General features: G+C 33.7%; 98 protein-coding genes and 18 pseudogenes (1 of these 116 cut by a window edge). 51 read left to right on the plus strand and 65 right to left on the minus strand.

Annotated features, from left to right (window positions below):
* Positions 1–411 precede the first annotated feature (411 nt).
* Entirely contained in the window at positions 412–732 is a 321-nt protein-coding gene (locus MHH42_RS28570) for a hypothetical protein (protein ID WP_052943839.1), read from the minus strand.
* 668 nt (positions 733–1,400) lie between these two features.
* Here MHH42_RS28570 and MHH42_RS28575 point away from each other — a divergent pair.
* Positions 1,401–1,706 carry a hypothetical protein gene (locus MHH42_RS28575; protein WP_000398640.1) on the plus strand — a complete coding sequence of 102 codons (306 nt, stop codon included), beginning with the start codon at positions 1,401–1,403 and terminating at the stop codon, positions 1,704–1,706.
* Between the two features lie 48 nt (positions 1,707–1,754).
* Here the strand turns inward: MHH42_RS28575 and MHH42_RS28580 are convergent, their stop codons facing one another.
* The 4 genes from MHH42_RS28580 to MHH42_RS28595 form a co-directional block, all read right to left on the minus strand.
* Positions 1,755–2,195: a hypothetical protein gene (locus tag MHH42_RS28580; protein WP_001092363.1), complete on the minus strand. Its 441-nt coding sequence runs from the start codon at positions 2,193–2,195 to the stop codon at positions 1,755–1,757.
* 570 nt (positions 2,196–2,765) lie between these two features.
* Positions 2,766–3,272, minus strand: coding sequence for a hypothetical protein (locus MHH42_RS28585; RefSeq protein ID WP_002040464.1), 507 nt, complete (start codon positions 3,270–3,272; stop codon positions 2,766–2,768).
* A gap of 277 nt (positions 3,273–3,549) precedes the next feature.
* Entirely contained in the window at positions 3,550–4,353 is an 804-nt protein-coding gene (locus tag MHH42_RS28590; RefSeq protein ID WP_061531734.1) for a hypothetical protein, read from the minus strand.
* A 347-nt stretch (positions 4,354–4,700) separates the two neighbouring features.
* Positions 4,701–5,684: a hypothetical protein gene (locus MHH42_RS28595; RefSeq protein ID WP_070173261.1), complete on the minus strand. Its 984-nt coding sequence runs from the start codon at positions 5,682–5,684 to the stop codon at positions 4,701–4,703.
* 735 nt (positions 5,685–6,419) lie between these two features.
* On the opposite strand from MHH42_RS28595, the gene MHH42_RS28600 reads away from it, so the two are divergent.
* Positions 6,420–6,818, plus strand: a complete 399-nt coding sequence (locus MHH42_RS28600; protein ID WP_230305558.1) for a DDE-type integrase/transposase/recombinase — start codon at positions 6,420–6,422, stop codon at positions 6,816–6,818.
* Positions 6,819–6,972: 154 nt separating this feature from the next.
* Here MHH42_RS28600 and MHH42_RS28605 read toward each other — a convergent pair whose 3' ends face one another.
* The 3 genes from MHH42_RS28605 to MHH42_RS28615 all read right to left on the minus strand — a co-directional run bounded on the left by MHH42_RS28605 (position 6,973) and on the right by MHH42_RS28615 (position 9,247).
* Positions 6,973–7,095, minus strand: a complete 123-nt coding sequence (locus tag MHH42_RS28605) for a hypothetical protein (protein WP_255253932.1) — start codon at positions 7,093–7,095, stop codon at positions 6,973–6,975.
* Between the two features lie 311 nt (positions 7,096–7,406).
* The gene (locus MHH42_RS28610; protein ID WP_016514123.1) at positions 7,407–8,378 is read right to left on the minus strand and encodes a hypothetical protein; all 972 of its coding nucleotides are present in this window, start codon (positions 8,376–8,378) and stop codon (positions 7,407–7,409) included.
* Complete coding sequence (locus MHH42_RS28615; protein WP_195755264.1) at positions 8,378–9,247, minus strand: RNA-binding protein; 870 nt, start codon at positions 9,245–9,247, stop codon at positions 8,378–8,380. The genes MHH42_RS28610 and MHH42_RS28615 overlap by 1 nt, the downstream gene beginning before the upstream one ends.
* Before the next feature lie 575 nt (positions 9,248–9,822).
* Between MHH42_RS28615 and MHH42_RS28620 the strand changes: the two genes are divergently transcribed.
* Positions 9,823–9,990 carry a Fe3+ hydroxamate ABC transporter substrate-binding protein gene (locus tag MHH42_RS28620; protein WP_098015925.1) on the plus strand — a complete coding sequence of 56 codons (168 nt, stop codon included), beginning with the start codon at positions 9,823–9,825 and terminating at the stop codon, positions 9,988–9,990.
* 188 nt (positions 9,991–10,178) lie between these two features.
* Here MHH42_RS28620 and MHH42_RS28625 read toward each other — a convergent pair whose 3' ends face one another.
* The 6 genes from MHH42_RS28625 to MHH42_RS28650 form a co-directional block, all read right to left on the minus strand.
* Positions 10,179–11,111 (minus strand): NAD(P)-dependent oxidoreductase, encoded by a 933-nt coding sequence (locus MHH42_RS28625; protein ID WP_016514120.1) that lies wholly within the window; start codon positions 11,109–11,111, stop codon positions 10,179–10,181.
* Positions 11,112–11,229: 118 nt separating this feature from the next.
* Positions 11,230–11,595 carry a MerR family transcriptional regulator gene (locus MHH42_RS28630; RefSeq protein ID WP_016514119.1) on the minus strand — a complete coding sequence of 122 codons (366 nt, stop codon included), beginning with the start codon at positions 11,593–11,595 and terminating at the stop codon, positions 11,230–11,232.
* Between the two features lie 509 nt (positions 11,596–12,104).
* The gene (locus MHH42_RS28635; protein WP_016514118.1) at positions 12,105–12,872 is read right to left on the minus strand and encodes a MerR family transcriptional regulator; all 768 of its coding nucleotides are present in this window, start codon (positions 12,870–12,872) and stop codon (positions 12,105–12,107) included.
* A complete protein-coding gene (locus MHH42_RS28640; protein WP_016514117.1) occupies positions 12,847–13,773 on the minus strand; it encodes a DUF2268 domain-containing protein in 927 nt (308 codons plus the stop codon). The genes MHH42_RS28635 and MHH42_RS28640 overlap by 26 nt, the downstream gene beginning before the upstream one ends.
* A gap of 501 nt (positions 13,774–14,274) precedes the next feature.
* Positions 14,275–14,424 carry a hypothetical protein gene (locus MHH42_RS28645; protein WP_002172469.1) on the minus strand — a complete coding sequence of 50 codons (150 nt, stop codon included), beginning with the start codon at positions 14,422–14,424 and terminating at the stop codon, positions 14,275–14,277.
* Positions 14,425–14,819: 395 nt separating this feature from the next.
* Entirely contained in the window at positions 14,820–16,250 is a 1,431-nt protein-coding gene (locus MHH42_RS28650) for an IS4 family transposase (protein ID WP_098169264.1), read from the minus strand.
* A gap of 103 nt (positions 16,251–16,353) precedes the next feature.
* On the opposite strand from MHH42_RS28650, the pseudogene MHH42_RS28655 reads away from it, so the two are divergent.
* Positions 16,354–16,602, plus strand: a pseudogene (locus tag MHH42_RS28655) (IS4 family transposase); the annotation flags it as partial.
* 268 nt (positions 16,603–16,870) lie between these two features.
* Here MHH42_RS28655 and MHH42_RS28660 read toward each other — a convergent pair.
* From MHH42_RS28660 to gntR, 19 genes and pseudogenes are all read right to left on the minus strand, one after another.
* Positions 16,871–17,812 carry a carbohydrate kinase family protein gene (locus tag MHH42_RS28660; RefSeq protein WP_016514112.1) on the minus strand — a complete coding sequence of 314 codons (942 nt, stop codon included), beginning with the start codon at positions 17,810–17,812 and terminating at the stop codon, positions 16,871–16,873.
* On the minus strand, positions 17,809–19,284 hold the full coding sequence (locus MHH42_RS28665; RefSeq protein ID WP_016514111.1) for a glycoside hydrolase family 32 protein: 1,476 nt from the start codon (positions 19,282–19,284) through the stop codon (positions 17,809–17,811). The genes MHH42_RS28660 and MHH42_RS28665 overlap by 4 nt, the downstream gene beginning before the upstream one ends.
* A 20-nt stretch (positions 19,285–19,304) precedes the next feature.
* Positions 19,305–20,681, minus strand: a complete 1,377-nt coding sequence (locus tag MHH42_RS28670; protein ID WP_061531728.1) for a sucrose-specific PTS transporter subunit IIBC — start codon at positions 20,679–20,681, stop codon at positions 19,305–19,307.
* A gap of 139 nt (positions 20,682–20,820) precedes the next feature.
* Positions 20,821–21,807, minus strand: coding sequence for a LacI family DNA-binding transcriptional regulator (locus MHH42_RS28675; RefSeq protein ID WP_043314712.1), 987 nt, complete (start codon positions 21,805–21,807; stop codon positions 20,821–20,823).
* A 316-nt stretch (positions 21,808–22,123) separates the two neighbouring features.
* Positions 22,124–23,508: pseudogene (locus tag MHH42_RS28680) on the minus strand (IS4 family transposase).
* A 224-nt stretch (positions 23,509–23,732) separates the two neighbouring features.
* Positions 23,733–24,578: a hypothetical protein gene (locus tag MHH42_RS28685; RefSeq protein ID WP_016514223.1), complete on the minus strand. Its 846-nt coding sequence runs from the start codon at positions 24,576–24,578 to the stop codon at positions 23,733–23,735.
* A gap of 389 nt (positions 24,579–24,967) precedes the next feature.
* Positions 24,968–25,564, minus strand: coding sequence for a hypothetical protein (locus MHH42_RS28690; RefSeq protein ID WP_340895003.1), 597 nt, complete (start codon positions 25,562–25,564; stop codon positions 24,968–24,970).
* 51 nt (positions 25,565–25,615) lie between these two features.
* Positions 25,616–26,854 (minus strand): bifunctional lytic transglycosylase/C40 family peptidase, encoded by a 1,239-nt coding sequence (locus MHH42_RS28695; protein WP_340895005.1) that lies wholly within the window; start codon positions 26,852–26,854, stop codon positions 25,616–25,618.
* A 27-nt stretch (positions 26,855–26,881) separates the two neighbouring features.
* The gene (locus MHH42_RS28700) at positions 26,882–29,362 is read right to left on the minus strand and encodes a CD3337/EF1877 family mobilome membrane protein (RefSeq protein ID WP_340895007.1); all 2,481 of its coding nucleotides are present in this window, start codon (positions 29,360–29,362) and stop codon (positions 26,882–26,884) included.
* Positions 29,363–29,392: 30 nt separating this feature from the next.
* Positions 29,393–29,875 (minus strand): hypothetical protein, encoded by a 483-nt coding sequence (locus MHH42_RS28705; RefSeq protein WP_098652238.1) that lies wholly within the window; start codon positions 29,873–29,875, stop codon positions 29,393–29,395.
* Between the two features lies 1 nt (position 29,876).
* Positions 29,877–32,417 carry an ATP-binding protein gene (locus tag MHH42_RS28710; protein ID WP_340895009.1) on the minus strand — a complete coding sequence of 847 codons (2,541 nt, stop codon included), beginning with the start codon at positions 32,415–32,417 and terminating at the stop codon, positions 29,877–29,879.
* Positions 32,418–32,476: 59 nt separating this feature from the next.
* A complete protein-coding gene (locus MHH42_RS28715; protein WP_000192365.1) occupies positions 32,477–32,881 on the minus strand; it encodes a TcpE family conjugal transfer membrane protein in 405 nt (134 codons plus the stop codon).
* Positions 32,882–32,922: 41 nt separating this feature from the next.
* Positions 32,923–33,213 (minus strand): hypothetical protein, encoded by a 291-nt coding sequence (locus tag MHH42_RS28720; RefSeq protein WP_000421393.1) that lies wholly within the window; start codon positions 33,211–33,213, stop codon positions 32,923–32,925.
* Positions 33,214–33,215: 2 nt separating this feature from the next.
* Positions 33,216–34,322, minus strand: coding sequence for a conjugal transfer protein (locus MHH42_RS28725; RefSeq protein WP_340895015.1), 1,107 nt, complete (start codon positions 34,320–34,322; stop codon positions 33,216–33,218).
* Positions 34,323–35,321: 999 nt separating this feature from the next.
* Entirely contained in the window at positions 35,322–37,031 is a 1,710-nt protein-coding gene (locus MHH42_RS28730) for a hypothetical protein (protein ID WP_097927076.1), read from the minus strand.
* Between the two features lie 1,882 nt (positions 37,032–38,913).
* On the minus strand, positions 38,914–40,323 hold the full coding sequence (gene gndA, locus MHH42_RS28735; protein WP_340895017.1) for an NADP-dependent phosphogluconate dehydrogenase: 1,410 nt from the start codon (positions 40,321–40,323) through the stop codon (positions 38,914–38,916).
* A 243-nt stretch (positions 40,324–40,566) separates the two neighbouring features.
* A complete protein-coding gene (gntP, locus tag MHH42_RS28740; RefSeq protein WP_001131726.1) occupies positions 40,567–41,913 on the minus strand; it encodes a gluconate permease GntP in 1,347 nt (448 codons plus the stop codon).
* A 116-nt stretch (positions 41,914–42,029) separates the two neighbouring features.
* On the minus strand, positions 42,030–43,565 hold the full coding sequence (gene gntK / locus MHH42_RS28745; protein WP_070174099.1) for a gluconokinase: 1,536 nt from the start codon (positions 43,563–43,565) through the stop codon (positions 42,030–42,032).
* Positions 43,558–44,289 carry a gluconate operon transcriptional repressor GntR gene (gene gntR, locus MHH42_RS28750; RefSeq protein WP_001130028.1) on the minus strand — a complete coding sequence of 244 codons (732 nt, stop codon included), beginning with the start codon at positions 44,287–44,289 and terminating at the stop codon, positions 43,558–43,560. The genes gntK and gntR overlap by 8 nt, the downstream gene beginning before the upstream one ends.
* A gap of 550 nt (positions 44,290–44,839) precedes the next feature.
* Between gntR and MHH42_RS28755 the strand changes: the two genes are divergently transcribed.
* Positions 44,840–46,537, plus strand: a complete 1,698-nt coding sequence (locus MHH42_RS28755) for a helix-turn-helix domain-containing protein (RefSeq protein ID WP_000416745.1) — start codon at positions 44,840–44,842, stop codon at positions 46,535–46,537.
* Positions 46,538–46,637: 100 nt separating this feature from the next.
* On the opposite strand, the gene MHH42_RS28760 is transcribed toward MHH42_RS28755, so the two are convergent.
* A complete protein-coding gene (locus MHH42_RS28760; RefSeq protein WP_001284900.1) occupies positions 46,638–47,546 on the minus strand; it encodes an alpha/beta fold hydrolase in 909 nt (302 codons plus the stop codon).
* Positions 47,547–47,590: 44 nt separating this feature from the next.
* Positions 47,591–47,731 (minus strand): annotated as a pseudogene (locus MHH42_RS28765) (hypothetical protein); the annotation flags it as partial.
* Positions 47,732–47,971: 240 nt separating this feature from the next.
* Here MHH42_RS28765 and MHH42_RS28770 point away from each other — a divergent pair.
* Positions 47,972–48,130: a hypothetical protein gene (locus MHH42_RS28770; RefSeq protein ID WP_001164456.1), complete on the plus strand. Its 159-nt coding sequence runs from the start codon at positions 47,972–47,974 to the stop codon at positions 48,128–48,130.
* Between the two features lie 472 nt (positions 48,131–48,602).
* Here the strand turns inward: MHH42_RS28770 and MHH42_RS28775 are convergent, their stop codons facing one another.
* From MHH42_RS28775 to MHH42_RS28790, 4 genes are all read right to left on the minus strand, one after another.
* A complete protein-coding gene (locus MHH42_RS28775; RefSeq protein ID WP_340895022.1) occupies positions 48,603–49,019 on the minus strand; it encodes a VOC family protein in 417 nt (138 codons plus the stop codon).
* Between the two features lie 249 nt (positions 49,020–49,268).
* The gene (locus MHH42_RS28780; RefSeq protein ID WP_340895023.1) at positions 49,269–49,859 is read right to left on the minus strand and encodes a hypothetical protein; all 591 of its coding nucleotides are present in this window, start codon (positions 49,857–49,859) and stop codon (positions 49,269–49,271) included.
* Between the two features lie 171 nt (positions 49,860–50,030).
* Positions 50,031–53,105: a type IV secretory system conjugative DNA transfer family protein gene (locus MHH42_RS28785; protein ID WP_340895024.1), complete on the minus strand. Its 3,075-nt coding sequence runs from the start codon at positions 53,103–53,105 to the stop codon at positions 50,031–50,033.
* Entirely contained in the window at positions 53,077–54,627 is a 1,551-nt protein-coding gene (locus MHH42_RS28790) for a replication-relaxation family protein (RefSeq protein ID WP_000748108.1), read from the minus strand. Before MHH42_RS28790 ends, MHH42_RS28785 begins: the two co-directional genes overlap by 29 nt.
* Before the next feature lie 535 nt (positions 54,628–55,162).
* On the opposite strand from MHH42_RS28790, the gene MHH42_RS28795 reads away from it, so the two are divergent.
* The 3 genes from MHH42_RS28795 (at position 55,163) to MHH42_RS28805 (ending at position 58,309) form a co-directional block, all read left to right on the plus strand.
* Positions 55,163–55,849, plus strand: coding sequence for a hypothetical protein (locus MHH42_RS28795; protein WP_002040099.1), 687 nt, complete (start codon positions 55,163–55,165; stop codon positions 55,847–55,849).
* Positions 55,850–56,426: 577 nt separating this feature from the next.
* Positions 56,427–56,861: a hypothetical protein gene (locus tag MHH42_RS28800; protein ID WP_001006720.1), complete on the plus strand. Its 435-nt coding sequence runs from the start codon at positions 56,427–56,429 to the stop codon at positions 56,859–56,861.
* Positions 56,861–58,309, plus strand: coding sequence for a cell division protein FtsZ (locus MHH42_RS28805; protein WP_001097026.1), 1,449 nt, complete (start codon positions 56,861–56,863; stop codon positions 58,307–58,309). The genes MHH42_RS28800 and MHH42_RS28805 overlap by 1 nt, the downstream gene beginning before the upstream one ends.
* A gap of 25 nt (positions 58,310–58,334) precedes the next feature.
* Here the strand turns inward: MHH42_RS28805 and MHH42_RS28810 are convergent, their stop codons facing one another.
* Entirely contained in the window at positions 58,335–59,084 is a 750-nt protein-coding gene (locus tag MHH42_RS28810; RefSeq protein WP_000572413.1) for a terminase gpP N-terminus-related DNA-binding protein, read from the minus strand.
* Between the two features lie 2,885 nt (positions 59,085–61,969).
* Here MHH42_RS28810 and MHH42_RS28815 point away from each other — a divergent pair.
* From MHH42_RS28815 to MHH42_RS28845, 7 genes and pseudogenes are all read left to right on the plus strand, one after another.
* Positions 61,970–63,284, plus strand: a pseudogene (locus tag MHH42_RS28815) (DNA primase).
* 531 nt (positions 63,285–63,815) lie between these two features.
* Entirely contained in the window at positions 63,816–64,046 is a 231-nt protein-coding gene (locus tag MHH42_RS28820) for a hypothetical protein (RefSeq protein ID WP_000533697.1), read from the plus strand.
* A 106-nt stretch (positions 64,047–64,152) separates the two neighbouring features.
* Positions 64,153–64,794, plus strand: coding sequence for an IS607 family transposase (locus tag MHH42_RS28825; RefSeq protein WP_085451172.1), 642 nt, complete (start codon positions 64,153–64,155; stop codon positions 64,792–64,794).
* The gene (locus MHH42_RS28830; protein ID WP_340895030.1) at positions 64,757–65,875 is read left to right on the plus strand and encodes an RNA-guided endonuclease InsQ/TnpB family protein; all 1,119 of its coding nucleotides are present in this window, start codon (positions 64,757–64,759) and stop codon (positions 65,873–65,875) included. Before MHH42_RS28825 ends, MHH42_RS28830 begins: the two co-directional genes overlap by 38 nt.
* Before the next feature lie 160 nt (positions 65,876–66,035).
* Entirely contained in the window at positions 66,036–67,007 is a 972-nt protein-coding gene (locus tag MHH42_RS28835) for a sigma-70 family RNA polymerase sigma factor (protein ID WP_070174105.1), read from the plus strand.
* A gap of 315 nt (positions 67,008–67,322) precedes the next feature.
* On the plus strand, positions 67,323–68,765 hold the full coding sequence (locus MHH42_RS28840; protein WP_340895031.1) for a hypothetical protein: 1,443 nt from the start codon (positions 67,323–67,325) through the stop codon (positions 68,763–68,765).
* 20 nt (positions 68,766–68,785) lie between these two features.
* A complete protein-coding gene (locus tag MHH42_RS28845; protein ID WP_340895033.1) occupies positions 68,786–70,822 on the plus strand; it encodes an adhesin in 2,037 nt (678 codons plus the stop codon).
* 73 nt (positions 70,823–70,895) lie between these two features.
* Here MHH42_RS28845 and MHH42_RS28850 read toward each other — a convergent pair.
* Positions 70,896–71,065, minus strand: a pseudogene (locus MHH42_RS28850) (signal peptidase I); the annotation flags it as partial.
* Between the two features lie 270 nt (positions 71,066–71,335).
* Between MHH42_RS28850 and MHH42_RS28855 the strand changes: the two are divergent.
* The 4 genes and pseudogenes from MHH42_RS28855 (at position 71,336) to MHH42_RS28870 (ending at position 73,284) form a co-directional block, all read left to right on the plus strand.
* Positions 71,336–71,855, plus strand: a pseudogene (locus MHH42_RS28855) (peptide ABC transporter ATP-binding protein).
* Positions 71,856–71,878: 23 nt separating this feature from the next.
* Positions 71,879–72,067, plus strand: a complete 189-nt coding sequence (locus MHH42_RS28860) for a hypothetical protein (RefSeq protein WP_000939326.1) — start codon at positions 71,879–71,881, stop codon at positions 72,065–72,067.
* Between the two features lie 587 nt (positions 72,068–72,654).
* Positions 72,655–72,996, plus strand: a complete 342-nt coding sequence (locus MHH42_RS28865; protein ID WP_000961801.1) for a DUF4257 domain-containing protein — start codon at positions 72,655–72,657, stop codon at positions 72,994–72,996.
* Positions 72,997–73,089: 93 nt separating this feature from the next.
* Positions 73,090–73,284 carry a hypothetical protein gene (locus tag MHH42_RS28870; RefSeq protein WP_000087406.1) on the plus strand — a complete coding sequence of 65 codons (195 nt, stop codon included), beginning with the start codon at positions 73,090–73,092 and terminating at the stop codon, positions 73,282–73,284.
* A gap of 188 nt (positions 73,285–73,472) precedes the next feature.
* On the opposite strand, the gene MHH42_RS28875 is transcribed toward MHH42_RS28870, so the two are convergent.
* On the minus strand, positions 73,473–73,952 hold the full coding sequence (locus MHH42_RS28875; protein WP_098015975.1) for a CPBP family glutamic-type intramembrane protease: 480 nt from the start codon (positions 73,950–73,952) through the stop codon (positions 73,473–73,475).
* Between the two features lie 663 nt (positions 73,953–74,615).
* Here MHH42_RS28875 and MHH42_RS28880 point away from each other — a divergent pair.
* Positions 74,616–75,628, plus strand: a pseudogene (locus MHH42_RS28880) (hypothetical protein).
* Positions 75,629–75,996: 368 nt separating this feature from the next.
* On the opposite strand, the gene MHH42_RS28885 reads toward MHH42_RS28880, so the two are convergent.
* Complete coding sequence (locus MHH42_RS28885; RefSeq protein ID WP_340895036.1) at positions 75,997–76,575, minus strand: TetR/AcrR family transcriptional regulator; 579 nt, start codon at positions 76,573–76,575, stop codon at positions 75,997–75,999.
* A gap of 361 nt (positions 76,576–76,936) precedes the next feature.
* On the opposite strand from MHH42_RS28885, the gene MHH42_RS28890 reads away from it, so the two are divergent.
* A complete protein-coding gene (locus tag MHH42_RS28890) occupies positions 76,937–78,127 on the plus strand; it encodes an MFS transporter (RefSeq protein WP_000064496.1) in 1,191 nt (396 codons plus the stop codon).
* 663 nt (positions 78,128–78,790) lie between these two features.
* Here the strand turns inward: MHH42_RS28890 and MHH42_RS28895 are convergent.
* Positions 78,791–78,980 (minus strand): annotated as a pseudogene (locus MHH42_RS28895) (hypothetical protein).
* A 319-nt stretch (positions 78,981–79,299) separates the two neighbouring features.
* Between MHH42_RS28895 and MHH42_RS32490 the strand changes: the two are divergent.
* A pseudogene (locus tag MHH42_RS32490) lies at positions 79,300–79,515 on the plus strand (hypothetical protein).
* 380 nt (positions 79,516–79,895) lie between these two features.
* Here MHH42_RS32490 and MHH42_RS28900 read toward each other — a convergent pair.
* On the minus strand, positions 79,896–80,060 hold the full coding sequence (locus tag MHH42_RS28900) for a hypothetical protein (protein WP_340895042.1): 165 nt from the start codon (positions 80,058–80,060) through the stop codon (positions 79,896–79,898).
* Positions 80,061–80,161: 101 nt separating this feature from the next.
* Here MHH42_RS28900 and MHH42_RS28905 point away from each other — a divergent pair, with 101 nt between their 5' ends.
* Together MHH42_RS28905 and MHH42_RS28910 are read left to right on the plus strand one after the other, a co-directional pair.
* Positions 80,162–80,629, plus strand: a complete 468-nt coding sequence (locus MHH42_RS28905) for a Holliday junction resolvase RecU (RefSeq protein WP_340895118.1) — start codon at positions 80,162–80,164, stop codon at positions 80,627–80,629.
* A complete protein-coding gene (locus MHH42_RS28910) occupies positions 80,619–82,088 on the plus strand; it encodes a sialidase family protein (protein ID WP_340895043.1) in 1,470 nt (489 codons plus the stop codon). The genes MHH42_RS28905 and MHH42_RS28910 overlap by 11 nt, the downstream gene beginning before the upstream one ends.
* A 274-nt stretch (positions 82,089–82,362) precedes the next feature.
* On the opposite strand, the gene MHH42_RS28915 is transcribed toward MHH42_RS28910, so the two are convergent.
* The gene (locus MHH42_RS28915) at positions 82,363–82,473 is read right to left on the minus strand and encodes a YjcZ family sporulation protein (protein WP_000505679.1); all 111 of its coding nucleotides are present in this window, start codon (positions 82,471–82,473) and stop codon (positions 82,363–82,365) included.
* Positions 82,474–82,872: 399 nt separating this feature from the next.
* On the opposite strand from MHH42_RS28915, the gene MHH42_RS28920 reads away from it, so the two are divergent.
* Positions 82,873–83,142, plus strand: a complete 270-nt coding sequence (locus tag MHH42_RS28920; RefSeq protein ID WP_097957007.1) for a lysine 2,3-aminomutase — start codon at positions 82,873–82,875, stop codon at positions 83,140–83,142.
* Between the two features lie 190 nt (positions 83,143–83,332).
* Here MHH42_RS28920 and MHH42_RS28925 read toward each other — a convergent pair whose 3' ends face one another.
* The 4 genes from MHH42_RS28925 to MHH42_RS28940 all read right to left on the minus strand — a co-directional run bounded on the left by MHH42_RS28925 (position 83,333) and on the right by MHH42_RS28940 (position 85,614).
* Positions 83,333–83,761 (minus strand): stress protein, encoded by a 429-nt coding sequence (locus MHH42_RS28925; RefSeq protein WP_097926718.1) that lies wholly within the window; start codon positions 83,759–83,761, stop codon positions 83,333–83,335.
* Between the two features lie 200 nt (positions 83,762–83,961).
* Entirely contained in the window at positions 83,962–84,522 is a 561-nt protein-coding gene (locus tag MHH42_RS28930; RefSeq protein WP_340895047.1) for a DUF4236 domain-containing protein, read from the minus strand.
* A gap of 292 nt (positions 84,523–84,814) precedes the next feature.
* Positions 84,815–85,333 (minus strand): DUF4352 domain-containing protein, encoded by a 519-nt coding sequence (locus MHH42_RS28935; RefSeq protein WP_097954587.1) that lies wholly within the window; start codon positions 85,331–85,333, stop codon positions 84,815–84,817.
* A gap of 209 nt (positions 85,334–85,542) precedes the next feature.
* Positions 85,543–85,614: a YjcZ family sporulation protein gene (locus tag MHH42_RS28940; protein WP_340895119.1), complete on the minus strand. Its 72-nt coding sequence runs from the start codon at positions 85,612–85,614 to the stop codon at positions 85,543–85,545.
* Here MHH42_RS28940 and MHH42_RS28945 point away from each other — a divergent pair.
* The 4 genes from MHH42_RS28945 to dut all read left to right on the plus strand — a co-directional run bounded on the left by MHH42_RS28945 (position 85,584) and on the right by dut (position 86,770).
* Positions 85,584–85,847, plus strand: a complete 264-nt coding sequence (locus MHH42_RS28945; protein WP_043324812.1) for a hypothetical protein — start codon at positions 85,584–85,586, stop codon at positions 85,845–85,847. The two genes, MHH42_RS28940 and MHH42_RS28945, sit on opposite strands and share 31 nt — an antisense overlap.
* Before the next feature lie 96 nt (positions 85,848–85,943).
* Complete coding sequence (locus tag MHH42_RS28950) at positions 85,944–86,075, plus strand: Fur-regulated basic protein FbpA (protein WP_080451858.1); 132 nt, start codon at positions 85,944–85,946, stop codon at positions 86,073–86,075.
* Between the two features lie 67 nt (positions 86,076–86,142).
* Positions 86,143–86,283 carry a hypothetical protein gene (locus MHH42_RS28955; RefSeq protein ID WP_176545286.1) on the plus strand — a complete coding sequence of 47 codons (141 nt, stop codon included), beginning with the start codon at positions 86,143–86,145 and terminating at the stop codon, positions 86,281–86,283.
* Between the two features lie 40 nt (positions 86,284–86,323).
* Positions 86,324–86,770 (plus strand): dUTP diphosphatase, encoded by a 447-nt coding sequence (gene dut / locus MHH42_RS28960; protein ID WP_000776806.1) that lies wholly within the window; start codon positions 86,324–86,326, stop codon positions 86,768–86,770.
* 382 nt (positions 86,771–87,152) lie between these two features.
* On the opposite strand, the gene MHH42_RS28965 is transcribed toward dut, so the two are convergent.
* Positions 87,153–87,401: a hypothetical protein gene (locus MHH42_RS28965; protein ID WP_001008433.1), complete on the minus strand. Its 249-nt coding sequence runs from the start codon at positions 87,399–87,401 to the stop codon at positions 87,153–87,155.
* 1,148 nt (positions 87,402–88,549) lie between these two features.
* Complete coding sequence (locus tag MHH42_RS28970) at positions 88,550–88,714, minus strand: hypothetical protein (protein WP_001000165.1); 165 nt, start codon at positions 88,712–88,714, stop codon at positions 88,550–88,552.
* Positions 88,715–88,814: 100 nt separating this feature from the next.
* Here MHH42_RS28970 and MHH42_RS28975 point away from each other — a divergent pair.
* The 4 genes and pseudogenes from MHH42_RS28975 to MHH42_RS28990 all read left to right on the plus strand — a co-directional run bounded on the left by MHH42_RS28975 (position 88,815) and on the right by MHH42_RS28990 (position 90,750).
* Positions 88,815–89,406, plus strand: a pseudogene (locus MHH42_RS28975) (Holliday junction resolvase RecU).
* Positions 89,407–89,543: 137 nt separating this feature from the next.
* Positions 89,544–89,690: pseudogene (locus MHH42_RS28980) on the plus strand (ArpU family transcriptional regulator); the annotation flags it as partial.
* A 249-nt stretch (positions 89,691–89,939) separates the two neighbouring features.
* On the plus strand, positions 89,940–90,137 hold the full coding sequence (locus MHH42_RS28985) for a hypothetical protein (RefSeq protein WP_000462902.1): 198 nt from the start codon (positions 89,940–89,942) through the stop codon (positions 90,135–90,137).
* Between the two features lie 337 nt (positions 90,138–90,474).
* Positions 90,475–90,750 carry a hypothetical protein gene (locus tag MHH42_RS28990; protein ID WP_000513192.1) on the plus strand — a complete coding sequence of 92 codons (276 nt, stop codon included), beginning with the start codon at positions 90,475–90,477 and terminating at the stop codon, positions 90,748–90,750.
* A gap of 130 nt (positions 90,751–90,880) precedes the next feature.
* Here MHH42_RS28990 and MHH42_RS28995 read toward each other — a convergent pair whose 3' ends face one another.
* Positions 90,881–91,018 carry a DUF3956 domain-containing protein gene (locus MHH42_RS28995; RefSeq protein WP_000376551.1) on the minus strand — a complete coding sequence of 46 codons (138 nt, stop codon included), beginning with the start codon at positions 91,016–91,018 and terminating at the stop codon, positions 90,881–90,883.
* A gap of 647 nt (positions 91,019–91,665) precedes the next feature.
* Here MHH42_RS28995 and MHH42_RS29000 point away from each other — a divergent pair.
* Together MHH42_RS29000 and MHH42_RS29005 are read left to right on the plus strand one after the other, a co-directional pair.
* Complete coding sequence (locus MHH42_RS29000) at positions 91,666–91,938, plus strand: HU family DNA-binding protein (protein WP_001043917.1); 273 nt, start codon at positions 91,666–91,668, stop codon at positions 91,936–91,938.
* Between the two features lie 299 nt (positions 91,939–92,237).
* On the plus strand, positions 92,238–92,996 hold the full coding sequence (locus MHH42_RS29005; protein ID WP_097896628.1) for a hypothetical protein: 759 nt from the start codon (positions 92,238–92,240) through the stop codon (positions 92,994–92,996).
* 142 nt (positions 92,997–93,138) lie between these two features.
* Here the strand turns inward: MHH42_RS29005 and MHH42_RS29010 are convergent.
* Positions 93,139–93,354, minus strand: a pseudogene (locus tag MHH42_RS29010) (type I glutamate--ammonia ligase); the annotation flags it as partial.
* Between the two features lie 717 nt (positions 93,355–94,071).
* Here MHH42_RS29010 and tnpB (MHH42_RS29015) point away from each other — a divergent pair.
* The 3 genes and pseudogenes from tnpB (MHH42_RS29015) to MHH42_RS29025 all read left to right on the plus strand — a co-directional run bounded on the left by tnpB (MHH42_RS29015) (position 94,072) and on the right by MHH42_RS29025 (position 97,250).
* On the plus strand, positions 94,072–95,193 hold the full coding sequence (tnpB, locus tag MHH42_RS29015; RefSeq protein ID WP_098203313.1) for an IS200/IS605 family element RNA-guided endonuclease TnpB: 1,122 nt from the start codon (positions 94,072–94,074) through the stop codon (positions 95,191–95,193).
* Between the two features lie 70 nt (positions 95,194–95,263).
* Positions 95,264–96,136, plus strand: a pseudogene (locus MHH42_RS29020) (hypothetical protein); the annotation flags it as partial.
* 139 nt (positions 96,137–96,275) lie between these two features.
* A complete protein-coding gene (locus MHH42_RS29025; protein ID WP_097873113.1) occupies positions 96,276–97,250 on the plus strand; it encodes a hypothetical protein in 975 nt (324 codons plus the stop codon).
* 322 nt (positions 97,251–97,572) lie between these two features.
* Here the strand turns inward: MHH42_RS29025 and MHH42_RS29030 are convergent, their stop codons facing one another.
* On the minus strand, positions 97,573–97,905 hold the full coding sequence (locus tag MHH42_RS29030; RefSeq protein ID WP_001120973.1) for a DUF1904 family protein: 333 nt from the start codon (positions 97,903–97,905) through the stop codon (positions 97,573–97,575).
* Between the two features lie 743 nt (positions 97,906–98,648).
* Here MHH42_RS29030 and MHH42_RS29035 point away from each other — a divergent pair.
* Both MHH42_RS29035 and MHH42_RS29040 read left to right on the plus strand, forming a co-directional pair.
* The gene (locus MHH42_RS29035) at positions 98,649–99,500 is read left to right on the plus strand and encodes a hypothetical protein (RefSeq protein WP_340895052.1); all 852 of its coding nucleotides are present in this window, start codon (positions 98,649–98,651) and stop codon (positions 99,498–99,500) included.
* A 363-nt stretch (positions 99,501–99,863) separates the two neighbouring features.
* Complete coding sequence (locus MHH42_RS29040; RefSeq protein ID WP_033661923.1) at positions 99,864–100,349, plus strand: hypothetical protein; 486 nt, start codon at positions 99,864–99,866, stop codon at positions 100,347–100,349.
* A gap of 168 nt (positions 100,350–100,517) precedes the next feature.
* Here MHH42_RS29040 and MHH42_RS29045 read toward each other — a convergent pair whose 3' ends face one another.
* A complete protein-coding gene (locus tag MHH42_RS29045; protein ID WP_070173276.1) occupies positions 100,518–100,838 on the minus strand; it encodes a DUF960 family protein in 321 nt (106 codons plus the stop codon).
* A pseudogene (locus MHH42_RS29050) lies at positions 100,835–101,245 on the minus strand (hypothetical protein). Before MHH42_RS29050 ends, MHH42_RS29045 begins: the two are co-directional and overlap by 4 nt.
* A gap of 302 nt (positions 101,246–101,547) precedes the next feature.
* Here MHH42_RS29050 and tnpB (MHH42_RS29055) point away from each other — a divergent pair.
* The 4 genes and pseudogenes from tnpB (MHH42_RS29055) (at position 101,548) to MHH42_RS29070 (ending at position 104,374) form a co-directional block, all read left to right on the plus strand.
* Positions 101,548–102,668, plus strand: a pseudogene (gene tnpB, locus MHH42_RS29055) (IS200/IS605 family element RNA-guided endonuclease TnpB).
* A gap of 213 nt (positions 102,669–102,881) precedes the next feature.
* Entirely contained in the window at positions 102,882–103,481 is a 600-nt protein-coding gene (locus MHH42_RS29060; protein ID WP_070173275.1) for a hypothetical protein, read from the plus strand.
* Positions 103,482–103,544: 63 nt separating this feature from the next.
* A complete protein-coding gene (locus MHH42_RS29065; protein WP_070173274.1) occupies positions 103,545–104,000 on the plus strand; it encodes a hypothetical protein in 456 nt (151 codons plus the stop codon).
* A 176-nt stretch (positions 104,001–104,176) separates the two neighbouring features.
* Complete coding sequence (locus MHH42_RS29070) at positions 104,177–104,374, plus strand: aspartyl-phosphate phosphatase Spo0E family protein (RefSeq protein WP_002040189.1); 198 nt, start codon at positions 104,177–104,179, stop codon at positions 104,372–104,374.
* A 624-nt stretch (positions 104,375–104,998) separates the two neighbouring features.
* Here MHH42_RS29070 and MHH42_RS29075 read toward each other — a convergent pair.
* The 3 genes from MHH42_RS29075 to MHH42_RS29085 all read right to left on the minus strand — a co-directional run bounded on the left by MHH42_RS29075 (position 104,999) and on the right by MHH42_RS29085 (position 106,765).
* Positions 104,999–105,619, minus strand: coding sequence for a DUF2278 family protein (locus MHH42_RS29075; RefSeq protein WP_070173273.1), 621 nt, complete (start codon positions 105,617–105,619; stop codon positions 104,999–105,001).
* Positions 105,620–105,902: 283 nt separating this feature from the next.
* Complete coding sequence (locus MHH42_RS29080; protein WP_070173272.1) at positions 105,903–106,268, minus strand: hypothetical protein; 366 nt, start codon at positions 106,266–106,268, stop codon at positions 105,903–105,905.
* A gap of 323 nt (positions 106,269–106,591) precedes the next feature.
* Positions 106,592–106,765, minus strand: coding sequence for a hypothetical protein (locus MHH42_RS29085; protein ID WP_340895054.1), 174 nt, complete (start codon positions 106,763–106,765; stop codon positions 106,592–106,594).
* Between the two features lie 163 nt (positions 106,766–106,928).
* On the opposite strand from MHH42_RS29085, the gene MHH42_RS29090 reads away from it, so the two are divergent.
* Together MHH42_RS29090 and MHH42_RS29095 are read left to right on the plus strand one after the other, a co-directional pair.
* Complete coding sequence (locus MHH42_RS29090) at positions 106,929–107,285, plus strand: hypothetical protein (RefSeq protein ID WP_070173271.1); 357 nt, start codon at positions 106,929–106,931, stop codon at positions 107,283–107,285.
* Positions 107,286–107,312: 27 nt separating this feature from the next.
* On the plus strand, positions 107,313–107,501 hold the full coding sequence (locus MHH42_RS29095) for a hypothetical protein (protein ID WP_070173270.1): 189 nt from the start codon (positions 107,313–107,315) through the stop codon (positions 107,499–107,501).
* A 242-nt stretch (positions 107,502–107,743) separates the two neighbouring features.
* On the opposite strand, the gene MHH42_RS29100 is transcribed toward MHH42_RS29095, so the two are convergent.
* Entirely contained in the window at positions 107,744–108,085 is a 342-nt protein-coding gene (locus tag MHH42_RS29100) for a hypothetical protein (RefSeq protein ID WP_255258025.1), read from the minus strand.
* A 656-nt stretch (positions 108,086–108,741) separates the two neighbouring features.
* Here MHH42_RS29100 and MHH42_RS29105 point away from each other — a divergent pair.
* From MHH42_RS29105 to MHH42_RS29120, 4 genes are all read left to right on the plus strand, one after another.
* On the plus strand, positions 108,742–109,971 hold the full coding sequence (locus tag MHH42_RS29105; RefSeq protein ID WP_070173269.1) for a DUF3994 domain-containing protein: 1,230 nt from the start codon (positions 108,742–108,744) through the stop codon (positions 109,969–109,971).
* 200 nt (positions 109,972–110,171) lie between these two features.
* Positions 110,172–110,504: a hypothetical protein gene (locus MHH42_RS29110; protein ID WP_000433514.1), complete on the plus strand. Its 333-nt coding sequence runs from the start codon at positions 110,172–110,174 to the stop codon at positions 110,502–110,504.
* Between the two features lie 116 nt (positions 110,505–110,620).
* On the plus strand, positions 110,621–111,133 hold the full coding sequence (locus MHH42_RS29115) for a protein kinase (protein WP_070173268.1): 513 nt from the start codon (positions 110,621–110,623) through the stop codon (positions 111,131–111,133).
* A gap of 19 nt (positions 111,134–111,152) precedes the next feature.
* On the plus strand, positions 111,153–111,557 hold the full coding sequence (locus MHH42_RS29120; RefSeq protein ID WP_001080620.1) for an alpha/beta fold hydrolase: 405 nt from the start codon (positions 111,153–111,155) through the stop codon (positions 111,555–111,557).
* A 257-nt stretch (positions 111,558–111,814) separates the two neighbouring features.
* Here MHH42_RS29120 and MHH42_RS29125 read toward each other — a convergent pair.
* The 4 genes and pseudogenes from MHH42_RS29125 to MHH42_RS29135 all read right to left on the minus strand — a co-directional run.
* Positions 111,815–112,599: pseudogene (locus tag MHH42_RS29125) on the minus strand (glycosyltransferase family 2 protein).
* Between the two features lie 409 nt (positions 112,600–113,008).
* Positions 113,009–113,116 (minus strand): annotated as a pseudogene (locus MHH42_RS29130) (preprotein translocase); the annotation flags it as partial.
* Between the two features lie 3 nt (positions 113,117–113,119).
* A complete protein-coding gene (locus MHH42_RS32495) occupies positions 113,120–113,188 on the minus strand; it encodes a hypothetical protein (RefSeq protein WP_240522470.1) in 69 nt (22 codons plus the stop codon).
* Between the two features lie 26 nt (positions 113,189–113,214).
* Positions 113,215–115,343 (minus strand): annotated as a pseudogene (locus MHH42_RS29135) (NTTRR-F1 domain) (it continues 85 nt past the right edge of the window).

The raw sequence follows: 115,343 nt of genomic DNA on the forward strand, positions 1-115,343 counted from the left end.
AGAAAATGTTCTAAGGGCAAATCTATTAGAGGGTTATAGGATAGTTTCACCTCATGTGACACCTTCTCTAATATAATTTCTACATATTCAAGCATGTAATCAGTTAAACTATTAACCTCCTCTACCACGCTTCCACAATCCGCCTTCGGAAACAAGATTTTCTACTCTTTTACCATTTCACTAATACAATAATTCATTTCATATTCATTGAAATTGAACTTTAACGCCTAGAAATATTTAAATAACTTCTTGTCATAGTAACAAGGTACAGTCTCCATCTCCTTTTTCTCTAATAATCTTTGATGAAAAAGTATATGATCCTTCTCTTACCCAATCTTGTACCCTAATGATTGCTTTACGGCCATTAATTGTAATTGGAAATGTTGTATATTTTCCCTTTTCAGCATAAAACTAAAATTTTGATTCAAATTGATAACTGAATGAGTTTTTTTCTCCAGTACCAAACTTCAAACCAGAAATCCCATTATTAATCGTCGATTTTATACTTTGAACTGTACTATCAATGCCACTAATTATTGTGCAAAATAGTAAAGGAACACGCTGCCCTATATCAGCAACAACATGTGTAAAGCAAAAAGCAGATTGATATGTTTTACCTTCTACTAGAATTTCTATCATCTGCGGATGAGTATCAGATCTCTCAACTTCCTCTAAAATCTTAGCTAATCGCTCAAATCCGTCTAGTTCATTCGTTTTAGTAGTAACATGCATTATTTTTCCTCCTACTACTTAGTATGAATTTTGTTTAATAAGTTAGTGGAAGTATTACAAGTCCTTTAAAGTAACTGCATAATAAAATTCCTTTTCAAACATATACAACTACCTTCATCCTTTCTTTATAGAAATATTTATATAAACGGCATATGCCTAATTGTTTTTAAACACAAAAAACCCTTTCGGGTATATGAATTTTTGTAAGTAAGGCTACTTTACAAAGTCATTTCCCCGAAAGGGTTATAGTATTTATGGATTATAAAAAGAAAAAAGAAAGTCTTACATACATTATATAAATTACCAGCATCATATTCAATTTATTTTTTACGGAAAATTCAGACCTTTGCGTGTATTTACGTTATACTTTTTATAATGTGGATATATTTTACAAATGTTAAGCTATAGCTCCTTATTACTATTGATATGATTTCATAGTATATTACCATCTATTTTAAAATATTGATTATATTGTGCTATAGTTCCTTATCACTTCTTGATATTATATGATATTTCACCACTAATGGTCTCTAAAATAACATTATTTAGGGATCCCCATTTATGTATAAAAGCACTAACTTTATATACTTAAAATATAACATGTGTAACTTTTGAGTAAGTTTGATAATTCGCCTTTAACTATTAGTTCTATAATAGGAGTGGATCTTATGGAAGGAAAAACATTGATAAAATATATTTTTTACTTTTTTTCTTATTTACTTGTTTATATACCCTCATTTCCAGTTATAGTTGTTCTTGGTATGGCTGGCGCTTCTCCTGATGTAGAACATACTATACTAGAATGGATAATTACGATTTTTGAGATATCTGTTACAATTTTAGGTGCTTGGTTTTTTAACTTTATTTTCAAAAACATAATAGGAATTAAGCAGAATACAAAATTCACCTGGACTATCTTTATTCTTCATTTAATTCTTATTCCTTTGACATGGAGACTTCTTCTTTATTATTAGATTATCAATCTTTTTTATTAATAAAACTATATTTCAAATCCTGATTATTTAATCATGTACTTGCATACTAAAAAAATAAATCCCTTTGTTTGTCTTAAACAAATATTCTTCATAACAGCATGCATAATAGCCTCCTGGATCTAATTTAATCCAATAAACCTCATCTGGTTCTTGTTTGAATACATTTAATAACCGCTCTATTATATATTCCTTCGAAGTCAATCCATTTAAATCATATCCGTACGGTATTTTCCCAAACCAAGAAGACTCCCCATTAGGATATTGGCAAATTAGAAATTCTTTTTTCCATTCTTTCAAGTGTATGAGTTCTAATGTGTCATTACTAGTAGCGTATGTCGCCTTTTTGGCAAGTTCAAAAATATTATCCTTTTTATTTTCTGACATAATACTAAGCTCATAATAATTTCTTACATATTCGTCTGCATTTATTTCAGCAAAATCGCTTAAGATTTTATTAATTGTATTCATTTTTCACTCCTTTTAAATGTTGTTTTAAAATAAAGTTTGATTAAAAACCTCTTACCAACTCACATTATATGACTCACAAAAAAATCGATTTAAAAAAAGATTGATTAAAACCAACTCTTTCCTTAGGATTGCGTGAACAGTTTTTATAAAAAAGTTTGTTCACTTTCTGTTTATGTTCCTATACAATTACGCCCGTTTATGCAGTTGGGATTTATTTGATATTCGTACTTTTTAAACTTTATATGTAGGCCCAGTACCAGCATTACTTTACCCTTAGTTAAAGAAACTGTAAAATGACAATACAGCTATTTAATTTTAAAAACCCAAACAAGCATAACCCTGTTCTAAATTTAGGACTGTTTAAAAATATAGTTGTTTAATTTTTGATGTAAGATATTTTACTACACTAAAAAATATAACAATAAAGTCATTTGAAAATTCAAGTTTTATTCCACAATAGCACCCGATTGCTTAATAATGGAAAAACACCGCAAAAATAAACACTCTAGTTATTTTTCTAAAGCTATCCCGTTACTTCAAGAAAAAGGGGTATAGTCCCCTCTTATCAACTTAATATGTACACCAAAATACCCTTTCAGCTATTGGTTCATTGGCCGATACCTTTATGAAATTTAACAAAATATCCGTTTCGCTTGCTCCTACATATTCATCTTCATCTACATTATAATATTGAACCACCTCAACTTCATAGAAGCCATTTTCTATTTCAATCTTATATTTGGAACAATTTTGATCAGGTACTTTGTGATTTTGAAACTGAGCAGCCATTGTAAGACAGTCATAATCCACTAAATATAGTTGATTTTCTGTTACTTCTATATGCCCTACCGCTTTCCTAAAGCATTTATGAGTTATTTCTTCTGTCCCTTTTCTAACCTCTACTCTCCAAGAATGTTCAATTCCTTCTTCAGTCATTTGAAAAACTAAAATATGCCCTTGCTTCATCTCATCTCCAAAATGTTGCAAGAGATTATCTAACTCCCAATCTTCATCTACAAATGATTCGTATTTATTAGTGTTCGCTACTCCTATAAAATTCGTATCACCAAAGTCCATACAAAACCTCATTTTTCTCTTCCCCTTTGCTCGGTGTTTTTTTGAAATTGTATCATTTTACTTGGGATAAAACACCAGTTAATTTAAGTTAAAGCTTTCTCAATAGCTTCTTCTAGAATAAATTCCTTCAAATATGTTATTCAAGAATATGGCCCGACTGTTGAATAGAATGACTCGTATTTTTTAAACAACCTTAATATTTTTTAAACGATTTTATTGTAAATCAAACAACTTTTTTGTCACTTTACAGCAACCCTGGTACTGGGCCATGTGTGAATCATCTTCCATGTTCACTTTTTTTAATCACCTTAAATTCACCTGATTTATCTACGCTAAACAAAACATAACTCTCCTTGCCAAAATCCATACCTGAAGAGCTACTTGGTTGCAATACTATATTGTAAATGCCTTCTGTTAAAACATTACCTCTGTGAAAATCATTCATAATGCTAAGGATATCTGGTATATTTCCCTTGTTTTTTTCTACATTATAATAATAATTAAAGTTCACTACTCCCATATGATAAGAATTGATTTTAGATTCATTCATTTTTAAAGTTTTAATTAATTTTTTCGTATCTAATTGTTGGGTTTGTTTAAACTTTGCAAGCAATTCTTTTTCCTGTTGTTCATCGATAGTAAAGTTTAAATAGTAATAGAAATTTTGTTTCTCCTTATCAAATGCGTCATTTGATTCACTTAATAAGTTATATTTTTTAATAATTTCATTTGATTGTTTTATAACTTCACTATGTTGTTGGACATAAGCGCCTTTAAATATATCTAAGAAGACACTCTTATCATCATCTTCATCTATCTTATAAGAATTTCGGTCAACAGTTACATACGTAGTGGTATAATATGGTTTTTTTATTTCTATATAAGTTTGAATACCTGTTCCTCCAAGTCGGTTATCATGTGCAGAGAGTATTTTAAAATCCCCATCTTTTATCCCATACTGTTCTTTTAAGTCATCTCCTACTGGTTTATGGATTTGTATTTTTGTAAAAATATCAGTAAATAAATATAGTAATATTCCGCTAAATCCTAATATAAATAGAGTTGCTATTACTTTCTTCACTCTCAGTACACCTGCCTCCTATAACAAATAATACTTTCAACATTGCATATACTATCTAATCACAATTTATATAGATTCATCCTATTTTTTTGTTTTAGAATAGATATTGTTCTAATTTTTGGTTTGGAATACATTTTGATTAGAGCTTACGGAGTTTTATCCAATGATGCAAAACGGTACAACTTTTATAAACAGTACAACTTAATTCACAACTCTATACTCTTTCAAACGATACGACTTTCATTTGAAAATATAATAATTAGAACTAACATAACCATCTATCATTTAAGAGTTATATGGTTATGTTAGTTATTAAAAAACTATTACATGTTATTTTTGATATACAATTATTTTATAAGTTCGATGATGTTATTACTATTTTGAATTTCCTCTGACGTTAGCCAGCGTGAATAACTTGTTCTATCTTTGTTGGATATAAATATATCAAATTTCTCGTTATGTAGTTCTTCTTTAAAAATCGTGACCACCTTTGTCAGATCCTCCATTACATCGGGATCATTTTTATACTCCATAGAACTGTCATTAAAAACTATCGTAGCTTCATATTTTGGACATTTCCCTTCCTTCGGATGTGCACAAGTAATATCTTTAATTACAAAGCGGTCATTTGGAATTTCTTTTAATCTTTCAAAGACTTTTGTTTGTGTTTCAATCATATATGTCCAATAACTGCTTACTGTGTCTTTCATTGTTAGTAGAAGTTCTTCTTTCGTTATATCCTTTTGCACATTTTCGAAAGGAAGACCAATCGATTTACCATTATGATCCTCAATTTCAAGCTCTGTTATCTTTCTATTACTCTTTTGAATGAGTTGGAATAGTGTATGTAAACGATCTAATTCTATTGTTTCAAATTGACTATAATCGATTTCCTTACTCGTTTTTAAGGTTAATAACAACTCATCTGTTGGTTTTCCTGCTGCATTGTTATAATCTACTATATATTGCACAACATTTTTATTTTCAGATTCCTCGTAACCTAACTTTTTCATTTCTTCAAGAACAGGTTTGAATTTCTTATATTCCTCGTATGTGTTTTTCCCATATTCATATTCATCACCTTGTATTGTGGAATAGAAGATGCCATTTACCTCTACTCGAAATTGAATATTTTTATTATCTTTTGCTTGAACAGTATGATACGTATGTCCCATATTTCCTTCATCTATCCCGCCCCAATCTGTTACAACAACATCGAGCCCATATTTCTCTTTTATATATTTTTTCACCTGATCTTCATTTTCATAATTGCATCCACTCAAACATAAGAAACATAACACTAACAACCATATATTTTTCATTCTTTTCATATAATTCCTCATACCCCTTCCTTACATAAGAAACGTTCCTTGCTAGAATACAGTATAAATATTAAAGTAAAGCAATCTTTTGAATAGCGTACTTCTTTCGTTCAATTAGAAAGAACTCACTCATTAAAACGAGTATTCAAAACAACCCTTTTCACTATAAAATGCCCCTATAGATATAAAAATCCAAAGGGGCAAGGCATGATGTCTTTGTTTTAACACCGATACTTTATTTCAAAGTTTCATTTAATTTGTATACCCAATAAGTTATTATAAATACTACCGTATTTTCCCCTATTTATGTCTATTTCCCTTAAGAGTATTCACTACATTAAGTGAAAATATTAATCCGAATGTACAAAATAAAAATGGATGTATTCATGTTCTAAAATTAACAAGACTAATAATAAGCATGATAATACAAATCATAGCTCCTATAGTATCTATGCTGAAATACAGTTTGTTTTTTATAGTTTTCATAAAAATCCCCTTCTAAAGTTCACGAACATTTGTAATTTTCTATATAATAATACCATACAATTATGTTCCAAACCATAATTTAACATTTCATAACCCCTATTCGAACAGATTGAAGATCCCATTTTTTACAACGTCATATCTTTCTTTAAACATAGTGGGTTCCGTTGCAAAGTTTTCGAAACTCGAGTACACTTTGGAAAAAAATGAACGGGAGCATAACAAATGGAATAATTTAAAGGAAAACAGTTCAAGAAAGATATTTTTTTGGTAGCTGTCGGCTACTACTGTCGTTTTCCCTTAAGCTATCGTGATGTCTCTGAAATTTCGAAAGAACGTGGTGTTTCGGTTCACCCAACAACGATCATGCGATGGATTCACAAATATAGAAATTTGATCTACCAAATTTGGAAAAATAAATCTGTACATTTTTCTTGGCATTTAGATGAGACTTATATCAAGGTCAAAGAAGAGTGGTGTTATCTTTATCATGCAATTGAACAGGCTCATCGGCATGTAAAACGTCGGTTTACTAGATCCTCTGGATTTCAAAGCCTTCATCATGCTTCACGTACCATCAAAGGAATCGAAACCATTCATGCCCTATATAAACAAAAAACGAAGTTCAACGAATTACAACACTTACTAACGATTGCATAAAATCCATCTGTAATCATCCCAACTTTTTATCTGGTAAAAAACTTTGCAACAGAACCTTTTGATTTGTTTATTTTAACTACATAACAACAAGTTTTTTTGAGTTTATTATTAAACACCTTTATTTTCACCGGACACTATTAGTAAATCTTTTTGTTTATACTTCTTCAATTATTGTATTTTTTGACCTTTGTTCTTCCCCCCATTCTAAGGCTTGAGGTTTCATAAGAGTTTCTAGTGCTAATTCTTGTGCTTCATCTCGTTCTTTCTCTAGCTGCAATACCTTTTCTTCTAGTCTTTTAATTCGCTTAGTCTTTTGAAGAACATAGTATCAGCCCTTTTCACTTCGGTTCTTATTTTCAAAAATACAACGTAAAGTTAGGAAGTACTAATCCATAATAATAAAATATTTTTATTATTATGGATTACTGTATCGAACCAATAGATACATATTAATTATCAGTTTTTTCTACATTTCTTATTAATCATTTAAAGCACCGCCATTTTCCTTAGTATCCCATAAAGACTGTTACCTACTTTGCTTTTAACGGCAAAAAGCTGCTTCAGCATATTTACCTGAAGCAGCTCTTGTTATCTCAAAAATGGTAATGGTGCTTGCTGAATTCCGTTTTGTGTCGAGATATAAAAAGATTTTGCGAATCCCTCATTGTGAATGCATTCGTCTATTACGAGCATTATAGGAATCTTTCGTAAGTCTAACATGAGCTCCTTTCTAACATGTTCTGCTAAAGCGAGATTAGATATAGATAATATAAAAATTCCTGGTAAACTCTTCGTGTTTTCGAAATTCAATAAATTATTTGGTCCATTTTGAATCTGACCTTCCCAAATTTTCAATCGCGATTTTAAATGTTGTGCATATCGCTGACCTTGTTGTACCCTTTCAAATATGAAGTTTTGATTTCCAATTGGAGTTTTAATTTCTCCAACAGCAATTGGATTATATCCATTACCAGTACCTTTTAACTTTGGATACCAGCACCAGTTTTTTAATAACTGTTGACCTACTGCAAACTCATATTTTATTTGATTCATAGTGACAAATCTTTGTACCCCTGCTACTCCAAGTCTTAACCACTGTTCTGGCTTTAAAGAATAGTTTGTATTACGGTTATGATAAGCCCACATCATCAAATGACCAGCAGTATTTAAAGTGATTGGAGCAGAGGTTTTGGGCTGATCTGGAAATAGCCCCGATTTTATCTCCCATCGACTAACAAATCCATACAGTACCAGTTTTTTCAGCGATTCTGAAACCTGTGATCTACTAATTTTAGATTCCACAAAATTTTTAATTTGAGCTTCAGTAATCGCTAATGAATCCCAAATAAGCTTTAATATTAAATTGTCTTTTTCATTTATAAAACCTGAATTAATTCTGTCATAAATACTACGTAAATCTGTGAGTGGTTTGAATTTATCTGGAAGAATTGGTCCCCCCTGCAAAGAGGGGTCATCCCAAAGTGATAACGATTCGTCCCTATTAAGCCAATATTGAACCGCCTTTCCATTCTCTTGTACGGAAACCTGCGGCGCACTCATTAGTTATATAAAAACGCCGTTGGATCGTTAATTTTTTTGCGTCCAAATGGAAACTTAAAGATAACCCCCGACCCTCTCTCTTTTTCCACATCCACACTTACAATTCTCATACTTACTACGTCATCCAATACTGGCTGTTCGATTGTTTTAGGGACAATTCCTTTAATTGTGCAGCCTTGGTCCAATTCAACAAAAACACCAAAACGCGGGTCAACATTTACAACCCTTCCTACAATTGTATCCCCTTCAGCTAATTCAGATAATAACTGATAAGGATTTTCCACGGCAGCTTTTCTAGAAACGTGGATTAGTCGCTGTTCTGGATTAAATTGTAGAACCTTAACTGGGATACGTTCACCAATTGGTGCATAGCGATCCACAGCGTTTTTATACACTCTTCCATAGTTTAGTTCATGTAATTTCATGAAGCATTCCGCACCATTGATGCGTAAGAATATGGTTGGAACCTGAGCATTCATATTGTATCCGGTTACTTCTGCTTCGTAGGTTGGCTCTTGCAGTCTTTCATCTTGCTCCAATTCTATTAACTCACGAATTAACGCATCTGCCGATCTCCTGCTAGCTTCTTTTACTGAAACCTGTACTTTATTTATATCCAGTTCATCAGACATTTGTGTAATTACTACATTAAAAATATTACCTGTGAATTGAGTAATACTTCTAAAAGAGTAATCAGAGAAGTCTTCTTTTTTACAAATACCTATAATCTTACCATTTTCAAGGGCAAACTCAGCATATTCAGTATCTGGATCTTCTTTATCGTGTCTTTTAACCGTTCTCAATACTGCTTGAATTGGCTCTTTATATCTACGTAGTCCCTGTAGCTTTTCATAAGTTTTTGAATCCATAAAAATATCTCCTCTCCCTTGTTCAATATTTATAAAGTTCAAAAATAATACTTCTACTTGAATTATTGTTACTTTTAACTAGGAAACTAAGTTTTTTAGAAGTATTTTCTAAAATTTTCATTTGTTTTTTCACTAAACCTGCAACTTACCTTATTTATTACATAGAAGTTGCCGAAAAAAGTAAGGGAGGGGCATAAATGAAGTATATTAATAGATTCATTTATATTGATGATGTTTATTAATTTACTTAATACTACAATACTTGATAATAAATATTCAGGGATAACAATGTATATTTCTTCCGTTATATTCATAATTGGGAGCGCATTTTTCGGAAGTGCAAAACGGCTTAAAGTTAGTGAGAAAAAATAAAACAAAAAAGTGATACCCATTTATCTTCTTGTAACTAAGTCCTCCAGTTAAACAAACTAGAGGACTTTTAATAGTCTTCTAAATATATTGAATCCCTATAATAAGACGTTATGTTAACCTTTCATGAATATCATATATAGCCAAAAACCTTAGCAAATCGTTTTTTCCAAATGATACAATTAAAAAAAGGAGGAAAATATATCATGTTAAGAGTAAAACCTAAATGTGTAAGTTGCAAAAAAAACATTCAAGGCGGAGAACGTGTTTATGTAGAGCTACACTATCCTCATTATGCTGGTATGACTGAAATAAAGAAATGGCTTGATAGCGAAGGAAAAATCTACTGTTTGGAGTGTCACTCCAAACAGTAAAAAGATATACTTGGGATACCTCTTTAAATGAGGATGAATTTGAAACAACTTCCGCTAACGATAATTATGTAAATGATCTATCCATATAGGCAACTCATTGTATTTTTTGCTTAGCGTGTTTTTCTCAAAAATGATGGCGATGTTTCAGCGCCCCTTTAAAGGCCATCCCGAAAGGAATGGCCTATTTTTTATGAACGAATATCGGAATTTTTGAAGATTTCAATGAGGCTGGTGAAGCTATCATTGGCATGACCAGCCTTCATGCCGCGCCTGAAGACTTCCAGAACAGTTGCTGGCAAGGCGATTTCTATGCTGGCTTCTTGGGAAGTATGAACAACGTGCTCAACGCTCGCCAAGCCCATTGCGAGTCTGTCCACGTCACCAGGGTGCTCACCCTCATCGAGAAGCGGGGTATAGAACTCTATAAATTTTGGCAGTGACGACATTGTCGCTGAAGCGTATGGTAGGAATTGCTCCGCCGTAATGCCGTTCGCGTTAGCGATTGCAAGAGCGTGAAGGTAACTAAGCATTGCCGTCCAGAATATATCCATCTGTATCTGGTAGTATAGCATGGCTAATCCGGGGTCCGCGCCCCGATAATCGGTACTTGTTAACACTCCCAAGGTCTCCCTGTGAGCCTCGAAGACCACTCGCTCACCACTATAGTATGTGTAAGATTCCGATTTACCTATGCCTGACGGTGGAACTTGCACCCCTCCAGTAATATGCCATGCTCCACGGTCTTCCAACCATTTAGCCGCCTCGCGAACTTTTTCCGGGGTATCCGAACTCAAGTTAACGAGCACCTTACCGAATAAATTCTCAGAAGCCGGTTCCAGAATAGAGTACATCACATTGTAATCTGTAAGGCTAAGGATTACCAGCTCGTTAGCAGCTAATGCCTCGTTGACCGTGGACACCCTAATGGCTCCTCTTGCTACAAGCTGATCTGCTTTACTTGAAGTCCGGTTCCACACGGTCACGGAGTACCCTTGCTCCAGAAAAACGCCTGCCATCGCCTGACCCATCGGACCTAGTCCTATGACTGTTACCGATTTTCGGTTCCCAACCGCGTTTATAGTTTCAGAACCATTTTTCTCATTTTGGCTATTACTTTTCAATGGAAAAACCCCTTTCAGATGAAATTAAGTAAATCATAAAGGGTTACACTAGTGTCAATGTCAACACAAACAAAAATGGCCCTGGAGCGATTCATCATGCTCAGGGGCCATGTCTACATTAAACAGTTCTCTTTTTCTTAATCGTTAAAGCGATTTGCCTCTCCAGTAATCTCTTTAATCCATGAAGTGCTTCGATTTGATAATTCACATTGCTTAGCTTCTTTTCATACGTTTCCAGCATCTCCTCGCAATATTCATACTCGTCAGGATTTGCCGCTTCGCTCTTGAACAACGCTTTAATTTCATCTGCTGTTAATCCAAGCTTCAAGTATAACTGAATCGCTTTGACTCGTTCTATGGCCGATTCGTCGAAATCCCGGTAATCGTTCTCCAACCTATCGGCGTTTAGAAGTCCTTTATTGTCATAATGCCGGATAGATCGTATGCTGACATTAGTCAATCGTGCTAGTTCGCTTATTTTCACTCCTAACAAGCCTCCTTGCATGCTCATAATAAATTGATTATACAACGGCGGTTTTCCATTATTATTTCACCTAAATGAACTTGTAGTATTTGTAAAATACAGTTTTTCATAAAAGGAACTTAAAGAAACTCTAACATAACAAACATTTCACAATGGATTCTGTTAATTTTTTTCAAAAATATCCTTTATTTACGATACGAATCCCAGTTCTAGATTTTGAACTACCCTCCATGATTTATATACACAGTTTATGGACATATTTCTAGCTAAAACGGACGAAAAACTCACCCATATGTGAATATTTTGGGTGTTGTTTACGAGTATACTGGATTAAGAGGACAAAAGAAAACTGTATAATTTTTAGACCTAGCTAGGGCTTATTTAGCATGCACATTTATAAGAAAATACTCCTTTTTTAAATGCTTTTATTTTGGTAAACGAAAGCTTATTTTAATTCTGTTCTTAAGTTAATGGCAATGTAAGGTGCCCCCTATTATAAAAGTACGACTTTAATGCTTCTTTTGATTGATATAATGTATAATGGCGTTATATAAAAATTCAGCTAAGTCTTCATTACTAAATTGATTTATATAATTTTTAAATCGATTATCAAATTTATAAGTATTTGCAATACATGTCAACATTTCAGAGTCACATACAATAGATTGTTCGAGATAACTTTTCCACTCTACAATTAATTGCTGTACTTCATCGGAAGAAGGTGATTGATTAATATAGGAAGCAATTTTTCTAAACACCCTTTCCATTTTTTGTTCGAATTCGTGAAATAAGTTCGCTTTTTCACTAGGAGAGAGTTCTTTCAGTTTCTCCTCAAATTCTTTGTATTTTTCTGTTTCTCCATAGATGAATTTCGCTTCATGAGCATATTGTTCTTGTAACGGCAAAATAGATGAATTATTAAAAATATTTAAATTGTAGATATCCTTTCCTGATACATACTCATCCACCGCAGTAATAACTGTTTCTAAATGTTGTTTTTTTAACAATAAAGTTTGGTTATGCTTCTTTAATAATTGCAGCTGTTCTTCTCTCGTAAGTTTCAAAACTTCCGCAATTTCCTTTAGAGAAAAGTCCATTTCTTTAAAAAATAGAATCATTTGAAGTCTTGCTAAACTGTTCTTATCATAGAGTCGATAACCATTTTCCGTTAAGTAAATTGGCTTTAATAAATTTATTTTATCATAGTATTGTAAGGTTCTTTTTGTTATGCCTGTAATTTGCACAATATCTTTAACCGTTAAAAATTGTTTCTTCATCCCAAAATTCCTTTATTTCATCTAGTATTTGATTGGCAGGAGTTATTGTGGCTTCAAAGATATTTTTACCTGTTTTTTCTAAATAGTATTTAATTAAATAGTATCCACAGGCATAACCAGCAGCATAAGGCATATTGACTGGTATATAGTTTTGAAGTTTTGCTAATTCGTCACCATAAAGATACGGTGCAATTTTATCAAATCCTGTTAATTGTAATTGATCCTTGAGCACAGGTTTAATCCGTCTATTAAGCATTTCCATAGTTGTTTTCGATACCCAAGGTCCGAGTAGATCTTCCCCAAAAATAGAAGTAGCAAAATTTTCTGCTAAACCTTCACTAACAATTAATTCACCTAAAGTAACCGTATGGTCCCACTGAATAAATTGATATCGAACATTATGATTACATTCATGTGCTAAAGCAGCTTTCATTCGAGGGATTGTGTATTCATTTGGCACAAATGTACACAAAATATAGCCAGGAATACCTCCATCACCACTATATCCTTCATTTAACATTAATGAAGGACTATTGGGATTCCCTAATAGAATCGTGAATAAGTAATCAGATACACGAAGGTTCACATCATGCTCTCTAAATAAATGAAGGCTTTTCCTAACAACTTCTTTACACTCAGACCAAAAAGAATCAGACGAAATCAATTCTAGTTCTGGTGTAATCTCATTTGTAATCTGATTAGGAGAAATGCTCATTATATTATTCAATGTAATAACATCAAAACCATTTGGCTCCTCAGCTTTAAAAGGAACATATTGAATTTCCCATTTCCCCATAAACGGAGCCAACATTTCTTTCCTGTATAACTCAACCTTTTCCTCTTTTGGAGCTTGTAAAATTTTTCGATATATTTTATCTGACCGTAATGATTTTATATTCATTTCTTTCACTCCTTATTTAATATAGTTAAAATTATGCACTATGACGTTGCGTTATAGTCAAGTGGGTTAACTAAAAATATAGCAAGAGAATGGGATTAGGTGTTTTTTATATACATTATCTTGATTGATGTAGCAATTAATCTTATTGCATTATTTCTTTAATAATCGGTACCTGCTATATAAAAGTTAAACTTTTATAATACTTTCAGAATGAAAACGTGATGTCTTTTATGGCAACCAAGTTTATTTTTATCGTTATGTGGGGACATTAAGCCCTTAAGTTAATGGGTATGGGGTAGTGTCAGGAAAATGCGGATTTACAACGTTAAGGAAATGTCACTTATTAAAAAAGCCGATTTCCATCTCAAGGAATCGACTTTTTTAGTTCATTAAGTATGAGGTTTGAAAAAATAGCCTGTATATATTTGAACGATGAATAACTTACCTATTTTCTTGTGTTTGTTTGCTCTATATACAGAAAATTAGGAAAAACACAACATATTATTTATCTGTTTGCTTTTGCTTCTTTTTCAAATACTCCGCACGCAATTTTTCAAGTTGCTGCTTTTTATCAAATTTGGCAGGCGTCTGTTTCTCATGAAACTTTGCCACAGCTACTTGACCTTTGTAATCCAATTGATATTTTCCCACTTTGTTCACCTACTTTTCTTGTCTTTAAAGAGAATCTATCCAACAAATATAATATACCTTATTTTACTGAAGTAAACCTTATTACTTTATTGGTTGCAAATCCTTTTTACTACTTGTTTAAAAAAATCTACATCCCCAATATTTTTCTCCAAAAAATCACCTATTGGTACATAAGCAAATCACCTTTAAATTAGACTTTATAATGTCTCATAAGACTTGTATCAAAATGCTTATTGTTGTAAATACGCATTTTCCTGACTCTACCCCCTCGCTATCAAGCTAAGATTATGCAAAGTCAATTTTAGACGAGATTGTTTCTTTTCCCTAAAGGGCAAGTGTAGGTGATTGAAAGATTTGCATACGAAATAAACCCTAACGGGTTTCACTTTTTTGAATTAAGCGGCTTGATTATCAGACAGGGTACAATTGTAAACGACACCTAATATATCAAAGACCGTTTTTTTCTCATATCGATGAGATTTCCGCCCGTTTTGCTGTAGGAGATTGAACAGGCGAAGTAACACCTTTGATAGCTCTTGGATGTTTTTTTGTATAGTTTGGAATAAAAGAAGAAAATAATCTTTAATCATATATATGGCTTTATACTCACTAAGCTCTCGTTTTTTCTTCATGAGGAGCAATTGGCGCATTTGAAACATGATAGAAGAACAGAGTAGAATGGCAATCAATTGACCATATAAATGGCACTCCACTCGTTCTGGTTTTATCTTTTTACAATGATGAATTTGAAAGAATGACTTCCACGTTTTAAATAAAATTTCGATTTGCCAACGCAAAGAATACCAGTCATGTACCTGTCCCATCGGGACAATATCTGTAGGGGTGTTTGTCATGTATACATTGATACCACTGAGTCGTTTACTACGAGGAGAATACTTCATTCCTTTCTTTTTTTCCCTTACAGCTTGATCTTGTAATCGTTTTTGTTGCTGTTTTTTTGTTAATCGATGAAAAATTACACGAGCTGGCACTTTATCAATCATACCTACATAAGCATCAGCAATTTCACATGTTTGTCCTGGTTGAAGAGAGTTCATTACCGTCTCCATATCTATCTGTATATACTCTGTACCTTTCTTAATTCTTCCATCTTGAAAATAATCAGGGTTAGGATTTTTTTGATACATACGTGTATTCGACTTGATACGAGAGATATAGTAGGCCTCTTTATCTTGTATATATTGAAGGTCTTTTAAATGAAAATAACCTAAATCTCGGATACATAAATCATTCGCCGTCACAGTTGGGGCACACAGAGAGCCGGAAGTGCAATCATGTTGTTTACTTGGACCTGTATGAATATGTAGGAACTGTCCACTTAACAAATCATACTCAAGTTGAATTTTTATCCCAGCTGTATGGCTGCATCCTCCTGCACCTGGATAAACCGATGAAAATACATCCGGGAGTTGAAATGCAGTTGAATCTAAAATACGAATACGCTTGAAAACAGAAGTGTGTGGAGAAGAAAGCGGCATAGATGCGGCCAATTTTTTGCTTAATAGTTCGGCTAGTAGGTGTTGTAAAAGTTGGACGGCCGCCTTATTAAATCGTTGATTCAGTCCCTCAGGACTGATAAGTACTGCTGTTGATGCTTCTAAACAGCTAGATAACTGAGTTAAAGAAGTCCTAGCTACATTTTGGCTCACCCATACACATAAAGCTACTAAATCTTTTGCTTGGTACTTACTGGTTCGTTGTACAAAACCAACATCTCTAGCAAGATTCCGTAAGGTATTTGGAGATAAAAAACTTTGAATCTCTTGAGCAAATAGTTGTAATTCGTCAGACACAGAAACAGACATAAAAAACGCCATCCTTTCTTATGATTCTACAGAAAGAATAACGTATTTTTTTCATTTTGAGGATATTTCTTTTTATTAGCTTGATAGCGATGGGGTGGTACCCCTTTTACAAAAAAAGAAAAGAGAATTAAGTGAATATAAGGAAATTGGAATAATTCAAGATCATTTATATCTGTTGTATCAAACTATACAACAAAACACCCAAGAAATAACAAAGATTCTAATTCGTCTGTTCCACCTCCTACAGAAAAATGGACGGAAATCTCATCGATATGAGAAGAAAACAGTCTTTGATATTATGGGTGTTGTTTATGAGTATAGTGAATTTAAAAAACAAAAGAAAGTTGCATAATTTTAAAAAATGATACCTATTTAGGTTTATTTGGTATGCTCATTTTTAAGGACACAAAATATTTTAAGAGTTTTTTAGCTTATATGAACGAAAGTTCATTTTGTTTTCGTTCTTAAGTTGATGGGCAGGTAAAGTGACCCCTATGAGGAAATTACTGATAATTTCTGAGAATAGAATTCATATTAACAGAAGGTGCAGTATTCAATCAAGATACTACACCTTTAAAATGTGAGAAATAAAAAACAGATTACCCTTTATTAGAAAATATTCATCCAAACTTAATGATATCTTCTAATGTTGGTAAGGATTGAATAGCTCCGTAATTTGTACACGTAATTGCTCCAACTTTGTTAGCAAATGCAACGAATGTACAAAGTTTTTCAAAGTTAAAGTCAAATAGATTTTCTTCTTTAGAAAGTTGATAAAGCATTGCACCTACGAACGCATCTCCTGCACCAGTTGAATCTACCTGTTTCACATTAATAGAAGGAATAATAGCAGCCCCTTCACTAGTTGCAAGAAGTGTACCTTGTTTTCCAAGTGTAATCGCAACTACCATTGCGCCTTTTGCAAGTAAAAACTGTGCAGCTTTATTCATATTTGTTTCTTTAGAAAGCATGATTGCTTCCTCTTCACTTACTTTTACGAAATGGGCTTGTGCAATGAAAGTTAAGCAATTCTCACAAAATTGCTGTTTATCTGTAATTAATGCATCACGATAGTTTGGATCAAAAGAAATAAAGTGGTTTTGTTCTTTTGCATATTGTAGCAGCTGAAAATAAGTTTCTTTTAAATGCCCAGGTAACAAAGCTGTCGCTGACCCAAAATGAATGATATCATGCTTGTGCATTTTAGAAAAATCAATTTTATGAAACTGATATTCTCCATCAGCGCCACGCATAAAAGTAAAGTCACGTTCACCATGTTGATCAATAGAGACAAAAGCTAATGTCGTTTGGTTTTCTTTTATAAGCATAGAAGTATCAACACAGTTTTCTTGCAATGTTTTTTCTAGAAATTCTCCAAAAGGGTCGTTTCCGACTTGTCCAATGAATGAAGCCTTTCCGCCTAATTTTGTAATTGCTGCAGCAACATTCGCGGGGGCTCCGCCAGCTTTTTTTTCAAAGTGTACTCCATCTGCTAATGGTACATGTGTATTACAACAAATAAAATCAATTAATAATTCACCGATGCAAAATACTTGTTTCATTCCAATCCTCTCCCAAGTTTGTATTGTGTGATATGAAATTCCATCTTTTCATCTGAGAAAAGAGAGATGTTGTACCCTATATCTTTACGAGGGAATACTCGTGATGTAAACACAGTTTCTCCATCACATAGGAAGATTTCAACAATGCTTTGATCTACGAAAATACGCATTTCCATTGTATCTTGGATCGGAATGTGTTTACAGCGTTTGTAACCATATTCTCCTCCAAAGCGGTGATGAAAGCTTCCGCGCTCAATAGAAACGATCCCTTGATCGCGCTGAAAAGTAATCGGAAATGACTCTTCATGATAATGGAATAAGGAAATACCAAAAACATTTGCCTTTTCAGATTGTAATCGTACTTCTAATTCGTAGGAGTGTTCTTTGAAAAGGTCAGTTAATACATATGTTTCATTCTGTAAACAACCTGACACTGTTTTAGAAGATGTACGTAATTTCTTTAATTCACAAATAGGACGTTGTTTTAACACGTTATTTTCAAGAGTTAACTCGCGTGGAATCGTCAAACAATGTGCCCACATAAAATCATCTGAAGGATACGTAATTTCACTTGATCCCGCCCACGCAAACATAATGCGGCGTCCAGCGGGATCTTGCAATGTTTGCGGTGCGTAAAAATCAAACCCTTTATCTAACTCATAATAAGAATCAACGTGGAAGTATAAATTTTCTAAATCTAATGTCCCAATGGCGTAAATAACATTATAAACATTTTGATAGCTATCCTTTGTTGCTTGAATACCTTGCGGAGAAAAAATAAGAATATCTTTTCCATCTAAATGAAAATAGTCCGGACACTCCCACATAAAGCCGAAATCTTTTAAATTTGTTTGTAGTTCTCCTTGTAACTTCCAATCATACAAGTCTTCTGATTTATAGATAAGAAGTGTACCTGTTTCGTTTTCCCGTTGTGCGCCGAGCAACATATAATAAAAATCATCAAACTTCCAAATTTTAGGATCACGAACATGTCCCGTATATCCAGCAGGAACACTCCGAATAATTGGATTATATTCTGCTTTTTCAACCTCATATTGTTTATTCATAAAAGCAACACATTGATTAGCGTCACGCGAGCCATCGGTATGTTTTACATTTCCTGTATAAAACAAGTGAAGTATGTCATCTTTTACGAAAGCTCCTCCAGAATACGCACCGTGGGATTCATAACTTTCAGTAGGAGTAATTGCCACAGGCATACGTTCCCAGTGAATCAAGTCTTTAGATTTTACATGCGCCCAATGTTTCATTCCATGAATAGGAGCAAATGGGTACCACTGATAAAACACGTGATACTCATTATTATAATAAGATACACCATTTGGATCATTCATTAATCCATATGGCGAATGAATGTGATAAGTGGGCTTCCAAGAGTCTTGATTTGCAATTTTCTCTAGCGAAGTCAATTCACACCCTTTTGCCTCTCGTATTGTTCTATATTTATCCATAGGGAGTTCACCTCAAAACATTAGTTCTTTTCTTTATATAGAAGCATTGTTGCAATAAACGCTGTAATAACAGCAATAGCAAACCCAATTACATAATGAACTACATTCATCATCCCTAATGGGGCCACAATCGTAAGCATCGGAATCCCTGTTAAGCCATAGGCATTTGCCACAACATTCGTAAACACAACGTATGCCCCGCCTAAAGCTCCGCCAATCCCTGCGGCAATAAAAGGTTTTCCTAGCTTTAAATTCACACCAAAGATTGCAGGTTCTGTAATTCCTAAGAAAGCTGAAACAGCAGAAGGAATTGCAATACTTTTTGTTTTTGCATTTTTTGTTTTAAAATAAACTGCTAAAGCTGCCCCGCCTTGTGCAACATTTGCCATAGACCATATCGGTAGTAAAAAGTTTACACCAATATCTTTATTTGCAAGTAACCCGGCTTCAATAGCGTGGAAACTATGGTGCAGACCTGTTAAAACGATAGTCGAATATAGCCCGCCAAAAATAAATCCAGCAATTGGCCCAGCAACTTCATATACATTATTTAAAATGTACGTAATACCATCACCAAATTTATAACCGATCGGACCGATAATAATTAATGATAGAAAACCTGTAATCATAACAGTTAAAAAAGGTGTAATTAATAAATCTAAAGAATTTGGTACATGTTTTCGTAACTTTTTTTCTATTAAACTCATTACATATACACAGAATAAAACAGGAAGAACTGTTCCTTGGTAGCCAATCATATCAATGTCCATACCAAGAAAATGTAATACTGTCGGTTTGGCATTCGCAAGTGTCCAAGGATTCGTTAATGCAGGGTGAGTTAAAATACCCCCGATGACTGCTCCTAAGAAAATATTACCGCCAAACTCTTTTGCAGCACTAACACCAAGTAAAATCGGTAAAATAATAAACGCTGTACTTGAAAATATATCAAGCAATTGAATGAGAGCATGATCAGTCGGTACTAATTTAAACGCCTTCAACATTCCGAGTAAGCCCATTAATAAACCGCTGGCAACAATGGCCGGAATGATTGGCACGAAAATATTTGATAATACTTTTGCTAACCGAGCAATCGGATTCATTTTTTTCTTTACAGCTTCTGTATGTGTTTGAGGATCGATTTCAGATAAGCCGATAAGATTTGCAAATTGTTCATATACTTTGTTAACAATTCCCGTTCCAAAAATAATTTGATACTGCTCACCTGTAGAAAAAGCACCTTTCACGCCTTCTATGTTTTCAATTTCTGTTTGTGTTACTTTTGATTCATCTTTTAAAACAAGACGAAGACGTGTTGCACAATGAGTTGCACTTATAACATTTTCTTTTCCACCGATATGCTGTAATACACTAGCGGCAGTCTCTTTCATATCCATTCAAATTCCCCCTAATTCATTTTACGGAACCGGTTCCGTAGATGGTTAAAATAAAAGACAAGTATTTCATATACAAAAGAAATCCTGTCTTCATTTTTCAAAATACGGAACCGGTTCTACAAAGAATTATAAAACGCTTTCACATTTTGTCAATACTTTCTCGAATTTTTAATGCATATCTTGAACTTACTATTTTTGGAATATCTTGATTTTCAACTAACTGTATGATAGATGTAGCAGCAACCGTTCCAGCGTAATGGTAATCAAATGAAACAGTTGTTAAACTAGGATGAATCATTTCAGAAATATCATAACCTCCAAATCCTGTAACAGAAATATCTGCTGGTACAGAAAGGTTGCTTTCATGAATGACCTTTATTGCACCAATAGCAATGTTATCTGTTGCACAAACAATAATAGTAGGACGGTTATTTTCCAAAATACATGCTACTTGCTCCATTGCATCTTTGACATGAAAAGTTGTTTCATAATACGTAACATTGCACGATGGAGCGAAAGTTTGAACTGCCTTTTGAAAACCTTGTTTTCTCTTTACCCCAACTGAGACATCTTCTTCCGTTACGCCTAAATAAGCAATATGACGGTGACCTTGTGATAAAATGTATGATCCTAATTCAAACGCTGCCTCAAAATCATTGTGAATGAGACAATAATGACCTTCGTATTGTTGACCAACGAATAAAACAGGAATTTTTAATGTATTCAAAATTTTATTATGTTGCTCTGTTAATTTTGTTGTTAATAAAATAATCCCAGCTACTTTTTGTTTTGCAAAGTTTTGAATTGCTTCAATCTCTATTTTTTGCCTTTGATTTGCGTTTGCAACAAGCATTTGATAACCCTGATCACGAAGTGAATTGTCTATTCCAATAAGAGTTTTTGTCGTAGCAAAAGAGTCTAAACGCGGAACGATAACTCCAATTAAATTTGTTGTTTTTGCTTTTAAACTTCTCGCGAATGTATTAGGAGAAAAATTTGTTTCTTGAATAATCGCTTCAATTTTTTCTCTTGTTTTATCACTAACATACCCACCATTCAAATAACGAGAAACGGTACTTTTTGCGACACCTGCTAATTTAGCAATGTCTGATATATTTTTTGCCATTATTTTCTCCTCTTTAATTAAATTAATGAATGTATGAAACTGTTGCATACTATTCATATTAACTCATACGAGACAAATTTTCATTTGTTATTACTTATTTTGGGTATTTTCAAAACTGAAAATGTGTTGTTGTTTTACAATTCCCACTACATATTTTTAGTAAAAGTATATATAAGGGGTCACCATACATCGCTATCAAGCTAAGTCCGTGTAACGTCAATGATAAGCAAGATTGTTTCTTTTTTTCGAAAGTCTATACGTAGATGCTTTAAAGATTTGCATACGAAATAAACCCTAATGGGTTTCCTTTTTTGAATTAAGCTGCTTGGTTATCAGACATGGTACAATTATAAACGACACCTAATATATCAAAGACGGTTTTCTTCTCATACCTATGGGATTTTCGCCCGTTTTGCTGTAGGGGATTGAACAGGCGAAGTAACACCTTTGATAGCTCTTGGATGTTTTTTTGTATAGTTTGGAATAGAAGAAGAAAATAGTCTTTAATCATATATATGGCTTTATACTCACTAAGCTCTCGCTTTTTCTTCATGAGGAGCAATTGGCGCATTTGAAACATGATAGAAGAACAGAGTAGAATGGCAATCAATTGACCATATAAATGGCACTCCAATCGTTCTGGTTTTATCTTTTTACAATGATGGATTTGAAAGAATGACTTCCACGTTTTAAATAAAATTTCGATTTGCCAACGCAAAGAATACCAGTCATGTACCTGTCCCATCGGGACAATATCTGTAGGGGTGTTGGTCATATATACATTGATACCACTGAGTCGTTTACTACGAGGAGAATACTTCATTCCTTTCTTTTTTTCTCTTACAACTTAATCTTGTAATCGTTTTTGTTGCTGTTCTTTTGTTAGACGATGAACAATCACACGAGTTGGGACTTTATCAGTCATTCCTACATAAGCATCAGCTATTTCACATGTTTGTCCTGGTTGAAGGGAGCTCATTAACGTCTCCATATCTATCTGTATATACTCTGTACCTTTCTTAATTCTTCCGTCTTGAAAATAATCAGGGTTAGGATTTTTTTGATACATACGTGTATTCGACTTGATACGAGAGATATAGTAGGCCTCTTTATCTTGTATATATTGAAGGTCTTTTAAATGAAAATAACCTAAATCTCGGATACATAAATCATTCGCTGTCACAGTTGGGGCACACAGAGAGCCGTAAGTGCGATCATGTTGTTTACCTGGACCTGTATGAATATGTAGAAACTGTCCACTTAACAAATCATACTCAAGTTGAATTTTTATCCAAGCTGTATGGCTGCATCCTCCTGCACCTGGATAAACCGATGAAAATATATCTGGGAGTTGAAATGCAGTTGAATCTAAAATACGAATACGCTTGAAAACAGAAGTGTATGGAGAAGAAATCGGTATAGATGCGGCCAATTTTTTGCTTAGTAGTTCGCTAGTAGGTGTTGTAAAAGTTGGACGGCCGCCTTATTAAACCGTTGATTCAGTCCCTCAGGACTGATGAGTACTTCTGTTGATGCTTCTAAACAGCTAGATAACTGAGTTAAAGAAGTCATAGCTATATTTTGGCTCAACCATACACATAAAGCTACTAAATCTTTTGCTTGGTACTTACTGGCTCGTTGTACAAAGCCAACATCTTTAGCAAGATCCCGTAAGGTATTTGGAGATAAAAAACTTTGAATCTCTTGAGCAAATAGTTGTCATTCGTCATACACAAAAACAGACATAAAAAACGCCATCCTTTCCTATGATTCTACAGAAAGAATAGCGTATTTTTTCATTCTAGGGGGCATTTCTTTTTATTAGCTTGATAGCGATGTGACTCTACCCCTTTTTAATCATTTTCTACCTGTGTTTGCTCAACAATCGCGCCCTTTAATGGAATAACTAGAATATGGACTCAGACCTAAATGTTAATAAACCCTCCTAATCGCCATTGGTTCCACTGATTATTTTTTTCTGCTCTACCTGGTACAACGCAATAATCCGATATTTCTGTATTCATGCCTTCAAAAAGTATAGGTAATTGTTTATGTTGAGTATGTACATAATTAGCAACCCAGCTTCTAGCCTCCTGTATCCCCTTTAAGTTGCTATGTAGGATTTCTTTCTTTCCGTTCATCATGATTTCAACCGTATAAACTTTCAATCTCTTACTACCGGTTATGATGAAATGGCATTCGTCTTCTTTATTGATATTACTTATAATCTGAGTAGGCATACCTGATGACCGTCGTTTCGATTTAAAGTTATCTGTAACGTAGAGGAATTCATTTAGTAAGTAGTAGCTTATAGAGTCTTTGGGTGTGTGAATTTTTTTTAGTGCAGATATAACATCAGTCCATGTTAATCTAATTATTTTGACATTCTCTCCTAATAGTTTTTGGTGCGCTGCTATTTGGGCTTCATCAAGTACACCTCTAATCTTAAATTCAAATAAGAGATTAAAATTATTACCACATATCCATGCATCTGGGATAGAACCTGAGTTATCTTCATATTTATTTCGGTTATCGATAGCTTTTTTGTACGGAGCAATACCTATGATATACTCGTATTCTTTTTCCTCTTGAGGACAGTATTTCACACGAGTATTTATCTTTAATTGTTTAAAGGTAAATTTTTGTGCAGGTTCTGGTATAAGACTTTTTAAGAAATCATCGACTAAACTACAATCATTCCTTGCTAAGATATTCATTAAGATATTTGTATAATGATCCTCTTCTTGTCCTTGATATTGAAAAATCCTCATCACTCATCTCCTTAATCGTTAACACAATAAATAAAGACATCATTAAAATATCATACATATAAATCCCCCGATACGAACACATCATAACATAAATACTCATTTTTTTATTCCGGAAAATGGCCCTTTAGTGGAGTAACTTTATTGCCACTCATCAGTTCCTTGTTCCGCCTTTCAGTTCAGATCTTCTTTTCACTATAAAAACATCTCTTTAGATAAACAGATCCAAAGGGACAAAACATCGCAATTTTTTTATAAATACCGTGACTTTATTTAAAAGCGACAACAGTACGACATTATTCCAAAGTTACAGTAAACACCTAAAAACCCCTCTTATTAACAATGCTAAGAGGGATTTTTCTATTACTCTACATGTAATATGTGTACACCACTTAAGGCATACGATCTTTTAAATCTGCTAAAGGTATAAGTTTGTCGACAAGCCATAACTTCTTATTTCCATCATAGATAAGATTTATTTGCATTAATGACATATTATCTGATGAAACACCATTAACTGTAATTTTACTTTTCACCTTCGCTAATATATTAGCTTTAGTAGTGTCTAAGAACGCATAATACAACTCGCCACCTGTGTATTCAGATTGAAATGAAACTTTCTTCTTTTCTTTCTCATCTCCAGTTCCAGGAGCAGATTGCGTTGGTCCACCTGGTGGTGTTAATTCTTTCTTTGCATTTGGTGTTATATATGCATCGATATTAGCAAGGTATGATTCACCTTTACCCGTATCGTAAGTACGGAAAGCTTTGAGAAATCGTTCTGCAGCTTCTTTTACTTGTTGTTGATTATTACTCTTTAGAGCTGACAATTCCTTTTTCGTATCGTTGTATTGTGCCTCAACCTTTTCCACTTTTTTCGTTAATTTTATATTATCAGTTTTAAGTTTTTCATTATCAGATTGAAATTTTATTAAAAAACCTACACTAGCTATTAATAAAATTGCTAGTATAATGGTGATTTTCTTCATGATTTACCTCCTTTTCGCAGTTTCATAAGTTGCTAGATATTACATGCATTATTATCTAACTACACGACCATATCCCGCAAAATGCTGTTGAAAATATGGTTTACCTAAATCAGCATAACCAATTGGATCACCAGCATGATACATTGTATTATTTCCTACATAAATGCCAACATGGGTAATGTAGTTACTTGTAGCATAAGTGCTATGGAAAAATACTAAATCTCCTGGCTTTGGATCTGTAACACGTTGGGTTTTATCCCATTGGGTTTGTGCAGTACCAAATAAATTAATACCAACCCTTGAATAGGTATACTCAACAATTCCACTACAGTCAAATGATGTATTTGGTGTTCGCCCTCCAAAAACATATGGCCATCCTTGATACTTTAGTGCTTCTGCCATAATTGCTTGGAATACATCATCACCTAAAACACTACCACCAGCGATTCCACCAGAACCACCAGGGGTTTGACCAGGTTGATAGTATCTCATGATATGTGGAACATAGTCTGGATCACCATAACACCAATTATTAGCTACTGCCTCTGCACTTCGCCACGAACCACATTTATACCCATTTTTAGCTGATTGCTCTGCAGAAAATGCCCTTGCGTTCTCGTGAGTATATCCACCTTTCGAAACTGCATAATTAGCGTAGCCAGTTCCGTAGTTATAACATTGTAATGTAGTATTTTGATCACCATTTGATTTTTTATGACAATCAGCAAAATGCATTAAACCATATTTTATACTTTCCTCTGGATCAGTAAAATACCCTGGAGGATGCCCTTGTGATTCCGAGCTCTGCATTACATCTAATTGTGTTCCAGAACTTTCTTGTTGGATAAGAGCAAGAATTAAAGGTGTCATTGCTTCAATACCATGTTGTGCCGCATATTTCCTTACCAATGGCTCCCATCTCATTACTTCAGGACTAACACTTGCAGTACCCGGGGCAAAAGGACCACCAATTCCTCCAGGAGTGACTTCATCTTCACTCATACTAGCAGTTAATAAAAATATCACTATACCTAAACCTGCAACAGCAGCCAGAATCACACCGGCTATTATTAATAATGGTTTTGCAACAGCTACTGTTGCTGCCTTCTGTGCTACTTTAACCGCTACTTTCTTCCCTACTTGTGCAACTGCTTTACCCGCTATTTTGGATCCTTTTCCAGCTGCCTTTCCTAAAGAATGGCCTGCCTTTTTCAAGGCAGGCTTGGCATTCCCTAGTTCAGCTTCAGGATGATGTTCATTTTCAAAGTCGCGATTTGGCTCCGCACTCAATGTATAAACCCTCCCTCATGAGCTGAATTATTTTGGTTTTATGGTTTCTTTTGCTTTTACATTTTTTAAAGCTTCTTGTTGTGATTGTGCTTTTGCGTTAACTTTCTTAATATCTGCTCCTTCTTTTACATGTTGTTGATTATTCACTTTAGGAACATTTTTAGTTTGTTGTGGATTAACCGGTTTTACTTCTACTTGTTTTTGTGGCGTACTTACATGTGAAGTATTGACTGGTTTACTCTCATTCGGATTCGACTGTAATGGTGTTGTTCCTGACTGTGGTGTTGTGATTGGCTTACTTTCCATTGGATTCGCTGGTGTTGGTGTTGTTCCTGACTGTGGTGTTGTAATTGGCTTACTTTCCATCGGATTCGCTGATGTTGGTGTAGTTCCTGACTGTGGTGTTGTAATTGGTTTACTCTCATTCGGATTCGATGGTGTTGGTGTTGTTCCTAACTGTGGTGTTGTAATTGGTTTACTCTCATTCGGATTCGATGGCAATGGTGTTGTTCCTAACTGTGGTGTTGTAATTGGTTTACTCTCATTCGGATTCGATGGCAATGGTGTTGTAATTGGTTTATCATCCGTTGACTTAGTTTGACCCGTTGGTGTTTTAATTGCTGCTACTGGTTTTACTTCCGCTTTTACATCTTCTTGCTTAATCTCGAGACCACCATTATTTTGAGTTGCAGCTGGTCTGATTTGAGTTTTTACATCTTCTTTATTACCTAGTTCCTCATTTAATGGTGCTACTGGTTTAACATCCACCTTTACATCTTCTTCTTTATCTTTTAATTCTGCCTGTTGTACTTCAGGATTATTATCTTGATGTTTCTCTCGTACTGCTAATTCTGGATTTTCTTTAGTTGCGGCTACTTCTTCCTGAACCCTTTCTTGCTCCTGATTTCCTTTTCTATCGCGAACACCTAAGTTTTCTTCTTTTTTCATTTGATTAATATTTTTTTCTTTTTCTGCTTGCATTTGCTCTTTTTCCTTACGTTTACCATCTGCTACCTTTTCTTTTCTATCTGCATAGTTTTCTTTCAACTGCTTAAACTTACTATAACCTGATTTGCCCATTTTCCCGGCCATTGCCGCACTTGCAACACCCGCGGCGCCAGCTACTACTACACCTCTTCCAACTGTCTTAGATCCACGTTTAACATCACGATATTTCTGCCTAATATTACTCATAGCATCTGATGCCCGTGCAGCTCCTGCACTTGCTGGTACTGTAGTAATTGCATCGAAAATTGTTTTACGGTATAACCAAACACCCAAGAATGAAAGTATTTGTAGTATAGCTACAACTAAGTATCCATACTTATCAGTAGCACTGAACAAAATTGACGATACCCAAAACATTAAAGTTACCAGGAAACCAATTGCAACTTTCATAAGCAATGTTCTAAACAGTTCAGCTAAGAACTTTTTAGCAGTTCCAGTCCACGCAGGTACTAATGCCATTAATAACATTACAGGTGACATTAGCGCTACGATGATAAACATTAATTGATAAAATAACATCGCCATACTGCATAATCCCAATACAATCCATAAAGGAGCATTAATAACACCTAGTAGTAATACGAGTGCCCCTCTCTCAAAAGTAGCATCTAACGACAATGTTTGGTTTTTCTGAACCTCAACTTCATCCTTTAAAAGAGCTTTTCTTTCATCAGGATCTGTCGTTGTTAACATTTTCTTTATTCTTTCATCACCGATTTTCTTCATATCTGTTGTGCCAAACTGTAATAATGTATAAGGTTGCTTTATTAATAGAGTGTGTGTTAAATCTGTAATGGAATCGACACCACTTGAATGCCCTTCACTTGCTCCACTAATACTTTGAGATGAATCAAGAACAGTTTTATTTACTTGCTCTGAAAAATTATTTAATCCTTTGATGATATAACTTGAGTTCGCGAAAAAACCTAGAGTGAAAACTAAAATACCTAATGCTTTTAACAATCCTCCTAGCATCTCCGACTGACGTCGCTGTATAAAACCTACCCAGATAACCCAGCATGCTAGTAAAGCTAACATGAGCCCAATTAGTTCACTATATATTCCATTACCCCAGGAACCATTGAACCCTGATGTTTTAGATATTACCTCACCCAACTTATCTCCAACATCAGCAACTATATTTAAACTCATTGATTGGCCTACTAAACTTGTTACCAAACTACTAATTGCAAGGTTTACTGTCCATGCAATACTAATTAATATAAAAATAGTTGCTACAATTTGTTCTTTAATATTATCTTTCCATTTCCAAAATTTAAGAGATTCTCCAAATCCACCTTCTGGAGTATAAACATCAATGCCATAACTACTTGGTGGATATTCCTCAAATTTTAATTTCTCTTTGCTTTTCGGAATAATGTTGTCTATTAGTGAAGGTCTTGGCTCCTCTTCCGCATAGACTGGTGCAGCTTTAAAAAGTAAATTAAATGCTAAAAGCAAAGTACAAATTAATAACAATAGGGTAATAAACTTTTTCATTACATGTTACTCCCCCTTTATGGGAACCTATTAATCTTTTGAACTAAACTCACTTGTCGGTTTAGTATTTGCTACTTCATCAATTTCATTTCGTTCAGGGCCAGTATAACTTCGAACTTTGAATCCATCTTCTGTACGAACTACTCTTACCCATTTCACTGCTTTATCGATATTTTTAGGGGGCTTCTTTGAAATAAAGTTATACATAATTGTATCCTTATCTACCACATATTCTTTTACTGTGTAATCTTTATAAGATAAATTATTTTGAGGTCCTTTATTAGGATCCAATATTTTATTTTTCTCCCCATCGACAACTAATTTACGTATTGTTTTATAATCATGTCTTAAATCTGCGTTTACAAAGTCAAGCATCATTTCTCTTGGAGTGTGTCCCTGTTTATCTGTTTCTTCTCCTACACTTGTTTCACTATTACCACATGCCGTACTTAAGAATAGAGTACCTACACATAGACTTGTTAGAATAATTTTTTTAAATTTAGTTTTTACCATGTTAACTCACTCCTACATTTATTTTTTCTCCCCCTTCTTCGACAAAGGTTGCATTAACTTCCTGCTTTTCATCATCATTTGACTTTCTATAATTCTTCCTTGCATTCGGTCTTGTATCGAATGCATCGTATAAATCTTTAAACACTACATCCATTGTGACAACACCTGTTCTTCCTTGAATGTCTTGGAATAAACATTGACCTGTTTCTAAATTTGTAATAATTGCATGATTTTCTTCATTGTCAGGTAATCCAAAGAAATCTAAGATTGAAGAAATCTCTTTACTGTCTGTATTACGGAATGAGAACTTCATACCGATGTTATTCTTAAACGTCTCATCCCCAAGATCACTTGCACTTTGAGTAGCAAAGTATACTGCAGAGTTTAATGCACGACCTTCACGCACTAACTTCCGAGCCAACTCTCGCCCTTGAGAAGTCCCCATAATCGCCCATGCTTCATCCAATAAAACAATTTTAAATTTAGTAGGATCCTTTTGAAAGAATTTTCTTGCAAAAGAAGATAGAGACATCAGCATACTAACTGATAAATTTTCCTGTAAGGTATAATCTTTTGGATCTTTTTGAATATCTGGCATGTCAAGATGTTGAATTTGTATGATATTTACTGCTGTATCAAGTTCAATATCTCTATTTGTTCCATCCCCAAAGATTAAGTGTGCAAATGATAAATTCTCAAATGCTTGAATATGAGCGGCTAATTGTTGATCCACTTTATCATCACTATCTTCAAGGTATTGAGACACAGCTGTTAAGCACGGCTCTTCCATTCCTGCTACGAATTCTACGGCTGAAGCTAAGCGCGGGAATTTCTCCGAGTTATCTGGTTTAATACCTGTAATGAAAGTAAGAATTGTCATCGCTAACTCAATTGCATCTTTTCGGCTATGTTTATGAATGATAAATGGGTCTAATTTCCCTTCATCTCGCCTATCAGTCCCAAGTGTAATTACGTTTACCTTACCTTCTAAACCGTGTAAATCTTCTGTCCAGTTCCCCCTCTCACCTTTTGGGTCGACTATCAGTGTTTGAGCTCCTCCAAGTACAGCTAGGTAAACAATTAAGTTCGTTCCAAATGATTTACCGGAACCAGTACTTCCTGTTACTGCAACTGAAAGTGCGCTTGTTTTTTGATTTGCAACGGTATTTGTTGCTGCAAGTGAGGGTGTCATATAAACTGCTTTGTTTAAAATTCCAGTTGTACCTATATAAAATCCGATATTATCTCCTAAATCTTGTGTTGCACCAAACATACCGGCCGCCAGAACTCCAGGCTCCATAAAGTGTATATAATCATTTACATATCTTCTAGCACCAGGGATAAATTCATTAAACAGCAGGAACTGATCTCCATATGGCCTTACTAGTTCAATCATCATCTCTCTATAAATAGAAATAAGTGAATTGGTATTTCGACGCATTGTATCTAAATCTTCAGCACATATACAGAAAGATACTGCTGTCTTAACTAGTGGCATACGTGTCTTTTGTATAAGGGCTTGTAGCTCAGTAGCTTCCTGAACACCTTCATACACGTTTAATCCAACAATTTGTGCATTTTCCCTTGCATGCATTTCTTGATCTTCTAAATCCTTTTTCTTCTTATTTAGTTTAGATAGTGCTTTACGATGATTTATGTTTTCTGTACGGACACTTAATTCAATAGGGAAATCTATGTTTTGAATCATATACATCCACTCTTGGTCTGGAAACTCCATCGTATATGGGATTTTAGATGTAGATAAAAAGCTCATGTATGCTGGATATTCTAACCCGTCGGTACCAATCTGGGACATTTCAATATGTCTTCCTTTAACATCAAATTCTGCCTCTGATAAACGTAATAAGCTTTCTTGATTTGGTATGATTGCAGAGTCGTCATTTTGTACGGGAGGTGTCCATCCAGCAGTTACTGGCGCCTCTAATGTGCGATAGAAGTTTCTTAATATAATCCATTGCGTTTCATTAGTTTCTAGAGCCCTTACAGCCAAATGTTTTCTTATTTTATTTTTAAAAGCGCTAGCTTCTCTTTTAAACATCTCCAAATCAGTTTTTAGTATTTTGGTATCACCAAGTAACCCAAACTGTTCTGCAGTATTTTTAAAGGTATGAAATGCTGTATACAACATTTCTTTAAGCCCTTCTTGTATGTGTCTTACCTTTAATTTCACGCCAATAAAATATCGGTACTCTACTGCATTTTTCCCGAATTTTCGTTCTAGCTCATGTACCACATCATCTGTATGGTCAATTGCAAGTTCTTTTAGTTCACCGCTTATTGTACCTTTAAATTCATTGGCTTTTTCCTGAAAGTTTTGATAAACAGGAATCATTAAGAGGTGCTTTTCTTCATCGAAATTCCAAAACAATCCAAGTTGGCGCATGAATAAGGTATTTTTATCATCATCTCCTCGGAATTCATATGGTATTCCGTATGCCTCGTAATACGCCCAGCAAGAACCATCTTGGTTAAAAATCAAATTATCGTGAAAGTATTTGACTGGAAATTCAACCTGATTCATTTTACCCTCCTTAGAGAAGAATATGAGACTAAAATAATTCTTCCGTATAGATTAATTAATTACTTATTATTGATTGAATCATCCTTGAATCGTATTAAGGTTTTATATTGATAGTTTCCAATATTACCAGTTGTATCTTTATAGCGGCTAATCTTCTTACTTTCGAACATAAACACGAAAAATCGAAATAAAAATTTATGTGGGCTTTTTCCATCCAATTCTACATTGCCAAAGAAGTATGCTATTCCACCTGGTAATATTAAGTATTTTAAAAACACATTATTTCCTAAAGGTAAAAACTGATCTAGAATTAAAATTAAAAGTAAAGATCCAACAAAGAAGCCCAACTGTCTATAAGGAACTGGGAAAGGGAGAGTTAAGTCCCTTATCCCGTATAAACTCTTAGGAATATCCCATATCGAGTTGTATGTCCTAACTTCTTTACGAGTCGGCTTTTGAGTCATTTCTACCAACCCCTTTAATATTTTTAGAGATTTTTAATTTATTACTTGAATACTAAATTATATAATTTTGTACCAAGATCTTTGAAAACGTCTGGTGAGAATACAAAAACTGATAATAGTGCACAAACAATTATCCAACCAAGTAAACCAGCCATTTGTCGTTTAACTGCAAAGACGATTACTCCAATAAGTGCTACAACTAAAAAGATCGGGCCCAATTGAGCTACTAACCAGTTTTTAATATTTACTCCAAAATTTATATTACCTATTACAGCTGCATCTGTAATAGCAGGTAATTGCTGAGCAACCATATCTAATCCCAAAAGCTCCATAATTATTTACCCTCCACTTTCTCTAATGTGTTTTCAAATTTTTTCATAGAGCTAATTGAAAACTTATTATCTTTATTTACTAGATTTAAATCATATGTGTATGTGTACTCTAAGCTGCTATCGTTGTCTTTTAATTTGGCATCAACTAAGACTCTGTACCCTTTATCCTTATCTTCATAAATCCGCAAGTTTTCTAATTTGCTAAATGTCATAATACCTTTTAGTCCATTTGTTATATTGCTTTTTTCAAAGTAGTAAGCAATTTCTTCTGGTGTTCCTTCTGTATACACTTTAAATACAGATTGCAAAAATTGTTCTACTTTTTTTATTTCTGAATCTGTATTTATTTCTCGTCCTTCTGATTTAAATGTAGCCATTTTATAAGATGCCTTTTCTCTCTCTCCATGAACGATTGTAGGATGGTCAGGAATCACCATCTTCCCTTTCTCTATTAAGATTGGAATAGAGAAGTACCTTGTCACTTCTTTAGGTTCTTTTGGTGTATCTGGGGCTTGAGTCGTTCCAGGAGCTGGATTATTTACAGGTTCTAGTTTTTGAATGATTTTCAATGTAACTTCTGCTTCATTTCCTTTTTGACGAACCTCTACAGCTTCTGACTTAACTAACGTACTAGAAGCATTTTTTAAACTATCTCTATTTAATCCTCCTTGCTCATCGGATCCTTCAACTAAATATTTTTCTAATCGTTTTTTCCGTGTTTCAGCTACATTCATATCAACCTTCCAGTTAAAATAATCAGCGGCAAAACTATGGGCATATGCAATTAATTCTGCTTCCGACATCTTAACTTTTACGGGTTCCTCCTTCTTTTCTTGAACAGCTACTGCTCTAGGAGAACCGGCAAGTTGGATAAATGAAAGGGAGCTTCCTGCAAACACGAATCCCATCACACACCAAAATGTAACCTTACCTACTTTTCTTCCTGTTATAGCTGGAACTTTCTCCCTTGTTTTACGTGTCTTCTTTTCTTTAAGTGCTTCTGAATTTTCTTGTTGCATATCTAATAGTTCAGTTGTTTTATTCTTTGCTTTTTTAAAGAATGTAAATTTCTTTTTTTCGGCGTTTTTCTGGGATTTCTTTTTTACCATGTCTTCACCTCTCTTTTTAAATGGTTAGGAGATTACAAGGTTCATTGTAATTTCCACTAATTAACTATCTACTTTAAGTATGATTTACTTTTTTCGGAAATCTAAGAGAAATAAAAAAAATTATGTTTTATATCAAAATTTTTTTAGGAAGATTAAACCTAAATATAATGTTTATTAAAGTACATAAAAAAACCAATTCCATTAAGAAATGAAATTAGTTTACACAGGGTCTATTCTCTATAGTAAGTATTACACAATATAAAAACCTAATATAATATATATCTTTAATATATATAAAGAAAAAAGATAATACTTTTATACAGAGAAAAAATCGTCTTAAAACATTGCTGTGCTAAGGGTTCATCATTACTCTAGTCGTAAAAAATCATAAAAAGTAAATACTGGGAACGTACTTAATGAGCTGGATGATGATTAAAAACTACAAAATATCGTAAAGTAGGTATATAAAAACTACATATAATCATCGCTAATTTGATGCGAGTGAATGAATAAATAATAAATACAAATTTTGCTGATTTATGAACAAGCTTTCCACATTTCTTAAAAACTACACACAATTTATTAACAAATTGGTCAAAGTTAGAAACAGAATCCACTTTTTAAACATAACTAACAGAAGTTTTTCTGATTTTAAGTAGATTTAGAGATAGAACATGATAAAAACAGTACTTAAGGCTTTATGTTATACACATCAAGTCAAAATTATTAAGATATCAACAGAATTATAAAAAATATTTCTGCTTTTTTGTAGATGAAATGACACAAAAGGATTGAAAATTCAGATTTAATAACTCAGAAATTGTGAATATCTCATTTTGATTTACATGCAATGTATGTAATTGCATAAAAAATAGAGAGGCGTGATCATTAAAATTGAAAACTTTCTCTCTGTTTTGTTAGAAGTAATGCATTTTATAGGGTATCTTCAACACGAATAGCCCTCCACTTTTGTTTTTTCAAAAATAGAGAGCTGTATCTTTACATTGCTGGAAGCAGCTGATCAATTGAATGTGGTGTTTCACTTGTTGAACGGTAGTATGCTTCTAAGGATCCTAGAAACTGAATTAAATCAAAGTCTTCAGGGACCTCAATTACACGAATCTTTTCCTTCGACAATTTATCAACTTTTTCAATGAACAGTTCACGAATATCACTAGGCATGTTAGTTCCTTGATGCCCGCTAGACTTTAATAGTTCACGGATTTCAATTTCTAATGCTGTATATGCGTTAATATTTACTCCTTGCTCATAAGCATATTTTCTAAATAGTGATTCCTCTTGATACTGCATGTAATTACGATGGTAAGCATCTAAGGTTACAGGTACAGCATATTTCGCATGAAGCAGGTCATGCGCTTTACGGAATAGCTTTTGAACATTGCGTAAAGAGTATATAGCAAAATGAGTACCAAATTTAAAAATGGCCTCTTCTTGATCATGTTTAGGTACATTGTGTGTAATTAAAGGATAAATACCAGTTTTAGCAGCTGTATCTAATACACGGTATTGAGAAGATTGCTTTAATAGTTTACTTAGTGTATAAACAAGCTTTTTCGGATACCCTTCTTGTCGATCAATCATTTCTCGTAAGCCACGAACTACTTGGCGAATTTGACGATGACAAGAGTGTTTTAAAACGTTAATGAATTGGTTCATATCCTTTGCAAATTCTGCAATATTCATTTCCACTAACAGATTTTCAATGAATTTAACTTTACGCTTATATGTATCTCGTGGTGTAAAAGGATCACGGTATTCTGCTCCTTCTTCTTTTGCGCATAAGAAATCAGGATGTACAGATAAATGCAATGTTGTGTATTGCTTTTTATTCTTCTTCCCTTTTTCTAACTTGCAAATTTTAAATAAAGGAGATCCAGTAGCAGATAGCTTTGTTTCTAGTTCCTCAAGCACAGCACGAATCTGATGTGGGTATTTCTTATGTAAGTAACGATACATACCGCCAAAGTGAGTTGAGTTTCCTTGTTCATCAACTTTAAATAAAGAACGTTTCAGGGTAGTTTCGCGTTTCTGCTGCATTGCTACATCCATGAATAGTTTCTTAGCTGCAATGGATAACTCAAAGAATTCTTTGGTAAATACTATCGGGCTAATAAATGTATAAGCATTTGCTTTATTCGTTTCTTTATTCATGAAATCAGTTAAGGTGATTTTATATTTACCACTGTACTCATTTTCGATTGTAATGATGTTATGGAAACTTAACTTCTTCAAAGCCACATAAAATTGTGAGTGGTGAATATGTGCAAATGCTTCTTTATAATTTTTATAATCTTCCCAAAGCATATGGATCGATACATGCGAAAGCTCACCATATGTATTACATTTTTTATGAAGAAATAGAAATACTTCTAAATCAGCATTTGTAATACCATATAGCTTATGTTTTCTGCCTTCGTTTTTATCAAATTCACTTACTTTATCTACAATCTTTTTCATTTTCAGTGAAAAAGATGGCTTTGCTTTAGCGACAAATCCCTCTTCATCTGCAATTCGTTCTTCATAGGACATTGACTTCACAATGTCTTCTAGATAAGTATCTTTAAAACTGTAATACTTACCTTCTAAAGCATCTACTAACCTTTGCCATGATTTTATTGTTACAATTACCGGTGTTGTTGTTTCACCATTCAAACTACGTTTGTTCTTTATAACGAAAGGTTTTGCCATCTTTTTCACCTCCTTTTATTTTAAGTTGCAGTTTTCCCTACAATTAGATGTAGAATATCATTTTTGATTATATCAAATCGAATACTGGTGAAATCTGTCCCTTTAAGAGGAAAAATAAAAAAATGAAACGTGCCTCAATCCCTTGTGCGACAAGGGGTTTGACGTTTCATAAAAAAAAGTTTGTTGCCACCATAGGGCTATGAAGTTTTTTGAATATGAAACGTGGTATGCAGTAGGATAAATCTTTCTAAACCATTGATTTCATAGGATTTTAAGCTCATTCTGTTTCAAAGTTGTAGCCATCATATAGCTATAACGTTTCATGTTTTTTGTAGGATGAGAAATTTCCATAGATTTCGTATAAACACTGATATATAGGGAGTTATAACTGTTTTTAAATGAAAAGTTGTAGCCATCATACCGCTATAAACATTTCATTTCGTTTCATGTTTCCTGCCGTCATATAGCTATAACGTTTCATGTTTTCAAAACAAATAAATTTATATAAAAAACCGCTGTAACCATTGGTGTATAAGGGTTTTTGTGAGGTTTTATGATGTCAGTTGTAGCCATCATATAGCTATAATGATTTTATCGAGTTTTTGTTCATATTTTATGAAATGGCTTTATATCAACGTTTATGACTAAAGCGCATAAAATAAAATTTTTTTTAGAAGAATAATTGTCAGGAGATTCTCGTTTCATTTTTTTAAAGTTGTAGCCATCATATAGCTATAACGTTTCATAAATTACGAAATTGTAGCCATCATATAGCTATTCATTATTAAAAGTAAGAAGTATAGCCGTGATAAAGCTATACAGTTTCAAATAAGAAGTAATAGCCGTGATAAGGCTATGCAGTTTCAAGTAATAGCTTATAGCCATAATAAGGCTATATAGTTCCAAGTAAGAAGTAATAGCCATGATAAGGCTATGCAGTTTCAAGTAATAGCTTATAGCCATGATAAGGCTATATAGTTTCAAGTAAGAAGTAATAGCCACGATAAGGCTATGTAGTTTCAAGTAATAGCTTATAGCCATAATAAGGCTATATAGTTTCAAGTAAGAAGTAATAGCCATGATAAGGCTATGTAGTTTCAAGTAATAGCTTATAGCCATAATAAGGCTATATAGTTTCAAGTAAGAAGTAATAGCCATGATAAGGCTATGTAGTTTCAAGTAATAGCTTATAGCCATAATAAGGCTATATAGTTTCAAGTAAGAAGTAATAGCCATGATAAGGGTATGTAGTTTCAAGTAAGAAGTAATAGCCATGATAAGGCTGTGCAGTTTCAAGTAATAGCTTATAGCCATGATAAGGCTATGCAGTTTCAAGTAATAGCTTATAGCCATAATAAGGCTATATAGTTTCAAGTAAGAAGTAATAGCCATGATAAGGCTATGTAGTTTCAAGTAATAGCTTATAGCTATAATAAGGCTATATAGTTTCAAGTAAGAAGTAATAGCCATGATAAGGGTATGTAGTTTCAAGTAAGAAGTAATAGCCATGATAAGGCTGTGCAGTTTCAAGTAATAGCTTATAGCCATGATAAGGCTATGTAGTTTCAAGTAAGAAGTAATAGCCATGATAAGGGTATGTAGTTTCAAATAAGAAGCAGTTTTATATAATTAAAGACAAGTAAAGACAAGTAAAGGGAATTTAAATGATCCACAATAAAACGTGTGAAAACCAACAATTGTGAGGATTATTCAGATAACATTTCAAATTAAAGGTTATGTGGTTTTCATCTAAATGGGAAAAATAAACGCATTTTGATTCATACATTCGTTTAAAGTGAACCTTCATCAGAGGGAGTCTTATAGCCTACGAATTGTGGAATGAAAAATGGACTAAGAATGTAATCTTAGTCCATTTATTATTTTATATCCATTTTGTATGGAATGTACCTTCTTTATCTACTCGTTTATACGTATGCGCTCCAAAATAATCGCGCTGCGCTTGCAACAAGTTTGCAGGTAGTTTGGCAGTACGATAGCTGTCATAATAAGAAATTGCTGCTGAAAATGCAGGTATCGGAATGCCCTGTTGTACCGCCATTGAGATAATTTGGCGTAATCCGCCTTGATATGACTCTACAATTTCTTTAAAGTATGGATCAAGTAAAAGGTTCGGTAGGTCAGTGTTAGTCTCATAAGCCTCTTTAATGTTCTGTAAAAAGGCAGCACGGATAATACATCCGCCTCTCCAAAGCATAGAAATGCTGCCAAAATCAAGGTTCCAATCATATTCCTCAGAAGCTGCCTTCAATTGCGTGAATCCTTGTGCATAAGAACAAATTTTACTCATATATAAAGCTTGGCGCACTGCTTCAATTAATTCAGCTTTTTCAACTCCAATTGCTGTTTTATCTTTAGGGCCAGATAAAACTTTGCTTGCGTTCACACGCTCTTCTTTTAAAGCAGAAATGCAACGTGCAAATACAGATTCCGTGATAATAGGCAGAGAGATACCTAAATCAAGTGCGCTTTGACTTGTCCATTTCCCTGTACCCTTTTGTCCTGCAGTATCAAGAATAACATCCACTAATGGCTTACCAGTTTCTTCATCTTTCCTCTTGAAGATATTGGCTGTAATCTCAATTAGATAGCTGTTCAGTTCACCTTTATTCCATTCAGCAAATATTTCATGGAACTCTTCTGCAGTCAAATCAAGTGTTTGTTTCAAGAAGAAATATGCTTCACAAATTAATTGCATATCTCCATACTCAATACCGTTGTGAACCATCTTTACATAGTGTCCTGCCCCATTAGGTCCGATATAAGAACAGCAAGGCTCGTTATTCACTTTTGCAGAGATGTTTTCAAGCATATCCTTTACTTTTTCGTATGCATCCTTCTGTCCGCCTGGCATAATAGATGGTCCCTTCAGTGCACCCTCTTCGCCGCCTGACACACCTGCACCGATGAAATTGATTCCTTCTTCAGCAAGACGTTTGTTTCGGCGAATTGTATCGACAAAGTATGTATTACCACCGTCAATTAAAATATCACCTTTATCGAGGTGAGGGACTAGAGAATCAATCGCCTTATCTGTAATTTCCCCTGCATTAACCATTAATAAAATCTTTCTAGGTGATTCAAGTGAGTTAACAAACTCTTCAACTATATGAGTACCAACTAAGTTTTTACCACGGTTTTCCTCAATGATTTGATCAACTTTTTCCTTTGAAATATCATATAGGGCAACAGAATACCCTTTGCTCTCAAAGTTAAGTGCGAGGCTTTTTCCCATAACGCCCACACCAACAACTCCAATTTGTAACTTTTCCATATTCCATCGTTCCTTTCCATGTATGTTACTCTGTATTATAGTATATATACCTAAAATATCACTTTGATCAAATAATCAATCTTTTTCATTTCAATAGGCTCCGCCAGTATTCGTGCTAAAGGTTATAGGGACACGGCACATCACAATCAAGTTAAAAAATAAAGAGAGATTTTCATCCTTATTAATCAATCATGAAAAATAACATTAAACAGCTTCCGTATCCCTTTTATTGTTTAGAAAGATCTATACAAATAAACTTAATAATAAAGTAAATCCTAATCCGGCTACAGAAACGATAGTCTCAAGTAAAGTCCATGTTGCAAATGTTTCTTTCATACTTAAACCAAAGTACTCTTTAAACATCCAGAAACCAGCATCGTTCACGTGTGAAGCAATTAAACTACCAGCCCCTGTTGCAAGGACAACTAAAGCAAGGTTAACATCAGATTGACCTAACATCGGAATCACTAAACCGACAGTTGTTAATGCAGCAACCGTAGCAGACCCTAATGAAATACGTAAAATGGCAGCGATAATCCATGCGAGCAAGATCGGTGACAATGAAGTACCTTTGAATAATTCGGCTACATAGTTACCAACGCCGCCATCAATTAATACTTGTTTGAAAGCGCCGCCTCCACCAATAATTAAGAGCATCATCCCAATGTTCGAGATTGCTGTTGTACAAGATTCCATCACGTTTTTGATTGGAATATTTCTTGCCAATCCCATTGTATAGATCGCAACTAGTAAGGATATCAACATGGCAGTATCCGCATTCCCAATAAACTCGATTGTTGCTAGTAAACTACTATCTTTGAATCCCATTGTTTTTTGCAGCAAAGTAATAATTGTAGCGACTGCCATTAAAAGAACAGGCAGTAAAGCGGTAAAAACACTGATTCCAAAGCCAGGAGTTTCTTCAAGTTTAAATACTTTCTGCTCACCTAAAGATTTGATATTACCGGTTTTTGTGAACGCCTCAGGTACTAGTTTTCTTGCAAGTTTAGTAAATACAGGTCCAGCTAACACAACCGTTGGAACCGCTATCATAAAACCGTAAAGTAATACTTCACCTATGTTTGCATGTAATTCACCAGCGATAGCAGTTGGTCCTGGGTGTGGCGGTAAAAATCCGTGTGTTACAGATAAAGCAGCTGCCATCGAAATACCGAGATATAAGATAGAAACTTTTAATTCTCTTGAAATTGCAAATACAATCGGAATTAATAATACTAATCCTACTTCAAAAAATAATGCAATCCCGATAATAAATGAGGCAGTCACAACAGCCCATTGAATGTTTTTTTCACCAAACTTTTTCACAAGGGTCATGGCAATGCGTTGTGCGCCTCCAGAATCTGAAAGCAACTTACCTAACATCGCACCAAGTCCAAAAACGAGTGCTAAATGACCAAGTGTTCCCCCTAATCCCGCTTCAATGGTTTTAAAAATTTTTTCTGGCGGCATTCCAAGTGCTAAAGCAACCCCGACGGATACAATGATTAATGAAATAAAGGTATTTAATTTAAAGCGCATAATCAGTAAAAGTAATGCTAAAATCCCAATTGCTACAATGACTAATGGCATCGTAGTTCCCCCCTAATCTTAGCTGTATTTGTATTTATCCCGCTATTCGTGGGCAGTAAGGCCCCCACCTCGAGATTTAGATAGAAGCGAGGCGTGGGGGATTACTGATGATAGTTTTACTTTATTAAATTTCTTTGATAATTTGCAATTCGTGTATAATCGTCTTCTAGCGCCCTTGATAGGTTAATAAATATAGGCAATAATTGTCTGTATTCTTTTGTTGCTTCTTCTTTCGGTGTATGTTTGTAGGTACTGCCAACCATTTCGGAAACGATTTCAAAAGAATCAATTTTTCCTGTGGCATAGAGACCTAATATACATGCACCTAGACAAGAGCTTTCGTAGCTCTTGGGAACAACGACTTCAGATGCGAAAATATCGGACATCATCTGTCGCCAAACGTCAGACCTTGCGAATCCGCCTGTTGCTTGAATACGAGTTACCGGATTATCCATGCATTCGGTTAATGCTAAAAATACAGTGTATAAATTATATATAACGCCTTCTAAAGCTGCACGAATCATATGTTCCTTCTTATGTGACATCGTTAAACCGAAGAAGGAGCCACGTACATCTGGATTCCATAATGGTGCACGTTCCCCTGCGAGGTATGGATGGAATAATAATCCGTCTGCACCAGGTCTCACGCGTTCAGCTATTTTAGTTAATACATCGTATGGATCAATTCCTAGTCTTTTCGCAGTTTCTACTTCTGATGAAGCAAGTTCATCACGAATCCAACGAAGGACCATTCCTCCATTGTTTACCGGTCCACCAATTACCCAATGCTTTTCCGTTAAGGCATAACAAAATATTCTTCCTTTTTTATCTGTTTGTGGCTTGTCAATGATGGTCCGAATAGCACCACTTGTTCCAATTGTGACAGCAATCTCACCTTTTCGAATTGCATTCACACCTAGATTAGAAAGCACCCCATCACTGGCACCAATGACAAACGGTGTTTGTGAATCGATACCAATCTTTTGGGCTAAATCTGGATTGCAGTTACTGAATATTTGGGTGGTTGGTACGAGTTCAGATAATTGAGCTGATGTTATACCAGCAATTTTTAAAGCCTCCTCATCCCAATCTAGCGTTTTTAAGTTCATCATACCCATGCACGAGGCAATGGAATGATCAACAACATATTGATTAAAGAATTGTTTGAAGATATATTCTTTGATTCCAATATATTTTTTCGTTCTAATAGCAATTTCCGGATGGGCATTCACAATCCATGTAATTTTACTTAATGGTGACATTGGGTGAATAGGTGTTCCTGTTCGTCTATAAACTTCATGGCCATTCAGTTCATCTTTGATTTTATGTGCCCATGCCTCACTACGATTATCTGCCCAAGTGATACAAGGTGTCAGCGGCTGATCATTTTCATCCATAGCAATGACACTATGCATAGCACTGCTAAATGAAATAAACGATGGTTTTTTATCTGAATGCTGTTTTGTTATATTTGATATCGCTTGTAAAACAGCTTGGAAAATCTCTTCTGGATCTTGTTCCGCTGTGGATATATCCGGTGTGCGAAGTGGATAACCAATATTCTCGGTTTGGATGACTTCGCCTTTTTCAGTAAATAAAACTGCTTTCGTACTTGTTGTACCGATATCTATACCTAACATATAGCTACTCATGTCCTTGCTCTACTCCTTTAGATAACATTTGTTGTGACATCCAGAAATCTTCAACTTTCCCTTGAACATCATCAAAATTTTGATGTAAGGCCTTAATCATGAGGGCTCGATCTTTTGATTCGATTGCTTTTATATAAAGCTCATGATTTTTTATAATCCGTTCAAAGTCTTCGTACTTTTCCTTGAAACGAGTACGCATTGATAAAAGGATTAAGCTTTCCATAACAGGCTTTAAATTATTCCAAATCATCAGGATGTAGGAATGCTCAATGGTTCGAATAATCGTTTCATGGAATAAGAGATCTTGATAAGAAAATTCATCAGAATCATGATATTTAATGGCGATTTTCATCATTTCCATTATTTTATTTAGTTCTCTTACTAAATCATTTGTGTCCATCTTTACAAGTCGCTCAAAGATAAACGTTTCTATAAGTAAACGAACATCGTATATTTCTTCGATTTCTTTCTCGGTTAAACCAATGACAACTGCACCCATTCTTTCTAAGCGAATAATATTTTCAGAAGCTAGTACTTTTAATGCTTCACGAACGGGTGACCGACTTACAGAAAAATCGGCAGCTAATTTATTTTCCGACAGGATGGTACCGCTTTCAATTCCACCTGCAATAATGCGCATTCTCAGTTCGCTCGCAACACGATCACCTGTAGAAGCTTTTGAAAGCCATTTTTCAGGATAAAGAAATTCCATTGATTTCGCCATAAATTCACCTCATGTTAATCAAGTATACTTGTATACAAGTATTATAACTCGGATTTTTAATTATGCAAGCGCTTTTATTGTTTGCTTTGGTTCTTTTAGAGGAAAGCCCCATAATTATTAAGCTAACAAATCGAGTCGCCCCAAAAACTATTATTGTTGATGAAGAAGATCTAGGGAATGGAAAACTGAAGAATACGCTATCCAAGGACTTACATCAACATATTTATCACTCGGGTTTACAACTTTTTGAATCAAAAATATAGATGTTAAAAATGTAACAGTAACTGAATTTGAGCATTAAAAGCTTTTAAAAATTGGAATTGTATTGTAAAGTATTGATTTTACAAATAGAAGCAGTTTTATATAATTAAAGACAAGTAAAGAGAATTTAAATGATTCACAGTAAAACGTGTAAAAAAACAGCGATTATGTAGATTATTCAGACAATATTTCAGCTTAAAGGTTATATAGCCATCATATAGCTATGGCGTTTCACATTTTTAAGATTCAAATTATATTTGTAATTAACATTGTTAGGAGGTATTTAAATATGGAGAAAGTGTTAGCATTGTTTAGTGATGCCCTCCTACTTGCTGCTCCAATTTATGAAGAAAATAAGCAGTTATGGGCCAAATGGAATAAATATTATAAAGAAGTACAAGAGAATCACGATAAATTAGTAACATCAGCTAATATATCCCCTTCCTTTTCGACACTTGTTTCTTGGTTAGGTCAGAAACAAGAGCAAGGAATATCGTTATTAAACATTTATGCCAATCTGAATAAATATAAAATTGAAATTCAAAATGTACTAGATAAGATCATTGAACAAGAATTCGGAGAAAAGGTTGAAGCAGTTGAACCAACTCAAATTTCAATTTTTGAAGATAGTCAGGTAACAGAACATATAGAAGATATATCGGATGATTACTATCCTGTAACCAATGACGCAATGTACTATCAATTACGTGATGGAATAGCAAAAAATCATTTTGAGGAAGATGAAGCAGTAGCAAAACCGGTACTGCCATTAGAAACAAAAAATTCAAGCGGAGTTGCACAACTATCTTCACATAAGGATGAGGATTTGAGATTAGTGAATACAAACGAAGCAGAAAGATGGTCTATATTGGTTGATGGAGTCATTAGTAATATGGATGATCTTACAGCAGACTGTTTGGATACCATTACAATACAATGGTTAAATCAAGCTAAATCTCCAGACGAATTCATAGATTTTAGTTATGAAAACGTATTGGAATTGTGTAATATGCCAAAGGCATCTGCAAATGGTGTAGAGTATTATCGCGCAGAAGATAAGATAAAAATAGCACAACGTATAGCAGCTTTAGCTAGTATCTTTATTTATTTGAATGATGATAATGAAGTTGTAGTACTGAACGATCAAGCAGAAACTGGGCAACAATTCGAAGTAAAACGTGAAGTAATCAAAAGGCTATTCGTACTCGATTCTGTAGTGTTATGGAGAGATAAGAATACTAATGAATATATGGGAATAGAATCCTGTAAGATTAAACCAGGTAGTTTCTTATCAGGCTATTTGTATGGCTCTAATAGTACAACTGCTTTATTATCGAAAAAAGCACTAGAGTATAATAGCTATAGACATAAGTTTCACAAACGTTTAATACGTTATTTATCATGGCAGTGGAGAATCCGTCAGCAATACAGTACTTTAAAAAGACCATACTCCATTGGTGGAGAAAAAGGTCTACTATCTGTAATGGGTATTACAACTACAAAGGGTCGCCCAACTCGAATTCGTGAACAACTAGAAAATGTTTTAATTGATTTAGAAAAAGAAAATGTAATTTCACATTGGGCGTATGCAGAGGAATTGGATGAAACAAAGATAGGAGAACGCAATTGGTTTAAGAATTACTATGAAAAGTTAGGAATCATTATCTTACCACCAAAAGAATTGATGAATAATATAGATAGTATGGTGAAGAAAAAAACAATAGATATGCAAGAGAAGCAGGAAGAACCTTATACTGCAGATACAGTAAAACAAACTACTATAGGATCAGAGGAAATGATTCGGGAAAAAATTATGCATCAGCATATGCATCAAAATAAAACAATGCGTGAGATAGCAGATGAAATAGGTTTATCCCCTGCTACGCTATCAAGATTCTGTAATAACAAAATGAAGCGTATTTCAAAAAGTGTTAATGAAAAGCTAAACAAGTGGTATGAAAGACAAATGATTATAGAGTCTATGTAAAAAGAAGCAGATACCTTTAAATGGAGAGGTACCTGCCTCTTTTTAGTTTGTTCATATTCTGCTTTTGCTTTGAAATAAACTTTGTTCACAATATGTTTCACTAATTATTCTCAAGAACGTCGTGTAACCTCTCAGCAAACTCTTTATAATGCACTGTGTTGTATCCCGTATGGTGTCCGGGAAACTTAGCAAACTCTGTTCCGAGTTGTTTTGCTAAGTTGACTGCGCAATGGTAAGGAAAAAATTCTTGTGAAACACTTCCGCCGGCTGGAAGTACTTGTATCAATACAGATTTTAATGGTGTCTTTAATGCATCGATATTTAAAGTATAGCTGAGAATTCCCGGGATTTCATACTCAGTGAAATACGTCGAATTATCGAGTAACCGCTTTGTTAGTACATCTTTCGATGATCTGAAATTGGTATCATCAATATTTGACAATAACTTCATAACCTCACTTCGATGATTTTTCTTAAGGTCTTCCATGAATTTTATAGCCTGATTCAACTCATTTTCAGTTAAAAGTTGTAATAAAACTGGTTCGTGTGAGATTAGTAACTGTATCTGCTCAGGATGGCGTATGCACAGATCAAGTCCGATGACAGCGCCAGAACTACTTCCGAATACATAAGCTGGTTCATCGGTCAGATTGGCTAGCAGTCGGTGAGCGTCTTCACTATGTGTGTTCACATGAAAATCCTCAGTCTTATTCGCGAGATTGCTACGGGAATGACCACGACGATCGTAAGTAACAACTGTATACCAATTAGCAAGATGGTCGGCGATACTATGGAACTTGTCGGCATCACCACCCCCACCATGGATCAAAAGAAGGATTGGACCGGAGCCACGCACCTCATAGTAGATGCTCGCTCCATGTACTTGCAATTTTCCGGTTTTTACTATACCCATTTGTACATTCTTCCTTTCTTCTGTCATCTCCCTTAACATTACATGATTGGCGAATGACATAAAATGCAGGAAATGACTAAGAAACAAATTCGCCATATGAAAAAGTAATTAGCATCATTTCACCGGTGCTTCCTTTTTATTTAAAGTAGACAATTTTTGGTCGTTTCAATGGAGAGGTGATATTCATCAGCTATTTGATTAATAGTTCTACAGTTTTTAGATTCTACTTTAATAGAAACATTTCTTTCATCAATCAGCTTTCTTGTTCTAGAGCGTGTACCCGTCTCTGATGAAAGGTTTAGGAATACATATTGTTTATCCTTTTCGCTATAAAAACACCTATTTAGATAGAACCATATCCTATGGAATAATACGGTATAACTGTATTCAAAACGGTACGACTTTATTTTAATTCCATATCTGCCTGTATTAATTCATAAACGTGCTAGTTTGCTCGGTGGATATCATGTGTACTTTTGCACATAATAAGATTGGCAAATGTTAAAGTCAGGAGGGTTTGTATGCAACATAATAAAAAAGATATAGAAAAGTCTGGTTCTATTATGAAACCAAATTTTGCAGAAACTGATCCGCAAAAAGTGAAACAAGAAATTCAAAATGATGTAAGAAAAGGCCAAGGAGCAATGACTTCCCGAGAAGCAGGTGCAATGCGGGATTAAGAAACCACTCCTTACTGTTTTTTATTTAGTGAAAGTTTTAAACAGTAAGGAGATAACCCCTTATCTGCTTTTGTTTCTTAAAAAATCGTTTTTACTTTCATATAAAGTGTAAAATGACAATAACGTTATTTAATTTTAATATCTAAAACACGTATAACCCCTTTCTGACTTTAAGAAGGGGTTAAAATAAAGTCTTTTAATTTTTGATGTGAAATACTTTACTACACTTAAAAATACAACAATAAAGTTGTTTAAATCTAAGTGTTATTGTACAAACGTGCTCTATTCTAAAATAGTCCTTTACTATTACCTCGTGAAACCCTTTTCACTTTTCTTGTTCTTTTCGTCTCCAGAGTAGTAGCAGAATTTCGAACAGTTGGGGTAAGCATAACATAATTCGAGATAGCTGCCACTGCATAAATAATCGCTATCCTCCACAGTGCAACTTACCAAGCCTCGGTGAACTGTGAAGTTACGTCTTTCTAGTCGAACCCAGAACATCTAAATAATGCTGATTATACATAATCCCTAAAATGTTCCCAAAGGGATCGACCACGGAAGCAGTAATAAACCCCTCGCCGCGCTCTGTGGGTGCCTCGTATTCTTTCGCTCCCATAGACAGCAGAGTTTTGAAAGTTGCTGTTACATTATCGACGTGCCAGTACACTACAGCACCGGCCGGTCCGGTCGCTGAACCATCGGGCGCATAGCGGCTATCAATCAGCCCCAGCTCGTGCTGGTAATCGCCAAGGCGAAACTCGGTATATCCTGGACGTTCGAAGTAAGGTTCGATGCCCAACAGCTCGGCGTACCACTTCTTTGCCGCTGCTAGATCATCCGTCCAAAAACTGACTGTGGTTAATCCTCGTAATGTCTGTGTGTCACTCATAATCGATTTCCTCCTTAATGTTGAGTAGTACGTCCCGATGCTATACTAAATAACAGCTTCTGAATTAACTTCGATTTACTTATGAATATTCCTTTCTATTATTCAAGAAAATGACCCTTTAACCGAATAAAATGACTGACATTTTTAAACACCTTTATTGTAAATGTAACAATTTTATTTGTAATTAAACAATTGTATTATTACTTAACATAAAGTTTATTTCACGTAAGTATCCCCATTAGAAATAATCTATATTTTGTTTGACTTTTTTAAAAAGAAGTTTAACTTGCCGTGATATAAGGAATTCCAAAATTGTCTATTGTAGTTATCATCATTTATTAATATGTTAGTATCAAACTCCACTAATTTGTTCTTTAATTCATAAAAAGTGTTCATTAGATCATGACTTATATAGTGTTCTTGCTCTATTAGTTGAACCCAATGCTTTTTAAAGTAATTGAAGCAGCAATACATTTTTTCTATAGAAGAATTAACAAAATATCTTTCTACTCTTTCCGTAATTTCATGTTCTAGCTCATATATTTCTCCTGTGGGTTGGTAGATAGTAATTAGATTACCTGAATCCATATTACTCCCAATAACAAGGTATGGTTTAAACTTCTCTAAACTCGCTAAAAACGCTTCTGTATATTCTTTATCCAATATCGATAAAGAAAAATCATTTTGTTTTGTCCATTCTACTACATCTAAAAGAAAACCATTTGAATATGTGTAAAATTCTACATTGAGACATTCGAATTCATTTCCTTTAATTTGATGATTAAGTAAAAAGTGCATACTATCCATGGGCAAACGTAATTTGGCTATTTTCAATGTCATTCCTCCAACCCTTATTATGTAATCCATTTTCTGTTTCTTCACAAACTTAATTAAATTTTAGCATAAAGAAATGGTCTCCTTGGGGAAAGTTACATATGAAATAATAAAAAGGTATGAGTTTACGACCCACACCTTTTTACCAGTAGAAATATTCGTTATATGCTTAATGTATCAATCATGATCAATGTCACCTTCGATATATTGACTGAGTTTATCCTTAATTGCCGCACTTTCTGGAGTTACTTCTGCTACTTTACGATTGTGAAGACGAGAGCCACCTTCCATTTCATCTAAAGGTAATGTATTTTCATCATCTTGAGGAACAGTAGCAGCCATTTGTTGTAACCATTGTATTGTTAAGTTAGATGTTGTATTTTTACCATTGATTTCTGCAGTTCGCTGAATTGCCTGTTCCTGCTGATTATGGGTTACAGTCGATGTGTAAGCAGGCTCTCTATATTGTGGTGTATGCTTCGCCCTTGGCACTTCTATTGGAGTTTCAGTAATAACTGGTGCTTTGTTGTTAAGTTCAATAGGTTCTCTATGTTTACTTGTATCTGGTACATTTTCTTTTTGAACATCGATTACTTCATTAATTTTTGCGGGTTCTGTTGTAGTAGAAGTAGCAATTGATGCTGTAGTGCTTTCCTTTTCTAGCTTAGGAGCAGAATTTCTTGAGTAATCTTGCACAGACTGATTATTTGTTAACTCACCTTCCCTGTCAGTATCATCGTCATTATTATAAAAATCGTAAGTATCAGGATTTAACGTTTGTAACCAACCTTCTATTGCAGTAGGCGCTGTTTTAGGCGTACTCAAATCCTCAATTACAGTTTCTTCACTATCAACATCTGTATCTGTGACATAATCATCATATTTAATTTCCGCATTCAATGACTCTTCACGAATTTTTAGCCAATAAGCAGCTGCTTCTGCATCAACTTGAATCTTAGCTGTTTTAAACTCAGCGGCAGGAACAAAGTTTGCGTTTACTTGTATTCCTCCTTGAGGAGCATTATCTTTTACAATTTTAGCAGCACACTGGAATGCTTTTTGAATCAAGATATCATTTTCAGAAAGAATGGGTACCTCTGTTTTCGAATAAGAGTAGGATGTTCTACGTGTACTTTGTGTTTTTGTTTCTGCTGTTACCATATCAATTTCTTGATCACCTTCACGTGCCTCATAAATTGTTTTCGTACCCATTAGCTTACTAAACAATTTAGCGTCTTCATTTGTAACATCACCATAAACAAGTTTATTACGAAATGTGCCTAACAGGATATCCATAAATCTTGGGCCATGTTCAATTGCTAATTGACTAATTGTTTGTGCAATAACAATTAAAGGTGCTTTATATTTACGTGATTGAGCAGGAAAACTTTTAAATGCTTTATAAATGTAATCCGCAAACTCATCGACTAAAACAGGATGGTAAGGAGATACGTTAGGCTTACGACGGAAAACAGCATTCTGCACGGCATATAAACATAATTTACCGAATACATCAGATAGATCAGAAAGTTCCCCTTTTGCTGTATTGATTAAAAGAATTCCTCCAAATTCCAGGTGTTTCTCAAAATCAAAATCCGATGGGCCACATAAAACACGTCGGAGCAGAGGTTGAGCAGAAATATCATTTAATGTGTTTCGTAAACCGCGAACAAAGGTTTCTTGTTTATCAATTATCTTTGGTTGACCATAGTATTTCCCTTCAGTATGATAAACAACTTCCCCTCCCCCACGACCACCAGAAATTTCAGGAACATAATTTAAATCAAACCATTCATCTACCTGTTTCATTATGCGCCAATGGTTTCGTTCATCTCTATCTGGAATAGATTCAATATCATTTGGAAGTCGTTCTTTTAATTTGAGATGCATCTCAAAAACGAGATTAGCATCATTATACATATCAATTAAATGCTCAAATCTGGCTTCAAATTTAGAATCATGGAGTTTTAACAAATAAATATGTTGTTTAAGATGGGAACGCTCAGACTGAACGAAGAACGGATTTCCTGCTCCATTATCAGAGAGACCCGTTAATACTGAACATAACATCTCAGCAACTTTATCAACTGGACCACGTACAAAATTTATTGAAGGGGTATCAGGATTTGTTGGGTCTAAATAGAAAATAACACTTGCGGGAATTTTGTGTGCTAATACCAATTTATATACTTTTTCGCAGAAGTCATTAGATGGCTCGATAACTGTAAGACCATTAACCTGCGTTCCTTTTACATCCTCTGAATGATAATCTTTTCTTGTATATAAGGTTTTAAAGTTATTAATCATGGAAGCCATATAGTCAAGAATTTGATTGGCAATTGGCAAACCTAGTGCAGCTGATTTCCCTGTACCAATGTTACCGATGATCATTATATTAAGCGTTAAAGACTTGCCCTGTATAACTGCCATTTCCCGTGTAGCACTGTTAGGACCAAGAAAGATATCGGGTTCTGGCAATTTTGATGGATTTTTTTCAGTGAAAAATCTGTGTAATGAAGTAGCAAGTTTTCGTTGACGATCATCATTCAAAAAGGAAAGCATCCAACCAGGTATTTTAAATACGTATTCCCATTTTCCGAATTCATCTAAAAGCTCTTTTTTATGTTCATAAAAAATCTTAAAGAGCCATAAGAGTACGAGAATAATAATAATTACAGGTATTGCAAATACAAGGTGCATGATATTACTAAAATTTGAAAGTATAGTATCCTCTAATCCTTTGTCATTTAGTGAAACTTCTCCAGCTTTCGAATTTAAGAATGGAATAAATATTTTAGCTAATGGAACACTAAACGCCCATAAGTACTGGGCAACTATACCAATTAACATCATCGAGAATATAAACCATCTACGCTTTATCTCCTGATAGGTCTTAACCTTTGTTGATAGTTGCCAAGTATAAATTAAAATCCAAAAGCTAAAAAAGGTTTCAAGGTAATAATTAGTTTCAAACGGATTACCGAAGATACTTAAAGTAGGCAATGGAGCGCCCATTTGTATTGACCAGAAAGAAGCGTATTTATATATTCCTCTAAAAGCAAAATACCAAGCTAGCAGAAGTAGTAATGTTATAACATAGTAAGATGAGCGGGCTGCTAAACGATATTTCCAGCTTTTTGTAATATCGATTGTAACTGTATAGGAATTTTTTTTGCTCTTTCCGGCTTTTGGATCCTCCCCATTACCTGGTGCATTATTGATTTCAGCATTCTTTTGAACTGCATTCTCCAAATTCTTGTTTCACCCTCTCTTTTAACGAATAAAAAGCAGCGGTGAAATTAAGCAATTCAGCAGAAGTAGCCAATAATATATTCTCTGGTGCTATGGAATTGTGATACAAATCAGTAAAAATGGCTTGCTGCCCATGCTCTAATTCATCCGCTTCATATATCCCCAAAATCTTTATTGGGTTTAGTGTTCGGTGTTGATTTTGCATGGCCAACAATCCTGATAATTGCTGTAATTTAAAGTGTGTGTTAACCTCCCCTACCTTAAGTATTGTTAATATACATAAAATTTCTAAGTAATCTAAAGATTTTTTTTCTTCATCAGGTGCTTTTTTTCGTAATACCAAAATGTCATCTGTTAGCTCAAGTAGTTTAGAATGTTGAATCCCTTTCGCTTGAATTTCATTTTTATTAGATATCCACCCTACCGAATAAGGGAAAGAAGAATTTATGTTTAAACGTTCAGTGATTTTTTTGATTAGGTGACTTTTGCTTAAACTATTAGTTTCGCGAATTTCTTGAAGAATATTATTTACTACAAGTGCAGAACTACCCATATTACATACGTAAACATTTAGGTTGTTTACCACACTTAAACGTGGAATATTACCAAAAGCTTTTTTTAAATTGGTAACACGTGTGGTCCGTTTTTTGTAAGTAGAAATGGTATGGTAGGAGTCATCAATAATAGAAAATAACACGTAATATTGCTTAGATGGGTTAGCAGCAGCAATATCGAGATATTTTTTTAATTTATTTTCTAAAAACGGAATGTTTTCCGATCCTGTATCAACTTCAATATTGATAATAGAATTGTTACAAGTAATAACCCAATCAGGAATTAGTAATGGGTTTCCCTTTGAGTCAGGATAAAATTCTTTAGATGGACGAAATGAATATACAAGTTGAGGCAGATCTGGTAGGAAAGAAACGGGTTGAAGTTCGGGCTGAAACACTTCACGGTATTCTTCATCTTCATATAAATAGTAGACATCTTTTGAATCGGAATACATTAGGTTGGGCAAATGCAAGTTTTGCTTTACGATTTGACTTAGCGGAAAGAGATAATCTCCATTACCACCTACAATTGCACCAGTATGTTCATTGTTTGATTCTGCTTTAAGTAAATTTAAAACAAATTGCGTAATTGCTATATTGTGTTCATATTGCCTCTTAGTAACAAATGAGGTACTACAATCAGAAATCAATTTTAATCTATATAATATTTCAGCTCCTTTTAAAGAGATAGAAACGAAATCCAGTGTAAAGCCTCGCTTTTTTCTCACGCTTATATTTTCCTTTTTTAGTAATTTCATTTTTGCCCATTTAGTTAACTTTGATGAAAAAGTAGTGCGACTTATAGGCCCCCCACTTATCAATTCATAAAATTTACGTAATTGAATTTGAGAAACTGTTCGCTGTTCATATAAAAATAAAACTGTAAAAATATCAGAACGATTAAAATAAACTCCACGATCATTTTCTCCGACGATATATTTAACTGCATGATTAAATGATTTTTTCAATTTTAAACACTCCCCTGATATGGAAATAAAATACGGAAACTTGCATAAAATCGATTGCAACTATCAAAAATTCAACCTAGACTGATTGGGTAAATAAAACATTAGAGAACATAAAAATGTTTTAAAAATATTTTAACTGAAATTTACAAAAAAACAACTCGTTACCCATCAAGACTCTGGATTTAAAAACACGTAATACATCTTCATGTATGTGTTATAAAAATCAAATGTAATAAGGATCTACTTACTATTAGAGTTCGTCATATATCCTTCGACATAAATAAAAAGACATGTGACGAAGCTAAAAGATAAAAATAGAGTTCGTCATATGTATTACGTCATATCTGAGTAGAGTCCTCAAAATACATAAAATACAGAGTGAATATATTTTTGAATGGATGAAATTCAATATTGAAATGAATGTTAAAAATTTTTTAGATGTAACTGTTTATCAGGAGGAAAAATCACATCATAAAAGAAATAAGTAAATAATTATAATAAAGTAAATGAAAATTTTGTATATTTCGTATTTTGCATGTTACAATCTGATTTAAGGGGTGAAAAAATGCGGAATTGGAACACAGAATATGGGTTAATAAAAAAGATTATACAAAGTGAATTTGAAACAGACTTTTTTTATAACAAGGTGATCAATACATTAAAAAATGAATATGAGATAATTCCATTACAGTTTGCTGCTCTAGATCCTTATAAAATCTACAATACTTCACAAGTTAGTAGAATATTGCGACTAAAACCTAATAAATTAAGGTATTTAATTAACAGATACGGTGAATACATCCAATTAATAAAAAAAGGAACTAAATATATTATTTCATTTAAAGCTGTATACAAGATTTATTTAGTACATCTATTTTTAACAAAGAAATTAATTAGTTTATCTGAGTTTAATCGCTTTATGGCTTTACATGTGAGTTATAGTGATTATATTGATATGAAATTGACAAGTTATACTGACAAGTTTGTAGAACTTAATTTCAGAGAAAAACAAATGAATGAAAATGAATCACAATTTTATGTGTTATTTCTGCAAATCTCAGAAATAACTACGGAATTAATAAAAGAAATAACGAAATATAACATGACATTGACATCCCCTTTCCTTTCTGTAGACAACCAACAGAAAAATGAGTTATTGAAAAAGAAGCAGGATCATAAAAATCTGTTTAATAAACTAAGTATTTTATATAAAACTATATAGTTAAAAGAGTAATACTTAAGAAGTATTACTCTTTTTTTATAGGGTTATATACACGTTTTATTGATAAGTCTTTCATATAAGACCTTTAAATAGGGCGTATAATAATTCGTGGTAATATTCTATTGACATAAAATTAATATAAAATCATATAAACCCTTTAATAATAAGTGTTTGTCTACACGTCTTATATGTAGTTCGTATATATAAGGTGTATAAATTCAATGACCATGATAATAGTACGTTATTTTAGAAGTATTATATATTGGAATTATAATTCTAGATAAAAATATACATAAATACTGCACTCATATTTATTGTTTAATAGTTATTGTTAGTTATATGAAACCTGATATTAACATGTTTTATTTACTGCTTATATGAACGACTTTCATGTACGTCTTATATATTTGATGTAGATATATAGGGCGTTATTTCGATTTTACATTTTATAAATATTATATAAGTCTTGTATATAACAACTTAATATAAGACTTATATATAATGACTTGATATACGTCTTACAATGATGTAATATGTTTTTAGGAATAATTAACCAACGTTTTAAGGGGGGGACAACTTGAACGAGGTATTAAGTGAAAAATATAAACAAAACAAATTCACTGAAGAAGTTGTGGAAATGTTTGCAGACATTATTGAAGAAGACGAAATACTCTACAATGTATTTCATTACATAGGATCTCAAGTAAACAAACAATACCAAGAGACAAAGTATATGAGAGGAATCTCAATAAATGAAATAGTAGAAAGTGTTGTTATTGATAGGAGAGTAAAAAAACCTAAGGGTAAATCCTATTCATTAGAACTTGAAAGGACTAACATTTCAAGAAGATCGGCAGAAGGTAGTGTTGCTACTTTAGCTTCAATGTCATTAATAACAGAAAAAATTATGCATCCGTATAAGTTTTTAATTTCAACTATTAGGGGACAACAAGTATTAGTTGAATTAGGGAAACGTAAAAAAAGTAATGAGAATAAGGGAGAGATAAAATAATGGCAAAAAACTTTCTAAAAAACGAAGTAGCAGTGAAAATGACTATGGTTGGTTTTGGTCAAGCTGGAACTAGAATGGTAGATAAGTTTGCTGAGTATAAGCATACAGACGGTACAGCAGTTTATAATTGCCTAGCATTGAATAGTAATGATGGGGATTTAGCTGAACTGAAAAATGTGCCGAAAAGTAACCAAGTTTCACTAAAATTAGGTGGTTTAGGTAAGAATCCTGAGCGTGCTGTAAAGGTTTTAGAATCTAATGAAGAAGCTAAAGATAAACTAAAAGAATTTATAACGGAACGCGTTAGACCAACTGATGAATTAGTACTATTTTTTGCAGGTTTAGGCGGTGGTACAGGTACATCTACAATTATTCAAGCAATTGAAGAATTCTCCGCTTTTCATAATAAACCTGTAATTGCTGAAGAACTTAAAAGTATGGCAATGAAAATTCCTAGAGAAGAATTAATAAAAAATCAACAAAAGTATGCAAGAATTGCTTTCAATAATGCTATTGAGCGTAAAGATTTCATTAAAATGGGTATTGTAGTTACACTTCCAGTTAGGGCAGATGGGCCTGATGTACTAAGACAGGTGAATAAATTTTCACAAGAAATTTGGAAGTTAGCTAATGATCCAGCGAAAGGTGTTGCATTTGTTGTATTTGCAGATAACCAACACTTCTATGATGAGTTTAAGGGATTAAACGAAAATGAGAAAAAAGGCATTGGAAACTCACGAGACTATGCAAACCAACGCATTGGAGATATTATTCATGAGTTAAATACAGCTGCAAATGGTTCAGGAACATCAGTAATTCTAGATTCTCAGGACTTTAAACGAATTTTACTAGAAAGAACAGGCTGTTTAGTAATTAATAAGGTTTCACGTAATATGAATCAAATTGAAAACAGTAAAGAAATTGTAGATATGTTCTCAGAATCATTGAAAGGAAGTTCATTCCATCACCCTATTGACCTGATGAAGACAAATGAAAATGGAGATTTAGAGGCATCAAAGGTACATCATTTTGGGATGTTAGCAATTTTAGATGAACAGAAGAATATTGATGATTCATTTATGGATGATGCAAAAGTAGAAGTGACAAATAAACTACCAATCAATGGAACTGTTTTTAATGGTTATTTAGTCAGTAAAAATGACTTTATGGGCAGCGTGTATACTTTCTATAAGACAGATGCACTACCATCACGATTATCTAAAGGATTAGTTGAAGAATATAATGAATTTAAAGAAAAACAAAGCCAAATCCAATATACAAAGTCTCAAATTAATACAATTGAAGCGCAAGACTTTGATGATGATTTCAATATTAACTTTGGTGATTACTTTGAATTAGAACCAGTTAAAAATGAAGAGCCACAAGCGCAAAATGATGAAGAATTAGCAGCATTTATGGATCCAGATAAGATGTTTGGATCAAAATAAAAAATAAGCCTGGGATTTTCCAGGCTTATTTTTCTGTTTTCATTACACTTTTCATATATTCAATCATGTTCTCATCAATATAGTTTTCTATAAAAAGTTGTTTTCTTGCAAGATCTTCCTCTTTTTTAAACCAGCCAACCTTTTTAATACGAGTTTCTTCTGGTTGTGCACTCCACTCTCTTTCAGCTTGTTTTCTTAACTCTGTACGTGCTCTATGTTGAATTATCATATTATCTAGTCTTTCTTGTCTTTGGCGCTCTTTTAACATTTCAGGGTCTTCTGGTTCAGGTAGCACCGCACGTATAGCATCTTCAAACTTTCCTTGATACTCTAATTCAATGTTTTGTAAATGCATTTGAATCTTTTGCTCTACTATTTTCTCAATAGTCGCTGCAGCTTCCTGCATGTTTAATGGAGTTGAGACTTCACTAGTTTGATTTTCTGGAGAAACTGGTCTTAGTTCGAACTGATGTGGTAAAAGCTCAATAATTGCATCTAGCGACCACTTTTCATCCCTCTTTAGCTTAATAAATAAAGCTATATCTAAATCCAGTGTGTTATATAGCTTTTCATTTGTATTATTGGTTCTTAATGTTCCGTGTAACCCCTTTTCCTCTAGGGTATTGAACCAATTGTACACAGTGTTATGATGTCGGCCTACTAGTTTTGAAAACTCTGTTATTCGCCAAGCTTTTTCAAAAGCATCTTCATGACTAGAGTTTGTATTATTTGACTCCATGTGTTCATTTGTATTTTTGTTATCTTGTTCAATCATCGTTATACCTCCTTGAAATATAATGGCCACAATAAAATGGAATTAACATATAAAGCGAGATTAACATGTTAAGTGTTTTTTCGATAATATAAACCCGAATCCCTTTATTGATTGACATTCACATGAAATGTATCATCAATATGTAAAGTATCACTTGTTAACATAAAGTTGATAAATAAAGGGTTTGGAATTAACTATTGTTAATATCTTGTTAATAATTCGTTAGTTGTTAATGATTATTGTTGCTATGAAATTAACAAATTAGTCTACAATATATTAATGATAAGAAAATATTAGTGATTTGTAAATAAATTATGAGGATATAGTATTAAACTTAAAGACTTAAAAGCTAAAAAGTATGTATAAACGTAAAGCGAAAAGCCAATACTAATAATAAATAAAGGCCTATATTTATTATAATTTAAGATACTTGGTAGTATAAAGCTAAGAATTGTATAGTTAATTAGTTTCAGCAGGTCTTTAGAATGCACATGAAGGTTATTATAGGTTATTGAATTAGTGTTAATACGGTTTAATATAAACTCGCTTTTTCTAGAGGGCACCGCCCTTTACAAGTGATCTCTATATAATCAAAATTGATTCATACAATTGTTACTTTTAAATCGGAAGTAATAAAAAGCGATTTATTGCTTTTAGCCACTATCAAAATGCTTTCAAGAATGATATCTTCTCCGGTTTATCCAGTGGATTTTGCTATAGAAAAAAGCCTTTTAATAAATGTAGAACTTAAAACTCTATTTGTATGTATATTCGCAACTTTAGAATTAACAATTGTTAATGTCATGTTAATACGTATTGGGGATAGTTGATATGACGCTGTCATTAATTGACAACTATCCCTATTAACATGTCAATCTCAGGTTATATATCAATGATAAATGAAGAGAAAACTATTAATTTGTGTGTGTTACTAATAAGAAACTATCAATTGTATGGAGTTCTTGTTGGTTTCTAGCTACAATTAGAGTTCTTTTAGGGTGTTTTCTTTTTTTTAATAGAAATCTGTGGTGGTAGATAAATTTTTAACTAATGCGGATCTTGAAAAAAACGAAAGTTGCTTCTATGACCATTTCAACTATCTAATTACTAATGTCATATCGATGTTAAAGACAAATTGTTAATATAACATTAACAATAAAAAGAGCATTTTCTCTCTATGATTGACTTTTAGACTATACGTCAATGATAAACAAGGTGTGAAACCCATTGAATTGCTGTCCTCATTTATTATTGTGATTAAATTTTAACTATTTTTTGATAGTGTGAAAACATCTTATTGAATAGATTATTACTAGATTCGCTTCGAGCAAACCGCCACAGCAGAAAATTTTCATCAATATAGATTTTGAAATCTCGAAAGTTATAAACATTCCTTCTTTTTGACACCGAATTGTTAATGTTATATCAATATCAATTAGAACAATATTGATAACAAAAGAAAACAAGCACTCAACATGTCAATCTCAGATTATATATCAATGATAAATGAAGGGAAAACTGTTGCGGTAGGTAAATTTATGCGTATTTCAATTACTTAAATTGTCAAAGTTATATCAATGTCAAATCCAAATTGTTGATATGAAATTAACAATACAGACTGTATTCCTTTATATGTGCTGCTTTTTAACTATATGTAAATGATAAATAATGGGTAAAAATCATTGAATTGCTGTCAGCATTTATTACTCGATTAAATCTTTAACTATGTTTTGATAGTGTCGAAACATTTTTCAGGATAGATCGTTACTAGATTCGCTTCAAGAAAACTACCACAGAAGAAAAATTTCAGTCAATATAGATTTTGAAATCTCGAAAGTTATAAACATTCCTTCTTTTTGACACCGAATTGTTAATGTTATGTCAATATTAATTAGAATGATATTGATAACAAGAGAAAACAAGCACTTAACATGTTAATCTCGGTTAACATGTTAATAACAAATGAGAGATTAAAAATCAGTTATCTTCCCATTGGTATCAACATGAGATTGATAGTTTCGTGTTGTTTCTTTTGTATATCTTACTTACATTGAAACATTTTTAATGCTAGTTTATTAATTAACATACTTCTATACAATCCGTTGCAATAGGCTAATGTTCAACTAATATAGATCTTGAAGTTTTGATAGGCGCAAATATTTTTGATAAGCGTCCGCTTGTTAATGTTATGTTAATGTTAATTCATAGATACTAGCGTTTAAGTTGGCGCGATTCAGTTGACATGTTAATCTCGTTTGATATGTCAATGTCAAATGTGGATAAAATGTATTGATTTTCTGTTGATATCAACATGAGATTAATAATTATATGATTGTTTTATAGTCCTTGGTCTAAATTTTTTAAAAGTAGGAATAATTAATTTTGGACAAAATATAAAGTTATGATAATTGTTTACAAGGAGTTGATTATGGTTAACAAGATTGCACTTAGTAGTGCAATTAATTGGTTAGTAGGTTATATATACTGTATCAAAAAAATTTAGCAGAGAAACATTAGTGAACCGTTAATAACGGGTATCCTTATAGCTTGGTAAATATAGATTGCTAAAATAGTATTTGATTCTGAAGAAGTTCTCGCTTCAAGAGCTCCAAAAGGAGTTAAATAGTAAGATGCCCATGTATAATTATAGTGTGGGGTTTAATAATATTTAGAAGATTATTTGATTAAATAAAGAATATTATAATTAACCTCTAGATTAAATTTATAATATTTAGTATATTCTTATTATAAAACGTAAATTTTTTTATTTTCTAGTGATTACATGAAGCCCTTCGGGTTACGGATTAAATTACACGTTTGTGTGGTATTTAACCTCCGTATTCCAAAGGGCTTTTTTATTTGATTAAGGGAAAAGGGGATATGTGATGTCAATTGAAAAGTTAGCAGCAAGTAGAATATTAAGACCAGTGAGAAGCATGAATAAGGGGAGTAATGAGAGATGGTTTGAATATTATAGAACAACATGCCCTATATGTGGTAAGCAAGGATGGTGCATGGTTAATGATTCTGAAACCAAAATAATATGTGGACGAATTTCATCAGAAACAGTATTCGGGGAAGCAGGCTATTTACATATAGTAGCTGAAGATCAAAAAAGGGGATATGGTTTTTCTCAAGATCAGATGATTAAGGAACATAGGAAGAAAAATGATTACACCCTTGATATTATGTACACTTTATTTCTAGAATCTTTAGACGTGCGAGATGAACATATTAAAATGTTAAGGGGATCAAAACGTAGGATTACAAGGGAAGTAATAAATGTTAGAAATTACAAAAGTTTTCCTATTAAACCTTGGGATACTACGAAAGAGTTAATAAAAAAAGTAGGAGGGAAAACAAGCTATATTGTTGGAATTCCAGGATTTTATGCAAAAGAAACGAAGGATGGAAGATATTTCACGTTTGCAGGTAGGAGAGATTCTTTATTAATACCGCAGAGAAATATATATAATCAGATATGCGGTTTTCAATGTAGAATTGATGATCCTGAATATATGACAGTTGTAAAAAATCATAAACCAAGCTTTAAGGCAGAAGTTATTGAGCAACCCAATACTATAGAGGTGACCTACAAAATCAATGGGAAGATAGAGTCTATATTTAAAGGTAAAGTCGATGTTAAAGAATGGTATGAAATTAATTATGAGGGTGAAAAATTAGGTGAAGTACAATTAAAGTTAGAAAGTAAATATATTTGGATCAGCTCAGGTGGGAGATTTCATGGAACAGGAGTTGGGAACCCGTTGCCAATACATGTAGCAGTACCTAGTCGAGAGCTGAAAAATTGGGAACGTGGAGAATTAATAAAAAAGGATAATGTATGGATTTCAGAAGGGAGTTTAAAGTCTGATATTGCTGCAGAAAACTTAGACGAGCTATTAACAAATGAGGAAAAATTAATGTATGGTACCACAGTCGTATCAATACCTGGGGTTAAAGTATGGAGAATATTAATTGAACCATTAAAAAAAAATGGGAGTTAAACAGGCAACGTTCGCTTTAGATATGGATATGATTACAAATTCAGATGTTCAGCGGTCGTTATTAGAATGTGCACAAACGCTTTATCAAGAAGGAATAAGTATTAATTATGCAAGTTGGGATATTAATCTTGGAAAGGGGCTAGATGATTTACTATTAAACGATTATATTCCAGCAATAGAGAAAGTGAGATAAACGCTATTTTGATTAAAATAAGTTAAAAAACATATTAATAGGGGATACAAATGATTAATTACTTTTGTATACCATAACTAGAATGAGTGGTTTTTATAAAATTGAAATTTCTATGTTGATTATACAAAAATTACATATGAGATTCGAGGAAATATAAATTTGGAAGCTTTAAAGGTAAATTTATTTTTTACTCTTTCTAAACGGATGTTTTGTATAGAAGAATACAAAACATCCATTATTTTATACGTGTTCTTGATAGTCATCAGGGTTTAAATTGTATATAAACCTTGATGATTATCAAGATTTATATAAATATAATTAGTTTAATCATAAGGAGATGATGGATATTTTAATATCTCAGTAATCTTTTAAATTTTCGGAATAATTTGTTTTACATTTTGTTATAATCCTATATCATATACATACAGGATAAATTTGGAAGAGTTTTAAGGTGAAGTTTCGTATCTATGTAATATCGATAGTAGTTTTAAATGACTAAATAATACTATTCATGTATACGAGGTGAAACAAATGGGGAGACGAGTAAGCGAGAAGAAAACAAAAGAGCAGTTTTTATATGAAAGAAGAAGACAATTAGAAATAATGGAAGGTATTAGTAGCATCTGCAAAGGATGCGATATTTATATAGAATTGAGAAAAACAAAAGCACATAAAGAAGTTGCCAATACATGCGCAAGGAATTGTAAGTTGATTAGTAACGTACAAAAGGAGACAAAGATGTTTTTAGAAACAATTCGATAAAATGAGAAGGGAGGGAAGTAACAGTTGAAATAAATCTATAAAACTTTATAAAAGACCCTCTAATTATTATAAAGTTTAAGTAATAATAATTAGAGAGGTGATATAGATGAAGTACTATTCCATAGGTGAATTTGCTAATTTAATAGGAAAGACAACTCAAACGTTAAGAAACTGGGATAAACAAAATGTTTTTAAACCACATCACGTAACGGATAGGGGTTATCGATATTACTCACAAGAACAACTTAATCACTTTTTGGGTATTAAAGGTGAAATGCAGTTAAACAAAATAGTGATAGGATACTGTAGAGTTAGCTCTCATAAACAGAAAGATGATTTGGAAAGACAAATTGATAACGTAAAAACGTATATGTTTGCTAAAGGCTATCAATTTGAAATCATCACTGATATAGGAAGTGGGATTAGCTATAATAAAAAGGGATTAAATGAACTAATTGATAAGGTCACTAATTCGGAAGTAGAAAAGATTGTTATTCTATATAAAGATCGGTTAATTCGATTCGGGTATGAATTAATCGAAAACCTATGTAATAAATATGGAACGACTATTGAGGTCATTGACCATACAAAAAAGACCGAGAAACAAGAATTAGTAGAAGATTTAATTCAGATTGTCACTGTTTTCAGCTGTAGATTGCAAGGCAAAAGAGCCAATAAAGCCAAGAAGATGATTAAGGAGTTGATGAAAAATGATACTTGCGAGGAAAGTAAGAATAAGACCAAATAAAGAACAAGAACATCAACTTTGGAAATCCGTTGGAACAGCCCGATGGGCTTATAATTGGACATTAGGTAAACAAGAAGAAAATCACAAGCACGGTGGTAAATTTCTATCTGACGGCCTCCTTCGTAAAGAATTAACCGTTCTGAAACAAACAGAAGAATATGTATGGCTATACGAAGTATCCAATAACATTACAAAGCAAGCGATCAAAGATGCTTGTGAAGCATATAAGCGATTCTTCAAGGGGCTGGCTAATAAACCATGTTTCAAAAGCAGAAGAAAATCCAAGCCGTCTTTTTACAACGATAATGTGAAATTGAAAGTTCGAAATAACGAAGTGTTGATTGAAAAAGTTGGATGGATGAAAATTTCAGAATCATTACCAGTCGATGTAAAGTATAAGAATCCACGTATTCATTTCGACGGAAAGTATTGGTATTTGTCCGTTGGCGTAGAAAACGAATGTCCCAAAATAGAATTAACAGATGTCTTACTAGGTATTGATGTTGGTGTGAAGGAACTGGCTGTTTGCTCGGATGGAGAGAAAAAGAAAAATATCAACAAAACACAAACAGTAAAAAAGGTAGAGAAACGACTTCGTAGGTTGCAACGTCAAGTTTCTCGCAAATATGAAATAAATAAGGAGGGAAACCGTTTCATCAAAACCGGCAACATTATAAAAGTCAAAAAGAAAATACAACACTTGCATAGAAGGTTGACCAATATCAGAACAAATTATCTTCATCAAGTCACGAAAGATATCGTGAAAACCAAGCCATATCGAATCGTGATGGAAACCTTGAACATCAAAGGAATGATGAAGAATAAGCACTTGTCTAAAGCTATTGCAAAACAATGTTTATATGAGCTTAAGCGACAAATTCAATATAAAAGCGAAAAATACGGTATTGAATTTATTGAAGCTGATAAATGGTATCCATCTTCTAAGATGTGTTCAAGTTGTGGGAGCATCAAGAAAGATCTAAAGCTATCTGATCGCATATACAAATGTGCTTGTAGTCATGTCATAGATCGGGATTTGAATGCAGCCATCAACTTGTCACGTTATGAATTAGCCAATTAACACCTAAACGTTATGGCTAATATGTAGGATGCGTTGTATCCGAATTTACGCCCTCGGAGAGTTATATCAAACGGTAGTAGCTTTGGCAAAACCGGACTCGTAGAACAGGGAAATAAACAAACTTTATAGACTTTTATAAGGTTTTGGCAACGGAATAGGTATGAATCGATCATATAGCAGCTTGAATCGCGATGAGTCATTAAATAAAACTATAACACAAGATTCTAACGCAAGAAGTATTAAGCCAATCGCTTATTCAGAAGGAAACACTTTTGAAATTAAGGGAATAGGAAATTATAAGGTACTATCAAAACAGGAAAGTTTAAAATTATTTCAGCGGTACAAACATGGTGAAAAGGATCTACGTGATTATTTGTTTCATGTGAATGTAGGACTAGTATTATCTATTGCAAGAAAGTACAAAAACAAGCACCCTGATATAGAGTTTGATGATCTGGTTCAAGAAGGAAATGAGGGAATGTTACGAGCAATGGAAGATTTTAATCCGGCTTTAGGCTATTGCTTTTCTACATACGCTTTTTGGTGGATACAAAAAAGTATGTTAGGAATTATATGTAAAAAAAAGTCTGGGCCTTTTAAAATACCTAATTATGTGAATCAATTTAATTTAAAATATGTCGAGTTAGAAGATAAATATTTACAAATGTATAACAGAACCCCTTCGGTGGAGGAAGTTGTAAAAGAGTTAGATGTAACTAGCGAAACAGTCATTAGGCACAACGTATATTATAAGCGAGCTACTACTATGACTTTGGATATAGATACAATAAATGAAGATATAGGTATGTCGAAGCCATTCTATGATGATAATTCAGCAATTCCTTCAATAAATGAGATGGTAATTGAAGACTTAAATTACGAGATATGGTTAATATTTGATGAAGTATTAAACCCAAAACAAAAGATGGTACTAAATCTATGTTTTGGTCTTTTAGATGGTAAAGTGTATTTGCATAAAGAAATTGCAAAAGCACTTATGATAACAACTGAAAGAGTGTCACAAATAAAGGAAGAAGCAATTAAAAAATTGAAGAAATGTGACTATAAAGATGAGATTTTTAATCTACTACATGAAAAGTTGAAAGTTATGGATGAACTTAATATGGCGTGAAAATATATACTCGTATATATCTGAATATTTAGTGCGATGAGTGTATTGCATCTTTTTCTATCTAAAAGTTGGAAACAAATTGATGTATTAAGGGGATAACATGTACTATAACCTCAATAGATGTAAAATAAAAAGAAGGATAAATGGGTGCAACCTATTTATCCTTTTTTTTATTTATTATGCTTTAAAAAATAATATTACCTTTATTTTTCCTTAGTTTTTCTATAGAAATATCTCATGATTAATTATGAAGGATAAATAATTTAATTACTCTCATTAATGAGGTACCAATAGAAAGGAGGCCATTGTTGTTATATGCAAAATAATAGAAAAAGAAACGTAATTAAGGAAAGGATTAGACAAGAAAAAGAACGACGAGAACGATTATTAGCTGAGGAAGAAGAACAATATGAGGATATTCATGAGAATCAAGTAAGTGAGAAATTCCAACAAGAGCATTCGGAACAACAGTTGAAACAAAGTGAAAATAGAGAAGAAAGTGTAGTTTTAAATACACCTAAAAATGAAGCTTCAAATAGTAATCCGGCTCTTGATTGGATTACGACAATTCAAAAACAGTCAAGCACTTCTGAAAGCAATTTTAATAAAGAACAACCAGAAGTAGAAGAAGGTAGAAAAGCAGAGGAAGAAGCGAGGAAACGTAAAGAAGCGGAAGCACGTAGAATGGCAGAAGAAGAAGCAAGGGAACGTGAAGAAGCGGAAGCACGTAGAAAAGCAGAGGAAGAAGCGAGGAAACGTGAAGAAGCGGAAGCACGTAGAAAAGCAGAGGAAGAAGCGAGGAAAAGTGAAGAAGCGGAGGCACGTAGAAAGGCAGAGGAAGAAGCAAGGAAAAGTGAAGAAGCGGAAGCGCGTAGAAAGGCGGAAGAAGAAGCAAGGAAACAGGCTGAAGCACGACGGAAAGAAGAAGAGAAAAAACTTGAAGAAGTAAGAAAAAGAAGATTAGAGGAAGAAAAGAGAATAGAAGAAGCACAAAAGAGACAAAAAATAGTTGTGGTTAAAAGAGAACCAGAAAGTGATGAAATTAATTTAAATAAGAAAAGAAATCTACCAAATGAAACTAGATTTAAACAAGAAGAGAAAGAAGTAATCGATAAAAAAGGAATCTTAAATAATATGAAAAAATATAAGTACGCTATTATAGGAATCGCATCGATTGTTTTATTAATATTAGCAGGTTTTGCCTTTAGCAATTTGAAAAATTCACAGGCTGCATCTGCAAATAATGTAAATAGTTTAGAAGCTAACGCGAATCTAATAAATGGATTAAGGTTATCTGCAGTTCAAAAATATCAAGATGCTACCTTGGAATTTGATAAAGTGGATTATAAAAAGTTAGGAAAAGAAGATAAAAAGGCAGTTTTATTTACTTATCTTTTAAGCGGTAAAGCACAAAAGGCTATTGACTTAGAGCAAGATTTTGCAGAATCAGTAGTTTCATATTATATAGCTGTAGATAATTTGAAAAAAGTAAAAGAACTTAAAACAAAAAATCCACTAATTAATTTTGAAATTGCAGCATTAGATGACAAACATGAAGAAGTTATTAAATTAAAAGATCATGTTCCACTAGATGGAAGAAGAGAAGGAATTATTGTTAATAGTTATTTGAAATTAAATAAATCCGAGGAAGCTAAGAAGTTTGCTCAGAAGGTTGGAAATAAAGATTTACTTGAAAAAATTAATAATTCTGCACCCAATAGTTCTGCTACCTCTGTAGCAACTATTAGTGCAGGTTAAGTAATGGGGAGGAATTGATTGTGCCATTAGATTATTCGAAAATTTTTAAGAAAGTTTTACTTGCTACTACTGCTACTACCCTAAGTGTTGGGGTAGTTTCAGGGTGCTCGCTGTTTTCTTCGGAAAAAAAGAGCACCAAAACAGCATCAGTATCTAAAAAGAAAAAAGATACTGAAAAAGAAAAGAAGAAAGATGAAAGTAAGGATGAAACAACTGAGAATTTAAATACTAATGATTTTGATGAAATCATTGATAATGCAAAACGTAGCTCAGATCAAAATTTATCTGGAATCATTGAAAATAACAAAACCAAAAGGAAATTTGATGATTTAACGGATTCAATTGCGACCGCGGCTATAAATTCAGATAGAAATCTAGCATCAGTTATTGACAGTGATAAATCAAATAATCGTTTTTCAGATTTAAATACTTCAATAGCATCAGCAACAAAAAACCCTTCTGTCTCGGATAATAAGGACAGTAAGAACTTTGTATTTGGTGGCGATCTAAATATCAATGATGGAGTTGCTAGTGCGGATAATTCAATACCCCCAATTAATAATGATAAAAAGCCACCAGCTTCTGGAGACTCTAGTGGCGCAGGAGGTACAAAACCGCTAACAAGCGGCGATGGTTATAATGGCGGAGGAGATACAAAACCACCAACAGGCGGCGATGGTAACGATGGTGGAGGAGGTACAAAACCACCAACAGGCGGCGATGGTAACGATGGTGGTACAACAAAACCAGAGAAACCTGAAAAAGATACAGTGGCACCAGTAATTACAGCAAAAAAAGGTGTGACAGTAAATGTCGGTGATGGTCTAAGTGCAGACGATTTAGTAGAAGTAAAAGATAATAAAGATCCAAATCCAGTAGTGACAGTAGGTGCGTATGATACAAGTAAGGCGGGAGAAATTCAAGTAACAGTAACGGCAACAGATGCATCAGGAAATAGCTCAAGTACAACAGTAACCGTTAACGTAGTAGAAAAAGAAGAGGAAAAAGATGCAGAAGCACCAATAATCACAGCGAAGCAAGGTGTGACAGTGCATGTAGGAGATAGCTTAAATGCAGGAGATTTAGTAGAAGTAAGTGATAATAAAGATCCAAATCCAGTTGTAACAGTGGGGGATTACGATACAAGTAAGGCGGGAGAAATTCAAGTAACAGTAACGGCAACAGATGCATCAGGAAATAGCTCAAGTACAACAGTAACCGTTAACGTAGTAGAAAAAGAAGAGGAAAAAGATGCAGAAGCACCGGTAATTACAGCAAAACAGAGTGTAACTGTACATGTAGGAGATAGCTTAAATGCAGGAGATTTAGTAGAAGTAAGTGATAATAAAGATCCGAATCCAGTAGTAACAGTAGGAGCGTATGATACAAGTAAGGCAGGGGAAATTCAAGTAACAGTAACGGCAACAGATGTATCAGGAAATAGCTCAAGTACAACAGTAACCGTTAACGTAGTAGAAAAAGAAGAGGAAAAAGATACAGAAGCACCGGTAATTACAGCAAAACAAAGTGTAGCTGTACATGTAGGAGATAGCTTAAATGCAGGAGATTTAGTAGAAGTAAAAGATAATAAAGATCCAAATCCAGTTGTAACAGTGGGAGATTACGATACAAGTAAGCCAGGTACAATATCAGTTCAAGTAACGGCAACTGATAATGGGGGTAACAGCTCAACTGCAACGGTAACCGTTAACGTAGTAGAAAAAGAAGAAGAGAAGGATACGGAAGCACCAGTAATAACAGCGAAACAAGGTGTAACCGTTCATGTGGGAGATAAATTAAGTCCGGGAAGTTTAGTGAGTGTAAAGGATAATAAAGATCCAAATCCAGTAGTAACAGTAGGAGCGTATGATGCAAGTAAGCCAGGCGCAATATCAGTTCAAGTAACGGCAACCGATAAGGCAGGAAATAGCTCAACTGAAACAGTAAATGTGGTAGTTCTTGAGAAAGAAAAGCCAGAACAGAAAACTGCAGGAACAACTTCTAAAGAACAGGGTAATGGATTACTTGCATCAAATTCTAATGATGTAGTTAAATAAGATTTTAGCGAAAATTTATATTAGCGAAGATTTTAGAAGGTTCATCTATAAGTTTTTGTATCAGTCGAACTTAACTAATCAAAACCTTGTTATTATTAAATAAGGTGTTTTCCATAGAAACTCCAGAAACTTTATATGGAAAAAAACGAACTGTCTTAGTAACAGTAAGGTAACACCAATTAGAAATATTAATATTGGAAAAACAGAAAATAGACGTTTTTTCAATTGTAGATTAAACTCCATTCTGAGGGTTTATAGTATTCATCATAACATAAAATTAACAGATTAAACATTCTGAATATTGTTGTTTTTACAGGTGTTATTTGTTAAAATTAAGTATACCTTTTTTAAATTTCAATTTTTTATATCAATAACTACTGTAGCCCTTTCGGGGTTTCGATTTTCAAAGATAGTTTAAGTTTTTTACTTTTACTTTCTTTTTAAATACAACTCCGAAAAGGGCTTTTTTGCGTTTTTTTGGAGAATATCACATTGTGAAAGGAAGAAGGTTTTATGAAGATTAAGAGATTATTTTTAGTGTTAGGCGTTTTAGCTATGATGTTTGTTTTTATAACACCTTTATAAAGGATGAACCTTAAACAGATGCTTTAACTCCTGTCAAAGTAGGGGATTTGAAACAAAAAGTTCAATACGATTATTTGTTTGAAGATGAATTATCAAAAAATGTGATTAACGATTTAGGAGGGCAATTCAAATTAATATTTGATGATATTGATAAGAACGGCTACTTAACCATTTATCAAAATAAAAAAGAACTAGAAATGTTTTTAGGAAATCATGTAACTACTACAGAATTAGCTAATGAATTTACATCGGACTATTTTAGTACAAATAAGAATTATAAAGTTACTTATAAAAGTAAACCAAGTCTATTTAATTATGAAAGACCAAGAACTGTTACAAAAGTAAAAAAAGGATTGTTTTTGGTAAAACAAACGACTTAATTCTGGAATTTAAATATGTACCAGAAATAGATGGATTTCGTATTTCTGAGATTACATATTTAAAATAACAAATTACGTGGAGGAATTCACTATGTTACAAATTAGAACTTTGATTGCTGATGCTTTAAGAATTGATGAAGAAGTGAATAGTTTTTTGAAATATTGTAATAATCAAGGGAAAATAGTTAAAGAAATAAAACCAAGTGGGATCATTAATCGTGAATATGATCAAGGCCAACCACTTGTAACCGTTATGGTTGTTTATGAAGGAATAAATTAACTGCAGTTATGAAAAAGACGAGGATCAATTCCTTGTCTTTTTTAGTTTCTAAGAAGGGTGGATATATCGACTATGAAAATAATAAAAAAAGTGGTCTCCTTTAATTACAAATATAAAGACGTAGAGGAAAAACAGGTAGCACTTGAGATACTGGAATTATATATTCATCAAAATTGTAGTGTGATCTACAGCATAGTTGATGACAGATTCAAAAAAATAAATAATAATCAGGCGTTCAAATTATTAGAAAGTGTACAGGTATCAAATAATTTGATTTGTTAACTTGAGAAAGTTAAATAACAAAATAAATTTTCTGAATTGAAAGATAAAATAAACTTCATTGTGATATAATTTAGTTGCATTTTTTCTTTTTCTTTTTTATATCACTAATTACTTATAACCTTTCGGGTTAATGAAATTACACAAAAAGGAACTTTATGTTGCTTTATTTTATTGTGTAAACACTTCATTATCCCGGAAGGTTATTTGTTTTTGCCTGAAAGGGGTGATGCTATGTCATAGGAACTAATTATTAAATAGAAACTGCTGCTGCAATGTCAAAAGTTTTTCGAAAAGGGGTGCATATTATGTTGGTTACAGTAATTGTGTCAGTTGTGGCTGGTATGGTCTCAGGATTGGCTAGTCATTACATCACAAACAGAAAGTTCTTGTTGCCTCGTAAGAGCAAGCTTGCATTTCACCCGGGTTTCTTGGGAGAGATGTTTGTAGGCAGTATTGCTTCACTCGTTGGTGTTGCAATGTTTAACCCTGAAACAATGATGGATATTCTTAAGGTGAGTATTCTTGCTGGGATTTCAGGGCAAGCTTTCCTGCTGCACAATCGCTTGGCAACGGAACAAGTGAAAACCGACGAGATTCAGTCAATTTCAAAGAAATTGACTGAACTCGAAAAAAAGAATAAGGAATAAAAGAGGAGTAATCTGTTATAAATAGAAATAGAGAGATGAGGAGATTTGGTTATGTAATGGCCAAATAAACAGAGTTGAGTTGAGGTGAGCCCCATGTCTCGAAAGGAAGTTTTTGATTATTTGAATAATCAAGAAAAGAAAGATTTAGCAGAATGGACAGAAGAGCTTAAGAATGCTCAATCTACGAAAGCAGTTAAACTTTATTCAAGTAAGATAAAGGAACTGCTAGAAAAGATTGAACAGCGAATGATTAGTTCAGGAGAGGAAGCAGCGACGGTTAGCTTCTAATTGAATAGCAATATTGAAAGAAGCTGGTGGAGAATTTATCCACCAGCTTCTTTTTTTATCGGGCAACATTGTTTTAGTATTATCTATTGAAAAAAGTTTTTATTTAAAGGATATATCAAAAGATTAGCTGAATAGCAGTTGATGCTAGCCTAAGATGATTTTTTAACCTCGCTATATTAATAATATATTTATAAATTTTTAATAAAAAATACAACAATATTATGTAAAACATGTATACACCATACAGTCCAAAATGGTGGGGATTTTGTATGTCCATTCTCATATTTTCTTGTATAAGTCCAATAAGAGTATGCAAATACAAAACCCATAATGCAAGCATATAATATATAAATATAGCTAAAATTGTGGCTCAATCCAAATATAATAGCTGAAATAAAGATAATCGATTTGTTGTATTTTTCCATACCAGGGATCAATTTTAAAATCCAAAATATAAACATTTGGTATAGAGCTGTTTCTAATAAAGGTGCAATGACTATGCCATCCACTATTTGAACCCATATATATTCATCTTCAATGGGTTTTTTTTGTAATCCTCCTGGTAGAAAACTGGTGGGGAGTGGTAACAAGAAAGATGCAAAAGTCATGAACAGAATAAACCATTGTGTTTTTAAATGATAAAAATAATGTTGTGTCTTCTGAATCATTGATATATTCTCCTATACTGCCGTGTCTTATTTACGGTTTATAAATAGGTGTACTTCTAATCTAGTAATAATTTAGGTATATAAAAAGACACTATATATAGTGTCTTTTTATACGTTGACCTATTCTGAAAGAAAATGTAGTGATTAATAATAGTTTGTTGGATACTTCTTGGTTGATATTAGTATACCATTATCATCAGTTATTTTAAATGTAATTATTCATATATATGATTTTTTATTATATTATGGTTAGAGTCATGTTTTTTCTTCTTATATGTAGTGCATAATTTGAGATTGTATAATGTCTTTCCATAAATCCTCCCTCATTGAAGTAAAAGGAACATCTATACTAGAAAGCAAAAAATAAAAAGGAATATTTTAATAATGGTACCAGATTTTATAGTAAAATAGGTCTCATAGTATGAATGTACAATTTAGATATTTGCCCAATGAACCATATGCTTTTAGAACTGAGAAAGACCTTAAAACAAATAAGTTGTATATTTTAAGACACTAATGTTCCAAGCAGTATAGATGGGAACGTCAAGAACTTAAATGATTTAAGATTCACACTATATAAAAGTTGAAGTATACGACTAAGGAAAGAGGACTTTGCAGTGTACTGCACATTCAAGAATTAATTCTTTCGTAGGGAGTGCTTATATGAAAAGTATGAAAAATGTAATATTGCTAGTAGTATGTTTCATATTTTTAAGTGGTTATAATTCCAAAAATGAAGCTGAGGTACAAAGTTATATAAAAGAAAAACACGGAATCGATGTTGATATAACAGAATGGGGCTCAATAAACGAGAATAATTTTGGTAACACTTACCATACTGTGCAAGAAAAAGATGACAAATATCTAAAATTCCGAGTAAAAGTGCAAGGTTTCCTCTATTCATCTATAGTGGGTGACGAATACAAATATGGGAAAAAACATATGAGGAATATAAGAAATTCCAACCAACTCTAGAAGAAATAAAAAAATTAGGGTACGTGGAAACTGAAGAGGAAAATGCTCTTCAATATTTGTTGGATAATGAAAATCCAGAAGAAGGAAGCCCGACAGATGAATTGCTATTAACTTTGAAAATGAGCAACGAGATTGACTTTAGCCAATTGGATTCCGTAGAATTAGATCGTTTATATGCTCTATTTCAACTCATTCAGAAGAATAATAAAAAGATAACAGAACTAGAGATTAAGGATCAAAATGGTAAATCCTTAGGTGGACCTTTTAAAAATGTACAAAATATAATAACAAAAGAAGAACTGTTATTAACAATGAAAACTACGATGTCAGATACCATAAACAAATATTGGGAAGGTTGGATTAGAACGCACACGAAAGTAGTAGAAAGATTATATGAATTGCAAAACGATCGATTTGCAATTAAAGGTATTACTTATATAAGTTCGGATCATGAGGGACTTCGAAAATATATAGTGATTTTAAAATTTAATAGCGACGGTATATTTGAAAACAATCCTCCTTTAATTGAGGATTTAATCAAAGTAACCAAAATACTTAAAGAAGAACTGTATAATAAAAATTATGCCATAGATTTAACCAATAAGACTGGAACATTATATACAGCTTGGTTATCATCAAAAGAAATTAAAGAAGCGAATAACATTGAAGATCTTGTAAAAGAGGGGTTTCCTACGAATTAAATGTAAAGTCCTATTCGTGTTTGTTATTTGATCTGAAAACATGATATATCGAATTCTTAATCTATACCTATCAACTTTAGAATTTTATAACACCTCAGGCTGAAAATCCCGTGTGTTTTTGATAGAAAACGGCTTGTTTTTCGCTTTGGGGTGTTTGCTTTTCTTAGGTTGATGGTGATGTAGTGTTATCCTACGCCAATTTTCATGATGATCTTTTTAGAGTAATTATCAATTTTTAAACTGATGTATATAGGTGATCACTCCATATACATCAGTTTAAAAACATAAAACACTTTATATATCAAGTTAATTTACTTTGCATCCGCATAGGAGGAAATGGGGATTCTAAACACTTATTTGAATATTAATCAATTCAATTGTATTCCTTCGAATGCATTTATTACCAAATCATGCACATAGGATTCATCCAACTTTTCACCTGTTACTAGCAACCGATAGAAAATTGGTCCGTAGATGAGATCGATGCTTAAGTCAACATCGAGGTTTTCTTTTAATTCGCCTCGTTTAATTCCCTTCTCCAGAAGTTGCTTTGCTTGCAGGCGGCGTGGTTGGAAATAGCGAGCACGATATTCTTCTGCCAGTTTCGAATCAAATTGCCCTTCGCCAACTAACTCAGTAATAATAGTGCCTTCTCGACTTATTAAAAAACTGGTTAAACTTGTGGCGTGAGTTAAGATATCAGTCAATGCTGAACCTGTATCAGGTACAGGCAATCTGGCAGTAGCAGCAGAAAGAAAACCATCCATTACCACAGCAGCCTTATTTGGCCACCATTTATAAATCGTAGCTTTGCTAACTTTAGCACGGTCTGCAATTTTATCAACTGTGACTGCTTTAAAGCCACTTTCCAGTAATAACTCATAGGATGCAGAAAGGATAGCCTTTTGGGTTTCGATATTACGTGGTCGACCTCTTTTACCTTGCATATTAATCATTCCTTTCAAGAACATAAACTATACGTTTAGTATACTTAATATGAACGGATAATAAAATAGCCTATTTACAAAACTGAACGTTTAGTATATATTTTAGCTAATTAATAAACTGAACGTTTAGTTTATTAATTAGCTAGCAACTTATAATGGTAAGGTCTTTAAACAGGTTTCCAAATCCACAAAGTGAATTACTAAAAAAAATTTAGAAAAGGGGAATAAAAAAGTGGGGAAATTGGATCTTTTGAAAGAAGAACAGAAAGTAGTTCAGGCTCAATTTAGAATAATGGTAGTGCTGTAGTTCTTGCCAAGGCGATTCAGTAATTTTGAAATAAAAGTATGGGAGGAAATAGATATGTCTAATTTTAAAAATAAAGCAATCAATAAGGAGATTTCATCGGGTTTAATCATTCTTCTAGCAACTGCATGTGGTATTATTGTGGCTAATCTTTATTATGCTCAGCCTTTAATTGGGGTAATTAGTCATGTAATTGGGCTTTCTAATAGTAGCGCTGGATTAATTGTAACACTAACTCAGATTGGATATGTTGTTGGCTTACTATTTCTTGTACCTTTAGGGGATATTGTTGAGAATAGAAAATTGATAATTATATTGTTAATTCTAAGTGCAGTTGCTCTAACTGCCACAGTTTTTGTAAAGAGCGCAATCTTGTTGTTAGTAGCTTCATTCTTTATCGGATTGGGGTCGGTTGCAGCGCAAGTGCTCGTACCTTTTGTATCATACCTTTCATCGGAAGATGCACGCGGTCGTGTAGTTGGTAATGTCATGAGTGGCCTGTTATTAGGTATTATGCTTGCGCGTCCGATATCTAGTCTAGTAGCTGATATCTGGGGATGGAATGCAATATTTGCTTTATCTGCTACTGTAATCATTGTTTTGGCGTTTGTATTATCGAAAGTACTCCCTACTAGGAAACCAACGGAAAAAACAAATTATACTGCCTTACTTAGTTCAATGTGGCAACTACTACGAACTACTCCAATTTTACGCCGTCGCGCAATTTATCATGCTTGTGTATTTGGGGCTTTCAGCTTATTCTGGACCACTGTTCCATTATTATTGTCTAGTCCTGCTTTTCATTTTTCTCAGACTGCCATAGCATTATATGCACTTGTCGGAATTACAGGTGCAATAGCCGCTCCAATAGGTGGTCGTCTAGCTGATTTTGGCTGGACACGATCCGCCACTGGGATAGCTCTCACTGTTGTTATTATTTCTTTATTACTACCACTTATTATTCAAGGTAGTTCGCCCATCGGAATAGCTGTTTTAGTAATTGCTGCAATTCTGTTGGACATGGGAGTATCTGCAAATCTTGTGCTTAGTCAACGTTTAATTTTCTCATTGGATCCAGAAATTCGTAGTCGACTAAACGGGCTATTTATGGCTATTTTCTTTTTAGGAGGTGCTGTTGGTTCCTCTCTTGGAGGATGGGCATATGCCTTAGGTGGTTGGAGCCTAACATTATGGATAGGAATCGCTTTTCCGATCATAGCCCTTCTTTATTTTTCTACAGAGAAATAGTTTTATAATCGAATTTTAGCAGTCCGCATTCGTTTGAATGCTTATTCATTGGTATATCCCAGTTTTATAGATTAATGGCGGTTATTTTGAAATTTGTATCATTTCTATTTTTGTTTTCAGTTCTTTTAACTTTTGTCGCATTTTCCATTGTCTTGATGATCTATCATCCATTTTTAACATTCCTTATACAATTATTTAAGAATGAGTATAGCATATAAGGGCAGTCTGTATGAAAATGAACTATTTAAATATAAATTAAACAAAAACGTTAATTAAAAAAAAGACCTCTTACGGAAAGATAAGAGGTCATCAAAAAATGTTGTATTTGAAACACGCGATGTTTCATAAAGATATTTTAACATAAATTCATATATTACGTATAATAAATATAAAAGTTTATGAAAAGAATAAAAGTGTATAAATCCGTATAAATCCGTATTTAAATGAAGAATCCCTAGACTTAGGGGGCTAGGGATTCTCGGTCTGGTATATTTCACACGATATTATAAAAAGAATAGAACGTACTGAAGATAACATATGAATGTTTCGTAAATGTATCAACAAAGTGAACAAAAGCGTAATTTGAATAAAAAATGACAGCTGAAATGTTAAAGTCGTATCAGCTGTCACTAAAATAGATATTGAGCTTTATTATTAGGTTTTTTAATTGGTATTTTTTCTCTTATTTCTAGAGGAAATTGTACCAAAGATTGCTCCAGACATTGCACCGATTAAAGTCATAAAGATCGCACTCCAGGCTGCAAATGACATAATTACACCTCCTAGTAATAAATTGTTGTAACTAAATAAAGTTATTGTTTCTTAGCCCTTTTAACAGAAATGATGATTGCAACAATTATTAAGAAAATAAGAGGAGCCCAAGAAAAGAAAGACATTTAGTACTCTCCCTTCAATATTAACTTTGTACATTCTTATAAAACAATTATCTCATGTTCATAAATCGGATATGCAGAATATGTAATATTGCATATCGAATTGTAGATTGAGAAGAAGTGACAATGATAATTGAATAAAAAATAGCTCTTACTACTAAGTAAGAGCTCCTTAAACAGAGAAAAAGTCGTATGTGATTCTATATGAGAACCACAATAACGTTTTAACTCCCTAATATATAGTTGTTTATATGTGTTGACTGTAGTAGAACTAAAAAAATGCTATTTTACTTGAAGGCTAACAACTATCATCACGAGATTAAGAGTTACTATTTACACAATGATTACATCTAATTAGTTAAGTAATTCTATATACGAACGACAGATAATACTATCATTGTTTTGTGTTTAAGTGAGTTCCCTGAAGTGTTTGCGGTATATGAGGGATTCACTGAAGCGCAGATTAAGAAGATATACAGAGGAAAATTACAATAAAAGAGCAGTTAGCAAAAGCTAACTGCTCGGCTGGTTCTCCAAAAGGGGGAAAGGAGAAAGGTTAGGGACTTCATTAAATGAGTTATGGCCATCGCCTATCTATATTATTGACGAAATATTAAGTTTTATTCTGGGGAACCCAAAAAAAGCACCTTTAAAAAGTGCTCTTTAAGGGAAAAGTGAGATACTGAAAAATAAATTAGGGTTTTTTGCTTCGAGATAATATATGACCATTTCATCATAATGTGACGATGAATCACAAAAGAGCAGCTAGCAAAAGCTAACTGCTCATCTCCAAGGGGGAAAGAAGAAAATCTAATGTCATCTACATTGTTGACGGAATATTGAGTTTTATTCAGGGGATTTACTAATTATGTAGGTTACGTGAGAAGCCCTATTAACATCCAAGCTGCCCCGATTAGAATTAAAGTTTCGAATGTAATCCAAAATATTCTCTTCTCTGTTTTTTGAAATTCTTTAATTACAGAAAATACGGCACTTATTCCTACAAGGGTGAAAAGAACAATGCGGATCGTATCAGTCATTTGCATCACCACCTAAGATTTGAATAGTTTAATTATATATTAATTACCATTTTGTAGAAAGTTAATAAAATAATCCTTTTAATAGAAAGCGGGGACTAATAATAGGACTAGGAAACAGAGGAATGCATTTTGAGAAGCTTATCAATCTAGCGAATGAAATGTATCAAAGAGGTGGAGTGGCACTTATAAACAAGCGCCCAACTCCTGTGAAGGTATTAAAAAGCTCAGGGGGTCGTGTACTAAATGATTTCTATGAAGCTAAAAGTACAGTAGATTATGACGGTGTGTATAAAGGACGAGCTATTGCATTTGAAGCAAAGTCTACAGAGAGCAAAACACGATTTGATTTAAAGAATATTGCGCAGCACCAGTTGGACTGCTTAGAGAAAGCAGAAAAGATGGGAGCGATTTGTTTCTTCCTAATTGAGTTTAGTAAGGATAGGTCAGTGTTTGCGGTACCCCTACTTAGAAAAAACAAATTACAAGAACAAATGTTACGAATTTTTCGAAATATAATAAAAAGATACAAACCCCTTTTCATTTTTTTAATATTATATATTGAAAAATAATAATGAAAGGGTGGTTAAAAAACCTCCAAAACCTCCAAAACCTCCAAAACCTCCAAAACCAAATAATAAAGAAGTACAAGTGAATAATTCTGCTAGTGATATAGCTAATTTTCCTAACATAACTCAAAGTGAGACAAGCCTAGCCCATTTTAGAGATTTCATTCTCTATGGATTTAATGATTCAAATGATGAATTTACGAGAAATAGTTTCTCTGGATTTGCTTTTTCAAAAGATTTAGGTAAGACCTGGACTGATGGCGGTTCAATACCGACAAATCCCGGGGGAGTCAACAACGGAGATCCTGTAATAGCTGTAGATAAAAAAGGAATATTTTATTATGGTCAGATTGGACAAGAAGTTGTCGGAGGCACTCAACAAGACGTAATTAGTGTATCAACTGGAGTGATTAATCCGAACAAAACGATTACAATGAATCCGCCGCAAGTCGTCGGGAGAGGACAAAACCCTCAAAATGGTAACTTCTCTCAAGATAAAGAGTGGATTACAGTAGGAACTGATAGAACTAGACCAGGACAAGAGGCACTGTATATCGTTTGGAAAGATTTCACTACTAATCTAGGACGAATTCGTTTCTCAAAATATACAACCGGTGTTAATTTAAATCCTTTGATTACCGATATAGATATCATTTCTCCTCCAAATGCTAATACATTTGTAGAAGGAGAATACGTGATAGTAGACAAGCAAGGGGTTATTTATGTATTTTATGCAGTAATACCAAACAACAATCTACTATTAAAGCAGGCCAATAGGACAATTCGAATGAGAAAATCAACTGACGGTGGACAAACTTTTCCAGTGAATACGGACGTAGCAGTTTCTACAACACCTTTCGCTGCTGCAGCGAACAATGTTGTTCCATGTGAACCCGGGTTTAACCGTACAGTTATTTTTGTAGATGCTCAAAGGGATATCAGGAATAATGAATTTCCTCAAGCTTCCATTGGACCTGATGGCACTATTTATGCTGTATGGAATGGTGGTACAGTTAATGGGGATATTAATATCTTTTTGGCATTCAGCAGAAATCAAGGGGCAACTTGGTCACAACCAGTGAATATCACGCAGGGTCTGCCATTTGCATTTTTCCCTTCAGTAGCTGCCAATGCTAAAGGAGCGCATATTCAATATAATCGTTTTAATGATCCAGCGGGAGTTGGTGGAATTGGCAACGGAACATTCGGGATATTTAAGAAAACATTCTCTGTTACTAGAGGTTTAAATCCAGAATCAGTAATAAGTAACCCATCTTCTCCAGTAACTATTACTAGACCACCTCAAGATCCTGGTGTTGGTCCTTGTTATATGGCTGACTATAATCAAGTCATTACAGGTCCTCGAGAATCTCTGCTTCATGCCTGGAGTGATAATCGTAATACGTTGAACGGGCTGAATAATCCAAATGTATTCTTTAGAAAAACCGAGTCAAAGCCATAACCTAGCAAATTCCTCTAATAAACCTCTTTCTAGTAATTCCTCAACCTAATCCCAATTATTTAATGAGCCATCACCAGTATTTTGGGAAAAACCACGCTAAGAGTTTTTAAATCATTTTAATCTTATTTTAAATAGTGTTGCATTAAATATTCTTGGCGTTGTTAAAATTACTTGTTTTTATGTCGAAATGTGCTTAACGTGGTTTTTTCCTTTTTGCGGTCTGTATCCAAAAAAGAAAAGGCGCCCAGATAAGGGTGCCTTTTCTAATAGTTTTTTAGCAGAAGCAAGCAGCTCCAACGATGATTAATAATATAAACAATACAACTAATAAAGCAAATCCTCCAGCAAAGCCACAGCCTCCGCCACAACTACCACCAAATCCCATAATAGTTCCTCCTTTAAATCGGAGGGTAAAACAAGGGTTCACTCATGTATTTTAACGGATTCAATTTACTGTATGTTTTTACGCATGAATTGAGCAGGTCCTTTTGAAAATAAAGAAAAGACGCTATAAAGCGTCCCCACAATTGGGTAAATAAGAAGTAAGGTTTCTAAGATAACTGAAAAAAATAGAACAGGTGGTTAAAGTTTATCACATTCTTTTGCTGAGTGATCATGCATTATTACATATCATAATAAATTCCTCTATCTTCCATTTGATAAAATGAATTACCAATATTAATAAGATTCAAATAAATATTTCTACAAATTCAAAATATTTACAAAATTTAAAAATTGATATATTTAAGGTGCAAGTTATAAAAATATTTGAGGGGGAATTTTTATGTTCAAGAAATTAGTAGTTGGAACATTAGCAACTGGTATTATGCTATCTGGTGCAGGTGGAGCGATGGCTGCAACACCTAATACTGATAGTGCAAAGACAGAAAAAATTACTATGGCAGCAGATAAGAAAAATATTAAATTAACAGGGTACCTATCAAGAAATTCTATACCGAGCACAACTGTACTATATGGAATCACGTGGTACTTGAAAGACGCATGGCAAGAAAGGGATGGTACATGGACAGGTTATTTTGAAGGATGGTATTAATTAATAAAATCTATTTATTATAAAAAGCCTCTTAAAAAGGGGCTTTTTATTTGTGTAAAATCATAAAGAAAAGACACCCTAAGGTGCCTTCCTCCGACTTGAACCACTTTAATTTTAATAATATGTATTGGACTCCCATCCAAAGATAATTCTAACATGTTTTCATATAAATGAAAGCGGATTCTTTAACTTACTTAATTACTTTGTCCATAACTTCTTTATATTTGTTAAATTGGGCATCTTCCATATCACCATTCATTTGTATAAGGAAGTTACCTTTTGCGTAAGTATGAGAGAATAGCATCTGATTACCATTACCTAAATCGTCATAGTATTTCTTAGCTTTTTCAAGATCTTCTTTGTTTTTAAACTCAAATATTCTACCACCACTATCTTCACCTAATGCTGGAACAAGAATGCGCTTTGCTTCTTTTCTAGTATTTCCAAATTCTTTTTCTGGTAGGTCACTAGGATTGTCAGCTTCTAATCCTGCAGCTTTAAATTCTTCAATTACCTTACCAACCGTGGCATTACTTGTCATTGATTTAACGCTGTCACAAGCGGATAAACCAAATAATAATAGAGCTCCAATAAGTAATACTGCTAATCTTTTAAACATAGTTTTTCATTCCTCCTAATGTAAATAAATCCGTAAATATAATAACAAATTATTTATCTTTATATTGTCATATATTGTCGAACGGAAATAAAAAAGAGAGCTGGAGCCTTCAAGGAGGTATGGAAACAATTATGAGCTTCAAGGGTCATCTTGGAATTCAATACCACAATTCATTTGTGGGAAGTGTATTTGAGAACCTTTTATTTTTGGATTATAAGAGTGCTCTCACATTTACGACAAGCCACCTTCTCTTCCTCAAAAATGAATAAATTCTCAGCATCACATTCTGGGCATACAACCGCAAATGGTGTTTTTATATTTTTATAACATAGGAAAGAAAGGGCTGCCAGAATTAGAGCAGGTATAACAAGCATCATAATTAAGAATAGGCCCGCAAAAACGCCTCCAATTATGGAAAGTGGTTTCATTAGTTTTCTACCCACGGAGTTTACTTGATTATCCTTCTTACGAAAAGCAGTAACAATGTAAGTTTTGGTTTCTCTTACCTGCTCAAATGCTCTTACCGTATTGTAATCTTGTTCATTCATAGTGGGATAGGAAGTGTTTTGCCCTTGAAACCCTCGTTGTATATAATAGTTGTTTGACTCAGCTATTCGTGGTGTATACGAGATTCCAGTTCCGGGTATATAAGTTGTTGTTCTTGATTCAGGTGGAATGGCGCTGCCTCCCGTACCTGTGTATGTAAAGTTAATTTTCACACCCGGGGAAACTTTGATAATTCTACGAAACTTATAACCCATAATATTGTATCCTCTCCATCTAATTAATATAATTATTTACTAATTATAACAAATTTTTAACTTAACATTAGTATATTAAGTTAAAATAAATTAATAAAAAAGAGTAATATTGAAGTTTACTAATTTAAGGCGTTTTAGGAGTCCTTTTTTATAAAGAAAAGACACCCAAAGGTGCCTTCTTACGATTTGAACCAACGTAATATGGTATTAGATGCCAATCCAAATATTATTTTACCACGCTAATTAATATTGGCCATTGAGAAAAAAGGCACTCTTTCGAGTACCTTTTTTTCTATTCAACTTTTAACTTAATTTCTTTACCTGTCATACCGCCACTAGCTTTTAAGAAAAGTCCTTCAGCATCTTTTGGTATATCAAATACAATTTTCCCAGTCTGTGTTAGACCAGGATTTAATTGTTTTAAGAAGAAGTCAGTTTTTCCACCGTTAGCTAAGTCAAAAGATGTTTGACCTTGTACTGAAGATGTGAATTCACGACCTTTGTTATCTACCAATTTAAAGCTGTTAGTATCGACAGTGATAGCGTCTTTTTGATTATTAGTAAGTGTAACTTCTAAAATCTTAAAGACACCTTGTGCTTGTTCTTTTGAGTATTCATTACCCACAGAATCTACTGTTTCCATAGACCCTACAGAGATTTTCACATCAGAAGATACACCTTCTTTTGATACCGCTTTAGTGTCTGTTGAAGTTTTTTCTGTTGAATCTCCACCACCAGCAACCATAGCAATTATTCCGATTACAAATAAAGCTATAATGCCTAGGCATCCAAACTTAAATATTTTTCCCACGTTTGTTCCTCCAATTATGTAAAATGTTAGATTGCAACGTAATAATAACATATTAAATATCTTTATATTGTCATATTATGTCGAAAGGAAATAAAAAAGATAGTTTAGAAGTTTTAGACTATATCCCTGTCCTATAATTTATTTTTCCCACGTATCTCTTATTCATAAAGAAAAGACACCCATATAAGAGTGCCTTTTCCGATAATTTTTTAGCAGAAGCAAGAAGCTCCAACAATGATTAATAAAATAAATAAAACAACTAACACTAGAGGATGTAGCAAGAAGTTTTGATTATAGCGCAATAAGTACAGCGGAAAGATTTTTGAAGAGTAATAGTGTTATGACGTACTCAGTAGAGTTATACGATAAAGACGAGAAGTGGAGGCTTCGTTGGTTTGAGGCGAAGTCCGAGGGCGCAGCTATAGAAATGGCTAAAAAGAAATACGGAAAGATACAAATCATTACTACTTATATTTCGGATAGAACCTTAGAGGAAATCATGAATTTGGATTAGGAGGCATAGCGCCATGATGATAAATAGATGGAATCCACAAAGGGCAGCGACTACACCTATAGGGAGAGCTACGAAGAAAAGAAACTAGGAGGCAGCATGGACAGGAAACAAATCTACATCGATGTATTACTACAAAAGGGAATTTATAAAGAAGAAAAGACAGGGCGACAACTTTACGAGATGACTGAACAAGAGTTGTGGAATCTAATAAAAGGAGTGTATCAGTAGTGATGGAAATGGAGAACGGTGTGTACGAGATCACGAAGTTAATGAGCGAAGCAAAGGGAAGAAAGTAATGAAAAAAGAAACTGCAGTGCAGGTGCAAAGTGAACTCCAAGTAGTAGAGAGTGAAATTCGTAAGATGGAATATCACTTAGTGGGATTGGATAACGAGAAGTGGAAGACGAAGCTTTCCTTGGAAGTGTTGAAGAAATAGAAAGAGAAATTGAAAAATTACTTATAAGGAGCGGGACAGAATGAAATTAAGAATGAAGATTAAACGATTGAAAGGTGTGGATTTACCAAAGTATGCACGGGAATTTGATGCTGGTTTTGATCTAGTTGTACCAGAGGTCACGATTATTTGGCCTGGCGAAACAAAGGTTGTACCAACGGGATTGGCGTTCAAAATTCCGCCAGGATATGAATTGCAGGTGCGCCCGCGTAGCGGTATGACGCGTGATACAAAGTTAAGGGCCGCTTTTGGAACGGTGGATAGTGGCTACCGCGGAGAAGTTGGAGTGTTGGTTGATCACACTGAAAAACCAATAAGTTTAAATATGCAAGCCCATGTGATTGAACGAGGAACAAGGATTGCTCAAGGCGTTATAGCGGCAGTAATAACAGCTAATTTTTATGAAGTGGACGAGCTATCAGAATCGGAAAGAGGAAATCTTGGGTTTGGATCGACCGGAATAAAGTAAGACCAAATTTGAATTTTGTTATGAAATGGGATTACAAGCATCGATAATTGTAGGGGAAATAGAGCATTATCACTGAAATAAAAAAGCCCTGCACACAGGGCATCTAAAAAGATACCTTAGTAATAACGACGATTAGGGGACGTATTAGCTAAGGTATCTGGATGGTTACATACTAAGTATGCAATCAAGAGCACTGTTGAATGTATTGGGTTATTCAACAAGTTAAGAATGAAATGAAATTTCTGTTAATTCAGCCGGTAAATTTGTCCAAAAAGGGTGCTTTTATAAAAATAAATAGTGAATCAATTTTAACAAAATAGTTATTTGGATTGATTGTAAATAAAGAGCACTACCCATTAGTACTCTTTGAATGAAACGTAATCTATATTTTGTTTTGAGCTACAATCTTAATATTCTCCGGAGGTATAATGCTTTGGATGTCTTCTTTTAAATCTTCAAGAATCATTTCCTCAAGATGCTCTAAAGGGACTTCAAAGTTTATACATTCTACCGTTTTTATGTTTAATAATGAGTAATTTTCATTCTTTTTAAAAACTAGATATTGAGTATTATCTGTTTTTACTATACATCCTAACTGAATACCTAGTTTACGGTTGTCTTCAAAATTCATAAATGTTTCTCCTTTAATATGTATTTCTGACTAAATAGTTTACTACGTAAATACATTTGTTCATAGTTAATAACCTTACATTGTCATTGCAAGTTTGCAAGGTTCCTGAATATTTTTTGGAGGTAGTGATAAAGAGAGTATAAAAAATTTTAATTGAAAATTTAATAATATCCTTATTTAAAATGAAGAAGCCCTAGAGTTAGGGCTCTAGGGCTTCTTGTTTTGGTATTCTCACATGGTTCTACAAAAAGAAAAGAACGTACTAAAGATAACATATGAATGTTTCATAAATGTATCAAAAAAGTGAACAAAATTGCTATTGCAGAAGTAGCAGAAATGAAGTTTCTAATAGTTAAGTACGTAAAAGGTGTTATTTTCAGTGGATAAAATGCGCATGGGGCACCTAATCATTATTTTACCAGAGGAAAAGAATATGTTATGAACTTGGTTGAATGAAAAAATGAAAATTTTACTTTAAGCGAAGTTAATGAAATATATTTTGTGGGTTTTATCAATGATTGTTATCTCGATGGACACTTTAAATTTATAAAAGTCCTAGAAGCAAAACACAACCATGAGGAATAGCAAGCTATAAAAGTGAACAAAATTGTTAATTTAAATAAAAAAAGAGCCCCGCGATAAGGGCTGCAGGGCTTCATTAGGTAGAGTTATGTCGTACTCACAAGGGATTTTAACATGAATGTTGTGGTAAACATACTGGTAAATGTATCTAATTTATTTAGAGCTGTTATTTTAAACAAAAACGCTATTTAAATAAAAAAAGAGCTTGCAAGGAAACAAGCTCTAACGTAATTGAGATGTCTATATATTACCATTCATTTCATTATAATTCCATAAGTTGTGGTTGAGAAATAAAGTATAAGCAATTTAATAAAAATTTCATTTTGTAGAAATAAAAACCCTAGTTTCCTAGGGTAATGGTATAACAGCTCAATATATTCTACTCTTTTATATGGTAACGTAATATTAAGTTAAAAACATCAGGGAAATGTAACCAATTTCAGAAAATAAGAGCAGCTAGCAAAAGCTAACTGCTCATCTCCAAGGGGGAATGGAGAAAATCTAATGTCATATACATTATTAACGAAATATTGAGTTTTATTCAGGGGGTTTATTAATTATGTAGGTTACATGAGAAGCCCTATTAACATCCAAGCTACCCCGATTAGAATTAAAGTTTCGAATGTAATCCAAAATTTTTTCTTTTCTGGTTTTTGAAATTCTTTAATTACAGAAAATACGGCACTTATTCCTACAAGAGTGAAAAGAACAATTCGGATCGTATCATTCATTTGCATCACCACCTAAGATTTGAATAGTTTAATTATATATTAATTACCGTTTTTGGAAAATAAATGAAATAATCGTTTTAATAGAAAGCGACGAATAACAATGGGACAAGGTAACCGTGGAATGGCATTTGAAATGCTTATCAATCTAGCGAACGAAATGTATCAAAGAGGGGGGAGTGGCGCTTATAAACAAGCTCCAGACTCCTGTGAAGGTATTAAAAAGTAAAAGTGGCCGTGTACTAAATGGATTCTATGAAGCTAAAAGTACAGTAGACTATGATTGCGTGTATAAGGGACAAGCTATTGCGTTTGAAGCTAAATCTACAGAGAAGGATACACGTTTTGATTTAAAGAACATTGCACAGCATCAATTGGATTATCTGGAGAAAGCAGAAAAGATGGGAGCAATATGTTTCTTTCTTATAGAGTTTAGTAAGGATAAATCAGTATTCGTAGTACCACTATCAGTCATTCAATCTTATGTAAGGATGTCTCATCGACCGAAGGGCAAGAAGTCTATACCAGGAGAAGACTTTGATATTTATGGGTAGTTAGTAGAGCAGACAGAACGAGCTCCAGTTATGTTTGATGGAATGATTCAGATTGATCAGGATCATATGAGAGTGACAAATAACATTGAAGCAGCAAAAGAAAAGATGGCAAATAAGACACGTAAATTATTAAAGGCTTAATGGATAACAGAAACATGCAGAGTGGATGGTGTGGGCTACTCGCTATGCATGTTTCCCTTATTCAACAATAAGATAGTGAAATTTCACGTACCTTATGTGATGTTAAAAGACAAATTCAGAAATAGGGGGATTCCTTCATGGAGAGACAATTAACTTTATTACCGGCTATCGATGATAAGAGAGTACAAAAGGAAGTAGTAAGTGTATTAAAGGAATACAGAGCACTCAAGATGCGATTCAGTAATGACGTGGAGCAGGAAGGAATCAGTTTATTCCCTGAGTTACCAAAGAAATACTAAATGCATAAGTGAGAAAGCATCCATAATGGGTGCTTTTTTCTTTTTTATATAGAAATTACATGATAACTGTATTTAAAGAGTGTTCTAGGTATAAAGATAATCGATATATATGAGATGTTGAGAATTAATTAGTATAATGAGATAATAGTGATAGATAGATTTTATGATGTATGTGATCAATATATTTAATATTGAATTTTAAATAGATGATCTTCGAGTGGAGGAGAAATTAGTTTGTTCGAGCAAAGAAAGAAAAGAATGTTTGTAATCATTTTACTAGGGATAGCCCTCACTGTAGATTTAACGGCTAAACAGTTAGGTTATTACACCGTTGCAGGTGTAAGTGTTCTTTTTGGTATCGCTGTTTCTTTAGCGTGGATTGTTGAAATTATCAGAGATAAGAATAAAGCAGAGAAACAGGATGATAATTAACATCCAACACGGGTGCTTTGTTCTTTATTGTATAGAAATTACACATTAACCATTTAGCATATAAAGAAATATCGAGCATAGAATGATATTGACACCACGATATTAGAATTATTGCTGCGTTTTAGTGTTACCCCTATGTTCACGAAAGGGCACCTGGATAAGGTGCCTTTTTGATGAACCATTTTAATAAAGAAATCATATAGTATAGTGTAGGACAAGCTAACTGCTTATATCCTATTCAATGCTCATCGAGAAGTCCATTCACATATTTCAGCATCTACTGACGTGGATGCTCTTTTTTATTGAGCAAAACAGACATTAAATTAGGAGGGGAGTGATGGGTATAACATTAGAAGAGTTAGAAAAGTGTTTTAATGAAGCTTTAATTGAAGAAGCAGAGTATGTAGCTGTTCTAATTGAAATGGATGGAATTCCAAGCGATGAAGTAATTATTAACGACAAACATAACATTGATTCTAAACTAGCATATTATATGAAAACGTACAATGAAGATTTAGAACATAGATACACTCCAGGAATTCGTATTGTAGGTTTTGCGTATGGTTATTCGTTCTCAGAAATCCTACGTCAATTAGGATTGTTAGTAAATTAGTGATTAAACCCAATAGTAATTATTGTAGGCGCTGCCGTGATCTGGGTGGCGTCTTGTTTGTTGTTAAGGAAAGATAAAGGGATAAATAAAAAAGAGGACAAAAGCCCTCTTTTTAATAAATACCTAAGGCTTACGCACAAATTGGAATCCCTAATGCTATTAAAGTCAATGCTACTTGAAGAGAAAGCTCTAATCTAGCAATTTCGATTCCAGCAACTGAGACCACTAAAAAAGGTTGTCCATTAACGAATAAAACACAACTGTCCATGCTTACGCCTCCTTTCTAGCAATCTAATACATTATATGAATAAAACAATAAAATGTAATAGTTGAATTCATTAATTTAATATAATTGATAGATTTGTCCTGTTTTACAAAACAAACGAACACAACGAAAAAAAATAAATGTCCTGTTTAACTATCTAAAAGTTGATACTTCTAGACAACATTTAAAAGTGATGTGAAATTAATCGAAAACATATCTTGAAACTATCTAAAAATTAGTTTGAAATGAAATGTATAAAACATTTATAACTTTTAGACAGTATCAAGTGGATGATTTAATAAAATGATTTAAAGGAATTACCGTGAGGTGTAGGAATATGTCTGGAGAGCCAACCTGCTGCTTTTTTATTTTTAATAGAAAAAAGGAATCCCGAAAGATCCCTTTTTCTAATTATGATATATCGTAATCGCATATAAGTAAAGACATTTAGTATTATATAACAATAAAATAATATAAACAATAAATATTTTAGGATTTACAATAAGGAGGAGTTATAACGATTGTCTTCTTAAAATATTGAAAATAGACGATTACACTTGTGAGGCATATCAGTACAACCTGTTATTTATTGCACCATGAGTATAGGCACGTTATAATAGTCCCTAATTACATATAAAGAGGTGCAGAAAATGAATAAAACAGAATTAATAAAAGTAGTAGCAGATAAAGCAGAACTTACACAAAAGGATGCTGCTACAGCGACACAAGCTGTATTAGACGCAATAACAAATACTCTTGCAAATGAAGAGAAAGTACAGATTCTTGGATTTGGTACATTTGAGGTACGTGAAAGATCTGCACGAACAGGGCGTAACCCGCAAACAGGTGAAGAAATGCAAATTGCTGCTTCTAAGGCGCCTGCATTTAAAGCTGGAAAAGAATTAAAAGAGGCAGTGAAATAATTATATATAGTGAAAAAGGATCTGATATTCATATCGGATCCTTTTTATTTGTGACAGGGCAAGTTTCCTCTTAAAGATAAAAATTTGTATATCTTATTTATGTAATTTATGATATGGTTTCATATGTTAATAAATTACAACACTTTTAAAAAGAAGTATACATTATGATAGATGCTACTTCTTTATAGGAAAAGTCTCAAGGTTAAAAAACGATTTTCGTAGATGAAATGATTGCGAAACAAAAAAGAAAGAGTTGGAAGAAAAGAAACAACAATCACGAAACAAAGGGGTAAATTACAATGAAGCGTAAGTTATTAGCAGTTGCACTGCCAGTAATGTTGATGAGTGGTGTAGGTTGTGCAAGTAAGGACGTAGCGGAAGAGAAAAAAGAGGATAGTGTAAAAGTAGCAGACTATAAGGAAACAGAGAAGGAGAAGGAAAAAGATAAAGATAAAAGAACAAATAATGACTCTTCAGCAAGTGATAGCGAGTCTGGAACAACAAATAAGGACCCAATAGCTACTGTAATTAAAGACGTAGATAAAATACACGAAGAAAAAGACAAGTTAGAGAAACAAAAAGAAGCGGAAACAAAGAAGGAAGAAACAAGTAAAAAGGAAGTTCAGGTAGAGAAGAAAGAAGAAGTAAATAAAGAGAAAGACAAGGTGTCTGACGCTACGAAACCTAATAGTATGAAAGAGTATCAAGAAAAAGTAGAAATACAGGCTAATAAATTCATAGCTGCGGTAAAAGCTACGAAACCAATAGTTGAAAAAGATGAAACTCTACGAACAAATAAAGACGAATTAAAAGCACAGTTTAATATAGTGAAAGGAGAGGCAGAGAAGTTAGTAGGCCTTAAACCGCCTGAAAAGTACAGTTATTTTAAAATTGAATTTATAGATGCTAATAAGACATTCCTACGGGCATTAGGCGACTTGTTTACAGCTCTAGATGAAGGAGATGTAGAAAAGGGTGATACGGCTTTAAATGGTGTATTATATGGTTTCGAGCAATTTGGTATGACAATAAATGGCATAAGAGACATAGAAGAATAAAGTAAGTCTTAGATTGAATAATAAAATTATGAGAAGTGAAAACAAAAAACCTTGATACAGCTGGTATCAAGGTTTTTTTCTCTTAGTAAGGAGACATATATTGATCGCGTTTTCATTGGTATACTTGCGTGCGGAAGCTATCTCACTCAATTTCTTTTGCTTCGATGAATTGCTCAAATAAATGGTCTCCTAGTGCACCGCATATGACTTCATTCGATTGTAATGTAGCGAATGCTTGCGCTAATGTTGCTGGTAAGTCAATGATACCCGCTTCTTCACGCTCTTCTTATGTCATTACATAGATGCTGCGGTCTACTGTAGCTGGGTCAACACTACGTACTTCTATACGTGTACTAATGATGATACATTGGAGGCTATGCCTACAGAAGAAGAAAAGGATCCAAAGCAAGGCGTAGCACGTGCGGGAACAGTTACCTCATCTTGGAATATACCAGATGGCTAGGTGCACAAAGGAGAATATATATTAGTACATGCGCCTGGTACAACAGCCAAACCAGCTATTAAAAGAATGACTTTATCAAACTGGGAATTCATCCATAACCACGAAAACGATGTCAATCACAATACAGATTACTCTAACTTTGTATATTTAAGATATAAAGATAAGGGAGCTGCATTTAGAGCTGCTGATTATGCGTATAATCATTTTTAAAAGTTCCATCAATAATTACTAAAATAAGGTAAAATGTGTAGAGATGGAGAGACTAGCGATAAGTTTAGTATCTGAAAAAACTAATTTTACTGGTTAACGAAGGGGGATCTGTATTCGATATGTTAAAAGATGATATTATTTTGGATAAGTTACAGCAATTTGTTTCTGGGGAATCTATACAACGCCAAAGTATGAAGAGTAGCCTTGCTGATTTTATCATTTTAGCCAAGAAGACTCCTTCCTCAAGGAACGCGAAGTGAGTAGGTGGGAGATGAATTGGCTTCGAACAAGGGATGGCAGGAAGCCATCTTAATTGTTCCACATACATAAACTGTTACTTTACTACCTATCGAATGTACGTTTGTTGTATGATAGACACATATCGAAATGGGGGTGAAACGAATGATGATCAATAAAGCATATAAATTTCGTATCTATCCAAATAAAGCACAAGCGACCCTAATCAATAAAACGATTGGCTGTTCTCGTTTTGTATTCAATCATTTCCTATCTCTATGGGATAATGCATACAAAGAAACAGGAAAAGGTTTGACATATGGTACATGCTCTGCCAAACTTCCTGCCATGAAGAAAGAGTTTGTTTGGCTAAAAGAAGTGGATAGTATTGCGATTCAGTCGTCTGTTCGTAACCTTGCGGATGCTTATACACGCTTTTTCAAAAAACAAAACAATGCCCCGCGTTTCAAATCTAAGAAGAACAATGTACAATCTTATACCACAAAACAAACAAATGAAAACATTGCCGTTGTAGGAAACAAAATAAAATTGCCAAAACTAGGTCTTGTTCGATTTGCCAAAAGTCGTGAAGTAAAGGGACGTATTGTAAATGCTACAGTTAGACGGAACCCTTCTGGCAGATACTTTGTATCATTGTTAGTTGAAACAGAAGTGCAAGAACTTCCGAAAACACATTCTTACATTGGAATGGATGTGGGACTAAAAGATTTCGCCATTTTGTCAGATGGAACAACCTATAACAATCCGAAGTTTTTTCGATCATTAGAAGAGAAGTTGGCGAAAGCACAGCGTGTTCTTTCTAGAAGAATGAAAGGATCTTCTCGATGGAATAAACAACGAGTAAAAGTAGCTAGAATTCATGAATACATGACGAATGCTAGAAAAGATTACTTGGACAAAATCTCGACTGAAATCATCAAAAACCACGATGTTATCGGTATAGAGGATTTGCAAGTATCGAATATGTTAAAGAATCATAAGTTAGCAAAAGCAATTAGTGAGGTATCATGGTCACAGTTTCGAATCATGTTGGAATACAAAGCAAAATGGTACGGCAAACAAGTCATTGTCGTATCGAAAACATTTGCCTCAAGCCAATTATGTTCTTGTTGTGGATATCAAAACAAAGACGTTAAAAATCTAAATCTACGTAAATGGGACTGCCCTTCTTGCCTTACACACCATGATAGGGATATTAACGCAAGTATCAATCTAAAGAATGAAGCGATAAGGCTTCTAACCGCAAGGACTGTGGAGCTAGCCTAATAAATTAGAGTTCGATAGAACTCTTTACTTAGGAATCCCCCTCTTCTAAACGAAGTGAAAGTGGGGGTAGTTCAAACTGTCATCTGGTGAAACGTCGAAAGCTGCAAATTGGATAGTTAGCTATATTGAGAGCTTATGTCATGACAAGCATGATAAGGGTGTTTACACTCAAATGAACAATCCTGAATTAATTGCTGATTTGTTAGAAGTGGCTTATGAAAGTCTGAGTAGGGACGCTGATCTACAACCATACGTTACGAAAATCGCACGATTATTGTATATTGACAAGAAGGAACGAGATAAGTTAGATTCTGAACGATATGTTCAGTACTGGGCAGCTGTAATGTTGGATGAATTAATTTCGTTAAACGTTTCGTTGCCATCGGAAGTAGTAGAGCTGATGTTATCGGATTATTATAGACAAGATATACCAACAAATGAGTTCATTTGTAGTATATGGAGGAGATTGGCTGAAAGAGGCATTAATATATCCAATCGTATAAGTTCACTTGTCATAAATGTTAATAACCACGAATCATCTACTCTCACTAATAATAGTATACTAGCTTTATGGGCATGCATTCGCAGGGGATTCTTTGATACACCTATCCGTGATAGTAATCAAACTTACCACGTATGGTTTTGGCAGATGACTACAAGCTGTGTAGGTAAACTGAAGGAAACATACGAGGAACCTACCCGCTCAGTGGCAGTTGGCTGTCTTCTTGAAACTGCAAAGATATACCCGGAGACTCAATCTTTGATTCTAGAGTGCATGAATAAATGGGGAATTGCAGAACCAAAGCGTCCACGTAGTGATTTTCAACGAGATTTAAAAGAGCTTTTTTCACGTTGCGAAAATCATCCAGGCATAAATTGCTTACCAGAGAATTATGTTATTACTAAAAGAGGAATCATGTCGAGATCTAAATCTAACTCGTAATTCAAATAACGTAAGGATCGTACGAATCAAGTTTGGTTCTTGTATTACTTACACTCATTTGAGAAACCTAATGTAAGTAAGCGTTTGTTTTAAGTTGTAACCGAAAGTATAGTTTTAATTTTGCAAAGATGGTGGGGAAATGGAAGAGAAAAACATAAAAAGTAAGAAGTATTATAGAATTGCTTTTCTTGTATCAACAAGTTACATTTGGTTTTTGATTTTAGCAGCATACAGTATAGGTATTCCGCGATATATCGAGTTACTCGGGGGGATTTTTCTAATTACAGCCTTTACATTTTACTTTTCAGTACCTATTTTTTATATCGCTTTGCCTTTAGTATATATTCGTGTTGTGCTTGCCTGTTTCCGTATATATACTACAGAGCGAATGTTGGCTTATTATGTACTTTCTTGTATCGTTTTAGGGATTGCTTTATTTGTTCCTTTAGCAATGTATCATTTTTATGAGGAGAACTACATTTTCGCGAAACAGGTTCAGGAACAACGTATTGAAGAAAAAGTAAAACATGAGGTTGAAAAAACTAATGGTCCTATAAAGATTACATATGTGACAAAGGAAAGTAGGATGCAAGCGAATGAAGGTACAGGAAGTCCGGAATATTCCAAAATAAATATTCACTTTGAGTTAGCTAGCTGTGATGCACAAAATGAAGGAAAGAGCGGATTTTCATGCAAATCCTCTGTCGAAGCGTACTACAAAGATAAAAAGTGGCTGGTAGATTATAATTCGGAAGAAAATACAAGAGCTCTAAATCTATCTAAAGATAACCAACATGCCGTAGAATTAGAAAAGCAGTTGGCTCTTACACCAGAGGAAGAAATGAATATCCGTAATATTTCTGAATTGAAAGCGATTCAGTATATGAAAAATGAGTATAACTTCGATTTAACAATTGTTGAAAAAGCCTTTGACAAGCATACGAGTTCCTATAAAAAAGAAAATAGACCATCAAATGCGATTCATGCCCTAACGATTGAAGGATATGTAAATACAGATGCTCAAAAGAATGTCACAGTTAGGGTAGAATACAATCCCATTACAATGAAATATTGGACTCATATCACTGAAATGAGTGATGAAGCTAAAAAGTAAATAAAAAACTTTTTACAGAGTTTGGAAATGTAATTAGGGACATGGCCAGCAATATTACTCCAATTCTTTGGGCGAGCTGGCATATTGCAATTCATGTCTCTGGTTGATCATTGGGGTGTTGATATAGCAGCTATTAGGGGTCACCATAAATATTCATCAAGCTAATATTTTGATGTCCCCCAAAACAAAAATTTTATCTCTTCCCAGTTAGTTGTCTATGAGAATTGAGTTCATTTTTTTGTTTTTAGATATTTGCTTTTCTTAGCTTGATGGCAATGTGGTTCTACTCCTTATAAATGTTACAAAAATCTTTCAAATAGCTCTAACTTGCACAATGCTTCCCGTTAATATAATACGCTGATTCTGTGAAAACCGTAAATACAACCTCTACTTCTGGAAGTCCAAAATCCATTACATATGTAGTAATGGCCTTGGCAAATCGATCACGAATTTCCTGTCCACGCTCGAACCATTTCACTTCAATAAGAGGAAACGCTTCTATTTCTTCTCCATTGAATACAAACGTAGAACTTGGTAGTTCCAACGTAAAATTATCCGTACCACACTCACAAATCTCTGCAAGCTCTTCTACTAATGGCTTGCTTATGCTTTTTAATTGTTCAGTAGTAATTCCACGAAACACAACATGTGGCATGTGAATCCCTCCGTTAGATAGCTTTATATTTTCTCACATCATAACACAATTTATTTTGCTGCACTAACATCTATTGGTACATTTCAATGACATTCTTAAGAATAATCATATGTTATTGGAGCAATACATGTATTGTAACTATTTAAAACATTTGAGAGCTCGGTAATTGGGTAAATAATAAAAGCCTTATCATTCTCCCTGTAAGGAGGCATGAGGGGAGGCCTCTATTAGGAAAGGGATGGTGCGCTTATATATTTTAAAAAGAAAAGACACCCTAAGGTGCCTTCCTCCGACTTGATAACCACTTTAATTTTAATAACATTGGATTCCCATCCGAATACTATTTTACCACATTAAGTAATGTTGGTCATTGAGAAAGTCAAATACGTAGCGTTTATATATAGTGACCCCTAGGAGCATGCAAGATTTAATACAGTTTTGTTGTTGATTCAACAACAAAAAAGAACCCTAAAAACGTGCCAGGATAGGAATGTATAAAAAATGCATAGGTCGATAGAACAAAGAAAGGAGGTTCCCTTGGGAGAGTAGGGTTCCTCCTTGTCCTTGCTACTGATAATGAGACGTTATGTTAACCGAGTGTGTATATGGTATACAAGAAAAAATTCTTTACTATCATATTATTCGGATGGTAAAATTTAGAAAAAGAGGCGAGGGTGAGTTCAGTGGACAATTTATTTTTAATTTAAAATCTTTTATTTTGTCTTAGAAAGGTGTAGATTTTTTTGAATACAAAATTAATCATAGTAGAAGGGCTTCCTGGCTTTGGGAAATCCACCACTGCAAACTTGCTTTACGATATTCTAATTGAAAAAAATATTGACGTTGAGTTATTTCTTGAAGGGAATCCAAACCACCCTGCTGATTATGATGGGGTATCTTGTTTTGATAAAAGTGAATTCGAAAGTTTGTTAGTGAATAGTGGTGATTTTAGGGAAGTAATTAGTGATAGTGTCACGAAGCGAGAAAACAATTATTTATTGCCATATAAAAAAATTAAAAATGAATACATCTCTAATTTTCCTGAAAGTTTATTAAATATCATTTTCAAAAATGATATTTATGAATTACCGCTCGAAAGGAATATTGAATTAATAACTGAAAAATGGAGGGATTTTGTTGAAATAGCCAACAACGAAAATAAAACCTATATTTTTGAATGTTGCTTCATACAAAATCCATTAACAATCGGAATGGTTAAATATGGTGAAAAAAAAGAGAAAGTTATAAATTATATTAATGCATTAGCGAAAATCATAGAGAAATTAAATCCAGTATTGTTTTATATAGAACAAGATGATTTGGAATTCTCATTCAGAAAGGTATTTAATGAAAGAGCAAAAGAATGGTCTGCTGGATTTATTGAGTATTATACAAATCAAGGGTATGGAAAAATGAAAGGCTATCACGGTTTAAACGGAACAATCAAAGTTTTAGAAGCAAGAAGAGATATTGAAAGAGAAATATTTGATATGTTAAATATAAAAAAGACAAAAATTGATAATTCACAGTATGAAGCTATCAAATATAAGTCAATGATAATTGAAAAATTGGAATCACTTGAATTTCTAGATTAATGTAGTGCTTTAATTAAGCAAGAAACTAAGAATTTTTAACTTCTAATAACGAACATTATGTAAATAAGCTGTTCATATGGACAGCTTATTTTATTTTTCCGCATAGCGTAGGTGATTTTGCAAAAAGCTGACGGTATCCCATGGAGCATAAAAAAGTAACAAAATACTAAACTTTAGAAGTTAAATAAAGGATAATTAAAAAAGTATATAGAGCGAGATACTCTATATTTGTAATACATTTTATAATAATTGTTAGAACAATCAAAATTTATCGTGAGAATAGCTGTTTTTTATATCCAATTTACGTAATTTATGTTATGGTTTCATATGTTAATTACTTACATTTTTTTAGGGAAGGGGTATATGTCAATGAAACGTAAGATTTTATCTTTTGTAGTAGTTCCAATGTTAATGTTAACTGGGGTTGGATGTGAGACTAAGGTTAAGAAAGATGAAGCAATGGAAGCTTCTGTTAAACAGAATAAAAAAGAAGACTTCAGTAAGAACCTAGCATATTTAATGAAAGATTTTTCTGAACAATCTAAAGAAATAGACGGTATTGTAAAAAGTAGCAAGTCAATGAAGAAAAAGTCAGAAGAGTTAAAAGAAGTATCTAAACCTTATTTAGAGTTAGTGGACAAAATAAGTAAGTTAGAGTATGAAGTAGAAGATCACCCAGTACAACATAATGTAGGTTTAGCGATGATTCATGTAAAAGATGGGGTGGAAATCATACAAGAAGGTTTAGATAAGGGTAAAGAATCTGAAGTTGATGGTGGGGTTGAAAGATTAGAGACTGCTTCTAAGTTAATAGATAAAGCAAACAAAGAATTGAAAAAATCTAAGTAACCTAACTATAGGGGAGTGTGTTATATCTATAGGCTATCCTATAATTAATGGATCTTAAAGCTTAATACATAATAAAAATACCGGTTCTAATAAGAACCGGTATTTTAAATGTTATTATTTCGAAGCACTTATTTTACTAAGTAAAATAAGTGTATAGTCTAATTCCTATCAATAATCCGTAGGTAACATCATAATAAAACTTTTACCGTTATCAATAATCCATATACGGTGTGCTAATGGAAGTTTATCCACTTTTACATTCGTTTTGGAATGTATCTCAAAACCTGGACTTTCTGGTTGATAATTTAATACCAAATAATTATCTTCCAATTTTAAATCAAAGATGTGTTTATAGCTTAATAAAGAATTGTTTTTTAGAAGTATTTGTGTTTTAAAAAAATCCCAAATGCTTTTAGTTATTATTGAAGGAAGAATTTTATCTATACTTGCAGTTCCATAACTATGACGGTAAATATTACTTATTTTCATATTGTATCCTCCTTTTCAAAACCAAAGGAGATTGAAACATTTAAGGATAAATCTAATGATGGTACATGTAAATTACCCCATGTATCTAATGGATCATGTCCATCTATAACATATCTTTCCTCAATTCTTGCTAAATAATAGTTTTCATTTCCAATGCAATTTAGCCAATAAAATAATAGTAAAATAGGTTCACTATTTTTAGTATCGTTTATGTTTTCTCCTATTTCCTCTGGCATATTCTACTTAAAATCCGTCCAATGCCATAACAAACCGTGTGGCAGTGTATTTTTTGTTTTTGCCTTATTCAGTAATTCGTGCACTTTTTCTACTGAGTCAGAATTAGTTAATATTTTATTTATAGATCTTAATAAATCTGAATTCCTTATTATTAACATAACATTTGCCACGTACTTAATACCTCCTAAAGTGTTCTTTATAAAATTTCACGTACCATATGTTTAATATATTTTTAAACACCAGGTAATCAAGGGAATGCTGTCCTTGAAAGGAAGGGAATACCATTTAGAATTTCACACGTAATTACGTAAAACATAATCACAATCGCTACATATACCCTTATATGATTTAGCGTGTATGGTTTTCTTTTCAAATAGTTCAATTGTCTCGACATACATAAAGTGTTATTCCACCACTTATCGAATGTATGTTTGGTGTATGATAGTCATATACCGAAATGGAGGTGAATTAAATGATGATTAATAAAGCCTATAAGTTTCGTATCTATCCAAATAAAGCACAAGCAATTCTAATCAACATAACGATGGGTTGTTCTCGCTTTGTATTCAATCATTTCCTATCCTTATGGGATCACGCATACAAAGAGACTGGAAAAGGCTTGACCTATGGTACATGCTCTGCCAAATTACCTGCTATGAAGAAAGAGTTTGTTTGGCTAAAAGAAGTGGATAGTATTGCGATTCAGTCGTCTGTTCGCAACCTTGCGGATGCTTATACACGCTTTTTCAAAAAACAAAACAGCGCCCCGCGCTTTAAATCTAAGAAAAACAACGTACAATCTTATACCACAAAACAAACAAATGTAAACATTGCTGTTATAGAAAACAAAATTAAATTGCCAAAACTAGGGCTTGTTCGATTTGCCAAAAGTCGTGAAGTAAAGGGACGTATTGTAAATGCTACAGTTAAACGGAACCCTTCTGGCAGATACTTTGGTCATTGTTAGCTGAGACAGAAGTACAAGAACTTTTGAAAACAAATTCTTACATTGGAATAGATGTAGGACTACAGGATTTCGCTATTTTGTCAGATGGAACAACTTATAAAAATCCGAAGTTTTTTCGATCATTAGAAGAGAAGTTGGCGAAAGCACAGCGTGTTCTCTCTAGAAGAATGAAAGGATCTTCTCGCTGGAATAAACAACGAGTAAAAGTAGCTAGAATTCATGAATACATGGCAAATGCTAGAAAAGATTACTTAGACAAAGTCTCAACTGAAATCATCAAAAACCACGATGTTATTGGTATAGAGGATTTGCAAGTATCGAATATGTTAAAGAATCATAAGTTAGCAAAAGCAATTAGCGAGGTATCATGGTCACAGTTTCGAGCCATGTTAGAATACAAAGCAAAATGGTATGGCAAACAAGTCATTGTCGTATCAAAAACATTTGCTTCAAGCCAATTATGTTCTTGTTGTGGATATCAAAACAAAGACGTTAAAAATCTAAACCTACGTAAATGGGACTGCCCTTCTTGTCGTACACACCATGATAGGGGTATTAACGCAAGTGTCAATTTAAAGAATGAAGCGATAAGGCTTCTAACCGCAAGGACTGTGGAGCTAGCCTAATAAATTAGAGTTCGATAGAACTCTTTACTTAGGAATCCACCTCTTCTAAACGAAGTGAAAGTGGGGGTAGTTCAAAAGAAGTAAATATGAAAAAGTTAGAGAATTATCTTAGTTATTAAATAGTTTCTGCCTATACTTTAAGTAGAGCCCAATTTATTAAATTTAAATAGTTTATATGTTCATATATAGAATTTTGAAGGGGGTAAATTGTAAATGATTCCAACGTCAACATATGTGGCTAAATGGGTATTAGATGACTTAACACTTGCATCAAGACCAAATCAGGGGATCAAACTAAGTACATTTAAAAAGTTAGAAAAACTTTATGTAGAATACAGAGAAATGATTGAGGGAGATACTAACTTTGAAATTACGCATTATCTGCTAGAGTTTATCAATCCACATAATCTTTTTGTAGTAAGAGAAGGTTACTATATATTTGATAATAAAACGATGAAATTTATTAAAGTATCGGACGATATTCATTTTTCAAATCAAAGCTTAGCTTATTGTAATAATGGAGTTGCAGTGGATTTAATAAACGGAAAAATGCATTTTTTAGAAGGGCATTATTATAAAGTTAAGACCTCATATGTTGATTTGTTAAAAGGAGAAACTATCCCTGTAATGGTACTAAGTCATTTAGATAATAATGTTGGAGTATCAGTTCCTTTGACAATGTTTAATGAGGAAAGAACTTTCAAAATTTCAGAGAGTTATATAGTGGATGTTACCTCAAAGAATTGTAACAATGAGAGTGAATTTAATGAAAAGGGAAACGTAATAAGATTTCTAAAACCTTCTATTGTGTAGTTAAGTATACATGTTAATTAAATTCATAATGAATTTAAGAGGGTGAGAAAGTCGTCTTTTGAAATGTATACAGCCTTTCGAGGTAAAGTAATTATAAAGGATGAATATAAAGGATTGGTGGAATCAATAAATACGGGAAGCTGGGAAGAAGCAACTCTAAAATTACTAATCGTTAAAGAATATACAAAAGTTTATCAGAGCAAGGATATTCCATTTACAAAGAAACAAATAAATGAAGCATTAGCAGAAGATGATTTTCTATATATGAGATGGCAGCCTGGAAACTGGGAAGAAGAAAATGACTATTATACAAATTTAAAAGGTAATGAAAGGGCATTTATAACCAATTTAAAGAACTACAGAGATACAGAACATAACGTGGCACCTATTACATCATTTATGAATGTGATATTAAAAGAAGTAGCGACACATATTATAAAGCTGGAAGTTTGGTATGGTGAAGCTGATGGATTAGGGGAAAATGTTTTTATAAATAATGATTTTATAAAGAAGTTGTAGCAGTAATTAAATATTACTGCTTTTTTATTTATTAATACACTAAAAATTATTGTTGTTAGCTTTATGTATATTCATTTATAATAGAATATGGAAAATTTTATACTGCATTTAAGTATACAAGGGCTGGGAGCAGCTCTTTTTATTTTGCTCAGGGGGAGTGTGAAAGAAAAAAGTGTATGTTAGTGACAATATTAAATAATCTAATAGAAAATAAAAAATTAGAATTAGTAGAACTTGTAAATAAACATGGCTTTAGTCATACAAAAGTAATCCATTTAAGTCAAGAAATTGATAAATTAATTAATAAATATTTGAATATAAAAAAGGAACCCTATAATAGGGTTCAAAGGGAACAGATACATAAAAATAAATAAAAAGAATAATTCAATTATATAAGAAATTTGATACTGTAATATTGAGAAAGTGTAAAAACTCAATTAAGTTTGTTTAAAATTTACCCTTTTTAAGGGGATGGGCAAAGAAACCCAGTTAGAGATTCAAACAGCATAGGACAGGATAAAACTTGCTGCACAGGTACAAAGATATATATTGAGGAAAAAGAAGGTAACAACGAAAGAATAAGCGCAACAAGTAGGGGATACAGCGGTCCGCCAGGTGAAGATTTTCGATTAAAACTCCCTTAGAATTTTTAAAAAACATCAAAATGTCGCAACTGATTTGTGCACATGGCGACTTCATTTAAAAATCATGTAACCTAGATTCATAGTTAAACAAATAAATGATGAAAACAATTACTTAATTTCGGTTTGAAAGTATTACATGTAACTCAATACTAGTACGTCAAACAGTAGGCGATACAATGGTTTAAAATTGTGCTATACGGTTTCGCATAAAAAACGTTATCCTTTCCGTGTTTTCACAAAGAAGAATAACGTTTTTCTAGTTACGGAACCCAGTATTCGTTTACCTATAAGATGCGCGAGAGGATTCGTGTATTCTAATTTATAAGAAAGTGTAACAATTGGTCACGTTTGACTTCACTCATTTTTCCTAGCTGAAACAATAGGATGACCCGCATTATCAGTTTGTAAGCACTGTGTTTGAAATTTTGTTAGGAGAATAGCATAACTGGATGGCGCGCTATCATATTCAAACATAACTGCACCATCCTGCCAAATACCATTTTCTTTAGAAAAGCTACTGTCCAATGGGTCACCTTGATTCATATGAACGTTGTGTACACCAAGTCCTACATCAAACGGTTCGCCGAAAATATACACTCTTTTTACACCTTTTAAGCAAGTTTTCATTAGCTCAATTACGTTATTCCCATTTTCAGGGACCCAGAGATGCGGACCAAGTACACCTTTGTGACGTATAACATCGATTGCTCCTGAATCGGCATCTGATGCCAAACGGTAAAAACCATCTTGTAAGATAATGATCTTTTCAAATATATTATTGTCTAGATTTTCAATATGTTTATATTCTATTTTAATATTAGTTCGAGATTTCAAATTCACTGCACACTCATAAATACCAGCGGAATTGTTAACAAATATAAGATAATGAGGCCATCTTCCTTCCTCGTCTGGCGGTTCAATATAATGTTTGTTCACACTTCCGATAATTACCCCATACCCATTTTGTAGTGGCATTGTAGACCCTCCATTAAATAAACTTTGTCATTATACTGCCCAAAACGTTTCCGAATAACACGTATCTAGCATGACCTTATTTCCACAAATACGATTCCAAATCGAGGGAGCTTACTATCTTGTGCTGTATAAGTGCGTCTTTATGTCCCCAAATAACAAATGGTTGATATGGAACACTGACAACCAAATGTAAATTAAAGAAAAACCACAAGTATATGTTTGGTGATTTTTGTGAGTGCCTTAATTTCTTATGATGATTTCAATCTACTACGCATACTAATTTTCAAAAATCAAATAAAAAGGACTCCATTTTTCTCTTGTTAAATTGATACAATCTTACATTATCTATTGAAGGCCTTTTGATAGAAACTTTATTTTTTGTGATCCAAAGATACCCATTATTATCAAGTTCTCTATCATAATCAGCACCTAAGGAGAATGCTTTTTTTGGCCTAATATTCCCCAAAGTACCCGTTGCAATTTGTTCTAAGTATGAGAATAATGCAGCAAAGTCCTCTGGAGTAAATGTAAATGTGAATATATACTCTCTATTACGTTGTTTTTTCTCAATTTCAAAAATAATTGCTGATTTTCTGTTTTTAATACGTAACATAGAACCGTTTTTTGTTTGAAAGATTCGTGTATGCATATTAGCCACACTCCCATTTAAACGCATTTTTACAGTATTCAAGTTACTTTTCTAATTTTCTTTCTTAAAAAATGATGCAGTCCAAAATGACCAGGTACCTTTTAAACCTGTATTTCTTTTTATATATCATGTATAGCGTTTAATTTTTGCAGTAACACATTGTCGTCTTGAATCAAATAAATTGGTTTTGTCGGGATATGAATTGTTATGTAGATACTACCTAATCGGTGTAATAACAGCTCTGTTTGTACCCAGGAATAGTTCTGTCCATAGGGGCGGAATCCCGCTTGATAACAAGCTTTGCATTCTTTCAAATTGGATACTTAATCTACAAACGTTCTGCCGTTTACTTGAGATTGTAACTCTTGTTTCATCCCACAGATACTCCCTGCGAGTTCCACAACACCAAACACATCAATTTGTTCTTCCTCTGTTTTATCAATTGGCCAGTAGGTAGTTGGAATATACGAAAATGTAACACGCATTTTCATTAACATTTCTACGTTTTTTCTATCATACAGAAGAAAGAACGGAGGTAAGAAAGAAATTCTATTTCTTCTACTCGTCAAACTACCAACATTTTCTGTTTGTAAGTTGCTATTTTTTTAGAATTGGGGAGTCTATACTAAATATTACAATAGTACGAAAGGGGAATAAAATTTGCCAACATATGCATGTAATCTAGGAGATACAAGCATAACATTTCATAACGGGTCGATGGTGCCGTTTCAAGAAGGACAACGCGCTACATCACCAAGTGACATGATGTATTTTTACTACGATGTTTTACTCCAAGTACGAGAGGAAACAAGCCGCATTTTGGTTCGTAATCATCCAACAGCACATTATATAGCGGACGCGATCCATTCAATGATTAATCACTCAACAAAGAAAGAGGGATACTTGTTAGAACACACAAAAAGTATTCCTGATTATTTCCGTAAAGTCTGGTATCATCAAACGGAAATTGCCGATCTATTCTGGCGAGATATGTTTGTTCGTATAGAAAAATATTAGTATGAAGTGAAGAAGTCGTACGAAGAAATGGTAACAGAAACGACAGAATATAAAATCACAATTGGTTCCATCCCAACAGATTCCGAGTCCGATAGTAATTTTATTCTGTTTATTAATGGGGTAACGGAAGAGAAATTAGATGAACTTGGTACAATTGTTCATCAGCTTACAAAGGACACCATCCATCGTTACAATCACGGCGTTGAAGAAGAATAGGATAACAGAAGAAAACACACGGTTCCAGGTTAGAATGCCGTGTGTTTTTGGAAGTTTATTTTTCTCGTCTTATTCCGCGCTCTAAAGTATTATCCCGAATGATCGTTCTTTTTTCTTATGTAAGAAAAGATAAATATCCACATTGCCATAATTACTCCAAAAATAACAAGTCCGTAAAACATGGATTTAATTGTTAACCAAAATACACTAGGTTCTCCGCTGTCTCCATTGCTACCCTCAATTTATTTATATTCACCAATTGTAATTTTTTCACCGTTTTGTACTACGTTGTATAGCAACTTATCATCTTTTTGCGGCTCAAAATAGACTTCCGTGACACCTTCTCTATAGACACGATAGACATCATCTTGCACAAGCTCAAGTCGATCATTTTTTTCTTCATAATTGACAGTCACAATTTGATTATCAATAATTAATTTTGCCTTATCATTATCCATAATTTTAATATTGTAACGAGGCTTACCGTCTGTACTGTATTCTCCGTATACATCTGTCTTATTAAACATAAAAAACATCACAATTCCAATGAATATACACCCCAAAAATATGTATTCCCGTTTCACTCCTACATCCCCCTATTGTGAAAATATCAATCTATATTACAATGATAATCATCTAATATTACCATGAGTCTAGGAAGGTTTTGTAGAAAAAGTGACATCATTTACCATTTTTTAGGGTAATATTCTCTTTATATATAACACTTATATTTAATATATAAATATAAGTGTTATAATTTGAAATAGAAACTCGCGTGTTTCAAATACAACATTTTTATCTTCTTGATAACCTCTTATCTTTCCGTAAGAGGTCCTTTTTTTATCACTCCGTACTGCATAGTCATTAAAATACTACAGACTACAACAATGTGATATTCTCTAATATTTCTTCTTTAACCAGATAATTTATTGCTGGTAAGCAATAAATTATGCCTTTTTTGTATAATTTTCGCAAAATTTCTTTGACCCATTATTTATTTCACTATAAAATAATAAAAGGATATATCTGGTTAACGGTTATATGCATAGGTATGTCCTTTTTTGTAATGATATTACGAATTAATGCCTAATACTGATACGGTAAATGAGATAAATCAGGCTGAAATAGGTAGTAAGGAAAGCAAAACAGTAATAGCAGACAATACATATCGTGAAAACGTTCATAATGGACTATCTATGGATGGAGAGAAGAAGTACGAAAAGATAAGGGGCAAAAGAATATGAACAGATCACTCAAAGGTATCGCATTAACAGGGCTCAGTGTAAGTTTCTTGCTAGCGGGTTGCACAACAGAAACATATGGACTTACACAGTCAGAGTACAAACTGGTAGATAAAGAATTTAAAGCAGATAAAATGGTAGAAGACATGAAGCGTTTGCACTATAGTGACGAAGAGATTGAAAGACAATTAAGAGGTGCATTAGCTACAATTAAAACTGAAAAAGATGAGAAGAATAAATCTGAAAAGAAGGCTGAAGTGAAAGCTGAGTCATATAGTAGAGAAAGTAAACCAGAAACAAACAAGTCAGGATACGATAACGATGTAGAGGGGTTTCCTTCAGACGAAGTAGATAATGCAGATATAAAGATGGTAAAAGTTTCAGAAAAAGAGTATCCGTATCGTTTATACGAACAATTTGTAAACATTCAATATGAAGCGAAGGAACTAGAGAAGAGAAACAATTTATTATTTACAGGTGATAAAGTTCATATAACTCGTGTATTAGACCAAATAGATACAACAAAGAATGATGTAAACAAATTTGCAAGCCTAACCCCACCTTCCCAATTTAAAGACTACTATGAGCATGCCATCCTAAGAGGGACAAAGGATATTAAAGGAAACTTGCAGAAAGTAGAAGATGCGGTTAAAAAGTATGGAGACGGTACGTACAGTGCAGCTAAAATGAAAGAAATCGTAAAAAACGGTACGAAAAGTATAGAAGAAGGGATTTATATGTGGTTAGGGCTGTTTGAGGAGATAGACGAGAAATACCCTGACGCAAGACAAAAAGCACTTGATAAGATGAAGAAGGATATGAAGGATTCTGTCAATAAAACCTATATTGATGATGACTCAGTGCCTAATCCTAACGATAGAATAATTGAACTATCTTCAAGCGGTAAGGAGTTAGTAGGAGTATGGGACTTTTATAAATTTGAAAAGGTAACTTTTAGTATAGACTTCAAAAAAGACGGAACGATGACCATGTATGAAAGTCAAGACAAAGAACAACAAAAGAAAAACTATGCAACAGGAAATTGGTCATACGATGGAGACAAAAAACAAATTACCTTATCATTAAAAGAGTTTATTGAAAACGGTAAGAAAAACGAAGAGAACGATTATGAAAAGAATCTACCCTTCACAGTAAAGTCTTTCACAGGTGATTCTTTACGAATAGCCGATGAAAGAGATAGCGTTGAAAAAGCGAAGAAACATAAGTAATTTCGTATAAAAAGAGTATATAAAAAAATAAAATAATGAAGTTCATTACACTAATATGAAATCAGTAGTAGAGGGGATTGAAAATCTCCTAAAGAGATGTAAATGAGGTTGAAGATGTGGATAACTAAGTTCAGTATCCTGACTTTCTATATAACATAAGTGTATTCTGTAGAATGAATCCCTCGGAGGGCAGGGCTATTATGGAACCTTTAATCGATGTTATTTTATACTTTGTATTTTATTTTGGAGCACTGTTTCTTATACTGGGTACTGCATTGGTTTTATTTATCGTGTCTGCATTACCAGTAATTAGGAAGAAGAATCTATCATTTCTAATGATTAGTTTAGGTATAAATATACTTGTCATTCCATTGTCTTTTTTTATTGGCGGGATGGCAACAGATTCCCCTGGTAGTACGATGCACGATTTTTGGAAAGTATTTTTCTTTATTCAGGTATTTCCGTTCCCCCTACTATTGCTATCTTTAGTTTGGTGGGTTATTCGTCGAAAAAAAGAAAAAGTTCATGTGTAGCGTTTTTAATGCAAATAAGCTGTCCGTTTGGGCAGCTTATTGTATTTATTACTAAGCGTGATTATTTCCAAAATGAATGCAATACTACTATACAGTTAAATTGAAGGTGAAACATATTGAAATCTTATCAGACGTTAGCCCACTTGTATGCATTAGGACTAGGCTGCGGACTTTGGAATAGAGAGGAGGTAATTTCATGGTGCGATAGGTTGATTGAAGCAAATGATCACCCGCCATATGAAATTATCGAGATATCTTTAATGTCTACAGCAAAAATGGTAGGTATAGAATCGACTTTACTGTCATATAGCCGCATAGTTGATGAAAAAACTTCGGTAAACATTCTTCTTTCTGTTATACATGAAAAGTTAGTAGCTCAGAAATGGAATGTGAGACAAGCTATTACTTGCTCCACTCGATTACTAGTAAACAGAGGCCTGTACTGGGAAGAGGAATATTTTGATTTATACAGCCTTGATGATAGCTATGACTTAGCACAGAAAGGTATCCATTTTAATGAAGAAGATGTGATTTCTGCTTATATCGATTCATTAGGTGCTTTTCGCGTCCATTTTAAAGAGTTTGAGGATCTCTATTTGCAAGTCATGAAACAGAAGTGGGAAGGGTAGAAGGCAGGAAAATGAATCATTGAATCGTAAGAGCTACTTCCCGTATTCATCTAAAAAAGTGATGCATTATGAGTGCATCACTTTTTTCATCTCTTTATTTGAGCCGAGAAGGTATTCAGAACTATTTAGATTAAACATTACGAAGAAAATGTCAGCTGCACGTTTGAACTACTTTAATCACGAACTCCAAATATACGATGTTACTAAAAAGTTAAAGCTAATCACATCGCCAACATTAATAATGTGTGGAAAATATGATGTACAATGCCCATTGCCATATTCATTAGAACTGAAAGAGTTAATTCCAAATTCTAAACTAATTATTTTCAATAAAAGTAATCATTATCCGTTTCTAGAAGAATCAAAACTATTTAGTAAAGAGTTTGATCTATTCCTTGAAGAACAATTTACACGATTTAACTGACAAGTACGTTCATTGATTGATTTCCGATAACAATGATTATGAAAATATATAAAAGTAACTAAGGTTTTGCACTATCCATAACGCAAAAGAGATGTTATTCTTTCCTGTGATTCTACAGAAAGAATAGCTTGTTTTTTCATTTTAGGGGGTATTTTATTAGCTTGATAGCGATGGGATAATTCCAGTAATACGATGATTTTTAAAGGCGAGTTGACTTTTGTCTGTATGGAAGTTTCCAAATGTTCTTTTTAGATGTTTTAATAGTTAGGAAAACATAAATCTGGAAATAAAACTTGATATTCCGGGATTGTTCGAAGGTCAATAGTTGAGGTTGCAAAGTGTATATAATTTTTCTCTAATTTATCTAGTGTTGCGAGGTGATGAGTACCTAAGCCATGCTGGATGCTATGTTTAGAAAGAGTAGGACCAATTTGTAATTTTCGGTTTTTCATAGCTGTATTCCATGGGCTATAAAAGAATTTTAAAATGAAAGCAGGATACATGTAAACGATAAATGAATGACGTGACCAATGCCGCCCTGCCGAATAGTTACCATGTGAATAATTGTGGATTAATCTACCGCCATAGTATGGGGCAGGTGGATTAGGGGGGATTATTCTCCCATGATAACGCTGTTTGACAAGGGGAATTCCGTATCTCGGATTGGTATAACCGTGAGCAGGGTCATCCACCATCAGAATAGTCCTAATAGCATACATATTTTGCCCTAAAGTAGCAAGAGATGAGAAAAAGTCATCCTTATCAACACAGCAAAGAAATTCAGTCGTATTTAACACCATTTTCCAGCCCGTAATTTCTTTTTCTATGTTCATTCTTGATCAACTAATACGGCATCAAACTCTAATACTTTTGAATCACGGATTTCCCAATGAGGTGCAAATAATTTGCATATTTCAACCGAACGATCAGTAGACCCACGATTAATAAGAATACCATGATCAAATAATTTTGTATGGTGCATTAACCACCACGGAAGCAGATACTCTTCGTTATAAAAATGAGAAATTAAAGTTGTATTCATAAAGAGTCCTCCTTTCAAAATTTTGTGGAATATATCCTTGTCTAGTATGATATGCTACTTGATCTAAAAAGTTTTCTTTAAAATTTATAATGGATATTGAGATTTAAAAATACTCGTGGAAATTTCAAGGGTCTGGAATGATGGATAATAAAATAGATGTATTAGACAAAAAAATACTTTATACAAATTCTAGAATTAAAGATTGGAAAGTTAATTAAATTAATGGCTGATGGTGAATATGAAATTGAAACTATTGATAGTAAGATAGTCAAATGATGGAATATAGAGTTAAGTAATGTATGGAGTAAATATATGAAGAATAAAAGAGAAACCGTACTGTTTGAGTAAAAGAATAGTACGGTTTTTCATTTATAGGGTAATAGAAACTGTATTCGAAGGGTTATTTTTATTAGTTTAATTTAGGGATGGTTAATTCTATAGCATTTAAACCGCTAGCACAGGTTACAATATTTTGGTTGGTAAAGGAGCTGTTATTTCGAATTTGAAGTGTTGAATTGAATCATATTCTTCTTGGCTCATTTCCGAATGGAATTGTAGCGATCACACTATTTGTTGCACCATCAATCACAGATGCAGTATCATCATTAGTAGTTGCTACATACCAGTATCTCCAGTATCTCCAGTATCTCCAGTATCTCCAGTATCTCCAGTAGGACCAGTGTCTCCAGTAGGACCAGTAATAGTATCTCCAGTATCTCCAGTATCTCCAGTATCTCCAGTAGGACCAGTGTCTCCAGTAGGACCAGTCCACGTTACCAGTAGGACCTGTTAATCACGGTCCAGTATCTCCAGTAGGACCAGTATCTCCAGTAGGACCAGTATCTCCAGTAGGACCAGTAGGACCAGTATCTCCAGTAGGACCAGTAGGACCAGTGTCAGTAGGACCAGTATCTCCAGTAGGACCAGTATCTCCAGTAGGACCAGTATCTCCAGTAGGACCAGTATCTCCAGTAGGACCAGTATCTCCAGTAGGACCAGTGTCTCCAGTAGGACCAGTATCTCCAGTAGGACCAGTATCTCCAGTATCTCCAGTATCTCCAGTATCTCCAGTATCTCCAGTAGGACCAGTGTCTCCAGTAGGACCAGTATCTCCAGTAGGACCAGTGTCTCCAGTAGGACCAGTATCTCCAGTAGGACCAGTATCTCCAGTAGGACCAGTATCTCCAGTAGGACCAGTATCTCCAGTAGGACCAGTATCTCCAGTAGGACCAGTATCTCCAGTAGGACCAGTATCTCCAGTAGGACCAGTATCTCCAGTAGGACCAGTATCTCCAGTAGGACCAGTATCTCCAGTAGGACCAGTATCTCCAGTAGGACCAGTATCTCCAGTAGGACCAGTATCTCCAGTAGGACCAGTCTCCAGTAGGACCAGTATCTCCAGTAGGACCAGTATCTCCAGTAGGACCAGTATCTCCAGTAGGACCAGTATCTCCAGTAGGACCAGTATCTCCAGTAGGACCAGTATCTCCAGTAGGACCAGTATCTCCAGTAGGACCAGTATCTCCAGTAGGACCAGTATCTCCAGTAGGACCAGTATCTCTCCAGTAGGACCAGTATCTCCAGTAGGACCAGTATCTCCAGTAGGACCAGTATCTCCAGTAGGACCAGTATCTCCAGTAGGACCAGTATCTCCAGTAGGACCAGTATCTCCAGTAGGACAGTAGGACCAGTATCTCCAGTAGGACCAGTATCTCCAGTAGGACCAGGTAGGACCAGTATCTCCAGTAGGACCAGTATCTCCAGTAGGACCAGTATCTCCAGTAGGACCAGGACCAGTATCTCCAGTAGGACCAGTATCTCCAGTAGGACCAGTATCTCCAGTAGGACCAGTATCTCCAGTAGGACCAGTATCTCCAGTAGGACCAGTGTCTCCAGTAGGACCAGTATCTCTCCAGTAGGACCAGTAGTGTCTCCAGTAGGACCAGTATCTCCAGTAGGACCAGTGTCTCCAGTAGGACCAGTATCTCCAGTAGGACCAGTATATTCCAGTAGGACCAGATCTCCAGTAGGACCAGTATCTCCAGTAGGACCAGTAGGACCAGTATCTCCAGTAGGACCAGTAGGACCAGTATCTCCAGTAGGACCAGTATCTCCAGTAGGACCAGTATCTCCAGTAGGACCAGTGTCTCCAGTAGGACCAGTATCTCCAGTAGGACCAGTGTCTCCAGTAGGACCAGTGTCTCCAGTAGGACCAGTATCTCCAGTAGGACCAGTATTTCCAGTAGGACCAGTGTCTCCAGTAGGACCAGTAGGACCAGTAGGACCAGTAGGACCTGATTGCTCCGCTGCTAGCAATGCTATATCATCCACAGCCACATTGGGACTCCCAATCTGCCCTAACTTAAAAATAGATACAAGGGCTTGGGTAGCCGTAGGTGGTGCTAAAGAAGTAGTTTGATGCACTGTCAACCAAGTATTTTGACTGTTATCTGGAAGGCGATCTGATGGAATTATAACAGACAGACCATATCCTAAAAAATTTGCTGGAATAACTGCCCCTGCATAATAAGCAATTGTAATTGAGATAGTAGGGCTTGCAGCTGCTCCAACTTTAGCAAGAGAAGCAAGTAGTTCATAATTTTGATTTGAGGAAACAGGTACCTCTTGAGCAATAACGGCATTCCCTATTCCGCCAAAAAGACTTGCACTGAAAACGCCAGTATGACTATGTGTACCATCAATAGAAGCATTTACTGTCAAAAACGGTAAAAGTGTTCCGTTCT

It is taken from the genome of Bacillus sp. FSL L8-0099 (assembly GCF_038006385.1).
GTDB classification, from domain to species: domain Bacteria; phylum Bacillota; class Bacilli; order Bacillales; family Bacillaceae_G; genus Bacillus_A; species Bacillus_A toyonensis.

Coding starts and splice junctions, on each gene's coding strand:
- MHH42_RS28570 (WP_052943839.1), bottom strand. CDS start 732: ATGCATGTTACTACTAAAACGAATGAACTAGACGGATTTGAGCGATTA.
- MHH42_RS28575 (WP_000398640.1), top strand. CDS start 1,401: ATGGAAGGAAAAACATTGATAAAATATATTTTTTACTTTTTTTCTTAT.
- MHH42_RS28580 (WP_001092363.1), bottom strand. CDS start 2,195: ATGAATACAATTAATAAAATCTTAAGCGATTTTGCTGAAATAAATGCA.
- MHH42_RS28585 (WP_002040464.1), bottom strand. CDS start 3,272: ATGGACTTTGGTGATACGAATTTTATAGGAGTAGCGAACACTAATAAA.
- MHH42_RS28595 (WP_070173261.1), bottom strand. CDS start 5,684: ATGAAAAGAATGAAAAATATATGGTTGTTAGTGTTATGTTTCTTATGT.
- MHH42_RS28610 (WP_016514123.1), bottom strand. CDS start 8,378: ATGAGTGCGCCGCAGGTTTCCGTACAAGAGAATGGAAAGGCGGTTCAA.
- MHH42_RS28615 (WP_195755264.1), bottom strand. CDS start 9,247: ATGGATTCAAAAACTTATGAAAAGCTACAGGGACTACGTAGATATAAA.
- MHH42_RS28620 (WP_098015925.1), top strand. CDS start 9,823: ATGTTAAGAGTAAAACCTAAATGTGTAAGTTGCAAAAAAAACATTCAA.
- MHH42_RS28635 (WP_016514118.1), bottom strand. CDS start 12,872: ATGAAGAAACAATTTTTAACGGTTAAAGATATTGTGCAAATTACAGGC.
- MHH42_RS28640 (WP_016514117.1), bottom strand. CDS start 13,773: ATGAATATAAAATCATTACGGTCAGATAAAATATATCGAAAAATTTTA.
- MHH42_RS28650 (WP_098169264.1), bottom strand. CDS start 16,250: ATGTCTGTTTCTGTGTCTGACGAATTACAACTATTTGCTCAAGAGATT.
- MHH42_RS28660 (WP_016514112.1), bottom strand. CDS start 17,812: ATGAAACAAGTATTTTGCATCGGTGAATTATTAATTGATTTTATTTGT.
- MHH42_RS28665 (WP_016514111.1), bottom strand. CDS start 19,284: ATGGATAAATATAGAACAATACGAGAGGCAAAAGGGTGTGAATTGACT.
- MHH42_RS28670 (WP_061531728.1), bottom strand. CDS start 20,681: ATGGATATGAAAGAGACTGCCGCTAGTGTATTACAGCATATCGGTGGA.
- MHH42_RS28675 (WP_043314712.1), bottom strand. CDS start 21,807: ATGGCAAAAAATATATCAGACATTGCTAAATTAGCAGGTGTCGCAAAA.
- MHH42_RS28685 (WP_016514223.1), bottom strand. CDS start 24,578: ATGAGGATTTTTCAATATCAAGGACAAGAAGAGGATCATTATACAAAT.
- MHH42_RS28690 (WP_340895003.1), bottom strand. CDS start 25,564: ATGAAGAAAATCACCATTATACTAGCAATTTTATTAATAGCTAGTGTA.
- MHH42_RS28700 (WP_340895007.1), bottom strand. CDS start 29,362: ATGAAAAAGTTTATTACCCTATTGTTATTAATTTGTACTTTGCTTTTA.
- MHH42_RS28705 (WP_098652238.1), bottom strand. CDS start 29,875: ATGGTAAAAACTAAATTTAAAAAAATTATTCTAACAAGTCTATGTGTA.
- MHH42_RS28710 (WP_340895009.1), bottom strand. CDS start 32,417: ATGAATCAGGTTGAATTTCCAGTCAAATACTTTCACGATAATTTGATT.
- MHH42_RS28715 (WP_000192365.1), bottom strand. CDS start 32,881: ATGACTCAAAAGCCGACTCGTAAAGAAGTTAGGACATACAACTCGATA.
- MHH42_RS28720 (WP_000421393.1), bottom strand. CDS start 33,213: ATGGAGCTTTTGGGATTAGATATGGTTGCTCAGCAATTACCTGCTATT.
- MHH42_RS28725 (WP_340895015.1), bottom strand. CDS start 34,322: ATGGTAAAAAAGAAATCCCAGAAAAACGCCGAAAAAAAGAAATTTACA.
- MHH42_RS28730 (WP_097927076.1), bottom strand. CDS start 37,031: ATGGCAAAACCTTTCGTTATAAAGAACAAACGTAGTTTGAATGGTGAA.
- gndA (WP_340895017.1), bottom strand. CDS start 40,323: ATGGAAAAGTTACAAATTGGAGTTGTTGGTGTGGGCGTTATGGGAAAA.
- gntP (WP_001131726.1), bottom strand. CDS start 41,913: ATGCCATTAGTCATTGTAGCAATTGGGATTTTAGCATTACTTTTACTG.
- gntK (WP_070174099.1), bottom strand. CDS start 43,565: ATGAGTAGCTATATGTTAGGTATAGATATCGGTACAACAAGTACGAAA.
- gntR (WP_001130028.1), bottom strand. CDS start 44,289: ATGGCGAAATCAATGGAATTTCTTTATCCTGAAAAATGGCTTTCAAAA.
- MHH42_RS28755 (WP_000416745.1), top strand. CDS start 44,840: ATGGAGAAAGTGTTAGCATTGTTTAGTGATGCCCTCCTACTTGCTGCT.
- MHH42_RS28760 (WP_001284900.1), bottom strand. CDS start 47,546: ATGGCGAATTTGTTTCTTAGTCATTTCCTGCATTTTATGTCATTCGCC.
- MHH42_RS28770 (WP_001164456.1), top strand. CDS start 47,972: ATGCAACATAATAAAAAAGATATAGAAAAGTCTGGTTCTATTATGAAA.
- MHH42_RS28775 (WP_340895022.1), bottom strand. CDS start 49,019: ATGAGTGACACACAGACATTACGAGGATTAACCACAGTCAGTTTTTGG.
- MHH42_RS28780 (WP_340895023.1), bottom strand. CDS start 49,859: ATGACATTGAAAATAGCCAAATTACGTTTGCCCATGGATAGTATGCAC.
- MHH42_RS28795 (WP_002040099.1), top strand. CDS start 55,163: ATGTTACAATCTGATTTAAGGGGTGAAAAAATGCGGAATTGGAACACA.
- MHH42_RS28805 (WP_001097026.1), top strand. CDS start 56,861: ATGGCAAAAAACTTTCTAAAAAACGAAGTAGCAGTGAAAATGACTATG.
- MHH42_RS28810 (WP_000572413.1), bottom strand. CDS start 59,084: ATGATTGAACAAGATAACAAAAATACAAATGAACACATGGAGTCAAAT.
- MHH42_RS28820 (WP_000533697.1), top strand. CDS start 63,816: ATGGGGAGACGAGTAAGCGAGAAGAAAACAAAAGAGCAGTTTTTATAT.
- MHH42_RS28825 (WP_085451172.1), top strand. CDS start 64,153: ATGAAGTACTATTCCATAGGTGAATTTGCTAATTTAATAGGAAAGACA.
- MHH42_RS28830 (WP_340895030.1), top strand. CDS start 64,757: ATGATACTTGCGAGGAAAGTAAGAATAAGACCAAATAAAGAACAAGAA.
- MHH42_RS28835 (WP_070174105.1), top strand. CDS start 66,036: ATGAATCGATCATATAGCAGCTTGAATCGCGATGAGTCATTAAATAAA.
- MHH42_RS28840 (WP_340895031.1), top strand. CDS start 67,323: ATGCAAAATAATAGAAAAAGAAACGTAATTAAGGAAAGGATTAGACAA.
- MHH42_RS28860 (WP_000939326.1), top strand. CDS start 71,879: ATGTTACAAATTAGAACTTTGATTGCTGATGCTTTAAGAATTGATGAA.
- MHH42_RS28865 (WP_000961801.1), top strand. CDS start 72,655: ATGTTGGTTACAGTAATTGTGTCAGTTGTGGCTGGTATGGTCTCAGGA.
- MHH42_RS28870 (WP_000087406.1), top strand. CDS start 73,090: ATGTCTCGAAAGGAAGTTTTTGATTATTTGAATAATCAAGAAAAGAAA.
- MHH42_RS28875 (WP_098015975.1), bottom strand. CDS start 73,952: ATGATTCAGAAGACACAACATTATTTTTATCATTTAAAAACACAATGG.
- MHH42_RS28885 (WP_340895036.1), bottom strand. CDS start 76,575: ATGCAAGGTAAAAGAGGTCGACCACGTAATATCGAAACCCAAAAGGCT.
- MHH42_RS28890 (WP_000064496.1), top strand. CDS start 76,937: ATGTCTAATTTTAAAAATAAAGCAATCAATAAGGAGATTTCATCGGGT.
- MHH42_RS28900 (WP_340895042.1), bottom strand. CDS start 80,060: ATGACTGATACGATCCGCATTGTTCTTTTCACCCTTGTAGGAATAAGT.
- MHH42_RS28915 (WP_000505679.1), bottom strand. CDS start 82,473: ATGGGATTTGGTGGTAGTTGTGGCGGAGGCTGTGGCTTTGCTGGAGGA.
- MHH42_RS28920 (WP_097957007.1), top strand. CDS start 82,873: ATGTTCAAGAAATTAGTAGTTGGAACATTAGCAACTGGTATTATGCTA.
- MHH42_RS28925 (WP_097926718.1), bottom strand. CDS start 83,761: ATGTTTAAAAGATTAGCAGTATTACTTATTGGAGCTCTATTATTATTT.
- MHH42_RS28930 (WP_340895047.1), bottom strand. CDS start 84,522: ATGGGTTATAAGTTTCGTAGAATTATCAAAGTTTCCCCGGGTGTGAAA.
- MHH42_RS28950 (WP_080451858.1), top strand. CDS start 85,944: ATGGACAGGAAACAAATCTACATCGATGTATTACTACAAAAGGGAATT.
- MHH42_RS28955 (WP_176545286.1), top strand. CDS start 86,143: ATGAAAAAAGAAACTGCAGTGCAGGTGCAAAGTGAACTCCAAGTAGTA.
- dut (WP_000776806.1), top strand. CDS start 86,324: ATGAAATTAAGAATGAAGATTAAACGATTGAAAGGTGTGGATTTACCA.
- MHH42_RS28965 (WP_001008433.1), bottom strand. CDS start 87,401: ATGAATTTTGAAGACAACCGTAAACTAGGTATTCAGTTAGGATGTATA.
- MHH42_RS28970 (WP_001000165.1), bottom strand. CDS start 88,714: ATGAATGATACGATCCGAATTGTTCTTTTCACTCTTGTAGGAATAAGT.
- MHH42_RS28990 (WP_000513192.1), top strand. CDS start 90,475: ATGGGTATAACATTAGAAGAGTTAGAAAAGTGTTTTAATGAAGCTTTA.
- MHH42_RS28995 (WP_000376551.1), bottom strand. CDS start 91,018: ATGGACAGTTGTGTTTTATTCGTTAATGGACAACCTTTTTTAGTGGTC.
- MHH42_RS29000 (WP_001043917.1), top strand. CDS start 91,666: ATGAATAAAACAGAATTAATAAAAGTAGTAGCAGATAAAGCAGAACTT.
- MHH42_RS29005 (WP_097896628.1), top strand. CDS start 92,238: ATGAAGCGTAAGTTATTAGCAGTTGCACTGCCAGTAATGTTGATGAGT.
- tnpB (WP_098203313.1), top strand. CDS start 94,072: ATGATGATCAATAAAGCATATAAATTTCGTATCTATCCAAATAAAGCA.
- MHH42_RS29025 (WP_097873113.1), top strand. CDS start 96,276: ATGGAAGAGAAAAACATAAAAAGTAAGAAGTATTATAGAATTGCTTTT.
- MHH42_RS29030 (WP_001120973.1), bottom strand. CDS start 97,905: ATGCCACATGTTGTGTTTCGTGGAATTACTACTGAACAATTAAAAAGC.
- MHH42_RS29040 (WP_033661923.1), top strand. CDS start 99,864: ATGTCAATGAAACGTAAGATTTTATCTTTTGTAGTAGTTCCAATGTTA.
- MHH42_RS29045 (WP_070173276.1), bottom strand. CDS start 100,838: ATGAAAATAAGTAATATTTACCGTCATAGTTATGGAACTGCAAGTATA.
- MHH42_RS29060 (WP_070173275.1), top strand. CDS start 102,882: ATGATTCCAACGTCAACATATGTGGCTAAATGGGTATTAGATGACTTA.
- MHH42_RS29065 (WP_070173274.1), top strand. CDS start 103,545: ATGTATACAGCCTTTCGAGGTAAAGTAATTATAAAGGATGAATATAAA.
- MHH42_RS29070 (WP_002040189.1), top strand. CDS start 104,177: ATGTTAGTGACAATATTAAATAATCTAATAGAAAATAAAAAATTAGAA.
- MHH42_RS29075 (WP_070173273.1), bottom strand. CDS start 105,619: ATGCCACTACAAAATGGGTATGGGGTAATTATCGGAAGTGTGAACAAA.
- MHH42_RS29080 (WP_070173272.1), bottom strand. CDS start 106,268: ATGCATACACGAATCTTTCAAACAAAAAACGGTTCTATGTTACGTATT.
- MHH42_RS29085 (WP_340895054.1), bottom strand. CDS start 106,765: ATGTTAATGAAAATGCGTGTTACATTTTCGTATATTCCAACTACCTAC.
- MHH42_RS29095 (WP_070173270.1), top strand. CDS start 107,313: ATGGTAACAGAAACGACAGAATATAAAATCACAATTGGTTCCATCCCA.
- MHH42_RS29105 (WP_070173269.1), top strand. CDS start 108,742: ATGAACAGATCACTCAAAGGTATCGCATTAACAGGGCTCAGTGTAAGT.
- MHH42_RS29110 (WP_000433514.1), top strand. CDS start 110,172: ATGGAACCTTTAATCGATGTTATTTTATACTTTGTATTTTATTTTGGA.